Here is a 113,471-nt window from a genome sequence, read left to right as displayed (position 1 = left end):
CGGAAAACCGCCGACGAGCACGCCGATCGCGTGGGCGAGCCGCGCGACGTCCCGCTGCAGTGGCGGCACCGTCGCCTGCGCGAGCTGCAGCTCGGCCCGCGCTTGCGCAACCGCGAACGACGTGCCGAGGCCGCGCCGGTTCGAACGCTCGGTCAGCCGTCGCGTGGCGTCGAGGCTCGCGACGTTGTCCGTCGCGATGCGCAGCCGCTCCTGGGTCGCGCGCAGCGCCGCGTAATCCGACGCGAGCTCGGCCAGCAGGCTCACGAGGATCGCGTGGCGATCGTCGTCGAGCGCATCGATCTGCGCATCGGCCGATTCGACCGCGCGTCGCGTGCCGCCGAACAGGTCGAGTTCCCACGACGCATCGAAGCCGAGCCGGTAGGTGCGCGACTGCCCGATCCCGGGCGGCCAGTCGAGCGCCCGCGACGAGCGCAGCGCATCGGCGTTTCCACCGGCGCTGACGGTCGGGCCGAGGCGGCTCGCGATCTGGTCGCGTTCGGCGCGCGCCTGCAGCAAGCGCTGGCGCGCGATCGCGAGATCCTGGTTGTGCGCGATCGCCTGCTCGACCAGCGCATCGAGCTGCGCATCGCCGAACGCGCGCCACCAGTCCTGCAACTGCGCGGGGTCGGTCGTCACCGTGTCGCTCGGCGCGATCCAGCCGGGCGGGTGCGCGGGTTGCGGCGCCACGTAATCGGGGCCGACCGTCGTGCACGCGGCCAGCGCGCACGCGCAGGCCGCGACGAAGGCGCGCACGCAGCACGTCGCGCGCAGCGGAGGGAACGGGTGTCGCATCGTCGCCTCCGTCACATCCACGCGTGCAGCCACGACGCGAGCCGGCCGCGCGGCGTGCGCTCGCGCCCGCGTTCGCCGACTTCGACGCTGCACGTCATGCCGGCCGCCAGCAGCACGCCGGCTGGCACCCGGTCGATCTCGATGCGCACCGGAATGCGCTGCGCGAGCCGCACCCAGCTGAAGGTCGGGTTGACGGCCGGCAGGCCGAGTTCGTCGAGCGTGCCGTTTTCGTCCGCGATGCCGCGGCCGATGCTCGTCACGTGCCCGCTCAGCAGCGGATCGAAGCCCATCAGCCGGATCGTTGCGGGCGCACCCGTCGCGATGCGGCGCAGCTTGGTTTCCTCGAAATAGCCGGTGATCCAGAAGCTGTGCGCGTCGAGTACCGAGATGCCGGGCTTGCCCTCGACCGCGTAGTCGCCGTGACGCAGACGCAGCTGCGTCACGTAGCCGTCGACCGGCGAGCGTAGCGTCGTGCGTTCGAGGTCGAGTTTCGCGACGTCGAGCGCGGCCAGCGCCTTGCGGTGCTCGGCCTGCGCGATCGCCACCGCGCGGCTCGAGCGCTGGATGTCCTCGCGCGGCACGAGATCGTCGAGGCCGGTTCGCCGCTGCGCTTCGTCGCGCTTCTGGCGCATCGACTCGGCGGTCGCGGCGACCTGCGCTTCGGCCTGCTCCACCGCCAGCGCGAAGCGCTGCGGATCGATCCGGTACAACACGTCGCCTTTCGCGACGCGCTGGTTGTCGACCACCGCGACTTCGACGACGGTGCCCGACACTTCGGGCGCGATCCGCACGACGTGCGCGCTCACGCGCGCGTCGCGTGTCCACGGCGCGAGGACGTACGCATGCCAGAGCGCGGCGACCAGCACGATCGCGACGGCCACCGTGGCGAGCGTCAGCAGGGAGCGGGTGAGGGGTTTGAGCGACATGACGCGATACGTTCCGACGGGAGGCTAGAAATAGAGGATGAGCGTGGCGACCAGCACCAGCGAAATCGCGAACTCGAACAGCGCCGGATGCCACACGCGGCGCAGCACGCCGAGCCGGGCGAGCAGTGCGCGCACAGCCATGTAGAGCGGCACGGTTGCGCACGCATAGACGAAAAAGGGCGGCAGGTAGATACCGGCCAGCGGGAATTCACTGAGCATCGCGGGCGCGCTCCGGAACGGCGGTGAAATAGGCGGCGTACGTGTGCAGCAGCACGTAGACGTCGGCGAACGCGGCCATCAGCCACTTCAGTTCGGTATTGCCCGGTTGCGCGGCCGCGAGGCCGGCGAGGGCGTGCGCGGCGCGCCGTGCATGCCGGGCTGCGCGCGGCGGGGCGGCTGCATGCCGCGCGAGGCCCGCGAGCCCGGCGTGCACGCACCGCCGCGCGGCGTCGGGCAAACCGTCGCGCGCGGCGCCGCGGCGGATTCGCAGCAGCTCCTTGCCGACGTGCAGCGCCGCGAGCGCCTCGATGCTCGCCTGCGTCATCGCGGCCGGCTGGCCCGCGAGCAGCGCGCCGAGCTGCGCGATGCGGTGCTGCTGGCGCTGCTGCCAGCCCGCCGCCGTGACGCGCCTGCCGGCCACGAGCGCGAGCGTGTCGTCGCGGATCGTGCGGCGCAGCCGCGTGGCGTCGACGGCGAGGTTGCGCGGCAGGATCAACCGGAACGTGAGCAGCGTGAGGAACGTGGCGAGCACCCACGCGACCGACTGGTTGAGGAACAGCGCGAAGTCGGGGCGGAACGGATTGGTCGCGCCGGTCAGCGTGTTGAACGCGACGAGATAGGCGAGGCCCGCGAGTGCCGTCTTCGGCACGCTTGTCGCGTAGATGCCGGGCATCCAGAACAGCGCGAGCGCGACGACGAGCAGCGGAAAGCCCTCGATGCGCGGCAGGATGCCGAACGCGCACACGAACGCGGCCGGCACGGCGAGCACGGTGCCCTTGATGAACGCCTGCGCGCCGGCGGCCGGGTTGCCGGCGGTCGCGAGCAGCGCGCAGTACGGCGCGACGACGAGCAGCATCATGTCGCCCTGGTTCCAGCCCGTCGCGAGCCAGAACGCGCCCGAGATCGTGATCGCGCACGCGGCGCGCACGCCGTTGCGCAGGGCCGCGCCCGTGTCACGGTGAAAGCGCACCCGTGCGGGCCGGTAGCCCGGCCGCGGGCGCTGCAATTCGACGAGCCCGTCCAGCGCCGCGCGGTAGTCGTCGATCTGTTCGATCAGCCGTTCGCCGGCGATCAGCAGCGCCGCGTCGTCGCGCGGATGACCCAGCGCGATGCCATCGAGCGCGTCGCGCAAGCGTTCGCGCGCATCGGCCAGCAGGACGAGCGCGTGCGCCGCGCCGCCGGGGCCGTTGCCCAATGCGTCGGCGGCGGCCTGCCACGCTGCCGCGAGACCCGGCTGCAGCGACGCGACCGCGCGCGCGCCGGGACTGTCGGCCGGCAGCGGCGGCATGCCGCCCGCGAGCGCGCCGAACAGCGAGGCCATCCCGTGCCGCACGGCGGCCGCGCGTTGCGCGAGATCTTCCGATTCGGCCTTGCCGAGCGCGAGCAGATCGTCGATGCCGTAGATGCCGGCGAACAGCGCATGCCGCTTGTCGTCGGCGGGGGCCGCCGCGAGGCCGTTGCGCTGCGCGGCGATGACCCGCGCGACGTCTGCCGTGATGCGCGTCACCAGCGCGTCGAGCTTCGCATGCACGTCGCGCGTGCCGAGCAGCATCGACACGAGGCTCAGGCACAGCACGCCGATCGCGACCGTCGAGCCGCGCCCGATCACGTGCTCGAAGGTCAGCTCGGGATGCTGCATCGCGCCGTAGGTCGCGAGGCCGATCGTGTAGCCGGCCACCACGGTGCCCGACGCGCGGAAGTGCCGCAGCAGCGTCATGCCCGCGACGCAGACGCCGAGCCAGAACGCGAAGCCGAGGATGAACAGCAGCGGCTGCTGCGCAAAGCAGCCCATCAGCACGAACGCGACGACCATCCCGGCGACCGTGCCGACCACGCGCCACACGCCCTTGCCGATCACCGCGCCCTGGACGGGATTGATCACGAGCAGCACCGTCGACGCCGCCGAGTACGGGGTTTCCAGTTCGAGCAGGTACGCGACGCCGAGCGCGAGCGCGGCGGCAATGACCGAGCGCGCGACATACGCGCCGCGCGGCGTGAAGATGTCGATGCGCGCGATCAGCGCCGCGGCCGCGCGATTCAGGCGGCGGGGCGGCGCCGCGACGGCGCGCGTCTGATCTGCTGCGTCATGCACTGCGCTCGCTCCATGAGAAAGGACGAAGCCAGTCTACGGTCGGGCCATGCATGCGGAACAGTGACGTCTTTGCACTCGACGAGTGCGTGCGATGCATGCGTCATGCGTGCGCCGGATGCAGCGCCGGCTGGCCGGTGCACAGCCCGCGCACGACCCGCCGCAGCCACTGGTGCGCGGGGTCGCTCTGGAAGCGCGGATGCCACGCCTGCGTGATCAGCACGGTTTCGAGCGGCACCGGCAGTTCGAACGCGCGCACGCCGAGCCCGGCCTGCACTGCGCCGCGCGCGAGATGCTCGGGCAGCGGCAGGATCAGGTTCGACGCCTGCAGCGCGAAGATCGCCGCATACGGCGTCGGCACGACGAGCAGCACGTGGCGCGCGAGCCCGCGCGCGGCGAGCGCGTCGTCGATCGGCCCCGCCGACTTGCCGCGCCGCGAGACGCCGATATGCGGCCAGCGCGCGAAGCGCTCGGGCGTGATGTCGTCGTCGAAGATCGGGTGGTCGTGGCGCGCGAGGCCGACGAAGGTCGTCGTGAACAGCGGTTGCACGCGAATCTCCGGCCCCAGGCGGCGCGACGCGCTGATGAACAGGTCGATGCGGCCGCTGCGCAATGCATCGTCGTCGATGTCGTCTTCCTCGGGCATGAAGCGCAGCATCGCGCGCGGCATCCCGCGCGCCATCTCCTCGAGCAGCCGGCTGCTGTGCAGGCCGACGAAGATGTCGTTCGCACGCACGTTGAATTGCTTGTCGAGCGTGCCGAGATCGATTTCCGCGGACGGCGCGAGCAACTGCGATGCACGCTCCACGGTCTCGCGGACGACGCCGCGCAGTTCGAGCGCGCGCGGCGTCGGCACCATCTTGCGGCCGGCCTGCACGAAGATCGGGTCGCCGACCGTTTCGCGGATGCGCGCGAGCGTGCGGCTCATCGCGGGCGGGCTGAGGTTCATGCGGCGTGCGGCGCCGACGACGCTGCCCTCTTCGAGCAGCGCGTCGAGCGAAATCAGCAGGTTCAGGTCGGGTGCCATCGGCTTCTCCGTTTCATCGCGTGCATGCGGCGCAATGGTAGTGCGGGATACGCGCGCGCAGCGTGACTGCAGCGCACGCAACGATTGCGCGCGGCATCACGCGTGACGCACGCATCGGTGGGTAAGGGCGTGTTTCCGCCAATCACGGGGCAGCCCCACGAATGAATGCTCAAAGCAGGGGAAGGTGCCTTTCCGCCCGCATTGCGGCGTCGTGCGTCGCTTGTCCCCCGAGGAGATTTCCTTCGGGGTGCTTGACTCGGCCAAACGGCGCTCCTTGCTCATTGCACGCGTGCCAAGGAAGTCCTCTCGGGGGACGGGCGGTAAGGCACGTCCGCATGGCTGTTGTTTGCGGGAACACGCGCTAGCGCCCGGTGCCGACATCGAGCGGCAGCGAGCGGACGGCGGCGAACGCGCCGTTCACGTACATCAGCGGGTTCACGTCGTCGGACATCGCGACGCGCGTGACCCGGCCGACCAGAATCGAATGCGAGCCGACCTCGACCTGTTCGAGCGTGTCGCAGAAGAAGGACGTCTGCGCGTTCTCGAGATAGGGCAGGCCGGTCGCCGCGTCGGTGCGCCACGCGTCGTGCGCGAAGCGCGCATCGGAGCCCGTCGTGCTGCACGCAAGCGCGAGCGGCACGTGGCAGCTGCGCAGCGCGTTCACGCAGAAGCGCCGGCGGCCGGTGATCGACGCGTGAATGCTGGCACCCCGGTTGATGCACACCAGCACGGTCGGTGGATCGAGCGCGACCGACGTGAACGAGCTGGCGGTCAGCGCGCACGGTGCGGCAGTGGCGCCGTCGCCGCCGGTCGTGACGATCGTGACGGTGGCGGCCACGCCACGCATCGCCTGTTTCAGTTGCTTCGCAATGTCCACGGTGTTCGTCATGATGCAATCCTGTCGCGAGGGGCCCCGGTGCCGCGCGGGTCGCACCGCACGGCACCGGGGCGGGCGTCAAAGCTGGTACGCGTCGGCCCAGGTCCAGTGGTAGGACTTGAAGTCGGCGCGGCGCGACTTGAGCTCGGCGTCGCGCGCCTCCTGCTCGGGGCCGTCGGGCAGGTGGAACACGCCGCCGTTGCCGGCCGAGGCAAGCTGGATCCGCGCGCTGCGGTCGATCCGCAGGCGCTGGTACTCGACCAGCGCGGCGCCGAGCGCCTCCTTCGACGCGAGCCCGGTCACGCACCGGCCGAGCACGACCGCGTCCTCGAGCGCCTGCGCGGCGCCTTGCGACTGGTACGGCAGCATCGGGTGGCACGCGTCGCCGAGCAGGCACACGCTGTCCCACACCCAGCGCGTGAGCGGCTGGCGGTCGTGCAGCGACCAGCGGCTCAGGTCCGACGCGCAGCGGATCAGCCCGACCAGGCGCGGATCCCAGCCGTCGAGCTCGGCTTCGAGCGTTGCGCGGTCGCCCTTGCTGCTCCACGATTCGCGCGTGCTGCCGTCGCCCGGCACGATCACGACGAGGTTCAGCAGCCGGCGGTCGCGCACCCAGTAATGGATCGCGTGCCGACCGGGCCCGAGCCAGATCGTCACCTGCGGTTCCTTGACGATCTCGAACACGGGCGAGCGCGGGTCGATCGCATCGGCGTCGATCAGCGCGCGATACGCGTCGTCGCCGCTGTAGTGCGGCGCGTCGTCGCCGAGCAGCGCGTGGCGCAGCGTCGAATGAATGCCGTCGGCGGCGACGACGAGATCCGCGCGCCAGCGCGTGCCGGCCGCATCGACGAGCGTCGCGCCGCTCGGCCCGCACGCGTCGAGGCCGCGCACCGCGATGCCGCCGAGTACGGTGACGGGCGGGCCGGCCGTGTACGGGTCGCGCACGGCGTCGAGCAGCGCGGCATGCAGGTCGGCGCGATGCGCGTTCCAGTACGGCGCGTTGAAGGCGGCTTCGACATCGTCGCCGAGCGGGAAAGAACCGAGCAGGCTGCCGTCCTGCCAGCGGCGGCGGATCGTCGCGGTCGGGGCGACGGCGGCCAGCCGCTGCCGGTCGAGCACGCCGAGCGCACGCAGCGCGCGCGTGGCGTTCGGCACGACCTGCAGCCCGGCGCCGACTTCCCGAAACGCCCGGCTCTGCTCGAGGACGGTGACCCGATGGCCGGCGCGCCGCAGCGCGAGCGCGGCGGCCAGGCCGCCGATGCCGGCGCCGACGACGATCGTGTCGAGTGACAGGGACGGTGTCATGGTCGAGCTCGTGGTGGATCCGGAAGGAATCGGCATGGCGTCATAGTCCCGGCAGCACGTCGCGGGCGAATACCTCCAGGTTGTTGCTCATCAGCTCGTACGGCTGCGCGCCGTAGTCGATGTGCCACAGGATCGCGTCGAGACCGAGATCGGCTTCGAGCGCGCGAATGCGCTGGCGCACGGTGTCCGGCGTGCCGAGCACGGCGGTCGCGTCGAGGTCGGCCGTGTCCATGCCGCCCATCTTGTTCTTCATCGCTTCGTTGTAGCCCTGGTAGGCCGATGACTGTACCTGCTCCCACGACTTCGCCGCTTCCGCGAACTGGCGCCAGTGATGGCGCAGGCGCGGCTCCGCGAGCGCCAGCGCGTGCGCGTCCGACGTGCCGATCATCAGCGGGATGCTGATCGCGACCTGCGGCTTGCGGCCGGTGTGGCCGTGATGGCGCTCGAACGTTTCGCGATACAGCGCCACCATCTCCTGCGTCTTCGCGAGCGCGGCCTTGCGCGGCGGCGCGGCCATCAGCAGGTTGAAGCCGCGTTCGCCGATCCACTCGAAGCTGGACGGCGTGAGCAGCGCGGCGACCCAGACCGGCGGGCGCGGCTGCTGCGTCGGGCGCGGCAGCGATTGCGCGTCGCGGTAGCGGAAGAACGGGGTGTCCTCGCTGGCCGATTCCTCGGCGAGGAGCCGCACCGTCGCGTCGATCGTCTGCTGGAAGCGCGTCTTGCTCGAATCGAGATCGATGCCGAACGCATCGAATTCGTACGGCAGGAAGGCACGCGCGAAGCCCAGTTCGAGCCGCCCGTTCGAGATCGCGTCGAGCTGCGCGGCCTCGGCCGCGAGCTGGATCGGATGATGGAACGACGCCTGGATGCCGCCCGTCATCAGGCGGATCGACTTCGTCTGCGCGGCCACGGCCGCGAGGAACATCAGCGGCGACGGGCTGTAGCCGCCGTACGGCTTCAGGTAGTGCTCGGTCATCTTCACGTACGTGTAGCCGAGTCGCTCGGACAGCGCGCTGAGCTTCAGCGCCTGCGCGTAATAGTCGGCCGCCGGGCGGTCGGCCGGGCCGGTATCGGGCAGAAAGGACACGCCGAACTTCATAGACACCTCACAGGTTGATGTGCTGCCGTTGTCTGCAAAGGGGAAGCGATGCCGCGTCGAATGCGTCCCCTGGTTGGGAAACAAAGTCGCTCGCAATGTACTTGCAAGGATGATCCAATCATAGGATGATTGGGTCTATGCAAGTCTTACACGTCGCAAGATTTGCTGCAAGCGTTGCTCGGTTGTTGCTCCAGTTCCGCCCGCAAGCGGGCACCCCGAGGGCAGGCTGAAGTGAACGGGCCGGCCTCTCCATTTCTGGCGAGGAATCACGGATGAACTCTCTTCTATCGGTATCTGGCAAGGCGCTCAGGATGCGGCGAGTGGTACGCGCCGCGTCGGGCAAGTGTTTGATGGTGCCGCTCGACCATTCGCTCGCGGACGGGCCGATCGCCCATCCGCAGCAGTTGCGGCAACTGGTCGGCGACATTGCCGCGCACGGCGGCGACGCGATCGTCGTGCATCGGGGCCGCGCGCGCTTCCTGGCGCCCGACGTGCTGAGCGATCTCGCGCTCGTCGTGCACCTGAACGGCTGCACGCGCTACGCGGAGGACGCGAACGCGAAGACGCTGTTCGCGAGCGTCGAGGACGCTTTGGCGAGCGGCGCGGACGCGGTCAGCGTGCACGTGAATCTCGGCTCGAAGACGGAATCCCAGCAGCTGCTCGACCTGAGTCGCATCGCGACCGAGTGCGCGCGCTGGTCGCTGCCGCTGCTCGCGATGATCTATCCGCGCGGCCCCGGCCTCGGCGATCGTCCGCAGACCGAACTGATTGCCCATGCCGCGAACGTCGCGGCGGATCTCGGCGCCGACATCGTCAAGCTGCCGTACAGCGGCGACGCCGCGAGCATGGCCGACATCATCGCCGGCTCGTCGTTGCCGGTGCTGGTCGCGGGCGGCGCGAAGCTGCCGGAAGACGAGTTCGTTGCGTTCACGTCGCGCGTGATGAACGCGGGCGCGCTCGGCATCGCGGCCGGCCGCAACGTGTTCGCCGCACCGAAAGCCGCACCGCTGATCCGCCGCCTGTCGGACGCCGTGCACGGCGTCGAGCGGCGCGCCGCGCACCTGGCCGCCTGATCCGGTGCGCCGGGCCGTCGTGCCCGGCATTTTTTCGATCATCGAGGGTTTCCATGCATCGCTATCCGTGGATCGACCTGCGCGCGCTCGGCGCGCAGGCAGGCGCCGTCGCGGCCGACGCAGCAAGGGCCGGCGCGTGCCGCGTCGTGGTGGCCGAGGCCGATCGCGACACGTGCGCGGCCGGCGCGGCGGCGCAACTGGCCGTGTCGGCGGCGGGCGTCGCGACGCTGGTCGACGACGCGCATGCGCCGCTCGCAGGCGTTCGCGTGAGGATCGACGGCGCGGCCGATTTCGACGCCGCGCGCACCGCGATCGCGCGGCACGCGCTCGTCCTGCTCGACTACGCGCTCGCGACCACGATGCCGCTCGAGCGGCTGCTCGCGGATGTCCGCGATGCCGCGTGCCGCATCGTCGTGTCGCTGGCCGATCCGCACGGCGCGGCCTACCTCGCGCGCAAGCATGCGCAGTCGCCGGTCGACATCGCGTTCGCCCCGCGCGATGCGGCCGCGTGGCGCAATGTGCTGGCCGCGTGCGGCGAGCTGCGCCCGCGCGAGCCGCTGAAGCTGAAAGCGTTCGAGGTGCAGCGCGTCGAGCCGCTCGGCGTCGGGCTGCATGCGGTGATCGACGGCTGCTCGCAGCTTGACGGCGAAGAGTGCGTGCTGGCCGGCGCGAGCGCGACCAGCATGCTGCTCGTCGTCGCGGCCGGCGCCGCGCACCCGCCGGGCCGGCCGCTCGTGTTCGGCATCGACGCGGGCGCGGCCGATTCGTTCGTGTTCTGCGGCGGCGACCGCGCGCGCCAGCTTTCGCTGCTGCGTTCGGGCGAGCGGATCCTGACGGTCGGCGCGGCGGGCGACACGCGCGCGATCGTGGTCGGCCGCGTGCGGATCGAATCCGCGCCGCTCGTTGCGCTGCACACGCGCAGCGCATCCGGCGCGAGCACACGCGTCGTGCTGCGCGGCGACCGCGCGGTGCGGTTCCGGACCGACGGCGGCGCGGCCGTCGGTCTCGCCGATGTCGCGCCCGGCGTCCGGCTTGCCGGCTACGAACCGGGCGCCGGCTGGGTGGATTGCCGGATGAGGGCCGCCGCGTCGCGTTCGGTCGTCGCCGTCAACCGCTAGTTTCAATCTGTCATTCAACCTGCGTTATCCCCTTCGAAGGAGATTGGCCTTGAAGAAGCTTTCCTGGATTGACCTGCGCAACATCGGCGAGCTCGCGGACGAGATCACCGAGGAGGCGCTGCATGTCGGCGTGTCCGCATTCGTCGTGAAGGATGCGGAGCAGGCCGGGCGGTTGCCGCCGAGCGCGTGCAAGGTCGCGGTCGTCGATCGGCAGCCGGCCGATGCCGCGCTGCTCGAGCAGGTGCAGATCGTCCTCGTGAAGGATGGCCTGCCGGTCGATTTCGCGGTACCGGACGGTGTCGAGCTCGGTGTGTTCATCGAGGTGACGGGCGAGGCGACGCTCACGCGCGCGTGCGAGCTGTCGGTGTCCACGCCTTGGCTGCTCGTCGAATTCCTGCAGGACCCGAGCAAGATCCCGCTCGAGATCCTGCTGGCAGCCGCCGATCGCGCGACGGGCGAGCTGATCACCGTCGTCGCCGACCTGGAAGATGCGGAGGTGACACTGAACGTGCTGCAGCGCGGCCCCGAGGGCGTGCTGCTCACGCCGACGCAGGTCGGGCAGGCCACGCAGCTCGTGTCGATCTGCAGCGACACGGTCGAGGATCTGGAGCTCGAGGAAATCGAGATCATCGGGCTCACGCACCTGGGGCCGGGCGAACGCGTGTGCGTCGATACGTGCTCGCGCTTCGAGCAGGACGAGGGCATCCTCGTCGGCTCGTATTCGACCGGCATGATCCTGATCAGCAGCGAGACGCACCCGCTGCCGTACATGCCGACGCGCCCGTTCCGCGTGAACGCAGCCGCGCTCCATTCGTACGTCGTCGCGCCGGACAACCGTACCCGCTATCTCGCCGAACTCGAATCGGGCGCGGAGATCCTCGCGGTCAACGTGCAGGGCAAGGCACGCCGCGTCGTGGTCGGGCGCGCGAAGGTCGAGACGCGGCCGCTGCTGCTGATCGAAGCGAAGAATGCCGCCAATCGCGCGATCAACATCATTGCGCAGGACGACTGGCACGTGCGTGTGCTCGGGCCGAAAGGCAGCGTGCACAACATCACGGAGCTCAAGCGCGGCGACCGCATCCTCGGCTATACGCTCGATGCGCAGCGCCACGTCGGCTACCCGATCCGGGAATTCCTGCACGAGCAGTGATCCGCCTGCTTCATTGACGATGCGATCGCCCGGTGCATCACGCGCCGGCGCGGTCGAACCCTGTTCAGGAGTGCTTTATGGAAAATGCGGCAAAACAGGTGCTGGATACGCTGTTCGGGCGGTGGCGCAGCCGGATCCTGTATGCGGGCACGCGACTCGGCGTGTTCGATGCGGTCACGACGGACGTGCCGGTATCGTCGGCCGCGCTCGCGGCGAAGCTCGATGTCGACGAGCCGCTGCTGTACCGGCTGCTGCGCTCGCTCGCGTCGCTCGGCCTGCTCGACGAGGACACGCACCGCGGCTTCCGGGCCACCGCTTCGGGCGCGCTGCTGCATGCGGACGCCCCGAGTACGTTGCGCGATTTCGTGCTGCTGCAGGAAGGCCCCGAGCACTACGCGATCTGGGCGCACCTGCCCGACATGGTGCGCGAGGGGCAGCAGAACGGCTTCGTCCGCGAGTTTGGCGCGATGGCGTTCGACTATGCGAAGGACCACGAACGTTACCGGAGCGATTTCAAGCGCGCGATGTCGAGCTTCTCGACCGTGCAGTCGGAGCAAGTGGTCGATGCGCTGCGCGACGTCGCGTTCGCGCCGGGCACGCACGCGTGCGACATCGGCGGCGGCCAGGGGCACATGCTGTGCAGCCTGCTCCGGCGGTTCGGCGCGCTGACCGGCGTCGTGTTCGACCTGCCGGAGGTGATCGACGGCGACGCGGACGGCTGGGCGCAACGGATGGGCGTGAGCGCGCGCTGCAGCAAGGCGGGCGGCAACATGTTCGACGCGGTGCCGGCGGCCGATGTCTACCTGCTGAAGCTGATCCTGCACGACTGGAAAGACGACGAGTGCGTGGCGATCCTCAAGCGGGCGCGCGAAAGCGCCCGGGACGGCGCGCGCGTGTTCGTGATCGAACGGGTCGTGCCGGCGCCGGGCGTCGCGCATTTCTCGAAGCTCTACGACATCCACATGATGTGCTGGGGAAGCGGCCGCGAGCGCACGCGGGACGAATACGACGCGCTGCTCGCCGCCGCCGGCTGGCGACCTGCGGGGATCCGCTCCGCGCCGGACGGGCAGATCGACGTGATCGAGGCCGTCGCGGCGTAGCGCGTACCGGGCGCGTCAGGCGGCGGGCGTCTCGCGGGTCTCGAGCCAGGTCATTTGCGGCTTGAGGATCGCGAGCGTCGCGCGCACCGCCTTGTTCTCGTCGCGCTGTTCGATCGCGTCGAGCACCGCCTGGTGCGCTCGCATGTCCGGCTCGGGAATCTCGGCTTCGTCGAGTTCGACGAGGATGTCTTCCACGTTCGCCAGGATCGAGCCCGAGAAGTAGCGATACAGCGCTTCGAGCGCGTGATTGTGCGAGGCCGCGGCCACGGCGATGTGAAACGCGCGGTCGCGCTCGACGAACTTCTTCACGTCGCGCGCCGCTTCGCGCTCGCCGCGTGCCTTCAGCAGCTTGCGCAGCGTCGCGAGATCCTCGTCGGTGCGCCGGCGCGCCGCGTAGCGCGCGCATTCCGTTTCGAGCATGCACTGCAGTTCGAGGTGGTCGCTGCGCGCGGCACGATCGACGTTGCGCATCGTTTCGGCCGGATCGACGTTGCGGCGCACATAGGTGCCGTCGCCCTGGCGCACTTCGAGCACGCCGGAATACGCGAGTGTGCGAACCGCCTCGCGCACCGTGTTGCGTCCGACCTCGAGCTGCTTCGCGAGATCGAGCTCGGTCGGAATGCGTTGACCGACGCGCCAGATGCCGGAAGTGATATTGGATTTCAGGATCTCGATCGCCGAATCGACGAGCGAGTGTCGTGTGGCCGGGGGCAGGCTTGACATTACGTGTGTCGCTTGAAACTTGAGGGTGTCACTATCCTATCATCCGATCATTCATTTGGTCGTTCAGGATAACGATATTCAAACGTGACATTTTGTTAATGTCAGACGAATAAAACTGCGGCCGATCGATGCGTGCCGCACATTCGTCGATTGCGTCCACCGGCATTTACCCACGACGCGTCGGCGTAAATGATTCCCATTCGCTGTTCAGTCGAGGTCGCCGTTGCATGAGCGGCCCGTCTCCCTACTCGCGGGCGCGGTGTATTCGCCGACGTCCGTTTCCGCTTTCCGGATAACCCGACATGAATCGATCACACACCGGCCGCCGTGCGCGGCCTGGATTTCCGTTGCCGCGCGCGGCGTTGCGGCGCGCGCCGGGCTGGGCGGCCGCACTGACCTGTGCGGCCGCGATGCCGATCGCCGCGGCGGCTGCGGCGCAGGATGCGCCCGAGGCGGGTGAGCCTGCGGATGCGCCGCTGCTCGCGCCGATCGTCGTCGACGGGCGGCGCGAGACGGGCGTCGGCCCCGTGCAAGGTATCGCGGCCGACGTGTCGCGCGCGGGCACCAAGACCGACACGGCGATCGTCGAGGTGCCGCAGGGCCTGTCGGTCGTCACGCGCGAGCAGATGGATCGGCAGGACGTGCACAGCGTCGGCGACAGCCTGCGCTACACGCCGGGCGCGTACGCGGACTCGCGCCCGGGCGGCGTGCTCGAGAGCGTGTTCCTGCGCGGCTTCGGCGGCTTCGCGGCGGCGGCGATTAATCCGCAGATGCTTGACGGCCTGCCGCTGCCGAAAGGCGTGAACTGGGCCGCGAGCGTCGTCGATCCGTGGACGCTCGAACGCATCGACGTGTTGCGCGGCCCGGCGTCGGTGCTGTACGGGCAGGCGAGCCCCGGCGGCATCGTCGACATGGTCAGCAAGCGGCCGACGCGCGACGCGCAGCACCTGCTCGCCGTGCAGACCGGCAACCGCGATCGCGCGCAGCTGGCGTTCGATTTCAGCGGGCCCGTGACGCAGGACGGCACATGGCGCTACCGGATCGACGGCCTCGCGCGCCGCGCGGACGAGCAGATCGATTATTCGCGGCAGCAGCGGATCGTCGTCGCGCCGTCGCTGACGTGGCAGCCGAACGCCGATACGAGTTTCACGCTGCTGGGTTCGTTCCAGCGCGATCCGCACAACAACTTCGCGGGCTGGCTGCCGGCCCTCGGCACGCTGTGGCCGGACGCGGGCCGGCGGATTCCGACGGACTTCTTTCCGGGGCTGCCCGGTTTCGACACGTACGACCGCACGCAGGCGATGATCGGCTACGCGTTCGAGCATCGTTTCGATTCGACGTGGAAAGTCCGGCAGAACGTGCGCTATACGCATCTCGATGTCGACTTCGCGGGCGCGGCCGTCAACTTCGTCGCGCCCTACGTGGCGCCGGGCGTGCTGAACCGTTCGCTGTCGTGGTCGCGCGAGCACGTGAACCATCTCGCGCTCGACAACCAGGCGGAGATGCGCGTGATGACGGGGCCGGTCGAGCATACGGTGCTGGCCGGGCTGTCGTACGAGCATGCGGTGGCGAACCTCGTCGGGTCGGGCTTCGGTGCGGCGCCGCCGCTCGACACGCGTGCGCCCGATTACGGACAGCCGTTCACGGCGCCGCCGGTTGCGCAGCAGACGCGCCAGACCCCCGACCGGATCGGCGTCTACCTGCAGGACCAGGTGCGCTGGGATCGCTGGGTCTTCACGCTCGGCGGACGCGAGGAGTGGTCGCGCACGACGACCGACGACCTGTTGCGATCCGCGAGCGTGCGGCAGAGCACGCGTGCGTTCACCGGGCGGGCGGGGGCGGTCTATCTGTTCGACAGCGGCTTCGCGCCGTACCTGAGCTATTCGACGTCGTTCGAGCCGGCGCTCGGCACGCGCTTCGACGGCCAGCCGTTCACGCCGACGAAGGCGAAGCAGTTTGAGTTCGGGCTGCGCTACCAGTCGCCGGACCGGTTGCAAAACGCGTCGATCGCCGCGTTCGACATTCGACAGCGCAACGTGCTGACCGCCGATCCCGAGCATCCGTTCTTCAGCGTGCAGACGGGCGAGGTGCGCTCGCGCGGGATCGAGCTGGAAGGGCGTGCGCGCGTCTGGAAGCAACTGGACGTGATCGCCGCGTACACGTATCTCGACACGACGGTGCAGGCCGACACGGATCCGACCGTCGTCGGCAAGCGCGTGGCGGCGGTGCCGCGACATCTTGCGTCGCTGTGGCTGGACTATGCGGTCGAGCGGCCCGGGCTGCGCGGGCTGAGGGTGGGCGGCGGCGTGCGCTACGTCGGGCGCAGCGCGGGCGACAACGTCAATACGTTCGATGTGCCGGCCGTCGTGCTCTTCGATCTCGGACTGTCGTATGACCTGGGTGTCGAACGGCCCGCGTGGAAGGGGTGGCGCGTCGCGGCGCACGTGAACAACCTGTTCGACCGGACTTATGTGTCGTCGTGTTTTTCGGCGGGAGGGTGTTTCTACGGCACGCGGCTGATGGTGACGGGGGATGTCAGTTACCGGTGGTGAGGGAGGGGGACGATCATGATGCCGGTGCAGTCGGTGCAGTCGGTGCAGTCGGTGCAGTCGGTGCAGTCGGTGCAGTCAGTGCGGCGTGTGCGGCCAGTGCGGCGTGTGCGGCCAGTGCGGCATGTGCGGCATGTGCGGCATGTGCGACCAGTGCGACCAGTGCGACCAGTGCGACCAGTGCGACCAGTGCGACCAGTGCGGTTAGTGCGGTTAGTGCGACCAGTACGGCCTGTACGGCCAGTGCGCATGCGCCGGCCCGGCCGCGACGCCGCCCGGATACACTGTCGCCTTCGCAGCACGCATCGCCACAGCCTCGCCCGTCATCCCTGGATTCGTGGAGAGATCGCCCATGAGCATCGTCGTTCGTCGAAACCGGATCGTCATCCAACTGTGCCGGGTGCTTATCCCGGGTGCGTTGATCGCTTCCGTCGCCGGTTGCGCGGCGACGGCAGTCGAAGACACCGCCATTGCCCCCGAACTGCATGAAACCGTCGTCAAGATCCCGGTCGACGAAGGGGGGCGCACACGCGACATCGTCGCCACCACCTATATGCCGGACGGCCCCGGGCCCTTTCCGCTGATCGTGCTGAGCCATGGCAGCCCGCCCAATCCGCGCGAACGGCCGAAGGTGGGCCGCTACCGTGCGTTGCCGCAGATCCGGACGTTCGTGCAGCACGGTTTCGCGGTCATCGTGCCGATCCGCCGCGGGTACGGTGCGACGGGCGGTGTCGACGAAGAGGATGCGGGTTCGTGCCGGCATCCCGATTACCTCACTGCCGGCCAGCAGGCCGCCCGCGATGTGCTCGCGGCGGTGCGGTATGCGCAGACGTTGCCGCAGGTGGATCGAAGCCGCATCGTGCTGGTCGGGCAGTCGGCGGGCGGCTTCGCGTCGCTGGCGGCGGCAAGCTACGCGCCGCCGGGCGTGGTCGCGGTGGTGAACTTCTCGGGCGGGCGCGGCGGGAATCCCACGACGCATCCCGGCATGCCGTGCGATCCGCAGCAGATGGCCGCCACGATCGGGCATTTCGCGGGCACGACGCGCGTGCCGGTGCTTTGGCATTACGTGCAGAACGACAAGTATTTCGCGCCGGAAGTCGTGGCGACGTGGTTTGCCGCGTTTCAGGCGGCCGGCGGGCACGGCGAAATGATCGTCGAGCCGCCGTTCGGCAAGAACGGCCACGGGATGTTCGCGGTCAAGGAGGCGATTCCGATCTGGCTGCCGCATTTCGAGCAGTTTGTCGGGCCGCTTGTTGCGATGAAGTAGGTGGGTTGGGTGAACAGATCGAATCGGGCCAAGGGTTTTCGAAATGGCCGTTGACGACTGTAAAAGGGGGAGTCGTCCATCTCATGCATCGGACCAGACCGCTTCGATCCAGCATCCCGATGAGTGGGAGAGTAGTTTGGAATTCGAAAGAATCTTGATGCGAACAGGCAGTCGTGAGGCTACCGCGTCGCTTGCGCGAGGTTCTGGCGCAAGCAACGCGGCGGCCCCAATCGCGAATCAATCGGTATAGATCACTTTGAGGGTGCCGCCGTGGCTGAGGTCTCCCAGATAGGCCACGACCTTCCGCTTCTGGCCAAGTGCCGTAAGCGCGTTCCCGATCTGGATCAGCAAGGCCGTGTTCGAGGCATCGACTTCGAACGAATTTCCGCCCTCGTTATTGAGCATGAAAGGAAAGCTGCTCGAGCTCTCCCAATAGCCCACCTGGATGGACTCGACCTCCACGCGTTTCCAATCGTTCGCAGTTTCCGCAAACCGGCGAATTTCGCTGAGTTTCACGTTCGACATAATCCTTCTCCTGATGTGAGTTGATAAACCGAAAACCAGGGTGGTATAGCCGTAATCTGGCCTGCGCGATTCAGGCATCGACAATGTTCATCCCGATCTTCGTGGTGGCTCGGGGCGAGTGAGTCATGCGCGACGCTGCTTGCCCACGCATGAAAGTAGGCTGGGCGCGCTGAACGATCAATTACACTCGATTACGGTTGATCCGCTTTAGGAATCCTGGACCGATCCAAGCGCGGTACGACCGTTACCGGGAACGCCGTATCCCGTTTCGCGGCGGAATCGTCCGACAGCGACGGTGCTCGCCGCCCACGGCTTACCGTCCACCGTCAGCCACCCAGCCACCAGCCACCAGCCGCCAGCCACCAGCCACCAGCCGCCCACCGCCCACCGCCCACCGCCCACCGCCCACCGCCCACCGCCCACCGCCCACCGCCCGCCGCCAGTCGCTCGCCACCCGCCACCCAGATCCGAATCTGCCCACCGGATCACACCGGCCGCCCAGTCGATTGCTCACCGTTCCTGCCAAATGCCGACTCCAGCCAAACCCGCATCCAGCCGTCCGCTTCCGGCCTTGCCCCCACATCCCGTGGCCGGTTTTGTCACCAGGTGGGCCGAATATGACAATGGAAACCGGCTCGCCCGGCATTAGGATGGGTCACCTCGCCGCCCGGAGCTGGCCGGTTTTGCCGTATCGGCCCCGTAGCGCGCCTCATTCACCGCCTGATTGGAACATCGACCATGAGCTATAACGCCCCCGTCAAGGACATGCTGTTCGTGCTGAAGGAACTGGCCGGCATCGACGCCGTCGCGCAGTTGCCGGGCTTCGAGGATGCTGGTTACGACACGGCGCAGGCCGTGCTCGACGAATCCGCGAAATTCTGCGGCGAGGTACTGGCGCCGCTGAACGTCGAAGGCGACCGCAATCCGAGCAGCTGGAAGGACGGCGTCGTGACCGCGACGCCGGGCTTCGCGGAAGCGTTCCGCCAGTTCGTCGAAGGCGGCTGGCAGGGGCTGCAGCACCCGTCCGAATACGACGGCCAGGGGCTGCCGAAGCTGATCGCGACGCCGTGCATCGAGATGCTGAACGCGGCGAACCTGTCGTTCGCGCTGTGCCCGCTCCTGACCGACGGCGCGATCGAGGCGCTGCTGACGGCCGGCACCGACGAGCAGAAGCAGCGCTACGTGCCGAAGCTGATCTCGGGCGAATGGACCGGCACGATGAACCTGACCGAGCCGCAGGCGGGCTCGGATCTTGCGCTGGTGCGCTCGCGCGCGGAACCGCAGGGCGACGGCACGTACAAGGTGTTCGGCACGAAGATCTTCATCACGTGGGGCGAGCACGACATGGCGGACAACATCGTCCACCTGGTGCTGGCGCGCACGCCGAACGCGCCGGAAGGCGTGAAGGGCATCTCGCTGTTCATCGTGCCGAAGTTCATGGTCAACGAGGACGGCTCGCTGGGCGCACGCAACGATGTGCACTGCGTGTCGATCGAGCACAAGCTCGGGATCAAGGCGAGCCCGACGGCGGTGCTGCAATATGGCGACAACGGCGGCGCGATCGGCTACCTGATCGGCGAGGAGAACCGCGGCCTCGAATACATGTTCATCATGATGAACGCGGCGCGCTTCGGCGTCGGGATGCAGGGGATCGGCGTGGCCGACCGCGCGTACCAGAAGGCCGCGGAATTCGCGAAGGAACGCGTGCAGAGCCGCCCGGTGGACGGGTCGGCCAAGCAGTCGGTGACGATCATCCATCACCCGGACGTGCGCCGCATGCTCGGCACGATGCGTGCGCTGACCGAAGGCGCGCGGGCGCTGGCTTACGTGGCCGCGGCGCACAGCGACATTGCCCACCGCCATTCGGACGAGGCGACGCGTGGCCGTCATCAGGCAATCTACGAGTATCTGGTGCCGGTGGTGAAGGGCTGGAGCACGGAGATGGTGAACGATGTGGCGAGCCTGGGCGTGCAGGTGCACGGCGGGATGGGCTTCATCGAGGAGACGGGCGCGGCGCAGTACTATCGCGATGCGCGGATCCTGGCGATCTACGAAGGCACGACGGCGATCCAGGCGAACGACCTGGTGGGCCGCAAGACGATGCGTGACGGCGGCGCGGTGGCGAAGGCGCTGATCGCGGAGATCGGCGAGACGGTGGCGGCGCTGGACAAGCTGGACGGCGCGGCGGCTGCGTCGATGAAGGCGCAGCTGGAGAAGGGCGCGAAGGCGCTGTCGTCGGTGGTGGATTACGTGGTGGCGAACGTGAAGCAGGACCCGAACGCGGTGTTCGCGGGCAGCGTGCCGTACCTGAAGCTGGCGGGCGTGGTGCTGTGCGGGTGGCAGATGGCGCGTGCGCTGGTGGCCGCGCAGGCGAACCGCGCGAGCGATCCGGCGTTCTTCGATGCGAAGATTGCGATCGCACAGCTCTATGCGGAGCACGTGCTGGTGCAGGCAGGCGGGCTCGAAGCGTCGATCGTCGGCACGAAGGGCAACGCAGGCGTGCTCGCGTTGACGGAAGACCAGTTCTGATCGATTGACGGTCGGGACGCAGGAGGAGACAGGATTTTGACCACACAGGACTTGCTCGCGCAGTACGGCCCGCGCGAATCGATGGAATACGACGTCGTGATCGTCGGCGGCGGCCCCGCCGGGCTGTCGGCGGCGATCCGGCTCAAGCAGCTGGCCGCCGAGAAAGGCACCGAGATCGGCGTGTGCGTGCTAGAGAAGGGTTCCGAGATCGGCGCGCACATCCTGTCGGGCGCGGTGATGGATCCGCGCGCGATCAACGAACTGTTCCCCGACTGGAAGGAACGCGGCGCGCCGCTCGACGTCGAGGTGACGGAAGACCGCTTCCTGTTCCTGTCCGAGAAAAGCGCGGTCACGACGCCGAACTGGGCGCTGCCCGCCAACTTCCAGAACCACGGCAACTACGTGATTTCGCTGGGCAACGTCACGCGCTGGCTCGGGGCACAGGCCGAAGCGCTGGGCGTCGAGATCTTCCCCGGCTTCCCGGCCGCCGAGATCCTGTACAACGACGACGGCTCGGTCAAGGGCGTCGCGACCGGCAACATGGGCGTGGGCAAGGACGGCGAGCCGACCGAGAACTTCCAGCTCGGCATGGAGCTGCACGCGAAGTACACGCTGTTCGCCGAAGGCTGCCGCGGCCATCTCGGCCGCCAGCTGATCTCGAAGTACAAGCTCGACGCGAACGCCGAGCCGCAGGCGTACGGGATCGGCATCAAGGAGCTGTGGGAAATCGACCCGGCGAAGCACAAGCCGGGCCTCGTGATCCACACGGCCGGCTGGCCGCTGAAGTCGGATACGTACGGCGGCTCGTTCCTGTATCACATGGACAATAACCAGGTCGTGGTCGGCTTCGTGGTCGGCCTCGGCTATACGAACCCGTACCTGTCGCCGTTCGAGGAATTCCAGCGCTACAAGACGCACCCGTCGATCCGCGCGTTCCTCGAAGGCGGCAAGCGCGTGTCATACGGCGCGCGTGCGATTACGGCGGGCGGGCTGCTGTCGCTGCCGAAGACGGTGTTCCCGGGCGGCGCGCTGATCGGCGACGACGCGGGCTTCCTGAACGCATCGCGGATCAAGGGCAGCCACGCGGCAATCAAGACCGGCATGCTGGCGGCCGACGCCGCGTTCGACGCGGTGCAGGCCGGCCGCCAGTCGGACGAACTCAACGCGTACCCGGACGCCTTCAAGCAGTCGTGGCTGTACACGGAGCTGTACCGTGCACGCAACTTCAAGCAGTGGATGGCCAAGGGGCTGTACCTCGGCACGCTGATGGTCGGGCTCGAGCAGAAGGTGATGGGCGGCAACGTGCCGTGGACGCTGCACCACAAGCACGCGGACCACGAGATGCTGAAGCCGGCATCGCAATGCCAGCCGATCGAGTACCCGAAGCCGGACGGCAAGCTGACGTTCGACCGGTTGTCGTCGGTGTTCATCTCGAACACGAACCACGAGGAGAACCAGCCGGCGCACCTGACGCTGAAGGATGCGAACGTGCCGGTGAACGTGAACCTGCGCACGTACGCGGGGCCGGAGGGGCGCTTCTGCCCGGCAGCCGTGTATGAATTCGTGAAAAACGACGACGGCAGCGATCGCCTCGTGATCAACGCGCAGAACTGCGTGCACTGCAAGACCTGCGACATCAAGGACCCGACGCAGAACATTGTGTGGGTCACGCCGGAAGGCGGCGGCGGACCGAATTACCCGAACATGTAACGCAACGCATCCCCGCGCCTGCGGGCGCGAACGAACCGGAGTGAGACGATGAGCAATGCAGCGAAAGAAGTCGTGGTAGTGAGCGGTGTCCGTACCGCGATCGGTGATTTCGGCGGCAGCCTGAAGGATTTCTCGCCGACCGACCTCGGCGCGAAGGTCGTGCGCGAAGTGCTGTCGCGTGCGAACGTGCCGGGCGATGCGGTCGGGCATGTCGTGTTCGGCCACGTTGTGAACACCGAGCCGAAGGATATGTATCTCGCACGCGTCGCGGCGATCGACGGCGGTGTCGCGCAGCACACGCCCGCGCTGACCGTGAACCGCCTGTGCGGTTCGGGCCTGCAGGCGATCGTGTCGGCCGCGCAGACGATCATGCTCGGCGACGCCGACGTCGCGATCGGCGGCGGCTCGGAAAACATGAGCCGCGCGCCGTACACGGTGCCGGCCGCGCGCTTTGGCCAGCGCATGGGCGACGGCAAGCTCGTCGACATGATGCTCGGCGCGCTGCATGACCCGTTCCAGACGATCCACATGGGCGTGACCGCCGAGAACGTCGCGGAGAAGTACGGCATCTCGCGCGACGCGCAGGACGCGCTGGCGCTCGAATCGCATCGTCGCGCGGCGCGCGCGATCGCGGAAGGGCGCTTCAAGGACCAGATCCTGCCGATCTCGATCCGCACGAAGAAGGGCGAGGTCGCGTTCGACACCGACGAGCACGTGCGTCAGGACGCGAGCGCGGACGATTTCACGAAGCTGCGCCCGGTGTTCAAGAAGGAGAACGGCACGGTGACGGCCGGCAATGCATCGGGCATCAACGATGCGGCCGCGGCCGTGCTGATGATGAGCGCGGACGCCGCGCGCGCGCAGGGCGTGAAGCCGCTCGCCCGGCTCGTCGCGTACGCGCACGCGGGTGTCGATCCGGCGTACATGGGCATCGGCCCCGTGCCGGCCACGCAGAAGGCGCTCGAACGCGCGGGCCTGAAGATCAGCGATCTCGACGTGATCGAGGCGAACGAGGCGTTCGCCGCCCAGGCATGCGCGGTCACGCAGGAGCTCGGCCTTGATCCGGCGAAGGTCAACCCGAACGGTTCGGGCATCTCGCTCGGTCACCCGATCGGCGCGACCGGTGCGCTGATCACGGTCAAGGCGCTGTACGAACTGAAGCGCATCGGCGGGCGTTACGCGCTCGTGACGATGTGTATCGGCGGCGGCCAGGGGATTGCGGCGATCTTCGAGAACATCTGATAATCGAACGCTCAGCACCCGAACACACAGGAACTACATGGCCATCGAAATTGTCGGCGTCGTGGGCGCCGGAACCATGGGCAACGGCATTGCGCAGACCGCCGCCGTTGCGGGACTCAATGTCGTGATGATCGACGTCAGCGACGCCGCGCTCGAGAAAGGCGTCGCGACGCTGAAGGGCAGCCTCGAGCGGCTCGTGTCGAAGGACAAGCTCGACGCAGCCGCACGCGACGCGGCGCTGGCGCGTATCACGACGTCGACCGACTACGCGAAGCTCGCGTCGGCCGATATCGTGATCGAAGCCGCGACCGAGAACGTCGAGCTGAAGGGGCGCATCCTGAAGCAGATCGAGGCCGTCGCACGGCCCGACGCGATCATCGCGACCAACACGTCGTCGATCTCGATCACCGCGCTCGCGGCGCCGCTCGCCGATCCGGCGCGTTTCGTCGGCATGCACTTCTTCAACCCGGTGCCGCTGATGCCGCTCGTCGAGATCATCCGCGGGCTGCAGACGAGCGACGCGACCGCGTCGGCGGTGCGCGAGTTGACCGAGCGTTTCGACAAGTCGCCGATCGGCGTGCGCAATTCGCCCGGCTTCGTCGTGAACCGGATTCTCGTGCCGATGATCAACGAGGCGTTCTTCGTGCTGGCTGAAGGCATTGCGTCGGCCGAAGAGATCGACGCGGGGATGAAGCTCGGCGCGAACCACCCGATCGGGCCGCTCGCACTGGCCGACCTCGTCGGCCTCGACGTGTGCCTCGCGGTGATGGACGTGTTCGTGAAGGACTTCGGCGATCCGAAGTATCGTGCGTGCCCGCTGCTGCGCGAGATGGTGACGGCTGGAAGGCTCGGGCGCAAGACCGGGCGCGGGGTGTACGACTACAGCAAGTAAGCAGGGGACCGGAAAGTCTTCAACGCGGGTGCCGAGTCGGGCCGGATGGTGTAGTTCATCCGGTGCGGCTCGCCACCCGCGTTTTTCATTTGGAGCGGGTGGGCGGGCCTCACGTTTTCCGATGCCGGCGCAAGCAGATCCGCTGTCGATGAGAAGAGACAAAAGGATGCCGTGGATCGAGTTCGTTATCCTGACTGTTTTCTCCTCGTTTCGATTTCAATGGGCGAGGAGGCACCGTGATTGATCGCGGATTCGATGAGTGCGGCATCGGGCGCCATCGAGGCGCCCGATGCCGATCCGACGCACGCGCCGATCAGGTCTGGGTCGTGTTCATCACGTTGGCCGGCGTGACGAGATCGAACACCACCGTTTCGGGAATCGCGGTGGCGCCCGAATGGACGCTCAGGTAGTTCGCCGTATCCCTCGCCTGCCGCGCGCCGATACGACAGCGCGATCGACACGCTCCGCGCGTCGCTCGGCGGCGACGACCCGACGCAACCTGTACATGAATTTCAAAGGCAACGGCTGGGCGTATTTCGGGCTGACGCAGGCGTATGAACACGAGGGGATCGAGAACCCGACGCCAGACCAGCGGAAGGACTACGACAGCGCACGGAAACGGCTCGCCGAATACTGTCCGCCGGGCAGTGGGGCATGCGCGTTGTCGCTCGACCGGATGCAGGCGTGCCGTGCCGTGTCGGCCGGTTGAATTGTTTCTCTAATCGATTTAAATCATAAAATAGTTAAGCTAATTAACGAGGATATCTTTCATATCGATTAAATTGACGTTTCAATATGTAATGTTATATCTTGGTTGCCCAAAAACAATCGAGAGAAAATAAAGTGGCAATAAACGAGGTGCTTCAAAAAAGCCGCCGCTGGTCGGCCATCGTCGCGTGGTCGGTATTCGCCGGACTGGCCGGCACCGCGTCGGCCAATACCGAGCCGGCGCAGCAGATGCAGCCCAGGCAGGCGCGCATGCCTCGCGTGCCGCAGAATCTGCCCGTGTCGCCCGAGCAGGCGCAGTACAACCTGCCGCTCAGCGAGCAGGATCGTGCGGCACTGACCAAGCCTTCGCCGCTCAAGCAGCCGGCCACGCGCAGCAAGCGCAGCACGTCGGGCGCCGATTGCCGTGACATGTCGGTAATGATCCAGTATCGCGGCGCGGCACTCGCCGATTACATCGCGAATCTTCCCGATTACGAATGCCATTACGGCCTGTTCTCGGTCGATAAAGCGCAGGCCACACAGATCTTCAATGCCGAAAACGTGCACGCTGTCGCAGGTCGTTTCGTGCAGGAAATCTATAAATACGATGCGAGCAATTTGATCCTGGTCAATTTGCTGATTTACCTGCGCTCCGCTTATTACCAATATGATGTATCGGGCATTGCGAACCCGATTCCGGATCTCGCCGTGTCGCTGCGCCCGTATATCAAGCAAAGCCTGGAGGGCGATGCGCTCTATCGCGACAATTCGCGTGCGCCGAGCACCGCGAACGAGCTGATGAAGCTCATCACGAACATGCGGGACGAAGCGTACTACCTGCCGACGCTGAAGAACCGCATCGCGTCGTACACCGTGAGCGCGGCGAATCCGCAGGCGGCGGCGCCGCTGCTGCAGCGCAGTGCGGCGGGCGGCTTCACCGGCTTGCTCACGGTGTTCTTCTACGCGCACCAGCGCAGCGGCGCACAGCCGATGCTTGACAGTGACGCAACGCTCCCGGAGACGCTCAACCGATTCGTCACCGCGAACCGCGCGAGCCTGTCGAATACGAGCGCCGCCTATCAGTTGGCCGACGCGGCGCGCGAAACGTTTCGCTTCCTCCGCTATCCGACGCAGAAGCCGCGCGTGAAGAAAATGATCCAGGACATGCTCGCGTCGACGAGCATGACGGGCGCGGACAGCGATCTCTGGCTCGCGGCGGCGGAAGCGGTCGACTACGGCGATTCGGGCAACTGCGCGGACTACGGAACCTGCGACTACAAGAAGCGGCTGGCCGACACGGTGCTCTCGAATCGCTACGCTTGCAACGCGGGCGTGCGCATTCTCGCGCAGGACATGACGATGCCGCAGCTGCAGTCGGTCTGCACGGCGGTCGCGCGGCAGGACGACTACTTCCACCGGATGATGAAGACCGGGCGCAAGCCGGTCGCGGGCGATCGCAACGACACGATCGAACTCGTTATTTTCGATGACTACGCGAACTATCGAAAATACGCGTCGGTGATCTACGGCATCAGCACCGACAACGGCGGCATGTATCTCGAGGGCGATCCGTCCGCGCCCGGCAACCAGGCGCGCTTCATCGCGCACGAGGCATCGTGGCTGCGGCCCGAGTTCAAGGTGTGGAACCTCGAGCACGAGTTCACGCACTATCTCGACGGCCGCTACGACATGGCGGGCGACTTCTCGGTGAGCACGGCGAAGCCGACCGTGTGGTGGATCGAAGGCGTTGCCGAGTATCTGTCGAGAAAGAACGACAACCAGGAGTCGATCGACGCGGTGCGCGCGGGCGCGTACCGGTTCTCGGACGTGCTCGGCACGCGTTACGCGTCGAGCGACTACGTCACGCGCGCGTACCGGTGGGGCTATATGGCGACGCGCTTCATGTTCGAACGCCATCGCGCGGACGTCGACACGATCGTGTCGCGCTTCCGGGTGGGCGATTACGACGGCTACGCAAACTATGTCGCGTACATCGGCAATCGCTACGACACCGAGTTCGCCGACTGGGCGCGCAACGCGACGACGGCGGGCGAGCCGCCGGTGCCGGCGAAGCGCTGACCGCCACAGGCCGGCGCCGCGCGATCGGACGCCGGCCACCGTGGCGCCCAACCCACCGGGGCAGGGAGCAGGAAGCGGCCCTCGAACGGGCGTTCGAGGGCTGCGGCGCGTCGGCATGACGCGCCGCCACCGCGCTAGCGATTGGCGCCGTGCAACAGCACCCGGTTGCCGGTCACGAGGCCCGCATCGCGGACCAGCATGTTGGCGATCCGGCTGGCGGCATCGCGCAATTCGCGATACGACCACGTGATGCCCGACTCGGTCGTGATCGCCACGCGATCGCCCCAGCCACGTTCCTCGACTGCGGTATCCAGCAGCGCGGCGGCGCAATTGAGAAACGGCGGAAACTGCAGCCCCGGCAACTCGAAGACAAACGTCGGCCAATCCTCGGCAGGGGGCAAATTCGCGCGGCAAAAGTCGTCCATCATCAACGCTCGCAAGAGTGTGAGTTCGAAGTTCGCGAAGGCGGTGCGGTGCTGCGCGGCCGGGCCCCATCATCGGGCCCGGCCCGCGCAGCCTGAATCGCGATGCCAAAGAGATGTGGTCGGAGCGGCAGGCACCTGTCGCCGAGCGACGCACGGAGAGCCCGGTCAGTCAGGTGATGGCTGGCCGGCTTTTATGGAGGTATACCGTCTCATTTCATTTTATAAATAAACAATAATCGACCGGTTTAATGCAAATCCATTTGAATTTGAAATTAATCGATCAATTGGGTGGGTGTCTAAAAATGCTTGCCGCAAGCTTGGCGGAGGCGATATTGAAAAGTAAATGGAAGAATTGACGGCCGATTGTAATTATTGACTGAAATCGATTCCATTAATCATCGGTATTTTGTGAATTAATCGATTTCGGTAAATCATCTCGCAATTTATTGACTCCGGTGGAGCCAGGCAGCCGGGGCGCTGAATAACGCGCCGCGAAGTTCACCGGGGCGAAACGCACGTCGCTCCACGAAGCGGATTGCCCGTGCGAAAAGGAGCAAGACCTGCACTCCGAGGAGCAGCAGGGCTTGGGTCGATCTGGATGGAGCGTCAGGGATACGGGCGCCGGGGTCTCGGGTTGCGCCCATATGGTTTCTTGTAATTTTATTGACGAATATTTTGTTTAAGACGGGGAGTCGGATATTCGCCATTCGAGGATTCGGGCGCATCCTAGCTGTCAAGCACGGATAGATTCTCCGGCAATGTTCGTTTGAACATCGCGAGAATCCTGCGCGCCGCCTTCGGCGGCAACTCGATCGCATGTCGCACCGCCGCGGCGATCAACACCATCGTCAATTCCGAGAACGCCGCCAACTGCGCGCCGGGCACTGCCGGCGCGAGATCCTGCAACGCACTCGCCAACAGCCCCGCCAGAAACTCGCCGTCCGCCTGGTCGAGGGCCTGCAGTGCGCGGTCGGCCTGCGTGGCCCGCCAGATGTCGCGCATCAGCGGCTCGTCCGCGAACATCCGGTAATAGCTGTCCGTGATGCGGGCGAGCGTGGCGTGCAGGTCGTCGAGCGTCTTCATCGCGGCGAGGTCGCGCCGCACGCAGTCGTGCCCGGCTTCGTTGTAGCGCTCCGCGAGCGTGCCGATCACGGCCGTCTTGTCCGGAAAGTACTGGTACAGCGAACCGAACGAGATGCCCGTGCGTTCGACGATGTCGCTCATCCGGAACGCGTCGCAGCCTTTCTCGATCATCACCTCCGACGCGCACGCGAGGATGCGCTCGAACCGCTCGCGGCTGCGTTGCTGCGTCGGCACCAGCCGCGCGCGCGCCGGCGCATCCGCTGCCGCCGCGTCGGGCTCGTCGTTCTGCCCCGATTTATGTCGGCCCATGCCGCCTCCGGAAAAACTTGACCTTGCTAATGCGAGAGTCTATCGTGTTTTCTGAAACGCGAGACTCTCTCGCATTTTAGTCAAAGGAGACGGTCATGTCGGCACTTCCCACCCTCATCGTCGGCGGTTCGGGCAAGACGGGCGCCCGCGTCGAAGCACGGCTGCGCGCGCGCGGCATCGCGACCCGGCCCGTGTCGCGCACGTCGGCCGTCCGCTTCGACTGGACCGCGCCCGCGACGTGGCCTGCGGCACTCGCGGGCGTGTCGGCCGCGTACGTGACCTACCAGCCCGATCTGGCGGTCGAGGGCGCAGTGGATGCGATCGCCGACTTCGCGCGGCTTGCGCGGGAAAGCGGCGTCGAGCGCGTCGTGCTGCTGTCCGGGCGCGGCGAGCCCCGCGCGCAGGCCGCCGAGGCCGCGCTGCAGGCGTCGGGCGTGGGCTGGGGCGTGGTGCGCGCGAGCTGGTTCAACCAGAACTTCTCCGAGGGCTACCTGATCGACGGCGTGCTGGCCGGCGAAGTCGCGTTGCCGGCCGGCGCGGTGCGCGAGCCGTTCGTCGATGCGGCCGACATCGCGGACGTCGCGGTGGCCGCGCTCACCGACGCGCGCTTCGCGAACCGCGTGATCGAGGTCACGGGCCCGCGCGCGCTGACGTTCGCCGAAGCGGTCGGCGAAATCGCACGGGCCGCCGGCCGGCCGGTCGTCTATCGCGAGATTCCGGCCGATGCGTTCGTGGCCGGATTGCGCGAGGTCGGCGTACCGGAGCCGGTCGTCGCGCTGCTCGACGATCTGTTCGGCGTGGTGCTCGACGGGCGCAACAGCGCGGTGACGCACGGCATCGAAGCGACGCTCGGGCGCCCGGCCCGCGACTTCGCCGACTATGCGCGTGCGACGGCCGCGACCGGCGTGTGGAGCGCACGATCATGATCGCGTTCGTGACGCCCGCGTTGCTGTGGGGCTCGGCCATCGGCTGCGGGCTGATGGCCGGCGTGTACTTCGCGTTCTCGACGTTCGTGATGACGTCGCTCGGACGGATCGCGCCGCATGCCGGCGTGGCCGCGATGAACGCGATCAACGTCGACATCGTGCGTTCGCCTTTCATGCCGCTGTTCCTCGTCACGACGCTGATGGCGCTGGCACTGGTCGTGCTCGCGCTGCTCGATCGCGACCAGCCGGGCGCGATGGCGGCGGTCGCGGGCGGCGTGCTGTACGTGTTCGGCATGTTCGCGGTGACGATGGCCGTCAACGTGCCGCTCAACGATGCGCTCGCCGCGGCCGATCCGTCGACCGCCCATGGCGCGGCGCTATGGACGCGCTACGTGCACGATTGGACGATGTGGAATCACGTGCGCACGGTGGCGTCGGCTGCCGCATGCGTGTTTTTCATCGTGGGGATTGCGGCACGGTAGCGCCGTGCGTCATGCGGTGCGCGCGGCCTGCGCGGACAACCGGTATTCGGCGATCGTACCGGCGTCGAAGGCGATCAGCGCACCGCGTAGCGGATCGTGCCGCCGGGCGATGAAGCCCGGAAGCGCCCCGAGCGGCGTGCCCGACGCCAGGCTCCAGATCGTCGTGCCGGCGGGCGTGGCGACGTACAGCGATGCGCCGTCGCTGAACAGGTCGCCGATCCGCTCGGGTTCGGTCGCCATCGGGATGCGCCGGTCGTGCGACTGCAAGGCTTCGTTCACATCCAGGATGCGCACGCCGGCATCCTGCCCGGTTTCGGCGAATTCATCCTCGTCCCAGTCGGCAAGCCCCCAGTACGCGACGTGCCGGTTGTCGATCCAGCAGGCAGGTGTGTCCCAGTCGTCGCGCTGGGTCAGGCTGACCACCGATGCGCCGTCCTCGCTTTCGAAGGGGTTGGCGTCGAGCCAGGCATCGACCGACCATGCGCGCGGGATCGAAACGGGGTGCCAGACCCATCCGTCGTCGAACAGCCGGCTGCCGTCAGGGCTCGGCACGAGCCGGCCGTGGAAGTAGTCGAGGTAATGCGCGGGCCGGTCGTGGTTGGCGTACGGCGCGATGTCGCGCGGGGTCAGCGATGCGCCGGTGGCCGGGTCGACCGCGTCGAGCCGGTTCCATGCGGTGCGGTGCACGAAGATCGTGCGATCGCGATGGCGGAGGAAGCATGCGCTGAACGGGACGGTATGCGTGTAGTAGTCGCCGCCGTCGAGCTGCATCGTCGGCTTGCCGGTGGCGACGTCGACGACGAGGCCGTGCCGCCCGTAGTCGGTCACGATCGCCGCGTATCGGCCGTCAGGTGACGCGTGCAGGCGATAAGCGGCCGTGCCGAACGCCGTGTGACCCGTCGCAGGCGGGAGCGGCGGCAACGGCACCCGACAGAGCGCCGTGCGTTGCCGCGTATCGAGATCGACGCCGTGCAGCGAGCCGTCCGCCGTCAACACGAGCAGCGGGCCGTAGTCGGCCTGAACGGCGCAGATGTCGACGATCGGCGCGTGTTCCCACGCGAGCGTATCGACGGTCTGGATTGCGTGCGTCGATGCTGACGAACGGTGCGGGCTGATCGTGTTCATGGCCGCGATTCTATCGCCCACGGCGCCCGTGGCGCGCACGACCACGCGCTACGCGTAAAACGCCGACGGCGACACGCCGAAATGCCGCTTGAACATCGCGGAGAACGCGCTCTGGCTGCTGTAGCCGTGATCCATCGCGACGGTCAGCACTTTCTCGCCGTGCGCGAGGCGCTTGAGCGCGAGCAGCAGTCGCGCCTGCTCCCGCCAGCGGCGGAAGCTGAGCCCCGTTTCGCGCCGGAACGCGCGATGCAGCGTACGGACCGACAGGCCGAGCCGGTCGGCCCATTCGGCGATCGTGCGCGGATCGTCGGGCGCGGCGACGAGCGTGTCGCAGATCGTCCGCAGCCGTGCGTCGTGCGGCCACGGCAGGTACAGCGGCAGCAGCGGCGCGACCGTCACCTCGGCGAGCAGCAGGTGCATCAGGTGATCGTGGCGCGAGCCCGGCGCGTAGTCGAGCGGCACGTCGACCGCGGCGAGGATCAGCTCGCGCAGCAGCGGATGCACTTCCACCACGCAACTGCGCGCGGGCAGGTGCTCGACCGTGCCCGGTTCGACGAACACGGTGCGCATCTGCACGTCGCCGCTCATCTGCACCGTATGGTCGAGGCCGGCTTCGAGCCACACGCCGCGCGTCGGCGGCACGACCCACGACGCACCCTCGGACTGCACGTGCATCACGCCCTCGATCGCATAGAGCAGTTGCGCGCGGCGATGGCTGTGTGTCGCGATCGACGTGCCATGCGGGTACGCCGCCGCCATTGCCGACACGGGCATCGGCGTCGATTCGTAGCGCAGGTGCGCAAGCGGCGGGGTGGGCACGAGTGTCCGATTGGCGATAAGTCCTGACATTTTGGCGTGAGACAGGCAGTTGGGCGGGCGGGCACGATGGCGTTCCGATTCACGCCCGCACCCTGTCACGATATTAATCCGTCAAACGCGATGAACAAGCCTCCTTTTCTGTTTCCCTTCTGCGCGATCGCGCTGTGGGCCGGCAACGTGGTCGTGTCGAAGCTGTCCGCATCGACGATCGACCCGTCGGCGATCACGTTCTACCGGCTGCTGCTCGCCGTCGCGCTGATGAGCGTGTTCACGTTGCGCCCCGCGTGGCGCAACCGTGCGGCGCTCGTCGCGCACCTGCCGAAGCTCGCGGTGCTCGGCTTTCTCGCGATGGCGCTGTTCCAGAGCCTGTCCTACGAGGCCGCGAAAACGACCAGCGCGACCAACATGGCGATCATCACCGCGCTCGTGCCGCTGATGACGATGCTGCTCAGCTCGCTGCTGCTCGGCGATCCGCCGGGCGCCGGCATGGTCGGCGGCGGGGTGTTGTCGCTCGCGGGCGTTGTCTACCTGATCGCCGAGGGGCACCCGACGACGATCGCCGCGCGTGGCGTGCATACGGGCGACCTGCTGATGCTGGCCGCATCGGCCGCGTATGCGCTGTACGGCGTGCTGCTCAAGCGCTGGCGCATCGGTGCGCTGCCGGCGTGGCAGTCGACCTACGTGCAGGCGCTCGCCGCGCTCGTCTTCATGGTGCCGATGCTGCTGCGCCTGCCCGCGCAGGCGGCGTGGCCGACGCGCGCGAGCGTGCCGTTGATCCTGTATGCCGGCGTGCTGGCGTCGGTGGTGCTGCCGTATCTGTGGATGCAGGGCGTGCGGCTGCTCGGCCCGAGCCGTTGCGCGATGTTCATGAACCTGCTGCCGTTGATGACGGCCGGCGGCGCGATCGTGCTGCTCGGCGAATCGCTGCGGCTGTATCACCTGATCGGCGGCGGCGTGGCGCTCGTCGGCGTGGCGATCGCACAGCGGTTTCCGTTTCAGGCGAGTGCGTCGCAAGGGGTGCGGCAATGAGCGGCGATCGAGACATGCAGAACCTGATGGCCGCGCTGCCGGATGCGTGCGCATCCGTCGAGGGGCCGGCGCTCGCGCGTCAGCTCGAACGGATCGCGACCGCGCTCGAAGCGCTCGCGGGCACCGGCCGGCCGGCGGCCGTCGATTTCGACGCGGCCGTTGCATTCCGCTGGCGCGGTTTCGGCGGCGGGCCGCGGATGGCGCCGCTCGAACCGGTCGCCGCGCCTGCGCTGATTGCGTTCGAGGCGCTGCGCAACGTCGAGCGTCAGGTGGCGATCGTCGAACGGAACACGCGGCAGTTCGTGCGCGGATTCGTGGCCAATCACGTGCTGTTGACCGGCGCGCGCGGCACCGGAAAGTCGTCGATCGTGAAGGCGTGCCTGCACGCATTTGCGCCGCACGGGCTGCGGTTGATCGAAGTCGGGAAGGAGCAGTTGAGCGACCTGCCGGCGATCGTCGAGCTGGTGCGGGCGCGGCCCGAGCGGTACATCGTGTTCTGCGACGACCTGTCGTTCGAGGCCGGCGAGACCGGTTACAAGGAACTGAAGACGGTGCTCGACGGCTCGGTCGCGAGCGACCTGTCGAACGTGCTCGTGTACGCGACGTCGAATCGCCGCCACCTGATGCCCGAGCAGGCGAGCGACAACGCGAATGTGTCGCGCGCGGAGAACGGCGAGCTGCATCCGGGCGACGCGGTGGAGGAGAAGATCTCGTTGTCCGAACGCTTCGGGATCTGGGTGACGTTCTACGGGTTCACGCAGGATGCGTATCTGGCGGTCGTCGAAAGCCGGCTCGTCGAAGCGGGGTTCGATGCGGAGCAGATCCGCGCGGCGCGCGAGCCGGCGCTGCAGTGGGCGCTGGAGCGCGGTGCGCGGTCGGGGCGGATTGCCGCGCAGTTCGTGCGGGATTACATCGGGCGGCTGGCGGACGAACCTGACGCGGATGAAAAATGAACGCGCACGCGCGCGGCGAGCGAGTTGAGCAGGGCGTTACAACACCCGTTCCGACAACACGCGGAACGCGACATCCGGCACGACGAAGCACAGCGGTTCGCCGGTCGCGCCGATGCGCGCGAGGAACTCGCCGCCGCCCACCGGTTCGACCGGTTTCAGCGGCCGGACCGCATCGATGTCGATCGGCAGGTCGATCGACGCATGGGCGAGGCCGTCGCAGTCCGCGACATGCGCGACGGCCGCGTGCTGCAGCGACAGGTAAGCGACGGCGTCGCGCCAGCTTCCGAAGAACGGTGCGAACGCGGCGGGTAGCGCGTAGTCGCTCGACACGCCCGCCGAGCAGTGGAAATCAGGCGCGCTCCCTGTCCCGCCGGACAGCAGCGTTCGATAACGTCCGTCCTGCGCGGCATGCGTGAAGCGCGCGGCAAGATGCGACGGCAGCGCGTCGCTGAAGAGCCGGCTGCCGAGCGCATAGAGCGGATGATCGAACACGTTCTTCACGAACAGCACCGTGCGATCGGCCGGCACGCCACCCGGCAGCGCATCGACGTAAAGCCGCCAGTTGCTTTGCAGCGGCGACGGGAACAGGCGTCGCAGCGGGCCCGCGATACGCGGGCCGAAATGGCGGTGCGCATAGGTGAGGATCGTGAACGGCGTGCGGCCGTCGCGGCTCGCGAGCGTGACGCCGCGCGGCACCAGGTGCGCGACGGCGGCAACCTCGACGAGCCACGTGCAGTACACGACGTTCTCGACGTCGCTAGCGAGCTGCAGGAACGGCAGCCGCGACAGCAGCGCGCGGCGGGTGCGCAGCAGCGGGCGGTTCGCGACGAGCCGGTTGGCGAGGCGGCCGATGGGGCCGGCGGATGGGTACACGAAGGCGTTGTCTTGGCGCATGAGCGGCATTGTGCCGATGTCGCGGAGCGGGCGGAAGCGGTATCGCGGCGCCCCTGTCGAATCTGTCAGTGCCTGCCTTTGCCGGTCAGAGATCGCGCGCGGCCCGCGCGACGAATGCCGCGATGGCCGAGTCGTCGCGGGCGACGAAGCGCCACTGGCCGACCGTCGTCGCCACGATCAGGCCGGCCTCGCGCAGCACGGCGATGTGTGCCGACACGGTCGATTGCGACAACCCGCTGCGCGCCACAATCGCCGAGAGCGGCACGCCGTGGCACGCGTGCAGGCGTACGTCACCCGGAAGCCTGTCGGGCGACTTCAGCCAGCGCAGCACGTCCCGCCGGAACGGATGCGCAAGCGCCTTGTGGGCGAGCGTGTCGTCGACCATGGTGCGCGCCGGCTCAGCCCCGCCCCCCGCTGCGATGCACGAGCGCGGCGGCGAGCCCGGCCGCGATGCCGAACGCGACCACGCCAGGCCAGCCGACGCGGGCCATCAGCGCGCCGCTGACAATCGCGCCGAGCGCACCGCCGACGAACGTTGCGGTCATGTAGAGGCTGTTGATGCGGCCCTGTGCGTTCGGATCGGCGGCGAACGCGCGTGTCTGGTTCGCGACCAGACCGGCCTGCACGCCGATGTCGAGCACCACCACGCCGATCACGAGCAGCGCGAGCGAACTGCCGGCGCCGGCGAGGATCAGGTAGGAGACGGTAACGATCGCGATGCCCAGGCCGATCACGCGCCGCGTGCCGATGCGATCCGACGCCCGGCCACCGATCGTGGCGGCCAGCGCGCCTGCCGCGCCGATGATGCCGAAGCCGCCGGCCCACGCACTGCCGAGATGCCACGGGCCGTCGGCAAGCAGCGCCGCGAGATTGACCCAGAATGCATTGAACGCGGCCCACAGCAGCGCCTGTACGGTCATCGATTCACGGATCGGGCGATGCGCGCGCGCCAGCGTCCAGAGCGACGCGAGCAGCCGGCCATACTGCAGCGTGGTGCTCGGCACGCCGCGCGGCAGCAGCCACGCGGCGGCGATTCCAACCGGCACCATCGCGGCAGCCTCGACGCCGTACACCGCGCGCCAGCCGGCGTGCGCGGCGATCAGGCCGCTGACCGCGCGGCCGAGCAGGATGCCGACCATGATGCCGGTGACGACCGTGCCGACATTACGTCCGCGTTCGCCGGCCGCCGACATCACGGCCGCGAACGGTACCAGTTGCTGGGGCACGCAGCTGACCACGCCGAGCCCGAATGCGGCGCCGATCAGCGCCCAGACCCCCGGCGCGAGCGCGGATGCCACCGCGAACGCGAAAGCCAGCACGATCTGGCCCAGCACCAGCTTGCGTCGGTCGTAGCGATCGCCGAGCGGCAGCAGCAGCGCCAGCCCGGTTGCGAAGCCGAGCAGCGCCGCGCCGGCCACGAGGTCGGCCGTCGCCGGGTCGGCATGCAGATCCCGCGCGATCAGCGGCAGGATCGGTTGCGTGCAATAGATGTTGGTCACGACCGCGCCGGCAATGGCGGCCATCGCGACGATCCTGCCGCGCGACGCGGCGGCATGCGCTGCGGCGGCCGCGACGGGCGGCATGCCGGAGGCGAGGGGCAATTCGTTCATGGCAGGCTCCTTTCATGGCGATCCGACACCGCCGGCAGCGGAGGCGGCCGGCGGGACGACGTGAAAGCAGCGTACGTCCTTGCTCTGGAAAAGATAATCCACCAGAATCTGGAATCATCTTTCCGAAATTCGAGAGGCAACATGAACCGCCTCGAGTCGATGTCCCTGCTGGTGGCGGTGATCGATGCCGGTAGCATGTCGGCCGCCGCGCGCCAGCTCGGCATTCCGCTGGCGACCGTGAGCCGCAAGGTCGCCGAGCTCGAGTCCTACCTGAATACACGGCTGCTGCATCGCACGACGCGTCAACTGTCGTTGACCGAGGCGGGCGAGTCCTATGTCGCGGGTTGCCGGCGCATCCTTGACGACATCGCGGAAACCGAGCGCGTCGCCACCGGCGAATACGCTGCGCCGCGTGGCGAACTGATCGTCACGGCGCCGATCGTGTTCGGGCGTCTGCATGTCGTGCCGGTGGTGGCTGCATTTCTCGCGCAGTATCCCGAGATCGACGTGCGGCTGGTGCTGACCGACCGTGTCACCCACCTGATGGAAGAGCAGATCGACGTTGCGCTGCGGATCGGCGAGTTGCCCGACAGCAGCTTCATGGCGACCCGCGTCGGCAGCGTGCGCCGCGTGATCTGCGCAAGCCCGGCTTACCTGGCGGCGCATGGCACACCCGTCGAACCGGCCGATCTGGCGCGGCATCAATGCATCACGTTCGAGGTGCTGGCGTCGCGGCGCGCGTGGGTGTTCGATGGCGAGAAGGGCGAGCTGACGGTGCCCGTGCACTCGCGCTTCGCGGTGAATACGGCCGAGGCGGCCATCGATGCAGCCGTGCTCGGCGTCGGGCTGATCCGCGTGTTGTCGTACCAGGTTGCGCAGGCGGTGCGCGATCGCACGCTGGAGGTGGTGCTCGACACGTTCGAATCGCAACCGCTGCCGGTCAGCCTGGTGCACAAGGGGCAGGCGCCGATGCCGCTGAAGCTGCGCGCATTCCTCGATTTCGTTGCGCCACGGCTGCGCGAACGGATCGCGGGGCTGGCGCCCGGTGGTTGATCGACCGGCCAAGGCAGCGGGTGGACGGCCACCGTCCGTCGATCGCCGCGCTATTCTCGCGAGAACAGGCGCCGCTGCGGCGGATCGCCGTTGCGCAGCAGCCAGATGCCGGCGAAGCCGTTGAGCAGCCCGGCAAGCAGCAGCCCCGCGCCCAGCATCAGCCTGAATTCCCATTCGTCCGACATCACCGCGCCATTGAGGCGCGCGATGCCGGGAAAGGCCGGCGACACGCGCAGCCCGTCCTGCGCGAGCGCGCCGCAATACGTGGCCGTCTGCGCGTCGATGCGCGCAGGCGTCGGGTCGTGCTCGTCCGTCAGCGCATCGGCGGGCTGCCACACGGTGGAATATTCTCGTCCGGCGCCGTAGCGGAACCGCGCGCTGACTTCCCAGTACGCGGAGTGCCGGCCGTATTGCAGCGTCGCCGCGCATTGCTCGATGGTCGCCGGCACGCGCGGCCATGCCTGCGCGCGTCGCAGGATCACGGCATCGGTCAACGTGAAGCCGCCCCACAGCACGACCGCGATGCCGATCGCGAGCAGGAAGCCGGATCTCAACCAGACGGAAAGCGTTCTCATCGGACGGGCGAAGGAGCGGCGCGCGAACCGGCGCGCGGGAGCGCCAAGCGTACCACCGCGGCCGCATCAGCGCGGCCGTCGGTAGCCCGCGTCGTCAATACGCCGACTCGCTGCCGCCCTGATCGGTGACGATCGCCACTCCCGAGCTCGTGCCGAGCCGCGTCGCGCCGGCCTCGATCATCGCCAGCGCGGCCGCGCGGTCGCGCACGCCGCCCGATGCCTTCACGCCGAGCACGGGGCCGACCGTGCGGCGCATCAGCGCGACATCCGCGAGCGTCGCGCCGCCGTGGCCGAACCCGGTCGACGTCTTCACGAACGCGACACCGAGGTCGCGGCACATCTCGCACACGCGCACCTTCTCGTCGTCGGTCAGCAGCCCCGTTTCGAGGATCACCTTGAGCGGCACCGCACCGCAGGCGCGGTGCACGGCTTCGATGTCGGCCTTCACGTCGTCGGCGCGGCCGCTCTTCAGCGCGCCGATGTTGATCACCATGTCGATCTCGCCGGCGCCTGCCGCGATCGCGGCGGTGGCTTCGAATGCCTTGGCGGCCGACAGCCCCGCGCCGAGCGGAAACCCGACCACGGCACAGACGAGCACGCCGGTACCGGACAGCTCGCGCGCGGCGAGCGGCACGTTCGCCGAATTCACGCAGACCGAGTAAAAGCGATGCTCGACCGCCTGGCGGCAGAGGTCGCGGATCTGCGCGTCGCTCGCGTCGGGCGCGAGCAGCGTGTGATCGATGGTTTGAGCGAGTTGGGCGTTGGAAAGCGGCATGTTTCAGGACTCCACGGATCGCGTGCCGGAAGGGCACACGTAAAGTTGATGTTTTCACATCGGTTTGTTACAAATACGACATTCCGGCCGGGCCCGCGCGCCCGGCACGACAAGCGACGGATGCGGCGCGCACGCAGGATACTGGCATGGAAACGAAGAAGGGCGAACGAATCAAGACACTGATGAACGTGCTGCAAGGGCAGAACGCGATTCATCTGAAGGAAGTCGCCGAACTGTTCGGCGTATCGGAAATGACGATCCGCCGCGATCTCGCGGACAACCCGCACGGCCTCAGCCTGATCGGCGGCTACGTGACCCGCCATTTCGCCGCGCAGCGCAGCGATATCGGCGAGTACGTGGTCAGCGCCGAGAACAACCGGCAGACCGAGGAGAAGCGCCGCATCGGCAAGCTGGCCGCGCAGTTCGTGACGACCGGCGACACGATCTTCGTCGACTGCGGCTCGACCACGCCGTTCGTCGTCGACTTCATTCCGGACGACCTCGAATTCACCGCGGTCTGCAATTCGCTGAACGTGTTCGCGAAGCTGCAGCAGAAGCCGCATTGCAGCGTGATCCTGTGCGGCGGCGCGTACCATCGCAAGAACATGGTGTTCGAGTCGGTGGCCGAGACGGGCATCCTCGACACGGTGCGCGTGTCGAAGGCGTTCATCTCGGCCGCCGGCGTGAGCGACCGTTGCGGCGTGACCTGCTTCAACTTCCACGAAGTCGACGCGAAGAAGAAGGTGATGGAGCGTGCGCAGAACCGCTTCCTGCTCGTCGACCACACGAAGTTCGACGAAGTGCGCGCGGCCTATTTCGCCGAACTGACCGACTTCAACTACGTGATCTCGGACGGGCAATTGAGCCGCCGCTACGAAACGACGATCCGCGAACACGGGATCGCGCTCGTGACCTGACGCCGCGCGGGCGCGCATCGCGCTTTGCATCGCATCAAGCATTGCGTGCTTCCGCCGCGCTCAGGTAGCCGGTGACGACTTCGAAGCGGCGCGTCGCGCCCGGCGCGAGTGTCGCGACATGGCCCTTGCGGCGTTCGGCCTGATAACCCTCCGGCTCGCAGGTCGACGGCAGCGCGAACGCGGCGACCTGCTGGTCCGCGTTGTGCAGGATCCAGCGCGTCGCATGCGGGAATTGCTCGGGGCGGTACGCGGTGTGGAATGCGCCGCCATCCGGATGCTCGAGCCGGAAATGCGCGACGCCGTTGGCATCCGTTTCCGCACCGTTCATGAAGAACACGATCTCCGGGTCGTACAGCGCGGGCGCATCGAGCGTCTGAAGCCGCTCCGGCTCGCGCGCGAGCGTGGCCGTGTAGTCGCGCCATGCGGCGGTCGGCTTCACGTGCGCGGGCACGCTGTCGCGCAGCCGCAGCCCGCCGTGCGACAGCGACTGCACGAAACGCCCGCCCGGCACGTACGCGTAGTTCAGGTGCGCCATATACATCAGGTCCATCGGCGCGCCGCCGAGATTCGTCACGTCCATCGCGATCGTCATCTGTGCGTCGTTCTCGGCGAGCCGCACCGACGGACGCGCCGCATAGTGGCTGCCGAAACCCTGCACGTATTCGTACTCGCCGGTCACTTCGACGATCGCACCGCGTGCATCCGCGTCGACGACGAGGCTCGCGCGATCCATCGGCGCGCACGGCATCTCGCCGTGCAGCGCGTGCGTGTCGTCCGGCCCCGGGCAGCCGTTGCGCAGCAGCCCGCTGTGGAACATGAAGCAGCCGTAGGTATCGATGATCGAAGTCGCGCGTTTCGGTTGCCGGAACATGTGCTTCATCGTCAGGTCGCGGCCGTCGAACGCGGCGGCCCAGATCATCTGGCCGAGATACGGCAGCACGACGAGGTGGCCGCGCCGGTTCTCGAGCTTCAGCGCCTCGACGCCGGACGGATACGCGAACGCGGTGACGGTCACGCCGTCGGTGCGGTACAGCGTGCGCGGCGTGTCGCGGAAGTCGTCGCGCCGCAGTTCGATTTCGCCTCGCATGCTCATGCTCCCGACGTGTTGCGCGTGGCGGCGTAGCGCGCGGGCGAGTGGCCGTCGGCGGCTGCGTCGGGCGTCGCGGCCGGCAGGTGGCGCAGGCAGTAGAAGCCGTAGTAGACGATCACGACGAAGCACGCGAGCGGCACGACGAATGCGAGCTGCATGTTGCCGCCCGTGTGATCGGAGATCAGCCCCTGGATCAGCGGCACGACAGCGCCGCCGACGATGCTCATCACGAGGATCGAGCCGCCGTATTCGGTGTCCTTGCCGAGCCCGTCGATCGTGAGGCCGTAGATGGTCGGCCAGCACGGGCCGAGGAACACGCTCACGCCCACGGCCGCATAGACGGCCGTGATGTTGTGCACGCTGATCGTGTACGCGAGCAGCGCGATGCACAGGATGCCGTAGACGATCAGCACCTTGGCCGGGCCGACGCGCTTCATCACGAGCGTGGCGATCAGCTTGCCGACGAAGAACGCGAAGAACGTCGCGAGCAGGTAGTGCGACGCGCCGCGCTCGGTGAGGCCGCCGATCTGCATCGCGAGCCGGATCGTGAAGCTCCACACGCCGACCTGCGCGCCGACATACAGGAACTGCGCGACCACGCCCGCGACGAAGCGCCGGTTGCCGAACAGGCGCGCGAGCGTGCCGCGCGCGTCGATCTTGTGCGTGGCTGCGCTCGGGCCGTTGCCCTTGCACGCCGGATACGGTGTCAACGCGAACACGATGAACACGGCGACGAGCACGACGATCAGCCACTTGTACGGTTCGAGCGTGGCCTGAATCATCGCGAGCTGGTGCACGTGGGCTTCGGCCGCCGACATCGCGGCAAGCTGCGCGTGCGACGCGTCGCCTTCCTTGAAGATCAGCAAGCTGCCCATGTAGACGCCGGCCATCGCGCCGAACGGATAGAACGTCTGCGAGATGTTCAGCCGGCGCGTGCTGGTGTCGCGCGGGCCCATCAGCGTCGAATACGAGTTCGACGCGGTTTCGAGGAACGACAGGCCCGCCGCGATCACGAACAGCGCGACGAGGAACATCCCGTACTTCGCCATCGACGCGGCCGGGAAGAACAGCAGGCAGCCGGTCGTGTAGAGCAGCAGGCCGACCAGGATCGTCGTCTTGTAGCTGAACTTCTTCACGACGGTCGCGGCCGGAATCGCGAGGAAGAAGTAGCCGAGATAGAACGCGGACTGCACGAACGCCGATTCGAAATCGGACAGGAAGAACGACTTCTTGAATTGCGCGATCAGCACATCGTTCAGGTTCGCGGCGGTGCCCCACAGCGCGAACAGGCAGCACAGCAGCGTGAATGCGAAGAGCGGCGTGCGGTTCAGGTAATAGCCGTCGGGTGTGTGTTCGATCCTGGCTCGGCTCATGGGTGTCTCCTTCCCAAGTGTCTCGTCGATGAAGGCGCCGTTCAGATGCCGGCGTCGCGGAGGAAGCGTTCGAAGGTCGCGGTGTCGGCGTACGACTTCTGCGTGCCGAGGCCCGTGACCGAATGCGCGGCGTACGCGGACGCGTAACGCATCGCGTCGAGCGCGTCGCGCGACGCGGCGTAGCAGCGCGCGAAGCAGCCGATATACGCATCGCCGGCGCCCGTCGTGTCACGCGCGTCGACCGGCACGCCGGGTACGTGCCGCACGCCGTCGCGCGAAACCAGCAGCGAACCGTTGCTGCCGAGTGTGACGAGCACGTGCTTCAGCCCGCGCGCGACCAGCGCTTCGGCGGCGCGCGCTGCGGTGTCGCGCGAATCGACCGGCATGCCCGACACGATCGCGAGCTCGGTTTCGTTCGGCACGAAGAATTCGACGGTACGGATCCGCTCGAAATCGAGATCGGCCGCCGCGGGCGCTGGGTTCAGCAGCACGGGAATGCCGTGGCGCGCGCCGAATTCGATCGCGTGATAGACGGTGTCGAGCTCGATCTCGAGCTGCAGCACGATCAGTGCGCATTCGGCGAGCTGCGGCGCGGCCGCATCGATGTCGGCCGGTGTCAGGTGGCGGTTCGCGCCCTTGACGATCAGGATGCTGTTGCTCGAATCGGGTTCGACGAAGATCGGCGCGACGCCGCTCGGCACGCCGGCGACCTTGCGCACGTGCGTGGTGTCGATGCCTTCGCGCTCGAAGTTGCGGATCGTGTTGTCGGCGAATACGTCGTCGCCGACCTTCGTGACCATCACGACGCGCGCGCCGAGGCGGGCGGCCGCGACCGCCTGGTTCGCCCCCTTGCCGCCGCAGCCGAGCTCGAAATTCGGCGCCTCGAGCGTTTCGCCCCGGGCGGGCATGCGTGCGACGTAGGTCACGAGGTCGACCATGTTGCTGCCGATGACGGCGATTGTCTCCATCTGCGTCTCTTCCTTGGTATGGGGTGCGCTGCGCGCGTGGGTGGGCGGCGGCATGCACAATGTGATAATAAAATCACATTTGATGTGAAAATGCAATCATATGACGTTAGGAAGGTTGCGCCTGGTGGGGAAGGGGAGGCGCAATCTGGGTGCGGAACGGGCTGCGCGGTGATCGCCGCAGGTTGTTTCGCTGTCGGCCTCGCGACAATCGGCGAGCTGCCAGGCAAAACAGGGGTGACGAGCGTGCCCTCGAGCGCGGCGGTCGTGATCGCCCGTTCGTGAAAGACGTGATTCCCGGAATTCAGCGGCGGATCGTGGAAGAAGTACGGGGTGGCAAGCAGATACGCCATCAGCGCAAAGCGGAGCCGTTGCATGAATCGAGCGTGAGGGCGAAGTGGCCGTCATGTTGACGGCCTCAGGCAATGCGATCGGCTCGGGGGATGCCAAGGACGGCTTCATCGATTCACACCGTGACGTTACCTCGATTGATCAGGTTCGCGTTGTATGCCGGCCAGCTCCTCACGCGGTACCGGGCCTTCGGCTCGCACGTCTTGCTTGTGCCCCTGCGCATCTTCTCGAAACCGGAAATCGAGAATTTGCGCAGGAACCCGAAGTGTTGACAGGTCCGCCGGATCGGGCTGGTGTGCGTCAACGTCAGCCAGCGGCATGCCCACCCGATTGATGCAACAACGCTACGCCAGCCCAGTGCCGCCAGACCCGAGCGCACGGCAAACGCGCGCAAGGTCACCTACCTAAACGGTCAAGCGGAAGATGTCGACACGTAAATATTTGAGTATCTCGTAATACCAGCCTATTGTTTGATTCCCTTTCCACGATTCAATCTCTGCCCACTGATTTACATTCTTGATATTCCAGCAGGCAACTGAATCGAGCTCATTGTCCTCCGGCCACGGTGAAATATTTTCACTCTTGACATAATCCATGACCTGCGATCGCTTCGTATATTTTTCGTTGATTATTTGGGAAACGATCTTATTTGAATTTGGCATGGATTTCGACGAGATCGCAGTGTACGCGCTCGCTACGTCCCCAACCTTCACACGAAAATATGCGGCGGAATATAAATCGTTTTCGAAGGAATGTGTTTTTATCCCGTCAGGTCCGTCAATCGGCGGCAAGCTAACGCCGGTCTCTTCCAGGAATTCACGCCTGGCGCACTTCTCCGTATCGTTTTCGTCGTTTGCGCCGCCAGGCAGAGCATTCAATCCGCCGCCCTTTTTTTGGGTCAAATCAATTCCGTTGTAATTGACCGTTTGTCCATTTTCACTTAAAAAATAGTATGCCCTCGTCCGTTTCCAGGCTATAAGAAATGTCCCGACCTTGTCGTACAAAACCGCATAAGCAGGAGGTTTGGCCTTTGCAGCGGACATACCATCCTCATCGTACGTAACTACCGGATCAGAAGTCATGATCGCCCTCAATTTATGATCTGAATTGAAATGCCGCCCGGTGCGCAACCGGCGTCGCGCGGCATGACTGGTACAGCGCATTGCTTCGCGAGCGCCCGGACTCAGGCCAATTCCGGCGCCGTATCCACTCGTCGGCGATGGTGGCAAAATCATCGGCCGTCCGGCCATCGATCCAGCCCACCATGTTGGCCCTGACCATCTCGTTGCTTCGACAGCCGATGTTGGCGGCTGCACGGCCACCAACATGAATGCCGTAGATGCTCCACTGGCCGGCGTCATTCCTGGCGACGATCGCGGAACCGCTTTGCTCCTGCGCGGTGGAAATCCTGTCGCTCAGGAGGGGCGGTGTGACGTCGGTCAGCGGCCCGATGGCAGCCCACATGGTTTCGCTTTCCTGATAGGCAATCACACCGTCCTTCGCACAAGACCTGCTTAAGCGCGCAACCATCTAACTGCTCCGGTGACATCGGTTTTGGACACGACGCGCGAAATATCGCGCCCGATATAAGTACCCCGCCGCACGCAGCAAATCCATTACATCCCATTACGGCGTGTCGCTACATCCAGGCTGCCCCGATGCATCGATCAGGGGCGTTGTTGTATCAATCGGACGGGACCGCGGTCGGCTGGCGTTGACGCACGACAGCCCGGTTCGGTGTCTCTGTTATGACTTGCGGGTAGTCGCGTGGAGAACCTCGTGCGTCCGCAATCTGTTCGCATTGCCTGAGGTCATCAACATGACGGCCACTTCGTCCTCACGCTCGACTTGTGCAACAACTCCGGATGAATCTGCAGGTTGCGCATGCCGCTAGCAGCGGGCCGCCTCGGCCAGCTCGTATGCGTCGCGCCGGAATTCTTTCGTGGCCTTCACGATGGCCGCGAAAAACCGATGGTCCGCCGCGGGTCGTGCGGCCATTGGCCTGAGCGTCACGATGGGGGCCGAAGGGGGAAACGGCAGCGCGATCTGAAAGATTCGCGGGCAGTCCGCTGAGCAGCGCAGGAGGGTGGCGATCGCTGCGCGTGGCGCGGGGGTGCTTTCCGGGAGATCGAGATTTCTGCCGTTTTATCGTGTGATGCCGTATGACGGCGACGAGGCGAAACCCCGGTGCTGCGGGGGGCTACTGCAGGCAGTCATGCCGCCCTGGCGCGTAGGGTCGCCGGGCGTGTCGGGTCGGCTCGACCGACCCGGCGGTGGCTAGACAGGCGCGTTCGCGTGTTCTTGCCCGGCGCTTATGCGTACGTGGCGATCAGCGCATCGAGATTGCGCTGCGCGCGCGACGTGAGCGATGCGAATTCCGCCGATTGAAACAGCGGGGCCTGCGCGCGCAGATGTTCAAGCGCCTGCCTGCGGCCCGTGCGGAACGCAGCCGACGGCGCATCGGGATCCTGCGCCCACTCGCGTGCGATTGCGCGGTCGTATTCGTGCAGTCGATCGGGCGCAGCCGCGAGGATCGCGAGATCGGCATCGAGAAAAATCCGCCCGGCGCGCTGGAGGTCGGGGGCGGACGCGAACGCATCGGGCAGCCGGTGCGACTTCGTCGCGAGCACGAGATCGTGTGCAACGGACACGTGCGATGCGTGCGCACGCAACCAGGATGCGCTGCAGTGCGCGTTCGTGACCTGCACGAGCCATTGCGCGCTGAGTGCTTCGTTGTCCGCATAATCGGGCAGCGTCGTCGCGTACACGAAGTCGTGCGCCCATACCGTGAGCTCGATCACCGGCCACAGCGGTTCCGCGCGAAATGGTGCGAGATGCGAGAACAGCTCGGCCAGGTGCGCGAGCGTGTGGTAGTGGCGTTGCGGCTCGCCATACGCGAGCTCGACGAGCGGCCAGACGGTGGCCGTGCCGAAGCAGGCGTCGCAGGAGGTGCGCAGCGTGCGGGCGAGGTCGGGGGCGGGGGTGTTCATGTCGGCGATCGACTCGGGCTGGCGATGCGCGCAGCATAGCAAACGCGGCGGCGTGTGCAGTGCTGGCGGCGTATCGATCCGGCAATAGCTGCCGACCTCGTCGTCAGCATATCGCGGCGTGGCGGGCGGGGCGGCCGCACCGCATTTCCGATCCAGTGGTTGCCGGACGGTAGCGGCCGATTCGTCATCGCAACGGGTTGCTCGCGCGCATCGCGATGCTGAAGATCGCGGCGATATTTCCGCCCGGCGCGTCTATACGTTGACGACGCCGCGCCCGAGTTCGATCACGCGCCCACCGACACCGATCGTCCCGCTTGCGCTGACCGACAACCGAAGCAGGCAAGGCCGGCCGACGGCTTCACCTTGCTCGACCTGAAACGCGGCAGGCAGGTCGCGGTTCATCGCAAGCAGCCACCCGCCCAGATTCGCGCAGGCCGATCCCGTCCCCGGGTCTTCCGATACGCTGCCTTGCTTCACGAAGAAGTAGCGCGACACCACCGTGCCCGGACGCTCGGCATCGAACGTGAACACATACGCGGTCTTGCGGCCGAGGCTGCTGGTCGGCCAGATGTCGAGGCCCGCGCTGTCAGGCTGCGCGCGGCGCACGGCTTCGGGATCCTTGAGCGCGACGAGCAATTGATCGGCGCCGGTGTCGACCCAGATCGGCGATGCGAGCAGATCGTCTTCCGTCAGCCCCAGCAACGCCGCCATACGGGTATCGGACAATTCGCATGCCGCCGTCTTCGGCATGCCGGCATGCGGCGCGGTAAACGTCCACACGTCGTCGTGCGCGTTGACGTCGACCACGCCGGCCTTGAATTCGAGTGTGAGAGCGTCGTCCGCACCCAGCAGGTCGCGCACGACATGCGCGGTGCCGAGCGTCGGATGGCCTGCAAAGGCCATCTCGTAGCCCGGCGTGAAGATGCGAACCCGCGCATGCGCGCGCTCCGACGGCAGCACGAAGGTCGTTTCGGACAGGTTGAACTGCACGGCGAGCGCCCGCATGGTCGCGTCGTCCATGCCGCGCGCATCCTCGAATACGCAAAGCGGGTTGCCGCCGAACGTCGATTCGGCGAATACATTGAGCAGGCGGAAGGCATAGGCGGTCATTGGACGCTCGCGTGAGGATGGTGATTACCGTACCTGGGTGAAGTGCGCGCGGCTCGATGCGCCGGCAGCCGCGCAGGGTCGCATGGGTCAGCTCGGCTTGTCGAGCGGCGCAAGCATCGCCTGCATGTCGGGATGCTTGAGGACTTTCCTGTACTCCGCCGGACTCATTGCGTCGATCAACACGCGCCCGCTCACGTCCGCCTTGATGTACTCGACGGCAAGCAGTGCAATGACCGGATTGGTGGTCAAGGTGGCGTGATCGGGTGAATGATCGCCGAATTCAGCCACCACTGCCTCGGTGTTGTCCGCCACGACGACGGCGAGCCGGCGGCCGGACAGCCTCAGCCTCGCGCTCGCTCCGCATTTGGCCATGTCGTAGTGGCGCGGCCCGTTGAGCGTGCGATTGCCGTAAATCGCCACGTGCGTGTCGACGCCCCGTGCCGCGGCGGCCTCGAGCAGCGGCCCCAGGTCGTCGATCTCTTCGTCCCAGACACCCGCGAAAATCTGTGTTTTCGCATTGACGATGACGCGCGCGAACGCGCTGGCGATCGCTTCCCGCCCGCTCAACGACCAGACGAGCCCAGGCTCCTGTTGAACCGGCAGCCGGTCGAGCGCGCCTGCGGCCAGTTCGAGATCCGCATTGAAGCGCGTGCGCAAATCCTCGAGCAGCGACCGGTGGGGCACGGCCGCATAGCGGACGGGCTCGGACCGGTTGACGAGCACCGCACCGCGCGTTTCCAGGCGACCCAGGGTTTCATAGATCTTCGATGGCGGCATGCCGGCGCGCCGGCCGACTTCCGCGCCCGTCAGCGCAGCCTGCCCGACGAGGGCCGCGTAGGCCTGCGCTTCGTACTGGGTGAATCCAAGCCGGATCAACGACGTGATCAGCTCCGTGTTTTCGCTCATGTGTTTCGGCTCCTGCGCCCACGACGACCTGTATGGGGCTTCTTGATTAACTACCGGAGTAGTATACAATCGCTCGAACTTACTACCCAAGTAGTAGGCGATGCTTCTCAACCTGACTGGAGAGATCTTCAAGATGAGAAAACGGATCAGCACCGGCTCCCCGTGGGAGCCCAAGGTCGGCTACTCGCGCGCGGTGGTCGTCGACAACACCATCTACATTTCGGGGACGGCCGGCAAAGGCGCGGACGTGTACGCGCAGACGCGCGATGCGCTGGCGACGATCGACCGTGTGCTCGCGGACAGCGGTTTCTCGTTGTCGGACGTCGTCCAGAGCCGCCTGGTGGTCGCGGACTTCGACAACTGGGAAGCCGCGGCACGCGCGCACGGGGAGATCTACGGCGATATCCGGCCGGCGTTTTCGCTGGTGCATGCGCTTCCGTTCGTCGATCCGGAGATCCTGGTCGAAGTCGAGGCGATCGCGGTCAGGACCACGGCATGACCGTTGCCGGCAACCGCATGCCGCTGTCCCGCACCGCGACGGCGGTGCTTGCAGTGGCGGCGGGCGTGGCGATCGCCAACGGCTATGCGTTGCAGCCGTCGCTGTCGGCCATCGCGAGCGAGTTCGGCGTGGCGGCGTCGCGCATGGCGGCGCTCGCCTCCGTGACGATGCTCGGTTATCTGGTCGGCCTCGCCGTGCTGGTGCCGCTGGTCGACCGCTTCAGTCCGCGGGTGCTCGTCTCGATGCAGATGGGCGCGCTCGCGTTGTTGCTGGCGTGCGCGTCGTTGTCGCCCGGGCCGCTCGCGCTCGACGCCGGCTTTTTTCTGGTGGGCGCGGCAACCACGGTGGCGGCGCAGTGCAGCGCCGTCGCCGGCAAGCATGCAGATCCGCAACGGCGCGGCGTGGCGATGGGGGCCGTGTCGGCGGGCATTTCCGCCGGGATCCTGCTGAGCCGTTTCGTGGGCGGCGTGTTGTCGCAATGGTGCGGCTGGCGCGGCGCATTGCTCGTGCTGGCCGGATGCGTTGCGCTGGCCGCCGTCGGTGGTGCAGTGCTGTTGCCCGGCGGCCGGCCGGAGGGGCTGCCCGGCCGGGCGAACGCGATCGGTGCCATTCCACGGTTGCTGCGCGACAGTGCGCAGTTGAGGCGCCGTACCTGCGCCGGCATGCTCTGGTTCTTCGCGTTCAACCTGGTCTGGGTGGGGCTCGCGCTTCGTCTGGCCGAGCCGCCGTATGACCTGGGTGCCGCCGCGATCGGTGCGTACAGTCTTGCGGGCGTGCTGGGCCTCGGCGTGACGCGCGTGGCCGGAAAACTCGCCGATCGATTCGGCGATCGCGCGGTCATCCGGGGCGGACTTTTCGTCTCGGCCGTGTCGACCTTGCTGCTCGGCGTTGCGCTCGGTCGTCCCGGATGGCTGGCTGTCGGGCTGGCCTTGTTCGATGCCGGCTGCTTTGCCGCACAGGTCGCGAACCAGATGTGTGTCGTCGCGATCCAGCCGGCGCGGGCCGGGGCATTGAGTGCAGCGTATCTGACGCTGTACTACGCGGCCGGTGCCGGCGGTGCCGTGGCGGCAGGGGTGCTCAACGCGCGGGTCGGGTGGGGCGCGATGATGATCGTGACGGCGGCGGCCATCGCGGCGGCCGGGTGGATCGGGTCCGCGGCGGCGGGCGTCGCGGCGCGGAACGAGCCGACGTCCGCCGGTTGAGCGCGCGGACGTTCGTACGCGATCGCGCCGGGCCTCCCTTTTTCGCGCATGATCGGGTGCTTCGTCGATCGGCGGCGAGCCGCTCCCGCCATTCACCTGCCTGCGACGCCGGCGGGCAGGCCGGCGCCGGGGCAGGCAGTCGCGCACGGGCGCGCGCATCTCGAATCCGGCGACAGGCGCGCCGGCTCGCACGGCGAACGGCTTCCATTCGATCCCGCGCGGCGACCGGACGGCTACGCTGTCCGCATACATGCATCCGTACTGCCGGCAGATCGCTGGCGTGAGGATGGCGTGCCCGTTGCGAATTCACGCGTGGCAATTGTGCGAGGCATAGTCGAATGCGGCGGCTGTTGGTCGATCGCAGGGGCGTGTCATTGCCGGATCGCGGGAAGCGAATCAAAATAGGCCAGTACCGCGGGGGGAAGCGCAACCGAGGAAAGATGTCGATGGCGAAAGCCGGAACATCATCGGGTACGCGTCACCGGAAATCGAAAAGACCGGAGTTGAAGCATAAAAAAGGGAATTGCAATGAACGTGAGAGAGCTTCGCAACAAAAAGGAAAATGTCTATCACTGGATCATGATGGTGATCGGAGTCATTCTGTGGGTGGCGATCGCGGAACTGGTGTGGGACTACTGGGGTCATCCGAAATTTGGCGCGACGGTCCATCTGTACGTCGGATACGCCATTGCGTTCGTGGCGTTCCGCTGGGTGGCCGGTGTGATGTATCGCGCGATCGCGTTCGGGAACATGGTGCTGCTTGGCCCGTCCCAGTTTCCCGAGATTTACGCGATGGTGGAGGCGGGAGCGAAGGAGATCGGGCTGGGCGAGACGCCGAAAACGTTTATCTACAATTCGAATGGATTGTTCAATGCGTTTGCCCGACGCATCCTGGGCGGTCGTTACGTCTTTCTGACATCGGCACTCGTGCAGGCAAACAATAATGCGCAGGTGCGCTTCGTGATCGGCCATGAAATCGGACATCATGCTGCCGGACACCTGAACCCGTGGATGAATTTCATTAAACTGCCGGCGCACATCGTTCCATTTCTGGGTAAGGCCTATTCGCGCGCGAGAGAGTACACCTGCGACAGCATCGGCGCGTATCTGTCGAAAGATGCGCACGCATCTCGAAGCGCATTGCAAATGCTTGGATGTGGCTGTCAGCGGCTGAACGACTCCATGAACGCCGAGGCGTTCGCCGCGCAAGAGGGCAGCGTGCCCGAGATTTCCGGGTTTATCGTCGAGATTTGCAGAACGCATCCGCGCCTGACGCGACGTGTCTCCGCAATCAATGCGTGGTCGAAATATGCGGGCGACGGCGAACCGACCTTCGACATGAAGTTGCCGGCCGGGCAACGGTAGTCGCGCGGCTTGCGGCTGAAAGCGTGTTCGCCGGCCCGTCGAGCGATCCTGACGCCGTGTCGATCCCGATGGAGCGGGGCAAGGCCCACATCGTCCATGACGCCGGCGGCCTTCGCCGCCATCACAGTGCCCTTCACGTGGGCCAACAAGCTATCGGGGAAGCGATCGACAACCGGCGTCGCGATGACGTGCTGGCCGCCGTGCCGGCCAGTGCGTCGATCGCGCCGTGGCCGGCAGGCGGGCGCATGCCGACACCGGGCCGTCCGCTCGCCGCGTTGCGCGCGAGCCGGTTTATTTCGACCAGCGCCTCATCGCCCGGCTGAACGCGGAGGTATTCTTGTACCCCAGTCTCGCGGCTATCTCCTTCACCGTGTATTCCCTTTCCGATAGATATCGCGACGTCAGGTCCTGGCGGACAATATCGTACAAAGCACTAAACGACGTGCCCATTTCCTGAAGCTTTCGCTGCAGGCTCCGCATCGAAATGCCGAGTTTTTGAGATAGTTCCGCGACATCCTGGCACGTGGGGTCCTCATACATCAGGCCGAGCAGCCGCCCGATGAGGTCGGAGGGAACCCAGTGCGCCAGTTCAAATTCACGTTTGGCGCACGCCTTCCTTGCCGTTTCGAATTCGAGTGGATGTGCGAGCGGAAGCGCGATTTCCAGCGTCGATGCACTCAATTCGAGGTAGTTCTCGTCGGCGTCGAATTCGATCGGGCAGTTGAAGTATTCCGAGTAAGACTCCGCGTGTGGCGGCTCGGGATAGACAAACCCTATTTTCGAGAAATCGGGATTGCATCCGATCAGGTCGCGTATCTGTCGGCGTACCGCCGTAAATACCATGTCGGTATTGACGACAAGCAGATCGGTGCGATAGGTATAGCCGCCCACCGTGATTCTCGCGGTCTCGCCCGCCGTGGTCACCCGTATCCTGAAATAGCTGATACCGAGCAGCGGGTGCTCGAAGCCCAGGCGCAGCGCGGCGCCCAACGTCGGGCTCACCAGCATCGCGTGGCCACGCAGGCCGTACGACGTCACCGGGATCGCATGGCCGATATGCAGTCCGATCGCGCTGTTGCCGGTCGCCTCGAGCGCATTCGCGAACAGAACCATTTCCTGGGCATGCGTCACCATTGCGCCGGGTCGTTCGATGTCTGATGGAGAAATGCCGGTGCCTTTCAGCACGACGTCGACCGGAACGCCCATGCGCTTCATCAAGTCGAGCGTGATGAAGATGGTGTGCAGTGGCGCTGGACATTGTGCAGCAGTGCGGCGAACCGCGTCGGCTACCGGCTTCATTCGATCCCTTGGATTCTAGTTCCCCAACAACTTTGTAAACACGACCTGACACCCGTACTCGTCCAGATCGCCACGCTTCCAGCCCAGACGCTGGTAAAAGCCATCGGCGCGCGAGCCGGGATCGGTCACAAGCGTGACCTGATCCACGCCCTTGTCCTTCAGCCAGGTCAGCGCACGGGCGAGCAGCTCGCGGCCGATGCCCGCGCCATGGAATCGCGGTGACACGAACAAGGCGGAGATGAATGGCTTTTCAGTGATGACCGGCAGGCAGATCCCGACTGCCTCGTCACCATGCTCACAGATCCAGCCGCCTCCCTGCCTGATCTTCTCGATCAGGAGGTCGCGGTTCAGAAGATGGACTTGGTGGGGGTGAATTCTATTCTCGCGCACGGAGAATCGCACATCATAAAAGGCGCCGACATCTCGCTCGGTCATCGGGCGGTATTTCAGCTTCTCAGCAATGGCCATGTTTTTATTGCCTCTCTTCTCGTTATGTGAAATTTGCGTGCCAAAAAACTGCGCAACTATCTCACGATTTTTGCAAACCCTCCACGATTGAGGATTATCGAGCCGGCCGAAGTCGTGTCGCTGGCGGTTCGCCCTGGTCGGTTGGCACAGTCGGAACCCTTGCTTTCCAGGCGTGCAATCCGGCATCGCGAGCCAGGTGGCTACATCGCGCGCCACGGATTACCGGCTCGGTGTCCGCGCATGGCCCGGTGCGCCGTATTCAGTCATTTCAGCCCGGTGATCGGCAGCCTTAAAATGCCGGGGCGGCGATTTCGGCAAGGCGCGAGATCGGAAATTTCGATATATGCAATAATTCCTAAAAAAATGCAGTATCGCAAATTTATAATGATGATGGCGCACAGGGGTAACACATTGGCGTAATCGGCACATGCGCCGACTATAAATGAGGCTGTCGATTTGGTACGCTTCTTGCCAATCGAACTGAATGATTTGAGGTCGTTGGCAGTGCGCCAAGTCTCCATGCTCAATCTACTGAAGTCGTGGCGGCCGATGGCCAACCCGACGGCGCTCGTCATGCTGGTGGGCGTCGTCCTTCCCGTGATCGTCCTGGCGGTTGTGTCGCTCAGTGCGCCGCGCGACTTCGGCGGCGTGTCGTGGGGCGACTTCACTGTCCGGGCATACGAGCGGATTGTCTTCGATCGGGACTGGGATGGGGCGCGCGTCCTTCAGTGGGGCTATCTCGCCATTTTCGCCCGGTCGATGATCATGGCCGTCCTGACCACCGCGGGTTGTCTCCTGATTGGATTCCCGACAGCGCTGTTCATTGCGACGCGCTCCCCGAAGTGGAAGGCCATGTTGCTGATCCTGATCACGATCCCGTTCTGGACCTGCGTCGTCGTCCAGATGTACGGGTTGATGATCGTCATTGCGGACGACGGCCTTCTGAACCGGTTGTTGTCCGGCGCCGGCCTGATGCATGGCCCGCTCGGATTGCTCTATACCGATCTCGCGACGCTGATCGGCCTGGTCTATGCCTTCACGCCGTTCATGGTCGTGCCGATCTTCGCCGCGCTCGACGATTTCGACTGGCGGCTGGTCGAGGCGGCCTACGACCTCGGGGCTGACAAGTCGGCGGCACTGGCCCATGTCGTCGTGCCGTGCTGCCGTCCGGGCATCATGGCCGGAACAGGGCTCGTCTTCGTTCCGGCACTGGGTTCCTATACGATCCCGGGTCTGCTCGGCGGCAACCATGCTTTCATGATCGGCAACCTGATCGACTTCCAGTTTGCCGGGGGACGGGATTGGCCGTTGGGCGCCGCCATGTCGTTCGCCTTGCTCGCCATGGTGCTTCTGGCGATGCTCGCGTCTCGCCTGGGTTCGTTGTTCCGACGGCAGGAGCGTATGCATGATTTCGCCTGAACTGCGCCGGTTTCCACTGACTGCGGCGATCGCATGCGCGGTGCTGGCGTTCCTCTATCTGCCCATGCTGACCGTGATCGGGATGAGCTTCAACACCGGGCCGTCCGCCCTCATATGGGACGGGTTCGGGATGCAAGCTTACGTTGATGCCTGGGCTGATCCGACACTGGTCCGCGCCGCGAAGAATTCGCTCTTGCTGGCGCTGGCGTCGATGGTGCTCTCCACCACGCTCGCGACGGGCGCGGCAGTCGCGTGGTGGTCGAGAGGCGACCGGCGCGGTTTCGACTCCGCGGGACTCGTCATTGCGCTGCCGCTCGTGATACCCGAGATCGTGCTGGCAATTGCGACCATGATGCTGTTCTCGATGTTCGAGACGGAACTGGGATTCGGTGCCGTTCTGTTTGCTCACGTGGTGTTTTGCGTGCCGCTTGCCTACCTGCCGATCAAGGCGAGACTCGCGACGATCGATCGCACGCTGCTTGAGGCAGCCGCGGACCTGTCGGCCACGCCCTGGGCCACATTCAGGCAAATTACCCTGCCTCTGGCGCTATCCGGCATCGTCGCGGGGGCGCTGCTGTCCTTCGTCGCGTCGATGAACGATTACGTCACCAGCTACTTTCTCGCCGGCGCGGGCATGACCACCTTGCCGATGTACGTCTTCGGCGCGTTAAAGATCGGAATCACGCCGAAGATCAGTGCCGTGTCGACCGTCATCATCGGACTCTCGACGCTGCAACTGATGGCGGTCTGGATCGTCGGCGCCCGAGGCAAAAGAAGATCCAGGACCCAGCAGTCCGAGTTACACCACGCCAATCTCCACGCAATAGGAACAGCATGAAAAAAACAATCGGTGCGATGTTGCTTCTTGCCGCCGTCACGACCCAGGCCGCCGAGTTACATATCGGAAGCTGGCCGAACATCCTGCCTGTCAACTTGCTCAAGAAGTTCCAGGCCGACACCGGCATCGAGACGACGCTCGACACCTATGCGAGTGATGCAGCGTTGACCCAGAAGCTTCAGGCGGGAGGAGGGGGATACGACGTCGTGGTGGGCGGCGACTACTACGTTCCGGTACTCGTGAAGTCTGGCCTTCTGCTCAAGCTGGACAAGAGCAAGCTGCCCAATATCGCCAACATCAAGCCCGAGTACCGTCATCCGTCGTTCGATCCGCAGCGGGATTACGCGATGCCGTTTACGGTCGTCCTGACCGGGTTTGCCTACGACAGCGCGCGCGTGCCGGGCGGCCGGCTCGACGATAGCTGGAAGTCGTTCTTCGAGCCTCCTGAGGCGCTGCGCGGCCAGGTCGGCGATCTGGACGTCGAGGAGGAACTGTACATGGCCGCGAGCTGGTATCTGGGACAGGATGAATGCACCGAGCGTCCCGAGGACGCGAAACGCGTCCTCGATGTGCTGCAGAAGCAGAAGCCGTTCGTGAAGACGTATAGCAACGACGGAACGGTCGATCGTCTCGCGACCAGGCAGATCATCCTTCAGCACGTCTGGAACGGCGCCGCTGCACGGGCACAGGACCGCTTGCCGACGATCCGGTTCGTGTATCCGAAAGAGGGCGTCCGGTTGTTCATGGACAGCTTGCTGGTTCCGGCAAAAGCGCGAAACGTCGATTCGGCCTACAAGTTCCTGGACTGGATGATGCGGCCCGAGAACATCGCGCTGGTGACGAACGCGCTCCGGTACAGCAACGAGATCGTCGGATCGGAACGCTACATCGATCCCGCGCTGCTCGACAATCCCGCGATCAAGACGCCGGAGCAGTACAAGGCGCGGCTCAAGCCTTACAAGATGTGCTCGCCCGCGGCAATTCAACTGCGTAACAAGGTCTGGCTGAAGCTGAAGAGCAATCAATGAATCGCACCGGACGTCGATGACCTGCCGGATGAGCGATTCGCGCGTGCAGCGGTGGAGCCGGGCGCCGCCTCTGCACGCATCACCCGATGCGATCGTCGTCTCCGGCGGCGGTCGAACACGGGGCCGCCGAGCCGGTATGCAGTCGCCGGCGTGATCTTGCGCGCTGGGGCGCGGTGTCTGCATGGGGCCGGACGGAGTTCGAGCCGTCACTTTCCCGATGCGCCATTTCATTCCGGCGAAGACATGCAGCCTCGGTCGCCGCCCGTCCGTGTTCGGTGATTGGCAGGCTTTCGGCACGGGCGGTTCGCGATCACTTCTCTCGATCGCGCTTTTTATTCGATGCGGCGTGGTGCATCAGCCTGATACGGTTCGGACACCTATATTTAATTATTGCGGATGCCGCGAAAAACAGACGATTGATTTTCTTCGTTTCGAGAATACGATATGCAGAGCTACCGAGATTTGAAAGACCAGATCCAGAAACTCCAGACGCAGGCTGAACTTGCGCGTACTCAGGAACTGGCGAGCGCGATCAAGGAAGTACAAAGGTTGATTGCCGAATTCGATCTGAGGCCCGAGGATGTGTTCTCCAGGCCGAAGCTCAGGCCGCGCCCCGTCAAGCGTCGTGGTCCCGCCACCGTAAAGTATCGCGATCCGGAATCCGGTGCGCAATGGAGCGGACGGGGACGAGAGCCCCGGTGGATCGCCGGCCGCGAAAGGGACCAGTTCCTGATCCACGAGGCGCATGAGATCGCGGAGCGGGCGGCATAGCGGGCACGCGAAGCGCCGGGTTGACCGCCGTGCCCTCGTCCGACGTCACGCACCATCCGGAACGCGGTGGTCGGCATCCGAACGCGGGCCCGGTTCATGCGAGCTTATGGCATACCATGTCCAGATCATTGTCGCCTAACCGAATTCGTGGTGCATGGGAACGCATTCGTGCATCGGTTTGGCGTTGCATTCCGGCAGCGTGCCGCAAGTCGGCCGGCCTTCAATCGCCGAGCGCGCTTGTCGCGGATCCGGGCGGGGCCGATGTCGTGCTCGCAGCGACCCTGTCCGCCGTCAGGGCGGAAGCCAGTGTCTCCGAATTAGAAAGTCTGGAAGGTCGGCACCGGAGACTGGCGACCGCGTATTTTCCGAGCGTTCGCGCCCGCATCGACCTGATCGGCTCGCGTGTCCGGAAAGCCCGGCTCCACGCCGTGCGCGCCCGTGCCCATGCCGACGCCGCTGTCCTGATGTTCCTGGGCGGAATGGAGAAGAATCACCCGGGTTCGCCGTTGGAAGGGCTCAAGCGTCACGCCGAGCAAGCGGAACAGGCGCAAATGCTCGCGAGCGATCTCCTCGACATTTCGCTCGCGTTGGAGCGCCGGGAAAAATCCCGTTTCTCGCGACGCCGGTGAAGACACATCCCGAAGTCGGGCCGTCGCGCCGGTCGTCCCGGCCGTGTGGGCGTGCTCGCGCCACAACGTGCCGCCCGTACCGCTTCGTTTTCCAGGTGTTCGGAACGATTCGCCCGCGTGAATCGGACGAATCGATGAGGTAAGCTGCAGATTGGCTGGAGGGTACTTTGATCTCGATGGATGTTCTTCGACATTGATCTGGCAGAGGACATGAAACCCGACGAAAGCGTCCCGAATACCGGCGGCGGGCTTGCACCGCAGGCCGCCCTGGCCGCGCTCGTGCGCGGCGTCGAAAGTCACGGCATTCCTGCCGGCACCGATTGGCCGAGCGCGGAGCACTATCTCGCGGACAACGAAAGGCAGTGGAAATTCTCGGCGGTGCTGGTCGCGATCGTCGCGCGGCGCGAGCCGACGATCCTGTTGACCAAGCGCGCGTCGGATCTCAGCGAATACTCGTCGCAGGTGAGTTTTCCGGGCGGACGCCCGGCGGCGTCCGACCGCGATATCGGCGCGACCGCGTTGCGCGAGGCGTTCGAGGAAATCCGTCTCGTGCCTGATGCGGTTCACGTGGTCGGCAGCTTGCCGATCCATAAAACCAGGAAGCGCAATCACGCGATCTTTCCCGTGGTCGGCATCGTGCCGGAAACGGCTCAATGGGAAGCGGCGCCCGCGGAAGTCGCGGAGATCTTCGAGTTTCCGTTCGCCGCGCTGCTGAATCCGGATCTGCCGCGTCAATACACGGACGGCGAACGCACGGGCGCGTGGTACTGGGCGGAGCAGGCGCAGGACATCTGGGGCGTGACGGCCTTCATCCTGAAGTCGATCGCCGATCTGGCACGCGATGCCGTGCACATCTACCGGTAGCGCGGCCAGATACGGCTGACGGGCATCGATTCGCGGGCCCGGCGCGGTGCCCGATTCAATGCGACGATACGAACACCGCATCCTCGAAGGCCGCCGGAATGGCGAAACTTTCGCGCATGCGCTGTGTTTCCTTTGCCGGCGTCAGGCCGAACAGGCGCTTGAATTCGCGGCTGAACTGCGACGGGCTCGCATAACCGACCGCATAGCCGGCCGCCTCCGCTGTCAGGTCCTCACGCACCATCAGCAAGCGCGCCTGATGCAGCCGGGTCGATTTCAGGTACTGCATCGGCGACACCTGTGTGATCGCCTTGAAGTGGCTGTGAAAGCTCGGCACGCTCATGCCGGCTTCGTCGGCCAGTTGCGGCACGTCGAGCGGCTGCGCGTAATCGGCGTGGATCACGCGCAGCGACCGGCCGATCCGGCCGAACTGCCCGCGCATCGCCAGCGCGCTGCGCATCGCGCTGCCCTGCGCGCCGGTGAGCACGCGGAAATACAGCTCGCGCAGCAGCGCCGGGCCGAGCACCGCGGCGTCGAGCGGCCGGCGCATCGCCTCGACGAAACGCAGCACCGACGCGTGCATCGTTTCATCCATCGGCGTCGACATCATGCTCCTGGGCGCCTGCACGGGCTCCGCGATGCCCTCGCGGTCGATCTGCGCCGCGAGCTCGGCGGCCATCGTGAAATCGAGGTGCAGATACAGCGCGAGCAGCGGGCGCTCGGGCGTGGCGTCGGTTTCCATGCTGAACGGTACGGGAACGGACACGGCGAGGTAGTGATGTTCGTCGTAAAGATAGCGCTCGCCGCCGAAGTAGCCGCGCTTGCAGCCCTGGCACACGATCACGATGCCCGGGTCGTACAGCACCGGCGTGCGCGACAGCGCGCGGTTCGAACGCAGGATGCGCACGCTCGGCAGCGCCGTCAGGTTGTAGCCTTCGTCGGGTGCCAGCGCGCGCAGCAGCGTCACCAGGCGCTTCCGGTCGCGTGGCGACAGCGACGGGGGGCGGGCGGAGGTTGGCTCGGTGTTCATAGTTTTGTGCAAGAAAATCAGCGGAATCGGGCTTATTCGACGCGGTTTGTCAGACTAGTATGCACGCTCCAATCGACATTCGGGAGAGGCTCAAATGGCATCCGGCACCCTCATGCTCATCACCGGCGTCAGCAGCGGCTTCGGCCGCGCGCTCGCGCAGGAGGCGCTCGCGGCAGGTCACACGGTGGTCGGCACCGTGAGAAGCGCGCAGGCGGCGCAGGCTTTCGAAGCACTGTCCGCGCAGGCGTTCGCGCGGGTACTCGACGTGACCGACTTCGATCGCATCGACGGGGTCGTCGCTGAAATCGAGGCGAACGCCGGGCCCGTCGACGTGCTGGTGAACAACGCCGGCTACGGGCACGAAGGGATCATGGAAGAAGCGCCGCTCGAGGAGATGCGCCGGCAATTCGACGTGAACGTATTCGGTGCGGTCGCGATGATGAAGGCGGTCGTACCGTACATGCGTGAACGGCGGCGCGGCCGCATCCTGAACATCACGTCGATGGGCGGGCACATCACGATGCCGGGCATCGCCTACTACTGCGGCAGCAAGTTCGCGCTGGAAGGCATTTCCGAAGCAGCCGGCAAGGAACTCGAACCGTTCGGCATCGCCGTGACGGCGGTGGCGCCGGGTTCGTTCCGCACCGACTGGGCCGGCCGCTCGATGTTGCGCACGCCGCGCTCGATCGCGGATTACGACGCGATTTTCGACCCGATTCGCCAAGCGCGCGAAGAGAAGAGCGGCAAGCAATTGGGTGATCCGGTGAAGGCCGCACGGGCGATGCTCGCGGCAATTGCGGCGGAACATCCGCCCGCACATCTGCTGCTCGGCAGCGATGCGCTGCGGCTGGTGCGCGGTAAGCTGGCGGCGCTGGAGGAGGAAATCCAGGCGTGGGAGGCCGTTACGGTGTCGACGGATGGTTGAACGCGCGTAAGTCGAGACCTGATCTGTCAGTCAGTGTTAGTTCAGGTCTGAGATTGCTTCGATGGCACTTCATCAAGGGCCGTGATCGACCCGTTCCGGCCGATGAGGCTACGGTATATTCGGTGGCTGCTCTCGAAGCTCTACCGGTCATCGAATAGCCAACTCCACCCAGGTTAGGAATCGCAATGGAACCCATCATTCACCACTCTGTAAGCCGTGCCGCAGACGAAGCAATCAAACTTTGGGCATTGGCAAGCGCACAATACCCGAAACGACATAGCTTGATTCTCAATGTCGCGACTGCCAGCATCATTGAGGCGGTAAGTGCATTTTCGCTCAACGCTCGCCGAGCACTGGAAGTCTTACCACAAGGCCAAAAATTTGGCCTTGCACAACCGCGCTGGCAATGGACGCCAACGACGGACGGAGAAATAGTTGCTGATCTATGGGACGCACTCAACCGAATCATCCACGCCCAAAAGCTTGACGTTGGCTTCGAAGAACTACCGAAGAACATTGGCGTCCTTGCTGAGGGCTCCCTCGTCGTCCCATATGTACGAGCCGCAACGGATCGAAGGAAATTAGCGTTCATCGATCCTTTCGCGCTCTCGCATGCATTTCTGTATGGTGCCTTTCCACACATCGTCGATATCAAAAACCGCCCTTCCTCTCCGTCTGACCATTAATGGGGCGGCGCAGACGTTTGAGCGTCCGATTTGCGATAGCAGTGGACGACGCGTATTGGCCGGCTAGCGCCGACGGCAGAGCGCGGCGATCGTCGAGGGCGCAGCCTCTCATGCAATGAGCATAAAGCACCCATTCCCGCGGGAAATGTCGAACGGTAGACTGCGCGTACTGCTATGCTGACTTGGCTGTGCCTTATCCGTCAGTGGATAGGCCTGTGCGACTTTGTTGCTGTTTCCGTAAAACGACATGAATGGTTGCGAGATAAAAGTAGAACATCCAACTCAACCATAGACTTGCGTCGTACCCCGTCTTTTGTTGGTCATTATGATGACGAATCCCGAAATTGTTCGCAAGATTGAATAAATCCTTCTCGTCGGCTGAAGTAAGAAGAGATTTGATCTCGGCGCGAGTGTACTCCAGCACATCAGCGAGGTCGCGTACGGCTTGCCTGCGGTCATCGAGCGTCGCACCGTGGCGACGGTAACGTAGGATCGCAGCGTTGATTCGATTTGATATATTGGAGTCGTTTGAAGGGATGTCAGCATCAAAGATCTTCTCGAACCCCTGTTGTGGCTTGTGAAGTATTTCGCCGTTCTCTGACAATTCAAACGGCTTCGTATAGTGTCCGAGCACAGCATTCACTTTGTCGCGGTACTCGATTTGACCTTGCTGCTTATTGAACGTCTCCCAGTGCATGCCACATTGAGCGTAGCTATGAAAGGAGCCGTCTATCGGCTTTGAAACCTGCTGAAACAGAAATTCGACGACGTCAAAAAAATCGTCTTCCGTGTAGCCTTGTCCGAAGGCGTGCGGAGGCCATAGGTCTTTCTTGCGAACGGTAAGGAGCAACTCGAGATCAATGTCGCTCACGTTGCCATTGATATGCCCAGCGTCCACACACTCATACCCAAAGGCTTCGGAGAAGTATCCGTCTTCGGACATTTGGTCGTACACGCGAATGTAAAGATCAATTATGTCTTTTAGGGGCAGGCCGGATTGATTCGGATTTGTTCCTTTACGCTGGGAGTAGTAGGAGTGCGCCATAAGGACGAGGACGAAGGACATAGGAATTCAAATACTACCCGCAAACACAGACTTTAGGATGCGACGGCGTCATAGAAAGCATGCAAGCCCGGGGTTGGGAGCGAACGACGCACGAATGGCTAACCTTAACCCATGAATAATCGCTCGACTTTGTTTGTCGAATGGCTGTTTGCTGGCACTGAGCCGACGTCTGAACGACCGAACCATGCGCCGAGTGAACGACGCTTCCTGGCCGAATCCGGAAGCTCGAAGTTGGTGGCCAGTCGCCCGCGCTGGCACCGGCCGCCGAACTCCCGCTGCCGACCCCTCCCAGCCGTTCCACATCGATCGTCGCAACGGCTGCTTCCGGACCCGAAGTCACCATTCGACCTCGTACAACCGTAATGACGACTCTCGATCCGATCAATAAGCTGTATGACCGGTTCCGGCTGACCACAATCGATCGACACGTCTTCCCTAACGCCACTTTGGACCCAGGGCGGCTCGAAGCGGCTACACGAGTGCATATTGTGATCATTTGATGGTGATATCGGCCGCGGACATGGAGTCAGTGACTGCCGGCCAGCATTGCATCATTCATTTACTCGCTAACCCATCTCCAGAGTCCGCAACGTACTTCCGTGCCGGAGAGCTACAACGAGTTATCGTCAGCGATTCAACTCATCTTTAATCCTTACCACGTCAACCCTTCGCAGGAAAATATGCCTGCACATACCGAGAAACGGTCGGTTAGGTGCAAGATACTCAGCCCGGATATGTGAGAGTTTTGCAATCACGTCAGACCTGCTCTCGCGCGACTCGGGTTGCGCACGAAACATGACTAGTGAGTTATCAAGGTCAATAATTGCCCGTTGCAGATTTCGGGCATGCGTCTTCCGGCGCTCAACAAGCGGATCTCGCCGCAATCCGTAGTATTTGATCGACGCGACACCCATACGACTTGGTCTGCCGCCAACCATCTTTGCGAATACCAACCCGTCTTCACGAAACTCGAGATGATCGCGTGGGTTGTCCACACACGGGTTCAACAGATCTCGGTACGGCTCTTCCTTTGAGATTGGGTCGCCAAATTGAAGCCGCATCGATTCGTCGGAGAGCGGGAAATAGTTTCCTTTGCCCGATACCATGCGACGCTTCGCCGAACCGGCCTGAATCACTTGATCGTGGTTTTCGCAGCGATTGCAGTGTTGACATGAATAGATCAGATTGCCCCAGTCCGCTGCAAGCCAATAGTAGCCATCGGGATATGTCTGATTCTCGCCGTCGACTTCAAAGTCGATTCCCCCCTTGGGCCTGAAATGCTCAATGTCAAATGCAGCGCCACCGTAATCAATCTCGCAGAAACCGCACTTGCCGTTGAAAAGCGCTTTGAGCTTAGGCTTAACGTCGCCGGATCGATAGGCCTGGAACGGGAAAGACTTTGCTTTTTCCTTCTTCGGTGCGGGATCCCCCGAACTTTCGTCCAAAAGGTCCTCAACTTCTGCATCTGCTTTAGTCCTGGCAGTGATCCTCGCCGCGAAGAACTTCAGAGCGTCCTCGGTTTCCCTTTTACCGATGCTGTCGATGTCCGTGCGTAGGCAATTCGGTATCTCTACGTTTCCACGATCCACTTTAATCATCTGAAGTAGGCTCCCGCTATTATTGCGAGTCAATCAATTTGTCGATGAATTCGACCAGATCTTCATCGAATTCATCGCTGTGGTACGGCAAAGGCCGATCGTGACGTGCCAAAAATCTGTCGATTGCGGCATACATGACCCGATCTCTATCCAACAATGCCGGTAATTCGAGCTTCTTGACCTCACCGTCCAGAACTTGCAACCGGATGCGCGCCTCGTCGCTCAAAGAATTCTCCCGTTCCAGCAGCGAATAGTATTCTTCGAGGGTCGCCCAAGTTTCCGGATCGATAGTACTTTGCAGGCCAAAATGACGTGATGTCAGGATTTGATCAATGCGCATATCGCTGACGGCCGGTAAGTCCTGCACTGCTTCGATGGTCGTATCGTCGGCATTCGTTCTTTTTAACAACACGACCTCACCTTCCTCAAAACCTCGCAGACAGAGAGGATCGTGAGTCGATACAACGAATTGAACCCGAGGAAATGCAGCCCGCAGCCCAGCTACAACCCGCATCTTCCACGTTGGGTGTAAATGATTCTCGACCTCGTCAATCAGGACAACGCCCTGCGCAGCATCCATTGATTCCCAACGCTCGAAAAGAGTCGCCATCACGTCACAAGCGAGCGCGAGGATGCTCTTATACCCTTGGCTGAGGTGGTCAAGCGGATACTGAACGCCCGATCTCTCGAACATGATCGGCGAGTCCTCGCTATCAACCCGCACAAGATAACAGTTGACCGGCAGATCAAGGAGAGATTTGATTGTTGCTGCGGCGAAGTCAAACTGCTCCGGGGTAAACGTCGTTAATATCGCAGACGGATGTCGCAGCGGAACGAACGGATCGAAGAGATTTCTGACCCGAGACATGGTTGACTCGACAAAGTTACGGTGGGCAGCGGTCGGTAGCAGTCGGGTCGCTCCATATGCAAGCATAAGTATCGGAGTCGCATCCTCATTGCGTTCGAGGCTTCCATCGCGCCGAATGGTGACAGAACGTACTGCTTGCGTGTCGAATACGACATGGATGTGACCGGAATCGGTGCCGTCACTGAGGAGTTCATTTACTTTCAAACCGAGCGCCTGCATAGCGTCACCATCGTACAACGCGACAGTAAGAGCTTTCAGAATTGAGCTTTTCCCGACACCATTTTCACCGAGTAGGGCCAGACACGGCGGTCGATCTGCCCTACCCGCAGGCACGTTGATCTTGAGGGAAGATAGACCGAACAACCCTTTGATACTTATGGATGAGATGAGCGGGAAGCTCGCATAGTATTTTGCGTCTTCCAACTCGGCGTCTGAACTCTCAATCGCAGAAACCGACGCACCCACTCCTTCTTCCGGGGTCGGCGAAGGATCACCCGCAGTCTCGGGAGCAACGTCGATATGAATTCCTCGACTGACTTTCAATAACTGGCGCAATGTTCCGCAGAACTCTGCTACATCATCAGTTAGATATTCAGGTAGTCTAGGGTCCGGAAGACTTAGCAACAGTGTCGCAGCTCTTGCTCGACGCTCCACAAGATCCACTCGGTTAAGCTTGAGGATTTCTATCGTGGTCTCACCTTCAAGCGTTTTTGGCCGCAAAAGCCCGTCGGGATCAAGCAGCAGGTGCTTTTCAGGAACGCAGTGTGCCGGATTAAGGATCAGCGGCCGCTCAATAGAGTCCAGATCCGATGTAATTCCCACCGGAGTTCGATCGCTCACAACCGGAAATTTTGCACCTTTTGAGAAATTGCATTCGGGGCAAGCAGCGTAGAGGTTTCCCCAGTCATAAGCCAGCCAGTAGTAGTGGTCTTCTGATCGCTTGCCGCGACTGTCGACAGCACCGCCCAAGGGGCGATAGTGGTCGATATGCATTGCGCTCAGACCTGTCAGCCTTTGCTCACAATACACACATTTTCCGTTTGCTTCTTCGAAAAGCGTTTCCTTCAAGCCAGCTATATCCGCGAAACGCGGGAACGCGACCAGTTGTCTACGGGCAGAAGCACTCAAATGCCGATACTTCGTGAATTTTTCGATTTCGGATTGAACGTTCGCGCTGAAAAAAAATGTTGGCGTAGCGCCCTTTTTTATGCGAATCATGGATAGCGAAAAATGAGGGAAACGGGAATCAGAGCGCTACTGCTCCCCTGAGCGCTGCGAATTCAGCGCCAGGAACGCGTGACGATGACTTGATTTTATCTGAAACTCAGCTGAAAAAACTGCCTATGAAGCCGCGCGCGGGCTTGGCTTGTGCTCCCACCAACTAAAGCTGCGGAAACGTCGACTGTTAATGATGGCAACGTTTAAACACCCTGTGTGTGCTGGCGTCGCATTTTTCTGCGTCAAGGGACGACCAAGGGAAATCCGCCGGCATCGTGGGGGTGATGGGTACTCTCAGCAGAACAGTCAACGCGGTAGCCGAACGCGGTTCGCTCCGTCGGGCGAGTGACCGCTGCGAAAGATCGAAGCGACATCCAAGTGTCAGTGCGACATCGTAGACGAGTGACCGAAGCTGGCCGAACTGAGTCAGACGATCTGACGCTGTCTGTTTGATCTAGTCCAGCCTTATACAGCTGACGCAGCGCGATCGTTCGCCTTTCGGGAGGGAGGCCGTCCACGTTGGCCGGATTGTTTACGACCGCTTGCATCGCAGCATCATCGTTTAACAATACTGTCCGATAATGGCTCCCGGCCACTGCGCCACGTTCAATCCACCTTACAGGAGTCCATCGCGATGCCATACGTCACAACGAAGGATCACGTCGAGATTTTCTACAAGGACTGGGGCCCGAAGGACGCGCAGCCGGTCATGTTCCACCATGGCTGGCCGCTGTCCGGCGACGACTGGGATGCGCAGATGCTCTTCTTCGTCCAGAAGGGCTATCGCGTGGTGGCGCACGACCGGCGCGGCCACGGCCGGTCGGCGCAGGTGTCGGACGGCCACGACATGGATCACTACGCGGCCGATGCCTTCGCGGTCGTCGAAGCGCTCGACCTGCGCAATGCGGTGCACATCGGCCACTCGACCGGCGGCGGCGAAGTGGCCCGCTACGTCGCGAAACACGGCGAGCCGGCCGGCCGCGTCGCGAAGGCGGTGCTGGTCAGCGCGGTGCCGCCGCTGATGCTGAAAACCGAATCGAACCCCGAAGGCTTGCCGATCGAGGTGTTCGACGGTTTCCGGAAGGCGCTCGCCGACAATCGCGCGCAATTCTTCCTCGATGTGCCGAGCGGCCCGTTCTACGGGTTCAACCGCGAAGGTGCAACCGTGCATCAGGGCGTGATCCGCAACTGGTGGCGACAGGGGATGGAAGGCAGCGCCAAAGCACATTACGAAGGCATCAAGGCGTTTTCGGAAACGGATCAGACCGAGGACCTGAAATCGATCTCCGTCCCGACGCTGGTGCTGCACGGCGAGGACGACCAGATCGTGCCGATCGCGGATGCCGCGCTGAAGTCGATCAAGCTGCTGAAGAACGGCACGCTGAAGACGTACCCGGGCTATTCGCACGGGATGCTGACGGTCAACGCGGACGTCCTCAACGCCGACCTGCTGGCTTTCGTGCAGGCGTAACGGTGACGGTCGGCGCAGGCTGGCGGGTGTGTGGTGGCGCTTCGTAGCGCCCGGTAGCGCCGTCGGCAAGGCGACCGGTTCGCCAGCCGCAGGGTTCAGCCCGGACCGTTGAAGCGGATGCCCGGAAACGTCAGGCGCGGCATCCGGCTTTCCAGAAACGCGAGCAGTTCGCGCACCTGCGCGGCTTTGCCGGAGTCTTCCGGCCAGACGAGGTAGTACGCGTCACCGGTATTGACGGCCGTCTTGAACGGCAGCACGAGCTGCTTCTCGTCGATTGCCGTGGCACACAGCGCGAGATCGCCGATCGAGATGCCGTGGCCGGCAATCGCTGCCGCGATCCCCTGTTCGAGCATGTCGAACACCTGCCCGCGCGTGATGTCCACCTCGAGATTATGGCCGCTGCCCTTGAGCCAACGCCGCCAGTCGCGCCGGTCGGGCGACGGGTGGATCAGCTCGCACGCGGCCGGATTCGTGCGTGCGACCGTCGCGGTCGCCCGCGAGCACACCGGAATCAGCCATTCGTCGAACAGCTTCACGCATTGCGTGGCCTCGCCGAACTTGCCTGCGCCGAGCAGGATCGCGCAATCGTAGGATTCGCTGAAGAAATCGACGGTATCGACATCCATCCACACGCTCGCGATCTGCACCTCGAACGCGGGCCGCGTGTTGCGAAACGCGGCCAGCGCGTCGAGCAGCCAGCGCATCGTGAGCGTGGACGGCGCCTTGAGCCGCAGCACGTCGCGCTGCGACTGGAACAGCATGCAGGCTTCCTCGATCTGCCGGAAGCCGCGCCGCAGGCCCGACGCGAAGATCTGCGCTTCCGCCGTCACCGTCATTTTGGGGCCGCGCCGGACGAACAGTTTCCGGCCGAAGTAGGCCTCGAGCGTCCGGACGTGCTTGCTCACCGCGCTCTGCGTCAGGCTCAGTTCCTCGGCGGCAAGCGTAAACGAGCCGGTGCGCGCGGCGCTTTCGAATGCGCGCAACGCGTAGACAGGGGGGAGCGGTTTGGCCTTCACGGGGTTCGAGTATGAATAAAACTCATGTGATCCAACAGGATTTTCCGTTTTTCAGCAGCGGGCCAGGCACGCAATACTTCATAAAACCGTGCAAGCTGCTTTGCTGAATCCCGATGATGCCATCGTAGCGGGCACGCGCGCCAATCCATCCAACAACTTTTTGTCATGGCACTCCATTACCCGCTGCTGTTCGCCTATTTCGCCGCGATCGTGCTGCTCATCGCGACGCCCGGCCCCGTCGTCATGCTCGTGGTCGGCACCGTCGCGCGGCGCGGTTTCCGCCAGGGCATGCTGACCGCGGTGGGCGCGAATGCCGCGAGCCTCGTGATGATCGCGGGGGCGATGCTGATGGTATTCGGCGTCGTGCTCGTCAGCGATCGCCTGCTCACGGGGTTGCACGTGGCGGGTTGCATCTTCATCGCGGTACTGGCCGTCCGGACGCTGCTCGGCGAATGGCGCGCCGGCCGTATGCGCGAGGGCAACGGCGCCGCGCAAGGCGAACCGGCGTCGCAGGCGCGGCGCTTGCCGGGTGTGGTGCGCGGCTTTCTCGTCGGCATCGCGAACCCGAAGGATCTGCTGTTCTTCGTCGCGTTCTTTCCGCAGTTCGTTGCCATCACGCCGGATTCGCGCGTGAGCCTGGCGATCCTGGCCGCGCTGTGGATCGCGGTCGATTTCACGATCATGACCGGCTACATGGCCGCGATCAACCATCCGCTGATTCATGGCAAGCAACGATGGATCACGGCCTCGTCGGCGCTCGCGTTGCTCGTGATTGCGCTCGCCGGGCTCGGCGGTGCGATTGCAGGTGCTGCATAAGCCTGTCGGCGATCTGCGTTACGCTTCGTTTGCCCTTGTTTTTTTATCGAGTTCAATCATGTCCAGCACCGCCCCGACTTACTCCGAGCAGCTCTTTTCCTATGGCACGCTGCAACTCGAACCGGTGCAGCTCGCCACCTTCGGCCGCAAGCTCGACGGTCGTGAGGATGCAATGCCCGGTTACGCGATGACGATGCTGAAGATCGACGACCCGGAGGTGGTCGCGACGAGCGGGAAGACGCATCATCCGGTGGTGGCCTTTACCGGCCAATCGGGCGATCGCGTAACGGGCACCGTGTTTGCGATCACGCGTGAAGAACTGCAGCACGCGGACGACTACGAAGTCGACGCGTATCGCCGCGATCGTGTGGTGCTTGAATCGGGCGTCGCCGCGTGGGTGTACGTGGATGCGAGCTCACCGCGCCCGGAATGAATCCGGCGCACGGGAATGCTCGACGTCGTCGCGTTCTTCCCGCTAATCGTTGCGCAGGAACACGACGTAGCCGCGGAACCACGGGTTCGTCGCGAGGTAAGGCGGCGCGTCCCATTCGCCGCCCTGGATGATGCCGATGCGAAACGGCAACTGCAGCCGCGCGACGCGCGGCAGGTAGTCCGCATAGTCGGGGATCGTGCGGCGGCCCTGGTAGGTCTGCACGACGACTTCGTCGACGATCCCTCGCAACTGGTTGACCTGGTCGGTATCGATGCGGCTGCTCCAGTCGAGCAGCCCCGTGATGCTCAGCCGGCAATCGGCGGGCAGGGTCTCGCGCAGCGTCCGCAGGAATTCGAGGTAATCCTGCAGGTGGCGCGTGCGCGCATCGAAGTCGATCTGGATGCCCGTGATCGTGCGGCCCGACGCGCGCCAGCGCTCGAGCTGCGCGAGCATGATCTGCGTGACGCGGGGCGTCCAGCGCAGCGTATGTGCGCGATAGACCAGCCACACGCGCGCATGCGGCGCGGGCGGCAGCGCGACGCCCTGCGCGATCACGCGCACTTGCGACTCGTCCCGCGGCGATGCCTCGATCTGCCCTTGCAGCACGTAGACGGTGCGTGCGCCGTGCACGACCGCCTGCGGCTTCACGCCCGCCCACAGCCAGAACGTGTCGTACCGCGCGGCATCGACGGTGCCGGCCAGTGCGACGCGTCCGGCCAGCAACAGCGCGATACACGCGATACGCTTCACGCGGCGCTTACCAGTAGTAGCGAAGTTTCTGCGCCCACGGGCTGCCCGCGTAGCTGGCTTTCAGCGTATCGAACCAGCGCTTGCGCACGTTCTTCGGCACGTCCTTGCCGCCGCATTCGTTGGTGCCACCCGGCGCGTAGCACTTGATCGCGCGGTAGTACGCGTAGGCGCGGTCGTTCGGGTTCGCCTGCGCATCGGCCATCACCGTCACGTAGCTCGACATCCGCTCGTAAGGCTTGCCCGCGAACTGCGACGGCGCCGCACCGAGCGTCGGCGGCACGCGTGTGGCGCTCGCCGCTGACGCGTTGCGCATCCACGGGGGCACCGCGTCGCCTTCGAGGTTGGCCGTGAGCGGGTTGACGCGCACGAAATCGGCGAGGCAGTTCAACCCTTTCGGGTCGGCCGGATTCTGCTGGAGCGCCGCCGCGATGTCGCGCGCGGACGGGCACACGTAGCCGTCTTCGTTTTTCGCGCCGGGCGCGATGAACGGTTTCAACGGGTCGGCCGGCGTGCCGGACACCAGCGCGGCATCGGCGATGAATTCGGCGTAGTGCGAACGCGTGAGTTCCTTGTACAGCAGCGCGTACAGCGCGGTGTCGCGCAGTGCGCTGCCGGTCGCCTGGTTTTGTGCCTGCGCGCGCAGCAGTTCCGCATTGGCCGCGCGCCGCAGCAGTACGGCGCGGATCGCGGCGTTCTGCACGGGCGAATCGTCGGCGAACGCGTCGTTGACGAGCCCGGCCTGTTCCAGGTTGATCGCGAGCGCGAGTTCCAGCGCCTCGCGCTGGAAGCGGAATTTCGCGAGCGGGATCAGGTCGCGCCACAGCTGGCGCGCCTTGTCGGACTGGCCGCTATCCTCCAGCGCGAACCCGCGCAGCGCCTGCTGGCTCAGGCCGAAGTAGTCGAGCGGCTCGGCGGGTGTCTGCGGCAGCAGGGCGAGCGCGGCGTCCGGCTTGTGCCCGATCTGGACGTACCAGGTTGCGAGCAGGTAGTCGTACAGCGCGGGCGCGTTCGCGAAGCGCGGCTTCTGCGCCTGCAGGTCGTCCAGGGTCAGCGGCTTGTTGCGGCTCGAATCGCTGTTGTCCGACGTGCGCATGCGCAGCAGGTCGACGGTCGCGAGCACGGTCGGCGACTGGATCTGACGTGCGTCGAATTCCGACCCGAACAGCAGCTTGCTGTCGAGTTCGTTCGCCAGCTGGATCAGCGGCACGTTCGACGTCGCCGGCGACCAGCGCGCGAGCGCATGGCCGTACAGGTCAGCCTGCTGCGTGACGTTGCCGCCGAGCCACGCGACCCGCCGCAACAGCCCGTTCGCGGAGGTCGCATAGCGTCCCTGCGGATACACCTTCAGATAGGTGCGAAACACCGTATTCGCGGCGTCGAGCGATACCTTCGTCACGCGGCCGAGCGACGGCGTGGGGTTGTCGTTGTCGAACACGTTGGCCTGCGCGGCGTTCAGCTGCGCGCGTCCGGCCATGTAGAGCCCGGTTTCCTTCAGCCACGGGTTCGCGCTGTGCGACGCGTTCGAGAAGGCCCGGGTCGCGGTGAGGAAATCGGCGCGGTAGAACGCGTTCGTGCCGTCGAGGTACGCGGCGAACTGCTGGCCGAGCGGTGACTTGACCGGCGGTTTGGTCCACGCGGCGCTCGCGCCGCCGGTGGCGCAGGTCTTCTGCGCGATGTCGGCGCGCGCCGCGCGCAGGCGCGCGGCTTCGTCGGCGGGGAGGCCCCCGGCACCGCCCAGTGCGTCGTTGAACGCGTCGGCGCCCGAGTTCATGCTGCGGCAGATGCTGCCTTCGCCGTCGGCGTACCGGTTCGACTGCGCGTCGGCATCCGCTGCGTTGTCGGACTTTGCGGTCTTGTCGGACTCCTTCTGCCCGATGTAGATCCACCCGGAGAAGTCCATCGGAAACGGCACGATGATCTGGTTGATCCGGTCTTTCGCCGGGATCGTCTTCGGGTCCGGAAACGCCTGTGCGACCTTGGTGCTGTCGACCATCATCAGCATCGCGTTGATGCGCGTGTCGTTGGCGGGGCTCAGCATCGGCAGGTTGGCGCAGGAGTAGGCGGTCTGCCGGAGCGTGGTTGGCGCATAGCAGCCGTCGTCCCCGCTGGCATGGGCGGCCGGAATCCAGAACAGGCCGGCCGCCAGCGCGGCGAACAGGTTTCGGTGCAGCAATGGGCTTTTGGGCATTTTTTCTTGTGCCGGGTGTGGGGCCGCAGCGGCCGGGTCTCTCAGGTGAGGCGTTTCGCCCCGGCGCGTATCGTACCGCACCGGCCGGCCCGGCCGCGAGCGCGCGCAGGCCGGCAGTCGCGTCGAATGCGGGCCGGCGAAAGGGAAGTCCACACAGTGCAGACGCAGCGATCTGCTGACGGTGGCCGGCCGGCGGGATGGGCATTGCCGTTCGGCATGCTCAACAACCGAGCGCGCGATGCCGCTCGCGCATCACGCGCACACGCTGCTTGCGACGTCCCCGTCATCTGCATCGTCGATCGCGGCCCGCAAGTCGTCGATCGCCACCATCAGCTCGCGGACCTGCCGCAACGACGGGTACTGGTGCAGCACCGCATGCCATTGCGGCAACGTCAGCAGCGCGTGCCAGACGACACCGAGGCCATCAGGATCGGCATCCGGCCGCTGCGCGAGCGCGCTCGCGTACTCCAGGCTGGCTTGCGCCGACAGCAACTGCATCCGGCTTGCGGCGCCCAGCAGGCGCGGCGTCGCGTCCGCGGACGCATCGCAGCAATAGAGCACTTCCTGTTGCAGCGTCGCTTCGTCGGTCGTCAGCGCCCGCAGCGACGCACCGTGCACGCGCACCGTGCCCTGGTGCGTCTCGAACGAATAGATCGTGTCGGAGTCGGCCTGCGCGAGCAGGTTCAGGCCGCGCAGCAGCCGCGGCAGATCGGTCGTCGCGGCATCCGCGGACGCTTTCGCTTCGACGAGGAAGCGCACGTTCCATGCGGGCGCCGGGTCATCGCCGCGCGTGCGTTCGAGCAGGATCGCGTCCCATTCGGTTTTCGCGCGGTCGTGTCGGCCCGGTATCGATGACGGCACCCGCATCGACGTGACCACCTGGTAGGTACGCTGCTCGTCTACCGCTTCGAGCCTGCGGGCCAGCGCGTCGAGCGCCTGCGCGGCCAGCGCTTCGACGGCTGCGCCGCGCTGCTGCGATGCGACGCCCTGCGCAACGGCGATCGTGCTGCCTTCGAGCGGCCCCTGGCGGACCCACAGCGCACGGTAGCGGCGCACGTGCTCGTCCGATGCCAGTGCGTCGACACGCAGCATGCGTTCGAGCGCGGGGCTGTCTTTCAGCTTGACGATGTCCTGCTCGAACGCGGCGTCGGTCGTCATGTCGGGCAGGGCGAGCAGCTGCTGCAGCGTCGCGTGAAGATCGGCCCACGACGCGGAGGTCACGGCCGCATGCAGTCGCGCGAGCCCGTCGCGTTGCCACGTCTGCGCACTGCGTTCGAGTTTGGCCGGGTGCGCGATCGCATTGACGGCGGAGTACAGCGCGCGCCGGTCCTGCTCCGCGTGCGCGGACAACGACGCGTATTCGCGCACGCTCGGCGCATCGTGCCGCAGCACCGCGGCCTGAAAGGCGGGATCGCCGGACTGAGGATTCATCGCGTCGCGGATCATTTGCGCGAGGGCGTCGATGAAGCGCTGCCGCAGTGCCGTGCCGGGAGACTCGCCGTCTGTCCGCATCCGGCACGCTTCCTCGATCACGATCGCAAGGGCGGTGGCCGGATTCGCGGCGTCGGTCAATGACGACGCGCTGTCGAGCGGCGGCAGCCGGTAACGACGAGCGACGATGCGCAGGGTTTCGTCGAACAGGGCGGGCAGCGGTGTCAGCGACATGGCGGGCAGGGGCGTGAAAGCGGTTCGCATGCGCAGCGGGCGGTCCCGTGCGCGTGATGATGTGCAACGTTATCACGGCGCGGCCGAATGGACGGATGGCAGGGCCGTCGCGGCGGCGCAGGGCGCGATCGCACGCGGCGTCAGTCCCGCACGATGTCTTTGGTCAGCGTCTCGATGGTCAGGGTGCGGTCGCGCGGTGTGCCCACGCCGGCGTCGAACGGGTAGCCCGACCGTTCCCCGGTTCGCGTATAGCCGCGGCGCAAGTAGAAGTCGATCAGTTCGTGGCGTGCCGACAGGACGACCATGACGGCCTTGCCGATCTGCCAGCGCCGGCTGGCGAATTGTTCGGCTTCGTTCAGCAACGCCTTGCCGAGCCCGCGATCCTGCATCGACGGCGAAACGGCCAGCGTGCCGATATAGGCAACGTTGCCGTCTTTCCTGACTTCGATGCAGCCGGCAATCTGCCCTTCCACGTCGGCGACCAGCAGGGCGGAATCCGGTGCGCGCAACGTATCGACGAGCTGTGACGACGCAATCCGCGGGCCGTCGACGAGCGATGCTTCGTGCGTCCATCCTGCTACAGCCGCTGTCGGGCGGTAGGCTGAATTGATCAGTTGAACGAGCGCGTCGACATCGTGACTGTTCGCCGTCCGGTAGCGGGTGGCGCCTTTGATCGGGCCCGTGCGTTCATCCATTGAAGTCACTCCGTTTCCGTTGCCGCGGTTTGTCCTGGATGTCACGTCGTCCAAGGATAGTTGAACGGTCGGACGGCGTCGACCGGCGACCGGTGCGGCCATTCAACCGGCAATCCACATTTCGCGTCACGCTGAAGCGTTCGCGCCAGACCGGCGGCATCATCTGCTTATGCGACCCGTGCCGAGCGGGCCGATCCCAACCTCGTCATGGACTGCGAACGCGAACCTCCCGACATGCTGCAGCCCGTCATGCCCCGCAGCCCTCCCGCCGTCGCGGACCTGCTCCTGCTCCTCGCGCTTTCGACGTTATGGGGCGCGTCCTACACGTTCATCCGGATCGGCGTCGCGACCATTCCGCCGCTGACGCTGATCGCCGCGCGGACCTTGATCGCAGGCTCGGTGCTGCTGCTTTGGATGCGCGTCACGCGCATTCCGATGCCGCGCGATCTCGCGGTCTGGCGTCGCTTCTTCGTGCAGGCGCTGTTGAATAGCGTCGTACCGTTCACGCTGATCGCGTGGGCCGAACGTTCAGTCGAAGCCGGTCTCGCGACGATCCTCAATTCCGCGTCACCCGTTCTTGCGTTCGCCGGCACCTGGTTGATTACCCGCCATGAACCGCTGACACCGAGGAAGCTGTTCGGCGTCGTCGCCGGGCTCGTCGGCATCTCGCTGGTGGTCGGCGTCAGCGCGTTCGAGGGGCTCGGGCGACAACTCGTGCCGCAACTGGCGATCGTCGCGGCGACCGTCTGCTACGCGGGCGCAGCGATCTACGGCCGGGGCTTCAGCGGATTGTCGCCCGCGGCGCCCGCCGCCGGCTCGCTGATCGTCGGTGCGATCGTGCTGGTGCCTGCCAGCCTCGCCGTCGACCATCCGTGGACGCTTCATCCATCGCCGCAATCGCTGATCGCGCTGGCGGCGCTCGCGGTCTTCTCGACCGCGCTCGCGTTCGTCATCTACTTCCGGCTCGTGCAGACGCTCGGTTCGGTCGGCACGACGGCGCAGGCCTATCTGCGTGTGCCGATCGGTGTCGGCATCAGCATGGCGCTGCTCGGGGAATCGCTGTCTGCGTCGGCGTGGCTGGGGCTCGCTTGCGTCGTCGCGGGTGTGGCCGCGATGACGTTGCCGTCGCGACAGCGCGCGCAGCCACGCACCTGACACCGGCCACGAAGCCGGCCGCGCAACGGTCGCGGCCGTCGCGCTGCGATCAGCGACCGGCGATCAGCGATCAGCGACCGGCGACCGGCGACCGGCGACCGGCGACCGGCGACCGGCGACCGGCGACCGGCGACCGGCGACTGGCGATCAGCGATCAGCTGCGCCCGCGAGCCGCGCGCATCAGGCCGTCAACGTCACAGACAAACTGCCGAGCTCGCCGAAACGGACCGTCAGCGCATCGCCGAGCGGCACGTCGATCGCGCCCGCATACGAACCGGTTGTCACGATCTGCCCGGCGCGCACGGGGTCGCCCCGCGACGCGAGGAAGTTGACGAGCCACACCAGCGGCTTCAGCGGATCGCCGTCCGGATGGCGGCCGTCGATCACGCGGTTCAGCGCGCCTTCGAACGACAGCGCCAGCGTCTCGAGCGGCACGTTCAGCCCGTCGGGCACGACCGGGCCGACGCACAGCCCCTGGTTGAACTGCCCGTCGGCCAGTAGCTCGAACTTCGACGCGCGTGTGGGCTCCGCATAGCGGCAGCCGAGCACCTCGAGCACGATGCGCACTTCGCGGATCGCGTCGCGCACGGCCTGTTCGTCGTACGGCTGATCGCGCGCGGGCAGGTCGCGATCGAGCACGAACGCGATTTCCGGTTCGATCCGCACGATCGGGCCGCCGACGACGCGGTACGGCGCATCGGCCTCGCGGATCGTCGACGCGAAGATCGGCGCGAGGATCACGCGGTCGGGCGGCGGCAGCGCGCATTTCCAGCCGCCGACGGGTTCGCCGAGCAGGTCGGCCACGCGCTGCTGGATCGCGAGCGCGGTCTCGACGTTCTCGGGACGCAGCGCATCGGGCAGCAGCGGGCCGGGCGAGCCGGCATGGCGGGCGGCGACGAGATGCTGGGCGGCGCCGTCCACGCGTTCGGTAGTCGTTGTCATGTCGGTTGAGCGAGTTGAAAGTGGGCCGGCAAATAAGGGCCGGACGAAAGTCGCACATTCGATGATAGCGCCTTCGGCGCGATGACCGCTCGATCCTGGTGCGCACGGACGGCTCACCGCGGTCGCGACACGCCCCGGGATATCCCCTAGACGATCGATTCGCCCCGGCGCTTGCAAGCCGGGCAGGTTGTACGACACAATAGGGAAAGCGCTTTCCCAGATGAATCGAACGACGGGGAAACGCGGGTTTCCGGCGCGAGGGATCGCAGCCGGTTCCCATGCCGCACGGCCCGGCCGCCACACGCCGCTGGGCACACGCCACCGGCCGTGCGCAACGATTCGACAACAACGTGGAGACAGCAGATGTTCAACAGGCTTCGGGCGGTAACTTTCGCAGTCCTTTCAGTGCTGGCGGCGCAGGTGTGCGCCGCGCCGGTCACGCTCGACGTGACAGGCTGGAAGGGCGGCGGCGCCGAGCCCGCCAACATGGCGGCGCTGATCGCGAAGTTCGAGAAGGAAAACCCCGACATCAAGGTCAAGTTCGAATACATGTCGCGCAACGACACGACGACGGTCGCGTCGTCGCGGCTGCAGGGCGGCAACGGGCCCGACGTGTTGATGGTCGACCGCGAGCTGATGCGGCAGTGGCAGGGCGCGCACCAGTTGCTGGACCTCAGCGGCGAGAAGTGGGTGCCGACGATCTGGCGCGGCGTGCGCAACCACACGCAGATCGGCGGGAAGACCTACATGCTGCCGATGGAACTGGTCGGCATCGGCCTGTTCGCGAACCTCGACCTGTTCAAGCGCGCGGGCATCGCGACGGTGCCGACCGACGTCGATCAGTTGAAGGCGGCGTGCGGAAAGCTCGCGGCGGCCGGCATCACGCCGATGCTGCTGCCCGCGAAGGAAGGCTGGGCGCCTGCGGCGCTCGTGATCGCGTCCGGGCTTGCAGCCGGCGGCGGCGACGCGGATGCGCGCGCCGAGTCGTTCGTCGGCGCGGGCAGTGCGCGCTTCGCGGCCGATCCGGCGTTCAAGCAGTCGATGGCCGCGCTGAAGGTGCTCGCGGACGCGAAGTGCTTCGTGCCGCGCCTGAACAATGGCGTGAGCGCGTGGAGCACGGGGCTGACCGAGTTCCAGGCCGGCCGCGTCGCGATGATGCCGCAGGGTGCGTGGAATATCGCGAAGTTCAGCGCGACGAAGGGGCTGTCGTTCCAGTTCGCGCCGCTGCCGGCGCTCGTGCCCGGCAACGGACCCGTCGCGCTCGACATGCTCGGCACCGCGTGGGCGATCAACGCGGCGTCGCATCAGGCCGATGCCGCGAAGAAGTGGCTCGCGTTCTGGGCGCGCCCCGACAACGACCGCCAGTTCCTCGACGCGGAAGCCGGGTTCAGCCCGTTCGAGGGCGGCACCGACGCGATGCCGCCGCAGGCGCAGCCGTATGCGGCCGCGCAGAAGAACGGGCACGTCGTGCTGTATCCGAAGGGCGTGTGGGCCGGCTCGCTGTTCACGGCGATCTGGAATTCGATGTCCGCGTATTTCCTCGACATCGGTCAGGACCCGGCGAAGCTGCTTGCCCGCTGGGATGCGGCTGCGCGATGAACCGCCCGTCCGCTGACATTTCCGGTGCCGCGCGATCTCGCGCGGCACGGTTTGACGAAGGAGGCGCACGATGAAGCGCAACCGGACCTTGCTGTGGTGCGCCGTGCCGGCGCTCGCGCTATACGCGCTGCTGAGCCTGTATCCGCTGTTCAAGGCCGCGCGGATGAGCCTGACGGATTTTTCCGGGGTGGGCGATGCGGACTGGATCGGGCTCGCAAACTACGCGGCGGCGTTTCGCGATCCCGCGAGCCTGCATACGCTCGTCGTCACGTTCGCATACGCGGCGATCGTCGTGATCATGCAGAACGGGCTCGGGCTGCTGTTCGCGGCGCTGCTGTTCTCGCTGCCGCGGCTGCGCGGCGCGTTGCGCGTCGGGCTGCTCGTGCCGAGCATGTTCTCGGCGGTGATCGCCGGGTTCGTGTGGGAGTACCTGTACTCGCCGCTCGGCGGCGGCATCAACGAACTGCTGCATCTCGTGCATCTCGACGCGCTGCAACAGGTGTGGCTCGGCGATCCGTCGGTCACGCTGCCGGCGGTCACGGCCGTGCATGTGTGGATGTACGTCGGTTATTCGACGGCGATCTTCCTGGCCGGCTACCTGAACATTCCGACGGAGCTGCACGACGCGGCGAAGCTCGACGGCGCGAACGCGTGGGTGCGCTTCACGCGCATCGACCTGCCGCTGCTCGCGCCGGCGTTCACCGTGAACATCACGCTGAGCACGATCGGCACGCTGAAGACCTTCGAACTGCCGCTCGTGCTGACCAACGGCGGGCCGGACGGCGCGACGACCACGCTCGGGCTGCAGATCTTCCACAGCCTGTTCAACGACTACAAGTTCGGCTTCGCGAGCGCGCTGTCGATGATCATGCTCGCGATCGTCGTGGTGGTTGCCACCACGCAGAACACGATCCTGCGCCGCCGGGAGGACAACCTGTGAACGTCATCCGTCAACGCTTTCATGCGGACCGTCCGTCCGCCGGCACGTCGGGCGGCGGGCTGCGCGCGAGCGCGCTGCTGCACCGCATGCCGGGGTTCGCACGGCTCGTCGCCGCGATCGCGATCGTCGCGATCGTGCTGCTGCCGACGATCTACATGGTGCTGATGTCGCTGCGCACCGGCGACGACATCATCGCGCGCCCGCTCGGGTTGCCTGACCACGTGTTCTTCGGCAACTACGCGGCCGTGTTCACGCAGATGAACTACTGGCGCAGCGTCGCGAACACGATCGGCATCACGCTCGCGGTCACGTTTCTCGTCGCGCTGCTGTCGTCGCTCGCGGCTTATCCGCTGGCACGCGTGAAGGGCCGGCTGTCGAATGCGGTCTACATCGTGCTGACGCTCGGCCTGACGATCCCGATGTTCGTGAGCCTGACGCCGCTGTACGTGCTGTTCCGCGATCTCCACCTGCTCAACACGTATCTCGGCGTCGTGCTCGCGTACACCGTGCAGAGCCTGCCGCTCGGCGTGTTCTTCTACACGAGCTTCCTGAAGCGCATCCCGCTCGAACTGGAAGAGGCGGCGGTGATGGACGGCTGCAGCCCGCTGCAGGTGTACTGGTACATCGTGCTGCCGCTGCTGCGGCCGATCACGGGCACGCTCGCGATGTTCGTCACGCTGTCGGTGTGGAACGACCTCGTCTATCCGCTGCTGTTCCTGACCGACTCGTCGAAGTTCACGATCACGGTCGCGGTGTTCCGCTTCATCGGCACCAACGACATCGATCCGACCAAGCTGTTCCCGGCAGCCGTGATGGGCACGCTGCCGCTGCTCGTGCTGTTCTTCATTCTCCAGCGCAGGATCGTCGCGGGCATCACGGCCGGCGCGGTCAAGGGGTGACCTCATGAATCCATTCGAATCGCTCGACGGCCGCGTGGTCGTCGTCACCGGCGGCGGCGACGGCATCGGCCTCGGCATCGTCGAAGTGCTTGCGTCATGCGGCGCGCAGGTGGTCGTCGCGGAGAAGAACGCCGCGCGCGCCGATGCGGTGCGCGAACGGCTGGGCGGCCGCGACGCGCTGTTCGTCGAAACCGATGTGGCCGACCCGGCGAGCGTCGCCGCGTTGTTCGAGCGCATCGATGCGCATCACGGCCGGCTCGACGGGCTCGTGAACAACGCGGGCATCACGCTGCACGGCCCGTTCGACGCGTTCTCGCTCGACGACTGCGACCGCCTGTACCGCACCAACCTGCGCGCGATGTTCCAGTGCGCGCAGCTCGCGGCGCCGCGCATCGCGCGTGCCGGCGGCGGCGCGATCGTCAACATCGCGTCGAATCATGCGGGCGCGAGCGTGCCCGGCTTCGAGATGTATGCGGCGACCAAGGGCGGCATCGTCGCGATGTCGCGTGCGATGGCGACGAGCCTCGCGCCGCAGCGCATCCGCGTCAACACGCTGAGCCCCGGTTTCACGCTGAACGCGCCGATCGGCGCGGCACTCGAGCGCGATCCCGCGCTGCTCGACGCATATCGCGCGCTGCATCCCGCGCAGCGCATCAACGAGCCGGCCGATATCGGCCGCATCGCCGCGTTCCTGCTGTCGGACGCGGCGATCGGCATCGCCGGCGCGGATCTTGTCGCCGACAACGGTATGTCGGCGCTGCTGTTCAACCGCACCCGTTCCTCCACATGAAGATCACCGAAATCGAAACATTCGCGGTCGCGCCGCGCTGGCAGTTCGTGAAGGTCAGCACCGACGAGGGCCTGGCCGGCTGGGGCGAGCCGATCGTCGAAGGGCGCGCGGCCACCACGGCCGCCGCCGTGCACGAACTCGCCGACTACCTGATCGGCCGCGACCCGCGCCACATCGAGGACCTGTTCCAGGTCATGTATCGCGGCGGCTTCTATCGCGGCGGCCCGATCCTGACGAGCGCGATCTCGGGCATCGAGCAGGCGCTGTGGGACATCAAGGCGCGCGCGCTCGGCGTGCCCGTCTACGACCTGCTCGGCGGCCCGGTGCGCGAGAAGGCGCGCGTGTATGCGCACGTGAAGGGCGATACGCCGGAAGAGATGGCCGCGAACGCGCGGCAGCTCGTCGAGGCCGGCTATACGGCGCTGAAGATGGGTGTGGTCAACGCGACCGACTGGATCGAGTCGCCTGCTGCGATCGACCGCGCGGTCGCGCGCTTCGGCACGGTGCGCGATGCGATCGGCAAGGAGGTCGGGCTCGGCATCGACTTCCACGGCCGCGTGCGCCGCCCCGTCGCGAAGGCGCTGGCAAAAGCGCTCGCGCCGTTCGACCCGATGTTCTACGAGGAATTGCTGCTGCCCGAGCACAACGATGCGCTGCGCGAAGTCGCGCGCGACTGCGCGGTGCCGCTCGCGACCGGTGAACGGCTGTTCACGCGCTGGCAGTTCAAGGAGCTGCTGCAGGAAGGTGTCGTCGACATCGTGCAGCCCGACGTGAGCCACACGGGCGGGATCTGGGAGCTGCGCAAGATCGCGGCGATGGCCGAGGCATACGACGTCGCGGTCGCGCCGCATTGCCCGCTCGGGCCGTTGACGCTCGCGGCGTCGCTGCAGATCGATTTCTGCACGCCGAACGCGTTCATCCAGGAGCAGTCGACCAATGTGGCCTATCACGACGACAACGCGATGTATGCGTACACGCGTGGCATCCCGTTCGCGTTCGACGCGGGCTACGTCGCGCGCCCGGACGCGCCGGGGCTCGGCGTCGAGATCGACGAGGCGAAGGTGAGGGAGGCCGCCGCGACGGGGCACCGCTGGCGCAACCCCGTGTGGCGTCGCGAGGACGGCTCGGTCGCCGAATGGTGAGCGGCAGCAACGGACGAGGAGAAACCCAATCATGGCAAGTGTGTCGCTCAAGCAGATCCGCAAGCGTTACGACGACGGCGCGGAGGTGATCAAGGACGTCAGCCTCGACATCGAGGACGGCGAATTCATGGTGTTCGTCGGCCCGTCGGGCTGCGGCAAGTCGACGATGTTGCGGATGCTCGCGGGGCTCGAGGAGATCACGTCGGGCGACCTGCTGATCGACGGCCGCCGCGTGAACGACGTGCCGGCCGCGAAGCGCGGGCTCGCGATGGTGTTCCAGAACTACGCGCTGTATCCGCACATGACGGTGTTCGAGAACATGGCGTTCGGGCTGAAGCTCGCGGGTGTCGACGCGGCCGAGACGCGCACGCGCGTCGGGCAGGCGGCCGAGGCGCTGCGGCTGTCCGCATTGCTGGATCGCAAGCCGAAGGCGCTGTCGGGCGGCCAGCGGCAGCGCGTCGCGATCGGCCGCGCGATCGTGCGCAAGCCGGGCGTGTTCCTGTTCGACGAACCGCTGTCGAACCTCGACGCCGCGCTGCGCGGCGGAATGCGGCTCGAACTCGCGCGGCTGCATCGCGAACTCGGCAGCACGATGATCTACGTGACGCACGACCAGGTCGAGGCGATGACGCTCGGGGATCGCATCGCGGTGTTCAACGGCGGGCGCATCGAGCAGGTCGGCTCGCCGCTTTCGCTGTACGAGCAGCCGGCGAACCATTTTGTCGCATCGTTCCTCGGTTCGCCGTCGATGAACTTCCTGCCGTGCCGTGCGCACGGCGGCGCCGATGCACCGCGCTTCGACGTGCCGGGCGGCTCGCTCGCCGCGGCGCCGGACGCGTCGCGCACGTGGCCGTCGGGCTCGCTGCAGCTCGGTATCCGGCCGGAGAACCTCACGGTCGGCGCGCCCGGCACGGGGCTCGACGGCCGCGTCACGCACGCCGAGCATCTGGGCGACGCGACGATCGTCTATGTCGAGCTCGCGGGTCACGACCGGCTGCTGTCGGTGCGACAGAACCGCGACGCGTACACGGTCGCTTCGGGGCAGCCGGTCGGCGTGCGCATCGACATGCGGCACGCGCACTTCTTCGACGACGCGGGCCGCGCGCTCTGAGTCCGGCCTGGCCGGCAGGTTCCGCCCGCCGCTGCGGCGGGCGGCCGAACGCATGCATAAAACAGAATTTCGATGACGACAGTAAAACTGGTACAGGGCGCGAACGCGATCCTGGGAGAGGGCCCGCTCTGGTGCGAACGCTCGGCGTCGCTCTACTGGATCGACATCAAGCGCACCGCGCTTTACCGCTACACGCCCGGTCATGGGCAGACGGGCTTCTGGCTGCTGCCGGAGCTGGCCGGCTGCGTCGCGGGCGTGGACGACGGGCGGCTGCTCGTCGCGCTCAAGAGCGGCCTGCACCTGTTCGACCCCGCACACGGAACGCTCGAGCGGCTGGCCGACGCCGCGCACGCGCGGCCATCACTGCGCTACAACGACGGCGCGGTCGACGCGCGCGGCCGCTTCTGGGTCGGCACGATGGCCGACGACGGCGACGGCCCGGGCGACCTGCATTGCTTCGAGCATGCGCGTACGTCGCGCGTCGCGGTGGCCGGCTTCGCGTGTGCGAATGGAATGGGCTGGAGCCCGGATGGCACGACGATGTATGTGACCGATTCCGGCCGCCGCACCATCTTTGCGTACGACTTCGACATCGACGCCGGGCGCTTGTCGAATGCGCGGCCGTTCGCGACGTTCGGCGACGCGCGCGGCGTGCCGGACGGGCTCGCGGTCGATGCGGAAGGCGGCGTGTGGTCGGCGATCTGGGACGGCTGGCGGCTGCATCGCTACGCGCCGGACGGCACGCTCGACAAGGTCGTCGAGATGCCGGTGCAGCGGCCGACCAGCGTCGCGTTCGGCGGCGCCGATCGCGCGACGCTGTTCGTGACCTCCGCGTCGGTCAACGTGAGTGCGGACGGATTGCTGCGTGGGCCGCTCGCGGGCAGCCTGTTCGAGACGCGCCCGGGCGTGGCCGGGCTCGAACAGCACTGTGTCGCGCGTACGTGGCTAGGCGAAGCGGTCGCGGCCGCGCCGCGTTGACCGGATGAGCGATGTGAGCGGATTGAGTGTGGCGAGCGGTCAGCGGCGCCGCGCGTCGCGCGGCCGCACCGTCGATTCGCGCACGACGAGCCGTGCTTCGAGCATCGTATGCGGGTCGGGCGACTTGCCCGCGAGCGCGTCGAGCAGCGTCGTCATCGCAACCTCGCCCGCGCGCTCGGTTTCGGTGTCGATCGACGTCAGCGTGGGCGACGTGAGCTTGCCGAGTTCGAGGTTGTCGAAGCCGCACACGGCGACGTCGTGCGGGATCGCGATGCCGAGCCGTTCGGCTTCCTTGATGAAGCCGGCCGCGATCATGTCGTTGTAGCAGATCACCGCATCGGGCGGCTCGGCCGACAGCATCACCGATGCGCACACACGCTCGCCGTCTGCCACCGTCGCGCGCGGCACGCTGAACGTGCGCAGCGGCAAGCCGGCGCGCGCCAGCACCTGCTCGGCGCCGGCCCGGCGTTCGTCGTCGCCGCGCGCGTTGGGCAGGCTGATGTACGCGAAGCGCTGGTATTTTTCCATCAGCAGGTGCTGCGCCAGCATTTCGCCCGCGCGGACCGGGTCGGAATGGAGCGTGAGCAAGCCGTCGCGCGGCGCGGAGCCGACCGCGACCACCGGCTTGCCGAGGCTAGCGGTCCAGCGCAGGTCGTCGTCGGGCATGCTGGTGTTCAGGATCAGCCCGTCGACGCGCCGGCTCAGCTTCGTCAGCGCCGGCCGTTCGCCCTTGCGGTTCTCGTCGGCATCGACGATCAGGACGACGAAATCGTTGCGCTGGGCGATCCGGTTCACGCCCTTGACCATCGCGGTGAAGTACGGGTTCAGGATGTCCTGGATCACGACGCCAACCGCGCCCGTCTGGCCGGTGGCCATCGAGCGCGCGAGCGGGTTCGACTCGTAGCCGAGCTGCTCGATCGCCTCGGCAATGCGGCGCTCGACGTCGGGCGAGAAGCGCTTCGTCTTGTTGATGAACTTCGAGACGGTACCGATGGAGACGCCTGCGGCGGCGGCGACTTCGTTGATCTTGGCCACGATGAAAGTGAGTGTCAGTGCATTTTGCCGGCGAGCATAGCATGCGCGCCGGCGGTGGCGACCGCACGGCGGCATCGCGTGAATGCCGCGCGGTCGGACTCGGTAGTATCCCTTGGAGGGCCAGAATTTTCTTGAAAAAGCGCAATCGCGCGTCGACAATGAAAACGCTTTCCCAATTCGCGAGCATAGCACGCGTGCCTTCCGTTCGAAACGTAACGGAAAACGGTACACGACAACCGCCGCGAAATTTTTTTGCTGTCGAGGGAAAGCGTTTTCCCAATCAAACGAAAAGAAGGAGGAGATCTTGATGCGACAGTATGGGTGGATCGCGGCGCTGGCATTGGCGGTGCCGGCGGCGGCGCAGGCCGAATCGAGCGTCACGGTGTGGGGGCGGGTGGGCGGCGACGTGCAGTACCTGAGCGGCGTGCAGAACGGCCCGCATTCGACGGGCTCGCGCTTCTCGGAAGGCAACGACTGGGGGACGAGCATCCTCGGCATCACCGGAAAAGAGGATCTCGGCGGCGGCAACCAGGCGGTGTTCTGGCTCGAATCGTCGATCAACGCGGCGAACGGCAACTACGGCGGCGGCGTGTTGTTCCAGCGCGGTGCGTGGATCGGTTTCAAGAACGAGCGTTACGGCTTCCTGCGGCTCGGGCAGGGCTCGTTCATCAACAGCTATATCTGGTCGTACGATCCGCTGCTCGAGGAAAACTACTCGGTCGAGTCGCTGACGTCGTACCGCAACGGCCCGAAGCTGTCGAACGGGATCCGCTATGAATCGCCGAAGTTCGGCGGCTTCTCGTTCGCGCTGCAGGCGAACCTCGGCAACAGCTCGAACGGCTGGCTGCGCGGCTCGCCGAACAACGTGAACGCGACGGGCCTGTCCGACGGCGCGACGCTCGCTTACACGCACGGCGACTTCGAGGTGCGCGCCATCTGGAACGAGATCCGCAACCAGTACGGCCGCGAAGACAACCTGTTCACCGCGTCGCAGGAAGCGTTCATCGGCGTGCGCGACCGCTTCGGCCCCGCGCTGGTACAGCTCGGCTACACGCGCTACAGCGCGCCCGACACGCCGGCCGGCCTGTCGCGCACCGCGAACTACTACTGGGGCGGCGTGACGTACGACGCGACGCCGTTCCTGCATCTGCAGAGCGCCGTCTATTCGATGAAGATCGACGCGGGCCAATGGAGCGCCGACCACAGCGGTGAAGGGCGCTCGACGATCATCGGCCTCGGCGCGATGTACGACCTGTCGAAGCGGACGTTCCTGTATGCGACGGCCGCACACGTGTTCAACAGCGCGGGGGCGAACCTGGGTGTGAACCCGCAGTCGCCGGGGCTCGGCAATGGCAACGGGCTCGGTGCGTCGCCGATGCCGGGACGCGGGCAGACGGGCGTCTACGCGGGTATCGAGACGCTCTTCTGATATCGGCCCGATGAAGCAGCGAGCCGCAACCGCTAAACAGAGGAATCCTATGCAAGATGCAATGCAACGACCTGACGACGAGGCGCCGGTGCCGCGCCTGATCGCACTCGACTGGGGCACCACGTCGCTGCGCGCGTACCTGATGGCGGATGCGCGGACCGTGCTCGACGAGCGGGCCGTGCCGAAGGGCGTGATGCAGCTGGGCGGCGCGGGTATCGCGATCGCTCACGCATGCGATGCGGCGTTCGAGGACGTGTGCGGCGGATGGCTCGATGCGTGGCCGGCGCTGCCGGTCGTCGCGGCCGGGATGGTCGGCAGCACGCAGGGCTGGCGCGAGGCGCCGTATGCGGACGTGCCGATCGATGCGGCGCGGCTTGGCGCATCGCTGCTGGCGGTGCGCGCGCGGCGCGGTGTGACCGTGCACATCGTGCCGGGGCTGATCCAGCGCGGCGAGATGGCGAACGTGATGCGCGGGGAGGAGACGCAGATCGTCGGTGCGCTGCAGGCAGGCGGTGCGACGCACGGTTCGGCGTCGGTGCGGTGGATCGGGCTGCCGGGCACGCATTCGAAGTGGGTCGCCGTGCGCGGCTCGCGCATCGAGCGGTTCCGCACGTTCATGACGGGCGAACTGTATGCGCTGCTCTGCACGCACAGCCTGCTCGGCCGCACGATGCAGCCGTCGGCCGGGTTCGCGCGCGACGCATTCGAGCGCGGCGTGCGCGCCGCGCAGGCCGGCCATGTGATGGGGCTGCTCGCGACGATCTTCGGTAGCCGCGCACGGCTGCTGGCCGGCGACCTGGCGCCTGACGAACAGGCCGACTACCTGTCCGGCGTGCTGATCGGCCATGAACTCGCGGGGCTGGCCGCAGAAGACGGCGGCCCGGGCGGCGCGGCCCGCGACGATGCGCTGCAACCGATGCTGATCGGCGACGCCGCGCTGTGCGCGCGTTACCGGCATGCGGCATCGCTGTTCGGCTGGCCGCCCGTCGACACGATCGACGGCGCGGCGGCAGCCGGCCTGTGGGTGCTGGGCGAGCGGGCGGGGCTGCTGCCCGCGGCAAGCGAGGAGGGGGCGCCGGTTCGTATCGACGAACCGGTTGCCGGAATGAGCGGCCGGCGCGCGGATCGACCATCGGTCGACCCGGTGCCGGATCACGAATGCAATATTTCGGGAGACTGACTTTGAAACACTGGAAGATTGTCGCAGCGCCGCTGATCGGCGCGCTCGCAGCATGCGGCGGCGGGGAATCGGCGGACGGCGTGGCGGCCGGGCAGCAGCTTGCCGCCGCGCCCGTTGCCGGACAGGCGGCCGATGAGGTACCCGGTACGCTGCACGTCGACTGCTCGCTCGGATCGAACGGAACGGGCTCGCCCGCGACGCCCGGCTCCGCCGCGAATCCGATCCACGATCTCGCGACGCTGAACCGGATCGTGCTCACGCCCGGCATGCACGTGCGCTTCAAGCGCGGCACGACCTGCAACGGCAGCTTTACGCCCGCACCGGGCAGTACCGGCGCGGCCGGTGCGCCCATCGTCGTCGACGCATACGGCGACCCGAAGGCGCCGCGCCCCGTCATCGCGGCCGGTTGCACCGATGCGACGGCCGACCCCGACCAGTCGATCACCGAGCAGCACAAGACGCCAGGCGGGTTCAGCGGCTACTACTCGCTGTGCAAATCAGATAATCCCACCGTGAACCGTGCGGCGATCTATCTGACCAACACGCAATACTGGGAGATTCGTTCGCTGGAGCTGACCAACGATGCGACGACGCCCGGCGGGCGCCTCGGGCTGTATGTGCGGCTCGAGGATTACGGCACGGGCAGCCACTATCGCGTCGACGACGTGTACGTGCATCACGTGCGCGGCTATCTGAAGGACGTCGCCGGCAATACGGTCGGCTCGTACAAGACGACCGGCGGGATGCTGTTCGAGGTGACGCGCGACAACGAAGTCGTCGGGACGAAGGAGAAGCGGACCGGCTTCGACGACATCGCGGTCGAGAACAGCGAGATCTACAACGTCGACGCGGTCGCGCTGTCGACCCGATCCGCGTGGATGTGCCGGGAGGGCGGCGCGCCGTGCGGCGACTATCCGCCGTACAAGGGCAATCCGGCCTACCTGACGAATCCTGCCACGCAGGCATCGTCGGACTATTTCCCGATGACACGTGTCGTACTCCGCAACAACCTGATCCACAACGTCGGCGGCGACGGCATCATCGTGCGCACGGCAACCGCGCCGAAGGTCGAGTCGAATCACCTGTACGACATCTGGATGCGTGCGCCGGGCAACAGTGCCGGCGCATGGGCGATCAACACGGACGATGCGCTGTTCCAGTACAACGAGGTCAACGGCGTAAGGTTGCAGAACAACATCGAGGCCGGCGACGGGATGGCATTCGACGCCGATCTCGGCACGCGCAACACGCGCGTGGCCGCGAACTTCAGCCACGACAACGACGGCGGACTGATGCTGTTCTGCGGATGCGGTTCGGACGGACTGGGCCACGTCGCGCAGGAAACCGGCGCGATCGTCGAGAACAACCTGAGCCTTAACGACAAGCGGCGGATCGTGTCCGCCGCGGGCTCGGCCGATTCCGTCGTGCGCGACAACGTCGTGATCACCCGCACGCCGGGGCTGGTCACGCCGATCGTCGAAAACCTCAGCTACGCGAACGCGTTCCAGGTGACGGGTAACCGCTTCTACAACGCATCCGACAGCGGCGCGATCTTCCGCACGAAGAACTCGCAAGGCAGCTACGCGAACATCGTGTGGAGTGGCAACGCGTACTTCGGTTATGCGGCGGATCCCGAATTCACCGGGCCGAACTATCGTCACGGCGCCGAGCCCGACACGGTCGTGCCGTTCGCGGGGCAGGCCGTGGACGCGGTCGCCGGCGAATGGTCGCGTGCGAGTGGGTTCGACAAGCACAAGTACCGCGCGCCGCACACGCGATGACGCAACCGGGCGCCGGCGCACGGCGGCGTGTGCTGCCCGCGCGGCGCCCTGCGTCGGCCGGTCGCAGCCGGCATGGGCGCCCGCTTGATCGTGGTCAACATTCGAACCCGCCATCCGCCGATGATGGTGACAAGGCCGCGCGCGATCAGACGCGCGGCAATTCACCCCAGCGAGGTTCGCATGTACAAGAAGATCATGGTGGCCGTCGACGGCAGCGGTTCGTCGAAACAGGCGCTTGCCGAGGCGGTAAAGGTCGCGCTGGCCGGCGACGCGCATCTCAGTGTCGTGTATGTGGTGGACAAGTCGGTGCTGTTCACCTACGCGGGCCGTTTTGATCCGCACGCGCTCGTCGAGGAAATCCGCGACGACGGGCGCAAGGTGCTGCGCGAAGCAGAACAGATTATCGCGCTGGCCGGCGCGAACGGCGAGGCCGAACTCGTCGAGACCGAGAGCATCGGCGAGGACATCGCGGAACGCCTGCAGCGCTACGTGAAGGACGGCGGGATCGATCTCGCGGTGGTCGGCACGCACGGGCGGCGCGGCATCCGGCGCGTGCTGCTCGGCAGTGTCGCCGAGCGCTTCGTGCGCGGCTCGAAGTGCCCGGTGCTGCTGATTCGCGGCGACGACGCCGATGTAGCGGCGGTTGCGGCCGCGTAACGCGGCGGGCGCGCGATGATACGCCGCCAGTCCCGGATCGTCGTCGCGGCGATCGCCGTGTTCGTCTCGCTCGCGGGGATGATGGCCGCCGTGACGGGGCTGCTGTTCGACAACGCGATGGCGCTGCGCGGCGGCGCGATCGCGTTGATCGTCGGCGTGGCCGGCTTCGTCGTGATGCTCAATCCGGGTGCGAAAGGCGAGGCGTGACGCGGGAGGCCGCATCTCCTCTTGAAGGAATGCGTGCAGGCACTATAGTGCTCGAAGAACGACAACAACAACGAGAGCGCGACAACAATGAAAACGAGGGACCTTGCGGCCGCTGCCGTCATCATGGGCGTGGCCGCGCTGCCTGTATTGCCTCGGGCCGAAACCGCGGCACCGCCGGCCGGCTTCGGTTCGCAAGCGGCGACCGATGCGTCGGCGGCGAGTGCTCCCGGCAGGACGGCGCAACATTCGGTAGCCGACCGCTATGGCGATCACGCGACGGACTTCACCGATACGGTCGGCGGCATCGACTCGCAGGGTGATGGCATCCGCGACGATGTCCGGAAGTACATCGACGCCCAATTCCCGGACCCGATACAGCGCGCGGCGATGCTTCGCTACGCGGCTGCGCAGCGCGATTTCATGATGCACGGCGACACGCGTGCCAGCGCGATCGCCGGCCTGACACGCGTATTCAATTCTCTTGACTGCGTTGGCAAGCTGATGGGCCGGGCGGGAAGCAATCAGTCGCAAGTCGTCTTCGCGATGATGCTGAACACGAAACAACGCTGGATCGCCAATGGTCATGCGATGGTGAACGCGTCCGGGCACGTTTACATGCAGGCCATCGGCGATCCGTGCGTGCAGTGACCGGTATTGTCTCGACGATCACCGTTTCCGGGTCGAGTGCAATTATATGCCGCTCGTACCGGGCGACGCCGCGCCGTCCGGGTTCGCCTGCGCGTTCAGCCGCTTCAATGTTTCTTCCAGCTCCGCGTTCTTCGGCTGAATCTTCGCCGCCTGCGCGAACGCATCGCGCGCTTCATCCTGGCGCCCCAGTTTCCACAGCACCTCACCCTTGTGCGTCAGCCCGGTTGCATAGGCTTCGCTTGCGCCCTTGTCCTCATCGCCGTCCTTCGCGAAGATCGCGATCGACCGGTCGAACCACGTGAGCGCTTCGTTGTTGCGACCGAGGCGATACAGCGCCCAACCCTTGCTGTCGAGCGCATACGCATCATCCGGTGATTGCGCGAGATGCGCGTCGATCATCGCGAGCCCGCGCTCGACCGCGACGCCGGCGTCGGCGAGCCGATAGCCGAGGTCGTTCAGGCGATCGTCCGGAATCCTGTCGAGATCGAGCGCGGCGGTGACGCGGCCCTCGTCGCGTTCGGCGATCGCGAGCGACAGCAGCTTGGCGACGATCTGCTGCCGCAATTCGCTGCTGATCCGGTCGCCGTTGGCGACCAGGCTGCCGAGGTACTGCGTGTACAGGTCAGGTGCGCCCGGGGCGTTCACGCTGTTCGCGATGGTCACGCCCGGGCCCGCGCACCAGTCGGTGTCGGCCGACCCGGCCAGCATGCCGACGTAAAGATTGACGTTGCGCGGCGTGCGCGATTGCGCGTAGTAGGTGTAGCCGTTCGCATCCGAATAGCCGCACGCCAGATATTCGTTCTCCACGTCCAGCACGTACGGGAAATGGCCGAGCGGTGCCGTGCCGCCCGGATCGACCAGCCGGAACGATTCGCCCAGATCGCCGTCGCCGATGATGGCGTTGAACACCCATTGCTTCTCCGGATGCAGTTTCGGCAGCCGGATCCGGACGGTCCGCCCGGCCGCGTCGGTCGTGCCGAAGATCACACTGTCATGCTGTTCCGGCTTGACGGGCAGCCCTGCGATGACCTGACCGGGCAGGAACAGCCGGTAGCGCGCATTCGGCAGCGGCTGGTGCGTGGCGGGGTCGCGCAGCACGAACTGGTGAACGTAAGCCCCTTTTCCGAACGATGCCGTCGGTGCGACGTAGGTACGCGCATGGGCGGCGGGCAGGGCGGTGCAGCTCAAGGCCGCGGCAACGAGCGCGGCGAGAAGGCGGGATGTCATGAAATTGCGGTTCTTGTTGGTAAAGGTGTTATTGACCGACGGCCGTAAATGCACCGAACGACCTGCGCGCCTTTCGATATCCCGCTGCGAATACCGAGACGGATGGCCGGAACGTCCAGCGCAATTCGATGCGGATCTCGCCCGCCGCAGCGTGAGGCGAGGAAGCGGCAGGCGGATCGCGCGCGAATGCAGTGCGCAGCATAGCAGGCCGTGTTGCTCGCGCCCCATTTGCTTTCGCTGTTTCGAGCCGATCAACGATAGCGTGATTTGTATCAAGTCGTGATACGTCGATCCGCCCGACAATGGGTTTGATCACGGTGAGAAGGAAACAACGATCGAAATTCGGTCGTTCTATACATCTGCTATTTCACCTCCTTGAATAATCAGGGTCTGCCAAAAGACCGGAAAAACGAGATCCCCATGAGCCATTTCCTGGACAGATTGCGTTATTTCTCCACCACGAGGCCACGCTTCTCCGACGGACACGGCGCCGTCACGGACGAAGACCGAAAATGGGAAGACGGCTACCGGATGCGCTGGCAGCACGACAAGATCGTCCGCTCGACCCATGGCGTGAACTGCACGGGCTCGTGCTCGTGGAAGGTCTATGTGAAAGGCGGGATCGTCACCTGGGAAACCCAGCAGACCGACTATCCGCGCACGCGCCCGGACATGCCGAATCACGAGCCGCGCGGCTGCTCGCGCGGGGCGTCCTACTCCTGGTACCTGTATAGCGCGAACCGCCTGAAGCATCCGATGGTGCGCAGCGCGCTCGTGAAGCTGTGGCGCGAACGCCGCCGCACGCTCGGGCCGGTCGACGCGTGGCGCTCGATCGTCGAAGACGATGCGGCACGCCGTTCGTACCAGAGCCGCCGCGGGCTCGGCGGCTTCGTGCGCGCGAGCTGGGACGAGGTCAACGAGATCGTCGCGGCTGCGAATGTCCACACGGTGAAGCAGCACGGCCCTGATCGCGTGGTCGGCTTCTCACCGATTCCGGCGATGTCGATGGTGTCGTACGCGGCAGGTTCGCGCTACCTGTCTCTGATCGGTGGCGTGTGCCTGAGCTTCTACGACTGGTATTGCGACCTGCCGCCCGCGTCGCCGCAAACGTGGGGCGAGCAGACCGACGTGCCGGAATCGGCCGACTGGTACAACTCGACGTTCATCATGATGTGGGGCTCCAATGTCCCGCAGACGCGCACGCCGGACGCGCACTTCCTCGTCGAGGCGCGCTATCGCGGCACCAAGGTCGTGTCGGTGTTCCCCGATTACTCGGAAGGCGCGAAGTTCGGCGACCTGTGGCTGCATCCGAAGCAGGGCACCGACGCGGCGCTCGCGCTCGCGATGGGGCACGTGATCCTCAAGGAATTCCATTTGGCGGGGAAGAGCGACTACTTCGCCGACTACTGCAAGCGCTACACCGACATGCCGTGCCTCGTGCGTCTCGTGCCGCACGGCGACGGCTACGTGCCCGAGCGCCTCGTGCGCGCGTCCGACTTCGACGATGCGCTCGACGAGGCCGCGCATCCGGACTGGAAGACCGTGATGATCGACGACGCGAACGGCGAGTTCGTCGTGCCGGTCGGTTCGGTGGGGTTCCGCTGGGGGCAGCAGGATGAAGCCGACAAGGGCAAGTGGAACCTGCGCGGCGAGACGTCGAAGGGCGCGGCGCTGTCGCCACGGCTGTCGTGCACGGCCGCGCACGACGAAGTCGTCGACGTGCTGTTTCCGTACTTCGGCAACCAGCCGCACGCGCATTTCAATTCGACGCAGCATGCTTCCACGCTGTCGCGCCGGATCGGCGTGCGGCGCATCGCGACGCGCAACGGCGACCTGCTGGTCGCGACCGTCTACGACCTGTTCGTCGCGAACTACGGGCTCGACCAGGGGCTCGGCGGCCGCGACGTGGCCGCGAGCTACGACGACGACCTGCCGTACACGCCGGCCTGGCAGGAAGCCATCACCGGCGTGAAGCGCGCGGACGTGATCTCGGTCGCGCGGCAGTTCGCGGAGAACGCGCACAAGACGCAGGGCAAGTCGATGGTGATCATCGGCGCGGGGATCAACCACTGGTTCCACATGGACATGTCGTACCGCGCGATCATCAACATGCTGATCATGTGCGGCTGCATCGGCAAGCCGGGCGGCGGCTGGTCACACTACGTGGGCCAGGAGAAGCTGCGGCCGCAGACGGGCTGGACGGCGCTGTCGGCGGCGCTCGACTGGAACCGCCCGCCGCGCCAGATGAATGCGACGTCGTTCTTCTACGCCCATACCGACCAGTGGCGCTACGACCCGATGGATCCGGCCACGCTGCTGTCGCCGCTCGCGGACAAGTCGCAGTTCCACGGCGCGCCGATCGACTACAACGTGCGCGCGGAACGGATGGGCTGGTTGCCGTCCGCGCCGCAGCTCGCGGTGAATCCGCTGAAGGTAGGCGCGGCGCTCGCCGATCCCGCGCAGGCCGGCGCCGACATCGCGCAGCAGTTGAAGTCGGGTGTGCTGAAGATGGCGAGCGAAGATCCCGATACGCCGGAGAACTTCCCGCGCAACCTGTTCGTGTGGCGCTCGAACCTGCTCGGCTCGTCGGGCAAGGGGCATGAATATTTCCTGAAGCACCTGCTCGGCACGACCCACGGCGTGCAGGGCGAGGATCTCGGCGCGACGGGCGGCCCGCGTCCCGAGGAAGTGACGTGGCACGACGAAGCGCCGCGCGGCAAGCTCGACCTGCTCGTGACGCTCGACTTCCGGATGTCGACCACCTGCATGTATTCCGACGTCGTGCTGCCGACCGCGACGTGGTACGAGAAGGACGACATGAACACGTCCGACATGCACCCGTTCATCCATCCGCTGTCGGCGGCCGTCGATCCCGCGTGGGAATCGAAGAGCGACTGGGAGATCTTCAAGGGGATCGCGAAGCGCTTCTCCGAGCTGTGCGACGGGCATCTCGGTGTCGAGCGCGACGTGGTGCTCGCACCGATCGCGCACGACACGCCGGGCGAGCTCGCGCAACCGTTCGACGTACAGGACTGGAAGCGCGGCGAATGCGAGCCGGTGCCGGGCCGCACGATGCCGAACGTGACCGTCGTCGAGCGCGACTATCCGAACACCTATGCGCGCTTCACATCGCTCGGGCCGCTGATGGACAAGCTCGGCAACGGCGGCAAGGGCATCGGCTGGGACACGAAGGACGAAGTGAAGCTGCTCGGCGAGCTGAACTACAAGGTGGCCGACGGCACGGCGCAAGGCCGGCCGCGCATCGACACGGCGCTCGACGCGGCCGAGGTGATCCTCGCGCTCGCGCCCGAGACCAACGGCGAAGTGGCGGTGAAGGCGTGGCGCGCGCTGTCGGGCATCACGGGCATCGACCATACGCACCTGGCCGCCGCGCGCGCCGACGAGAAGATCCGCTTCCGCGACATCCAGGCGCAGCCGCGCAAGATCATCTCGTCGCCGACCTGGAGCGGGATCGAATCCGAGCACGTGTCGTACAACGCCGGTTACGTGAACGTGCACGAGCTGGTGCCGTGGCGTACGATGACCGGCCGCCAGCAGCTCTACCAGGATCATGCGTGGATGCGTGCGTTCGGCGAATCGCTGTGCGCGTACAAGCCGCCGATCGATACGGGCAGTTACGCGCACATGCTCGGCACGCGTTCGAACGGCAACCCCGAACGCGTGCTGAACTTCCTGACGCCGCACCAGAAGTGGGGGATCCACAGCACCTACACGGACAACCTGCTGATGCTGACGCTGTCGCGCGGCGGCCCGATCGTGTGGATGTCGGAGGACGACGCGAAGGCGATCGGCGCGGTCGATAACGACTGGATCGAGTGCTACAACTCGAACGGCGCGTTGTGCGCGCGGGCCGTCGTGAGCCAGCGGATTCCGTCCGGGATGGTGATGATGTACCACGCGCAGGAGAAGATCGTGAACACGCCGGGCTCCGAGATCACCGGCACGCGCGGTGGCATCCACAACTCGGTCACGCGCATCGCACTGAAGCCGACCCACATGATCGGCGGCTACGCGCAGCTGTCGTACGGCTTCAACTACTACGGCACGGTCGGCTCTAATCGCGACGAATTCCTGATCGTGCGCAGGATGAACCGCATCGACTGGCTCGACGGCGAAGCAGCCGCAACGGCGACACAGGGTGAGCGCGAAGGAGAAACGTCATGAAGGTACGCGCACAGATCGCGATGGTGCTGAACCTCGACAAGTGCATCGGCTGCCATACCTGCTCGGTGACCTGCAAGAACGTGTGGACCAGCCGCGAGGGGATGGAATACGCATGGTTCAACAACGTCGAGACGAAACCGGGCATCGGCTACCCGAAGGACTGGGAGAACCAGGACCGCTGGCGCGGCGGCTGGCAGCGGCGCGCGGACGGCCGGATCGAGCCGCGTCTCGGCAGCAAGTGGCGGCTGCTCGCGCAGATCTTCGCGAATCCGCACCTGCCCGAGATCGACGATTACTACGAGCCATTCACGTTCGACTACGCGCACCTGCAGGAAGCCGGCAATACGCGCGCAATGCCGGTCGCGCGGCCGCGTTCCGTGATCAGCGGCCAGCGGCTCGAGAAGATCGAGTGGGGACCGAACTGGGAGGAGATTCTCGGCGGCGAGTTCGAGAAGCGCGCGAAGGACACCAACTTCGAAGGAGTGCAGAAGGACATCTACGGGCAGTTCGAGAACACTTTCATGATGTACCTGCCGCGCCTGTGCGAGCACTGCCTGAACCCGGCGTGCGTCGCGTCGTGCCCGTCGGGCTCGATCTACAAGCGCGAGGAAGACGGCATCGTGCTGATCGACCAGGACAAGTGCCGCGGCTGGCGCATGTGCGTGTCGGGCTGCCCGTACAAGAAGATCTACTACAACTGGAAGAGCGGCAAGGCCGAGAAGTGCATCTTCTGCTATCCGCGCATCGAGGCCGGCCAGCCGACCGTGTGCTCGGAAACCTGCGTGGGCCGCATTCGCTATCTCGGCGTGCTGCTGTACGACGCCGACCGGATCAGCGAGGTGGCCAGCGCCGAGAACGAGAAAGACCTGTACGAAGCGCAACTGTCGCTGTTCCTCGACCCGGACGACCCGGCCGTGATCGCGCAGGCCGAGCGCGACGGCGTGCCGGCCGCATGGATCGACGCCGCGCGGCGTTCGCCGACCTACAAGATGGCGATCGACTGGAAGATCGCGTTCCCGCTGCATCCGGAATACCGGACGCTGCCGATGGTGTGGTACGTGCCGCCGCTGTCGCCGATCAACGCGGCCGCGAACAGCGGCGCGCTCGGGATGAACGGCTATCTGCCGGACGTCGAATCGCTGCGCATTCCGCTGCGCTATCTCGCGAACCTGCTGACGGCGGGCGACGAGGCACCCGTGAAGCTCGCGCTAGAACGGCTCCTCGCGATGCGCGCGTTCATGCGGGCGCGCCACGTCGACGGCATCGACGCGCGCGGCGTGCTCGACCAGGTCGGGCTGTCGCTTGCGCAGGTCGAGGAGATGTACCGCTATCTCGCGATCGCGAACTACGAGGATCGGTTCGTGATCCCGACCACGCACCGCGAGTATGCGGAGAACGCGTACGACCTGCGCGCATCGTGCGGCTTCTCGTTCGGCAACGGCTGTTCGGACGGCCGTTCCGAGGCGAGCCTGTTCAGCACGAAGAAGGGCAGCAAGACGATTCCGATCCACGAGGCTTCGCGATGATGAGCACCGCACCCGATCCGACCTACGCGGCGCTCGCGGCGCTGCTCGACTATCCCGACGATACGCTCGTCGCCGCGCTCGACTCGATCGAAGCGCACCTGCGCGAGCCCGCGCGCGCGCCGAAAACGGTGCGCGCGGGCCTCGACCGCTTCTTCGCGTACGTGCGCGAACGCGACCTGCTGACGCTGCAGGAGAACTACGTCGCGCTGTTCGACCGTGGCCGCGCGACGTCGCTGTACCTGTTCGAGCACGTGCACGGCGAATCGCGCGACCGCGGGCAGGCGATGGTCGACCTGCTGCAGATGTACGAGCGGCACGGGCTGTTCCTGAAGCAGGGCGAGCTGCCCGATTACCTGCCCGTGTTCCTCGAATACCTGTCGCGGCTGCCGGCGCCCGATGCCCGCAAGCTGCTCGCCGAAACCGGCGAGATCCTGCGCGCGCTGGCCGGCCAGCTCGCGCAGCGCGGCAGCCATTACGGCTTCGTCGTCGGTGCGCTGCTGCCGATGGCCGGCCTCGCACCGGCCGACGCACCGGGCGCGGCCGCCGACGACGTGGCGGCCGAGCGGCCGAGCGCCGCCGACTATCGCGCGCTCGACGCGTCGTATGCGGACGAGGCCGTGCGCTTCGTCGGCGCGGCCACGCCGGCGGAGGAACCGGTGCGCTTCTACGATCAACGGCCCGCGCGGCGCGCGTAGCCGCGTCGCGCCAACAGGGGAAAGCCATGAACGATTACCTGCATCAATTCCTGTTCGGGATCTATCCGTACATCTGTCTCGCCGTGCTGCTGCTCGGCAGCCTGATCCGCTTCGACCGCGAGCAGTACACGTGGAAAAGCGATTCGTCGCAGCTGTTGCGCCACGGCATGCTGCGGCTCGGCAGCAACCTGTTCCACTGGGGCGTACTGGTCGTCGTGCTCGGCCACTTCGGCGGCTTTCTCGCGCCGCACTGGCTCGTGTCGCCGTTTCTGTCGGCGTCCGGGCACCAGCTCGTCGCGATGGTGGCGGGCGGGGCGGCCGGCGTCGCGGCGATCATCGGGCTCACGATCCTGATCTGGCGTCGCCTGGGCGACCCGCGCATCCGCCGCAACAGCCGCAAGTCGGACATCCTGATCGTGCTGATGCTGTGGGTGCAGCTCGCGCTCGGGCTCGGCACCGTCGTGCTGTCGACGCGCCACATGGACGGCGCGATGTTCGAGCAGCTCACCGACTACGTGAAGGGCGTCGTTACGTTCCGGCCGGACATCGCGAGCCTGCTCGTCGGCGTGCCGCTGACGTACCGGCTGCATATCCTGCTCGGCTTCACGATCTTCCTCGTGTCGCCGTTCACTCGGATGGTGCACATCTGGAGCGGCATCGCGTCGGTCGCGTACCTGATCCGCCCGTACCAGCTCGTGCGCAAGCGCTGAGGAGGCCGCATGAACGACGTTCTCTCCGATGACGTACCTGTCGCATTGCGCATCAACGGTGTCGCGATCGACGACGACGCGGTCGCGGCCGAGGCCGCGCATCACGGCGATGCGCCCGATCCGCTCGACGCGGCCCGGCGCGCGCTCGCGGTGCGCGAGCTGCTGCGGCAGCGCGCGGTGTCGCTCGCGCTGCTCGACGAAGGCGCGCCGCTCGACGACGCGGCCGTCGACGCGCTGCTCGAACGCGAGCTCACGCACGTGCCCGAACCCGATCGCGCGGCTTGCGAGCGCTATTACGCGCAGCATCCCGCCCGTTTTCGCCGCAACGACATCGTCTATGCGAGCCACGTGCTGTTCGCAATGACGGATCGTGTGCCGCTCGCACCGCTGCGGCAGCGCGCGGAGGCCGCGCTCGCCGATGTGGTCGCCGCGCCCGACACGTTCGAAGCGCTCGCGCGCACATCGTCGAACTGCCCGTCGGCGGAAGTCGGCGGCAGCCTCGGGCAGCTGCTGCGCGGCGACACGGTGCCGGAATTCGAGGCCGCGCTGTTCGACACCGTCGGGCTCGGCATGTTGCCGAAACTCGTCAATACGCGCTTCGGTTTCCACATCGTGCGCATCGAGCGCCGCGTGCCGGGCGACGCGGTGCCGTTCGACGAAGCCGCCGCGCAGATCGCCGCGTACCTGTCGGAACGCGTGCGGGAGCGGGCGATGCGGCAGTACGTGGCGATTCTCGCGGGCGGTGCGCGCGTCGAAGGCGTGGCATTCGACGGCGCGAACGGGCCGCTGGTCCAGTGAAACGGGGTGTGATGCATGGCAACTCAACAACAAGGTAACGTGGTGCCGGCCGGCGGCGCGCCGGCGATTCCGCTGCGCGCGTGGTCGGTGCTGGCCGCGAGCACGCTGGCGTTCATGGTGTGCTTCGTCGTGTGGATGATGTTCGGCGTGCTCGGCGTGCAGTTGCGCACCGATCTCGGGCTGAACAGCACGGAATTCGGGCTGCTCACGTCGACGCCCGTGCTGACCGGTGCGCTGATGCGCTTGCCGCTCGGCACGTGGACCGACCGTTTCGGCGGCCGTATCGTGATGACGGTGCTGCTCGTCGTGTGTGCGGTGCCCGTCTATATCGTCAGCTACGCGACGCAGCTCTGGCAGTTCCTGCTGATCGGGCTGTTTCTCGGTTGCGTCGGCGCGTCGTTCGCGGTCGGCACGCCGTATGTCGCGCGTTTCTTTCCGCCGCAGCGGCGCGGGCTCGCGATGGGCGTGTTCGGCGCGGGCACGTGTGGCGCGGCCGTCAACCTGTTCGTCACGCCGCTGCTGCTCGACGCGTACGGCTGGCGCTTCGTGCCGCGCGTGTATGCGGTCGCGCTGCTCGTCACGGCCGCGATTTTCTGGTTCGCGTCGGCGCCCGATCCGGGTGCGGGCAAGCGCGGCGGTTCGCTGCTCGATTCGTTCAAGGTATTGCGCGATCCGCGCGTGTGGCGGCTCTGCCAGTACTACTCGATCACGTTTGGCGGCTTCACCGCGCTGTCGCTGTGGATTCCGCAGTACCTGAAGAGCGAATACGGGATGTCGCTCGTGATGGCGTCCGCGTTCGCGGCCGGCTTCTCGTTGCCGGGCTCGGTGCTGCGCGCGCTCGGTGGCGCGTTGTCAGACCGATTCGGCGCGCACGCGGTCACGTGGTGGGGGCTGTGGGTCGCATGGATCGCGCTGTTCCTGCTGTCGTATCCGGCGACCGACTTCGTGATCCACACGATCGACGGCACCGCGACGCTGAACGTGGCGATGCCGGTGGCCGGCTTCGTCGCGCTGACCTTCGTGCTCGGCGCGGTGTTCGCATTCGGGATGGCGTCGACCTTCAAGTATGTCGCCGACGATTTCGCGGACAACATGGGCGTCGTCACGGGCATCGTCGGGCTCGCGGGCGGGCTCGGCGGTTTCCTGCTGCCGATCCTGTTCGGCGTGCTGCTCGACCTGCTGCGCGTGCGCACGACCTGCTTCATGTTCCTGTACGGGATCGTGTGGGTGTCGCTGATCCTGATCTACCTGTCGGAAGTGCGGCGCACGCCTGTCACGGGCTGACGGGCTTCGATCGATACGCGTGGGCGCGATGCCGGGACGATCCGGGGTCGCGCATCTGCGCCTGTCGCGCCCGCGACGTATCCGGCCGCGCGCGCTTCTGTCAAACTGGCGCCCATGAAACCGCGCCTCGCTTCACCGCCTTCCACCGATTCCGCGCCTGCGCCCGCAGGCTTTCCCGACGCCGACGAACTGGCCGCGTTGCGCGCGTGGTACGCGGGCATGACCGTGCGCCAGGCGGTCGAGCGCTACCTGCCCGATCGTCTTGGCGAAGGGCGCTCGGCGCGCGGCGTGATCGGCGGCATCCGCCGCCGCCTCGTGCGCGTCGCGCGGCAGGCCGGCCGGCCCGATCTCGCGGAGCGGCTCGGTCATCCCGACGGTGAGCGTATTCAGGAGGCGAAGGCGGCCGCCGAAGCGATCGGCCTGCTGCGTCATGCGCGCGCGCCGGTCCCGCAGATCAGCGACGACGTCGGCCTGTGGCTGCCCGCGCGTGCGGTCGTTGCGCTGCGTGCCCACGGGATCGCGACGCTCGCCGATCTCACGGTGCGGATTCCGCGCCGGCGCCAGTGGTGGCGTGCGATCGCGGGCCTCGGCGTGGCCAGTGCACGGAACATCGAGGTGTTTTTCGCCGCCCATCCCGACCTGACCGAACGGGCGCGCGCGCTGATCGCGGCGACGCCGCGCGGCAGCATCGTGCCGTGGGAGCAGTTGAAGCTGCCGCACGAGGTCGATGGTTCGGCCGGCACGTTCCGCGCGCCAAGCGCGACCAGCACGCTCGATGCGGACAACGATTACGCGGCCGTGCATGCCTGGCTATCGCTGCACGAATCGGCTGCGACGCGGCGTGCGTACCGGAAGGAGGCCGAGCGCTTGATCCTGTGGGCGATCGTCGAGCGCGGCCGCGCGCTGTCGTCGCTGACGACCGAGGATGCGGTCGCGTATCGCGCGTTCGTGCGGCGCCCGAGCCCGCACGAGCGCTGGGTCGGGCCGGTGCGGCCGCGCAGCGCGCCCGACTGGCGGCCGTTCTCGGGTGCGCTGTCCGCGCGTTCGGCGGCGTACACGCTGTCGGTGCTCGGCGCGCTGTTTCGCTGGCTGATCGAGCAGCGCTACTTGCTCGCGAATCCGTTCGCGGGCGTCAAGGTGCGCGACACGCGCGGCGCGAACGCACTCGACACGTCGCACGCCTTCACCGAAGGCGAGTGGCTGCTCGTGCGCACGATCGCCGACGGGCTCGAGTTCCGTAAGGGCACGACGGCCGCGCCGCAGTCGGGCTGGACACCGGCCGCCGCGCAACGGCTGCGCTTCATTCTCGATTTCGGATATGCGACCGGGTTGCGCGCGAGCGAGCTGGTCGGCGCGACGTTCGGCGGCATCGAGACCGATGCGCACGGCGACGCGTGGCTGAAGGTGATCGGCAAGGGCAGCAAGGCCGCGCGCGTCGCGTTGCCGCCGCTCGCGCGCACGGCGCTCGACCGTTATCTGGTTGCGCGCCGGCTGCCGGTCACGCCGGTGCGCTGGCGGCCCGATACGCCGCTGATCGCGAGCCTTGCGGAAGACGGCGCGGCCGCGATCACGAGTGTGCGGCTGTGGAAGGTGATGCAGCGTTTCTTCGCGCAGACGGCCGATCAGGTCGAGGCAGACAACCCCGCGCTCGCGCAGAAGCTGCGGCAGGCGAGCCCGCACTGGATGCGTCATACGCATGCGACGCACGCGTTGGCGCGCGGCGCGGAGTTGACGACCGTGCGCGACAACCTGCGGCACGCGTCGATCTCGACGACGTCGATCTACCTGCATGGCGACGACGTGAAGCGGGCGCGGCAGATGTCGAGCGCGTTTGCGGCGGACAAGTAACGGCGTCGCGTCGATGAGGCACGGGCTGCGTGCACGTCATGTCGGCTGTCGGTTTGCGTCGGGCTGCGCGAGGTTTTGCGCCGCACGCGCCACGACCGCATGACGATCGGGCCGCACGCGCTCGAACAGCGCGGACACCGACGCGAGAATGTCCGGCGCGGCCCGCTCGGGACGTCCGCAGTCGAACGGCGGCTCGGGCGCATATTCGATGCCGAGCTGTACCGCTTGCGCGTAGGCCGGGCCGGCCAGGTCGGCCATCACCGAGAGCGCCATGTCGATGCCGGCAGTGACGCCGCCGCCCGTGATGACCGGGCCGTCGCGTACCACGCGGCCTTCGTCGACGATCGCACCGAACGGCGGCAGCAGGTCGCGCCATGCCCAATGGCAGGCGGCCCGCCGGCCTTGCAGCAACCCGGCCGCGCCGAGGACCAGCGACCCGCTGCACACGGAGGTAACATAGCGGGCGCCCAGCGCGAGCCGGCGCACCTCGCGGACGAACGCCTCGTCGGCGAGCGCGTCGATCACGCCGAGCCCGCCCGGCACGCAGACGAGATCGGCGTGCGCGATGTCGGCGAGCCGCTCGACCTCCGCAAGGGTCAGGCCGCTGTCCGCGCGAATCGATCCGCCGCGCACCGAGGCCCGGTGAATCCGCGCGCCCGGCAGACGCCAGAACACTTCGTCCGGCCCGGTGAAATCGAGCTGCGTGACATGATCGAACAATGCGAATACGACGATGAACGGCGTGGTGGACATCACGAACTCCCGAAGACATGAGCGGCCTGTAGCATCGCGCCGCGCGCCGTCCGTCGCAATGTCGTTTCTCCCGCACTTTCTGCCATGACCCATCGCGTCGCCGTGCTCGTGTATCCCGGTTTCCAGGTGCTGGATGCCGCCGGGCCCGTTTCCGCGTTCGAGATGGCCGACTATGCGCGCGCGCCGTATTACGCGGTTCGCATCGTCGCGGCGCAGCCGGGGCTGGTGCGCAGTTCGTCGGGCGTGAGCTGGCACGCCGAGCCGTTGCCGGTTGCGGCGGACCTCGATACGTTGCTGGTCGCGGGTGGCGATGGCGTCGATGCCGCGATGGTCGACGAGGCGACGTGCGCGTTCGTGCGGCGCTGCGCGGCGCGCGGCATCCGCGTGGCGAGTGTCTGTTCGGGCAGCCTGCTGCTGGCCGCGGCCGGTGTGCTGGACGGTCGGCTCGCGACCACGCACTGGGGCTGCGGCGAGCGCTTCGCGCAGGCGTTTCCGCAGGTGCGGCTGGCGCTCGACCGCATCTACGTGAATGACGGGCCGTTCTGGACGAGCGCCGGCATCACGGCCGGCATCGACCTGACGCTTGCGCTGATCGGCGAGGATCGCGGCGAGCGGCTGGCGCGTGCCGTCGCGAAACGGCTGGTCGTGTACTACCGGCGCCCCGGCGGGCAGTCGCAGTTTTCGGCACTGATCGAACTCGACAGCGCGCAAGGGCGCTTCAAGCCGTTGCTCGATTACATTCGCCGCAATCTCGGCGCGCGCTTGCGCGTGAGCGACCTGGCCGAGCAGGCGTGCATGAGCCCGCGTCAATTCGCGCGGGCGTTTCAGACGGAAACCGGCCTTACGCCGGCCAAGGCAGTCGAGAAGCTGCGCGTGGAAGCCGCGCGCGCCGCGCTTGAGAGCGGGGCGGCATCGCTGCAACGCGTGGCGAACGAATGCGGTTTCGGCGATACGGAGAACATGCGGCGCAGCTTTCAGCGCTGGCTGGGCGTCGCGCCGTCGGCGCTGCGTTCGTAGGCGGGCGTTGTCGCGTTGGCACGTCGTCGATCGCGGTCGTCTCGCCCGGGCGCGCGCCGTCATGCAATTGTCAGGACGCGGGGCGATGTGGACCGGGAAGCCCCCGCACGTGTCTTAACGCGCGTTCCGCTGTCGAATGGATGACGCACTGCAGCGCATCTGCCAATCGGGCGGAACGGTCCGGCATACCCTACGGTCATAAACTTTTTACAAGGAGCAGGGATGGCATCGAGCCAAAGCACAGTCGATTTCATCGTCGAGCAGATGAGGGCGGCCGGCACGGTATCGGCGCGCAAGATGTTCGGCGAGTACGGTATCTATTGCGACGGCAAGATGGCCGCGCTCGTCTGCGACGATCGGCTGTTCGTCAAGCCGACACCCGAAGGCCGCGCGTTTCTCGGCGCGTGCGAGGAAGGTTCACCGTACCCGGGCGCGAAACCGCACCTCGTCATCGGCGGCGAGCGCTGGGACGATCGCGAATGGCTGTCGGCGCTGATCCGGATCACCGCCGCGCAGTTGCCGGTGCCGGTGAAGCGGCGCCGATAGCGGCCTTCTCGCGTGCAATGTTGCGCTGCGGCCAGGCGTATTCTGTGACACATGTGCGCGACCCTCGCGCGCCAGGCGGGAGCACAAGAATGAAGACATCCGGACATCCGCGCGGCACGTGGCTTGCTCGCCGCGCCCGGTGCGCGCTCGTCGCGGCCCTGTGTATGGGCTGGACCGCGCTGTCGTTCGGCGCGGACGATGCGGCGACGCTGCTCGACCGTTACCGCAGCCTCGGCGCGCAGCTCAAGGACAACGCGTTTCACCGGCCGCTGGTGCTCGAATCGGCGGAAGCGTCGTCGTCGCTGAAGGGCGACATCTACGCGGTGGTCGACTATCCGTACACGGTCGTGAGCGGCCAGCTCGACGATCCCGCGCAGGGCCCCGCGAACTGGTGCGCGGTGCTGATCCTGCACCTGAACACGAAGTACTGTCATGCGTCGAGCGGCAGCAACGGCCCGGTGCTCGACGTGAACCTCGGCCGCAAGATCCAGCAGAAGCTGTCGGACACCTATCGCGTGCAGTTCCGCTATCGCGTGGCAGCCACATCGCCCGACTATTTCCAGGTCGACCTGACCGCCGACAGCGGCCCGATGGGCACGAAGGATTACCGGATCGCGCTGGAGGCCGTGCCGGTCGGCGCGTCGCGCACGTTCCTGCACCTTACGTATTCGTATGGCTTCGGCACGGTCGGCCGCATGGCGATGAAGACCTACCTCGCGACCGTCGGCAGCGACAAGATCGGCTTCACGAACGTCGGTGGCGCATCGGCCGCGCAGCCGCAGTACGTGGGCGGCGTGCGCGGGCTGCTGGAGCGCAACACGATGCGCTACTACCTTGCGATCGACGCGTATCTCGCGACGCTCGACAAGCCGCTCGACCAGCGCCTCACGCGCTGGTTCGATGCAACCGAGCAGTATCCGCAGCAACTGCATGAGGTCGAGCGAGGCCCGTATCTGCAGATGAAAGCGCAGGAGGTGCAGCGGCAGCAGGCGGCGCGATGACGGTGTGGCCTCCGGTCGCGCCGCCGGGCGTCAGTTCGACGCGCCGCCGACCGTGCGGATGCTGTGCCACTGCCCCTGTTCGACGCGGAACAGCGTGTACGGCGGCTTGATCAGGTCGCCGCGCTCGTCGAACGAGATCTTCCCGGTCACGCCGGTGACCGACACACCGGGCAGGCTCGCGACGATCTTGCCGCGATCGAGCGAATCGGCTTTGCGTACCGCCGCGATCATCGCGAGTGCCGCATCGTAAGAGAACGGCGCATACAGCTCGACGTCCTGGTTGAAGCGCGCCTTGTAGCGCTGCGCGAACGCCACGGCCGACGGCAGCTTGTCGAGCGCCGGCCCCGGTTCGAGATCCTGCGTGCCTTCGCCCGAGGTACCGGCAATCTTCAGGAATGCGTTGCTTTTCAGTGCACCCGCGCCGAACAGCTGTGCGCGGATGCCGAGCGAGCGCATCTGCTTCACGAGCATCGCGCCCTGTTCGTCGAGGCCGCCGAAGAACAGCAGGTCGACGTTGTTGCTCTTCATCGTCGTCAGGATCGCGCGGAAATCAACGGCCTTGTCGTTCGTGTATTCGCGCGACACGATGCTGCCGTGCGCGTCCTTCACGCCTTTCTCGAACGCGTCGGCGAGACCCTGCCCGAATGCGGTGCGGTCGTCGATGATGCCGATCCGCTTCGCCTTCAACTGCTCGACCGCGAAGCGGCCGGCCACCACGCCGCCGACCCCGTCGTGCCCCATCGTGCGGAACACGTTCTTGAAGCCCTGCATCGTCAGTTGCGGATTGGTCGAGCCGGGCGTGATCATCGCGACGTTCGCCTGCTTGTAGACGGCCGACGCGGGAATGCTGCAGCCCGAGTTGTAGTGGCCGATCACGCCGACCACGCCGTCGTCGACGAGCTTCTGCGCGACCTGGATCGCGATGCGCGGATCGGCCTGGTCGTCCTGCACGTCGAGCACGAAGCGCACGGGCTTGCCGCCCACGGTCGGATGTTTCGCGTTCTCTTCGTCGAGCGCGAGTTGCGCACCGTATTGCAGATCCTTGCCGACGCGCGCGACGGGCCCCGTCAGCGGGCCGGCGAAGCCGATCTTGACGGTTTCCGGGTCCGCGGCCTGCGCGGATGCGGCGACCGTGCCGATCGAGCAGACGGCCAGCCAGACCAGCCAGTTACGACGATTCATGATGCCTCTCCTTGCAGTGGTGAAAGTCGCGGCGCGCGTCAGAATCGCGCGGCCCGGTACGGCGTGAGGTCCAGCGGCGGTGCGCGCTGGGCGACGAGGTCGGCGACGATTTGCCCGGTGATGCCGGCGAGCGTCACGCCGAGATGCTGATGACCGAACGCATGGATCACGCGCGCGCTCTTCCGCGCGCGGCCGATGACGGGCACGCCATCCGGCAGCGTCGGCCGGAAGCCGAGCCAGCTGCGCGTCGGGGTGCCGAGCGACGGCACGGCTTCGCGGGCGGAACGCGTGAGCAGCGCGACGAGCGACGGATTCATCGGCGCGTCGAAGCCGCCGAGTTCGACGGTGCCGGCCGCGCGCAGCCCTTCGTCGAGCGGCGTCATGTAGAAGCCGCGCTCGGCCCAGCCGACCGGCCGCGTAACGATCGGCTCGTGCGCGCCGAACTGCACGTGATAGCCGCGCTCGGTATCGAGCGGCACCGTGTCGCCGCATGCGGCCGCGAATTCGCGCGAGCGGGCGCCCGCGGCGATGACGACGTGATCGAACGCGCGCACGGTGCCGCCCGCATGCACGTTCACGCTGTCGCCGGCGGGCTCGATCCGCTCGACGCGCGCGCGTTCGAGCGTGGCGCCGCCGGTGGCGAGGTGCGCGAACAGTGCGCCGAGAAATCCGGATGGATCGGAGAGGTGCCAGCTGCCGACGAACAGCACGCCGCGCGTGAAGATCGGCGCGAGGGCGGGCTCGAGCTGGCGGATTGCGCTCGCGTCGAGCGTCTCGAACGGCACGCCGAGCCGGCGCCGCAGCGCGAGCGACGGCTGCGCGGCGTCGAACGACGCCTGCTGCGCATACAGGTACAGGCATTCGCGCGGCCGCACGAACGCCGCGAGCCGGGACGGGGCAAGCAACGGCGCATAGCCGTCGGCGGCGCGCGACAGCAGCGCGGCCAGCGCAGTCGCGCTGCGTACGTGGCGAGTGGGCGTCGATGCGAGCAGGAACCGCGCGAGCCACGGCGCGCCGTGCATCAGGTAAGGCCAGCGGATGCGCAGCGGGCTGTCGGCGGCGAACAGGAAGTGCGGCAGGTTGCGGAACACCGAAGGGCCGTTCACCGGCACGCAGCCGTACGGCGCGAACGTCGCGGCATTGCCGAACGACGCGCCCTGGCCGACACCGGCCGGATCGAACAGCGTCACGCGATGCCCGTCGCGCTGCAGCCAAGCCGCCGCGCCGAGCCCGATGAAGCCTGCACCCACGATGGCGACATTCGCCATGACGCGCCCCTCCGGTCCACATGATTCACACAAAGTTGCGATCAAGAATCACACAGTAATTTTTTGTGTGCAATCAAAATGAGATTGTGTGGCGCTAGTGTTTACCCGATTCCAACTGACTGATTCAACAGACTTTTCGACTGACGTTTGACGGGGAGGGGATGTCGGATACAATCGCTGGGCAGGTCAAAATGGCAGACAAACGCTTTTTGTGTGGTCACGGGCGACAAATGGCATCAGACAAACTTTCCGGCGAGCGCGACAGCAGCCTGCCGACGCAGGCGAAGCGGCCGACTTATGTCGAGGTATCGAGCTCGATCGAGGAGGAGATCCGCAACGGCACATACCCGCCGGGTAGCCGCCTGCCGCCGCAGCGCCAGCTCGCGACCGAGCTCGGCATCAACGTGTCGACCGTGTCCCGTGCGTACAAGGAATTGCAGCTGCGCGGCCTCGTGATCGGCAGCAAACGCCGCGGCTCGCTTGTCACCGGCGGCGCGATGCCGAGCATCGCGCCGGCCCGCGCGTCGCTCGCGGCGGGCAGCGGCGTGATCGACCTGACCGTGAACCGCCCGGCGACCGGCGAGTTTCTCGCGAGCCTCGCGCAGACATTCGGCACGCTGCCGAACGATCCGCGTTTCGCCGCACTGCAGGAATACCAGCCGCCGCAGGGCCCCGACTGGGCGCGCGCGGCCGGCGCGCAGTGGCTCGCCGCGCCGGGCTTCACGCCGTCGCGCGACCAGGTAGTCGTCACGAGCGGCGCGCAGCACGGGCTGTACGCGGTGCTGAACAGCCTGATCGGCACCGACGGCGTGATCGTGGCCGACCGCCTCACGTACTACGGGCTCAAGGCGCTTGCGCCGGTGTTCCAGTTCGAGATCGTCAGCGCGCCGGCCGACGACGACGGTCTGCTGCCCGACGAGATCGAGCGGATCTGCCAGCGCATGCCGGTCAAGGCGATCTTCGTCGTGCCGAACCTGCAGAACCCGACCGTGACGACGATGAGCCTCGCGCGCCGGATGGCGCTCGTCGACATCGCGCGGCGTCACCACGTGACCATCATCGAGGACGACGTGTACGGCCCGCTCGTGCGCGACCGGCTGCCGGCGATCGCGGGGCTGTGCCCCGAGCTGACGTTTCATATCGGCGCGACGTCGAAGATCCTCGCGCCGGGGTTGCGTCTCGGCTACCTGAGCTGCCCGCGCGACAGCGTCGCACTGTGCGCGGAGGCGGTGCGCACGACCGCGTGGATGCCGGCCCCCACGTCGATGCTGATCGCGACCGTGTGGATCGAGGACGGCACCGCCGAGCGGATCATGGGCGCGCAACTCGCGGAGATCCGTGCGCGCGTCGATCTCGCGCGGGAGCTGCTGCCGGCCGGGCAGCTGAAATCCGACCCGGCGTGCATGTTCGTGTGGCTGCGCCTGCCGCCGCCGTGGCGGGCCGACGATTTCGCCGCGAACGCGAAGGCGCGCGGCGTGATCGTGATGCCGTCGTCGACGTTCGCGGTCGATCGCGCGGAAATCGAGCACGGCGTGCGCATCAACCTCGCGTGCCCGGCCACGCGCGACGAGCTCGTCAACGGGCTGCGGATTCTCGCCGGCACGCTGAAGGACCGGCCGCGCGCGCTGTTCGGTTCGATCTGACGGTGGCCGCTCAGTCGAGCAACCCCGCGACGACGTCGACGATCCGCTGCAGCAGCGCTTCGTCGTAAGGCAGCCACGGCACCGCGCCCAACGGCGACGGCGGCGGCTCGATCGCGGTATCGACGGGTTCGCCTTCGCGCATCACGCGCCCGGTCGCGCAATGCACCGACCACGCGCCGACGCGCACATGCCGCTCGCCGATCGTCATCTTCCCTTGCGCCACCGGCCCGGCGAACACGAGCGACAGCACGTGCCGGCGATGCCGAGCCATCGTACCCAGCGGCAGATCCGACAACCGGTTCAGGCGCTGCCAGCGTTGCGTTTCGCGTTCGCGCTGGCGCACCGGGTCGGCCGTGAGCGCGGCGGTGGCGGCGCGTGTCGCGTCGTCGTCGAGCGCGAACGCGGCGACGCTGACGAGCAGATCGACCGCGCGCGCCACTTCCGAGAACACCACGCGATCGATCTCGCCGATCGGCAGCGGTATCCAGCGCCGCTCGTGCCGGCGTTCGAAATGCAGCCGGCGCGACGTGCCGTGGCTTTCCGAGCCCGGATAGAGCCGCGCATCGACGAAGAAGGTCGCGCGCACGTCGCCGAACTCGCGGACGAGCCCGTCGTCGTAAGCGCGGATCGACCAGCCTTCGCGACGTGCGACTCCGACCAGCTGCCGGCTCGACAGCACGTGGCCTTCGAACATCGCGGAATCGCTGGCCGACGCGTCGCCGTCGGCCGGCACGTAGTATTCGCGGAACGCTTGCCTGACCGGCTGCCGCAGCGTGCGGCCGACGATTGCGCGTTGCCACGCGAGCCGCTCTTCCGCATCGGCCAGCAGCGGGTGCCATAACCGGATGTCGCTGTCACCGGCGATGTCGATCGCATGCCCGGCCGCGTCGCGCAGCACGACCTTGCCCTTCGCGATGTCGGGCATGAACGACTGCGTCGATCCATCGCGGCCGAGCGCGTGCCAGATCGTGCGCGCGGCGAACGCGGCGCCGGCCGGCGCATCGACGAGGCGCTCGCGCCATTCGGCATGGCCGAGCGTCATCGACTGCCAGAAGCCGGCTTCCATGCAGGTGGCGAGCATCGCGAGCTGCTTCTTGTCGGGCTTCGCGTCTAGCGTCATGCGCAGCGCGGTGTGCGGCCGCTCGCCGAGCGCGCGTTCGGCCGGCTTCAGGTTGCGCGCGAGCTTTTTCTGCACGCCGGCATGACGCACGGTGGCGAGCGCATCGCGCAGCGCGCGCACGCTCTCGGGTGTCGGGATCGTCTCGACCGCGTGGCCGAGCGCGATTGCGAGCGACTGTGACGGTGCGGTCTTCGCGGCCGTTGGTGCCACGCACACGTCGGTCAGCAGTGGCCCGATCAGCGGGCGCAGCCATGCTTCGTCGCGATAGGCGGCCACGCGGGCGGCGCGCGCGACGACCTGCGCGTCGTCGGTCGTGAACGCACGATCGGCCTCGTAGGGAACGGCGCCCGCATGGAGCGCCGCGATCTGCCGCGCGGCCTCGGTCAGCGCATCGCGCGCGAAGGCGACGTACGCGGCATCTTCCGCGAGCGTGACGGCCGGATCGCTCAAGTTGAGCCACAGCCGCCTCGACGTGAAGTAGCCGTTGTTCGTCGCGGCCAGCGTGAGCAGTGCGGCCAGCCCGAGTTCGGGCAGCACGTCGAGTTCGCGCACGCGATACGGCGAATCCGCCAGCGTGTGCGCATACTCGTCCCGTCGGGCGGAGAAGTCACG

Annotated in this window: 105 protein-coding genes and 2 pseudogenes (2 of these 107 running past the window's edge); 58 read left to right on the top strand and 49 right to left on the bottom strand. The window is 66.3% G+C overall.

All coding sequences use genetic code 11. The features are described 5' to 3' along the window. The 8 genes from ACPTTF_RS37110 to ACPTTF_RS37075 form a co-directional block, all read right to left on the bottom strand. Positions 1-792, bottom strand: the 5' portion of a protein-coding gene (locus tag ACPTTF_RS37110) for an efflux transporter outer membrane subunit (RefSeq protein WP_423372464.1). The gene continues 684 nt to the left of window position 1, outside the view; only the first 792 of its 1,476 coding nucleotides appear in the window; it begins with the start codon at positions 790-792; the stop codon falls past the left edge of the window. Positions 793-803: 11 nt separating this feature from the next. Beyond that, the gene (locus ACPTTF_RS37105; protein ID WP_166959207.1) at positions 804-1,718 is read right to left on the bottom strand and encodes an HlyD family secretion protein; all 915 of its coding nucleotides are present in this window, start codon (positions 1,716-1,718) and stop codon (positions 804-806) included. Positions 1,719-1,742: 24 nt separating this feature from the next. After that, positions 1,743-1,937, bottom strand: coding sequence for a DUF1656 domain-containing protein (locus tag ACPTTF_RS37100; RefSeq protein ID WP_089429479.1), 195 nt, complete (start codon positions 1,935-1,937; stop codon positions 1,743-1,745). Beyond that, on the bottom strand, positions 1,927-4,029 hold the full coding sequence (locus ACPTTF_RS37095) for an FUSC family protein (RefSeq protein WP_423372463.1): 2,103 nt from the start codon (positions 4,027-4,029) through the stop codon (positions 1,927-1,929). Before ACPTTF_RS37095 ends, ACPTTF_RS37100 begins: the two co-directional genes overlap by 11 nt. A 100-nt stretch (positions 4,030-4,129) precedes the next feature. Beyond that, positions 4,130-5,053, bottom strand: a complete 924-nt coding sequence (locus ACPTTF_RS37090; RefSeq protein ID WP_423372462.1) for a LysR family transcriptional regulator — start codon at positions 5,051-5,053, stop codon at positions 4,130-4,132. Between the two features lie 361 nt (positions 5,054-5,414). Then, the gene (locus tag ACPTTF_RS37085) at positions 5,415-5,942 is read right to left on the bottom strand and encodes a flavin reductase family protein (RefSeq protein WP_423372461.1); all 528 of its coding nucleotides are present in this window, start codon (positions 5,940-5,942) and stop codon (positions 5,415-5,417) included. A gap of 66 nt (positions 5,943-6,008) precedes the next feature. After that, a complete protein-coding gene (locus ACPTTF_RS37080; protein ID WP_423372460.1) occupies positions 6,009-7,235 on the bottom strand; it encodes an FAD-dependent monooxygenase in 1,227 nt (408 codons plus the stop codon). 40 nt (positions 7,236-7,275) lie between these two features. Continuing rightward, positions 7,276-8,322, bottom strand: coding sequence for an LLM class flavin-dependent oxidoreductase (locus ACPTTF_RS37075; protein WP_347814779.1), 1,047 nt, complete (start codon positions 8,320-8,322; stop codon positions 7,276-7,278). A gap of 284 nt (positions 8,323-8,606) precedes the next feature. On the opposite strand from ACPTTF_RS37075, the gene ACPTTF_RS37070 reads away from it, so the two are divergent. The 4 genes from ACPTTF_RS37070 (at position 8,607) to ACPTTF_RS37055 (ending at position 12,775) form a co-directional block, all read left to right on the top strand. Then, on the top strand, positions 8,607-9,407 hold the full coding sequence (locus ACPTTF_RS37070) for a 2-amino-3,7-dideoxy-D-threo-hept-6-ulosonate synthase (RefSeq protein WP_166959221.1): 801 nt from the start codon (positions 8,607-8,609) through the stop codon (positions 9,405-9,407). Between the two features lie 53 nt (positions 9,408-9,460). Beyond that, positions 9,461-10,525, top strand: a complete 1,065-nt coding sequence (locus ACPTTF_RS37065) for a 3-dehydroquinate synthase II family protein (protein WP_423372459.1) — start codon at positions 9,461-9,463, stop codon at positions 10,523-10,525. 49 nt (positions 10,526-10,574) lie between these two features. Next, positions 10,575-11,675 carry a 3-dehydroquinate synthase II family protein gene (locus ACPTTF_RS37060; RefSeq protein ID WP_166959225.1) on the top strand — a complete coding sequence of 367 codons (1,101 nt, stop codon included), beginning with the start codon at positions 10,575-10,577 and terminating at the stop codon, positions 11,673-11,675. A 77-nt stretch (positions 11,676-11,752) separates the two neighbouring features. Beyond that, entirely contained in the window at positions 11,753-12,775 is a 1,023-nt protein-coding gene (locus ACPTTF_RS37055; protein WP_423372458.1) for a methyltransferase, read from the top strand. 15 nt (positions 12,776-12,790) lie between these two features. Here ACPTTF_RS37055 and ACPTTF_RS37050 read toward each other — a convergent pair whose 3' ends face one another. Further along, positions 12,791-13,498 carry a FadR/GntR family transcriptional regulator gene (locus ACPTTF_RS37050; RefSeq protein WP_166959229.1) on the bottom strand — a complete coding sequence of 236 codons (708 nt, stop codon included), beginning with the start codon at positions 13,496-13,498 and terminating at the stop codon, positions 12,791-12,793. 302 nt (positions 13,499-13,800) lie between these two features. Between ACPTTF_RS37050 and ACPTTF_RS37045 the strand changes: the two genes are divergently transcribed. Next, positions 13,801-16,050 carry a TonB-dependent siderophore receptor gene (locus tag ACPTTF_RS37045; protein WP_423372457.1) on the top strand — a complete coding sequence of 750 codons (2,250 nt, stop codon included), beginning with the start codon at positions 13,801-13,803 and terminating at the stop codon, positions 16,048-16,050. 210 nt (positions 16,051-16,260) lie between these two features. Here the strand turns inward: ACPTTF_RS37045 and ACPTTF_RS37040 are convergent, their stop codons facing one another. After that, positions 16,261-16,401 carry a hypothetical protein gene (locus ACPTTF_RS37040; RefSeq protein WP_423391206.1) on the bottom strand — a complete coding sequence of 47 codons (141 nt, stop codon included), beginning with the start codon at positions 16,399-16,401 and terminating at the stop codon, positions 16,261-16,263. On the opposite strand from ACPTTF_RS37040, the gene ACPTTF_RS37035 reads away from it, so the two are divergent. Further along, positions 16,400-17,314 (top strand): dienelactone hydrolase family protein, encoded by a 915-nt coding sequence (locus ACPTTF_RS37035; protein WP_423372456.1) that lies wholly within the window; start codon positions 16,400-16,402, stop codon positions 17,312-17,314. The two genes, ACPTTF_RS37040 and ACPTTF_RS37035, sit on opposite strands and share 2 nt — an antisense overlap. Before the next feature lie 237 nt (positions 17,315-17,551). Here ACPTTF_RS37035 and ACPTTF_RS37030 read toward each other — a convergent pair whose 3' ends face one another. Beyond that, a complete protein-coding gene (locus tag ACPTTF_RS37030) occupies positions 17,552-17,830 on the bottom strand; it encodes a hypothetical protein (protein WP_423372455.1) in 279 nt (92 codons plus the stop codon). A 747-nt stretch (positions 17,831-18,577) separates the two neighbouring features. Here ACPTTF_RS37030 and ACPTTF_RS37025 point away from each other — a divergent pair. From ACPTTF_RS37025 to ACPTTF_RS37010, 4 genes are all read left to right on the top strand, one after another. Beyond that, a complete protein-coding gene (locus ACPTTF_RS37025; protein ID WP_423372454.1) occupies positions 18,578-20,368 on the top strand; it encodes an acyl-CoA dehydrogenase in 1,791 nt (596 codons plus the stop codon). Between the two features lie 81 nt (positions 20,369-20,449). Beyond that, positions 20,450-22,078: an electron transfer flavoprotein-ubiquinone oxidoreductase gene (locus ACPTTF_RS37020; protein ID WP_423372627.1), complete on the top strand. Its 1,629-nt coding sequence runs from the start codon at positions 20,450-20,452 to the stop codon at positions 22,076-22,078. 48 nt (positions 22,079-22,126) lie between these two features. Next, complete coding sequence (gene bktB / locus ACPTTF_RS37015) at positions 22,127-23,320, top strand: beta-ketothiolase BktB (protein WP_166959239.1); 1,194 nt, start codon at positions 22,127-22,129, stop codon at positions 23,318-23,320. A 37-nt stretch (positions 23,321-23,357) separates the two neighbouring features. Continuing rightward, the gene (locus tag ACPTTF_RS37010; RefSeq protein WP_423372453.1) at positions 23,358-24,212 is read left to right on the top strand and encodes a 3-hydroxybutyryl-CoA dehydrogenase; all 855 of its coding nucleotides are present in this window, start codon (positions 23,358-23,360) and stop codon (positions 24,210-24,212) included. Positions 24,213-24,397: 185 nt separating this feature from the next. Here ACPTTF_RS37010 and ACPTTF_RS37005 read toward each other — a convergent pair whose 3' ends face one another. Continuing rightward, a complete protein-coding gene (locus ACPTTF_RS37005) occupies positions 24,398-24,673 on the bottom strand; it encodes a hypothetical protein (protein ID WP_423372452.1) in 276 nt (91 codons plus the stop codon). A 44-nt stretch (positions 24,674-24,717) separates the two neighbouring features. Between ACPTTF_RS37005 and ACPTTF_RS37000 the strand changes: the two genes are divergently transcribed. Further along, the gene (locus ACPTTF_RS37000; RefSeq protein WP_423372451.1) at positions 24,718-24,921 is read left to right on the top strand and encodes a hypothetical protein; all 204 of its coding nucleotides are present in this window, start codon (positions 24,718-24,720) and stop codon (positions 24,919-24,921) included. 140 nt (positions 24,922-25,061) lie between these two features. Then, a complete protein-coding gene (locus tag ACPTTF_RS36995; RefSeq protein WP_423372626.1) occupies positions 25,062-26,999 on the top strand; it encodes a collagenase in 1,938 nt (645 codons plus the stop codon). A 140-nt stretch (positions 27,000-27,139) separates the two neighbouring features. Here the strand turns inward: ACPTTF_RS36995 and ACPTTF_RS36990 are convergent. Both ACPTTF_RS36990 and ACPTTF_RS36985 read right to left on the bottom strand, forming a co-directional pair. Then, positions 27,140-27,424, bottom strand: a pseudogene (locus tag ACPTTF_RS36990) (AMP-binding protein); the annotation flags it as partial. Positions 27,425-28,150: 726 nt separating this feature from the next. Further along, complete coding sequence (locus ACPTTF_RS36985) at positions 28,151-28,816, bottom strand: TetR family transcriptional regulator (RefSeq protein ID WP_423372450.1); 666 nt, start codon at positions 28,814-28,816, stop codon at positions 28,151-28,153. Between the two features lie 95 nt (positions 28,817-28,911). Between ACPTTF_RS36985 and ACPTTF_RS36980 the strand changes: the two genes are divergently transcribed. Together ACPTTF_RS36980 and ACPTTF_RS36975 are read left to right on the top strand one after the other, a co-directional pair. Next, positions 28,912-29,742: an NmrA family transcriptional regulator gene (locus ACPTTF_RS36980; protein ID WP_423372449.1), complete on the top strand. Its 831-nt coding sequence runs from the start codon at positions 28,912-28,914 to the stop codon at positions 29,740-29,742. Beyond that, on the top strand, positions 29,739-30,224 hold the full coding sequence (locus ACPTTF_RS36975; RefSeq protein WP_166959260.1) for a DUF1772 domain-containing protein: 486 nt from the start codon (positions 29,739-29,741) through the stop codon (positions 30,222-30,224). Before ACPTTF_RS36980 ends, ACPTTF_RS36975 begins: the two co-directional genes overlap by 4 nt. 9 nt (positions 30,225-30,233) lie before the next feature. On the opposite strand, the gene ACPTTF_RS36970 is transcribed toward ACPTTF_RS36975, so the two are convergent. Beyond that, on the bottom strand, positions 30,234-31,349 hold the full coding sequence (locus ACPTTF_RS36970) for a hypothetical protein (protein ID WP_423372448.1): 1,116 nt from the start codon (positions 31,347-31,349) through the stop codon (positions 30,234-30,236). A 48-nt stretch (positions 31,350-31,397) separates the two neighbouring features. Then, a complete protein-coding gene (locus tag ACPTTF_RS36965; protein ID WP_166959264.1) occupies positions 31,398-32,198 on the bottom strand; it encodes an AraC family transcriptional regulator in 801 nt (266 codons plus the stop codon). 90 nt (positions 32,199-32,288) lie between these two features. Here ACPTTF_RS36965 and ACPTTF_RS36960 point away from each other — a divergent pair, with 90 nt between their 5' ends. Continuing rightward, positions 32,289-33,197 (top strand): DMT family transporter, encoded by a 909-nt coding sequence (locus ACPTTF_RS36960; protein ID WP_166959266.1) that lies wholly within the window; start codon positions 32,289-32,291, stop codon positions 33,195-33,197. Positions 33,198-33,223: 26 nt separating this feature from the next. After that, positions 33,224-34,150 carry an ATP-binding protein gene (locus ACPTTF_RS36955; RefSeq protein WP_423372625.1) on the top strand — a complete coding sequence of 309 codons (927 nt, stop codon included), beginning with the start codon at positions 33,224-33,226 and terminating at the stop codon, positions 34,148-34,150. Between the two features lie 36 nt (positions 34,151-34,186). Here the strand turns inward: ACPTTF_RS36955 and ACPTTF_RS36950 are convergent, their stop codons facing one another. From ACPTTF_RS36950 to ACPTTF_RS36940, 3 genes are all read right to left on the bottom strand, one after another. Next, positions 34,187-35,053 (bottom strand): DUF2071 domain-containing protein, encoded by an 867-nt coding sequence (locus tag ACPTTF_RS36950; protein ID WP_423372447.1) that lies wholly within the window; start codon positions 35,051-35,053, stop codon positions 34,187-34,189. A 76-nt stretch (positions 35,054-35,129) separates the two neighbouring features. Next, on the bottom strand, positions 35,130-35,429 hold the full coding sequence (locus ACPTTF_RS36945) for an ArsR/SmtB family transcription factor (protein ID WP_166959272.1): 300 nt from the start codon (positions 35,427-35,429) through the stop codon (positions 35,130-35,132). Positions 35,430-35,442: 13 nt separating this feature from the next. Next, positions 35,443-36,654: an MFS transporter gene (locus ACPTTF_RS36940; RefSeq protein ID WP_423372446.1), complete on the bottom strand. Its 1,212-nt coding sequence runs from the start codon at positions 36,652-36,654 to the stop codon at positions 35,443-35,445. 141 nt (positions 36,655-36,795) lie between these two features. On the opposite strand from ACPTTF_RS36940, the gene ACPTTF_RS36935 reads away from it, so the two are divergent. Beyond that, positions 36,796-37,707 (top strand): LysR family transcriptional regulator, encoded by a 912-nt coding sequence (locus ACPTTF_RS36935; protein WP_423372445.1) that lies wholly within the window; start codon positions 36,796-36,798, stop codon positions 37,705-37,707. Positions 37,708-37,757: 50 nt separating this feature from the next. Here ACPTTF_RS36935 and ACPTTF_RS36930 read toward each other — a convergent pair whose 3' ends face one another. Both ACPTTF_RS36930 and deoC read right to left on the bottom strand, forming a co-directional pair. Next, complete coding sequence (locus ACPTTF_RS36930; RefSeq protein ID WP_423372444.1) at positions 37,758-38,282, bottom strand: DUF3592 domain-containing protein; 525 nt, start codon at positions 38,280-38,282, stop codon at positions 37,758-37,760. 94 nt (positions 38,283-38,376) lie between these two features. Beyond that, entirely contained in the window at positions 38,377-39,057 is a 681-nt protein-coding gene (gene deoC, locus ACPTTF_RS36925) for a deoxyribose-phosphate aldolase (RefSeq protein ID WP_423372443.1), read from the bottom strand. 146 nt (positions 39,058-39,203) lie between these two features. Between deoC and deoR the strand changes: the two genes are divergently transcribed. After that, positions 39,204-39,974, top strand: a complete 771-nt coding sequence (gene deoR / locus ACPTTF_RS36920; RefSeq protein ID WP_166959280.1) for a DNA-binding transcriptional repressor DeoR — start codon at positions 39,204-39,206, stop codon at positions 39,972-39,974. Positions 39,975-40,008: 34 nt separating this feature from the next. Here deoR and ACPTTF_RS36915 read toward each other — a convergent pair whose 3' ends face one another. The 9 genes and pseudogenes from ACPTTF_RS36915 to ACPTTF_RS36875 form a co-directional block, all read right to left on the bottom strand. Then, complete coding sequence (locus ACPTTF_RS36915) at positions 40,009-41,061, bottom strand: aldose 1-epimerase family protein (protein ID WP_423372442.1); 1,053 nt, start codon at positions 41,059-41,061, stop codon at positions 40,009-40,011. Positions 41,062-41,063: 2 nt separating this feature from the next. Further along, positions 41,064-42,437 carry an L-fucose:H+ symporter permease gene (fucP, locus tag ACPTTF_RS36910; protein WP_423372441.1) on the bottom strand — a complete coding sequence of 458 codons (1,374 nt, stop codon included), beginning with the start codon at positions 42,435-42,437 and terminating at the stop codon, positions 41,064-41,066. Between the two features lie 41 nt (positions 42,438-42,478). Then, positions 42,479-43,405, bottom strand: coding sequence for a ribokinase (rbsK, locus tag ACPTTF_RS36905; protein WP_423372440.1), 927 nt, complete (start codon positions 43,403-43,405; stop codon positions 42,479-42,481). 466 nt (positions 43,406-43,871) lie between these two features. After that, positions 43,872-43,976, bottom strand: a pseudogene (locus ACPTTF_RS36900) (IS5/IS1182 family transposase); the annotation flags it as partial. Between the two features lie 181 nt (positions 43,977-44,157). Further along, a complete protein-coding gene (locus tag ACPTTF_RS36895; RefSeq protein ID WP_423372439.1) occupies positions 44,158-44,835 on the bottom strand; it encodes an NUDIX hydrolase in 678 nt (225 codons plus the stop codon). Positions 44,836-44,848: 13 nt separating this feature from the next. Continuing rightward, complete coding sequence (locus tag ACPTTF_RS36890) at positions 44,849-45,244, bottom strand: hypothetical protein (protein ID WP_423372438.1); 396 nt, start codon at positions 45,242-45,244, stop codon at positions 44,849-44,851. Between the two features lie 821 nt (positions 45,245-46,065). Then, complete coding sequence (locus tag ACPTTF_RS36885; RefSeq protein WP_423372437.1) at positions 46,066-46,743, bottom strand: hypothetical protein; 678 nt, start codon at positions 46,741-46,743, stop codon at positions 46,066-46,068. A gap of 252 nt (positions 46,744-46,995) precedes the next feature. Further along, positions 46,996-47,853 (bottom strand): PhzF family phenazine biosynthesis protein, encoded by an 858-nt coding sequence (locus tag ACPTTF_RS36880; protein WP_423372436.1) that lies wholly within the window; start codon positions 47,851-47,853, stop codon positions 46,996-46,998. Between the two features lie 87 nt (positions 47,854-47,940). Next, positions 47,941-48,759, bottom strand: coding sequence for a TrmB family transcriptional regulator (locus ACPTTF_RS36875; RefSeq protein WP_423372435.1), 819 nt, complete (start codon positions 48,757-48,759; stop codon positions 47,941-47,943). A 133-nt stretch (positions 48,760-48,892) separates the two neighbouring features. On the opposite strand from ACPTTF_RS36875, the gene ACPTTF_RS36870 reads away from it, so the two are divergent. The 4 genes from ACPTTF_RS36870 (at position 48,893) to ACPTTF_RS36855 (ending at position 52,148) form a co-directional block, all read left to right on the top strand. Continuing rightward, positions 48,893-49,258, top strand: coding sequence for a RidA family protein (locus ACPTTF_RS36870; RefSeq protein WP_166959298.1), 366 nt, complete (start codon positions 48,893-48,895; stop codon positions 49,256-49,258). After that, the gene (locus ACPTTF_RS36865) at positions 49,255-50,460 is read left to right on the top strand and encodes an MFS transporter (protein ID WP_423372434.1); all 1,206 of its coding nucleotides are present in this window, start codon (positions 49,255-49,257) and stop codon (positions 50,458-50,460) included. The genes ACPTTF_RS36870 and ACPTTF_RS36865 overlap by 4 nt, the downstream gene beginning before the upstream one ends. A 528-nt stretch (positions 50,461-50,988) precedes the next feature. Next, positions 50,989-51,825 carry a M48 family metallopeptidase gene (locus ACPTTF_RS36860; RefSeq protein WP_423372433.1) on the top strand — a complete coding sequence of 279 codons (837 nt, stop codon included), beginning with the start codon at positions 50,989-50,991 and terminating at the stop codon, positions 51,823-51,825. Positions 51,826-51,848: 23 nt separating this feature from the next. Then, positions 51,849-52,148: a hypothetical protein gene (locus ACPTTF_RS36855; protein WP_423372432.1), complete on the top strand. Its 300-nt coding sequence runs from the start codon at positions 51,849-51,851 to the stop codon at positions 52,146-52,148. On the opposite strand, the gene ACPTTF_RS36850 is transcribed toward ACPTTF_RS36855, so the two are convergent. The 3 genes from ACPTTF_RS36850 to ACPTTF_RS36840 form a co-directional block, all read right to left on the bottom strand. Next, entirely contained in the window at positions 52,117-53,124 is a 1,008-nt protein-coding gene (locus tag ACPTTF_RS36850) for an AraC family transcriptional regulator (RefSeq protein ID WP_423372431.1), read from the bottom strand. The two genes, ACPTTF_RS36855 and ACPTTF_RS36850, sit on opposite strands and share 32 nt — an antisense overlap. Positions 53,125-53,139: 15 nt before the next feature. Then, complete coding sequence (locus ACPTTF_RS36845) at positions 53,140-53,592, bottom strand: GNAT family N-acetyltransferase (RefSeq protein ID WP_423372430.1); 453 nt, start codon at positions 53,590-53,592, stop codon at positions 53,140-53,142. Positions 53,593-53,855: 263 nt separating this feature from the next. Then, positions 53,856-54,113, bottom strand: a complete 258-nt coding sequence (locus ACPTTF_RS36840; RefSeq protein WP_423372429.1) for a hypothetical protein — start codon at positions 54,111-54,113, stop codon at positions 53,856-53,858. Positions 54,114-54,165: 52 nt separating this feature from the next. Between ACPTTF_RS36840 and ACPTTF_RS36835 the strand changes: the two genes are divergently transcribed. The 6 genes from ACPTTF_RS36835 (at position 54,166) to ACPTTF_RS36810 (ending at position 59,141) form a co-directional block, all read left to right on the top strand. Continuing rightward, positions 54,166-55,011 (top strand): ABC transporter permease, encoded by an 846-nt coding sequence (locus ACPTTF_RS36835; protein WP_423372624.1) that lies wholly within the window; start codon positions 54,166-54,168, stop codon positions 55,009-55,011. Further along, positions 54,998-55,849, top strand: a complete 852-nt coding sequence (locus ACPTTF_RS36830; protein ID WP_166959308.1) for an ABC transporter permease — start codon at positions 54,998-55,000, stop codon at positions 55,847-55,849. Before ACPTTF_RS36835 ends, ACPTTF_RS36830 begins: the two co-directional genes overlap by 14 nt. Beyond that, positions 55,846-56,877: an extracellular solute-binding protein gene (locus tag ACPTTF_RS36825; protein WP_166959310.1), complete on the top strand. Its 1,032-nt coding sequence runs from the start codon at positions 55,846-55,848 to the stop codon at positions 56,875-56,877. Before ACPTTF_RS36830 ends, ACPTTF_RS36825 begins: the two co-directional genes overlap by 4 nt. Positions 56,878-57,321: 444 nt before the next feature. Continuing rightward, a complete protein-coding gene (locus ACPTTF_RS36820) occupies positions 57,322-57,648 on the top strand; it encodes an H-NS family nucleoid-associated regulatory protein (RefSeq protein ID WP_423372428.1) in 327 nt (108 codons plus the stop codon). Between the two features lie 266 nt (positions 57,649-57,914). Further along, entirely contained in the window at positions 57,915-58,277 is a 363-nt protein-coding gene (locus ACPTTF_RS36815) for a hypothetical protein (RefSeq protein WP_423372427.1), read from the top strand. Positions 58,278-58,487: 210 nt separating this feature from the next. Continuing rightward, positions 58,488-59,141, top strand: coding sequence for an NUDIX hydrolase (locus tag ACPTTF_RS36810; RefSeq protein WP_423372426.1), 654 nt, complete (start codon positions 58,488-58,490; stop codon positions 59,139-59,141). A 55-nt stretch (positions 59,142-59,196) separates the two neighbouring features. Here the strand turns inward: ACPTTF_RS36810 and ACPTTF_RS36805 are convergent, their stop codons facing one another. Beyond that, on the bottom strand, positions 59,197-60,168 hold the full coding sequence (locus ACPTTF_RS36805; RefSeq protein WP_423372425.1) for an AraC family transcriptional regulator N-terminal domain-containing protein: 972 nt from the start codon (positions 60,166-60,168) through the stop codon (positions 59,197-59,199). A gap of 94 nt (positions 60,169-60,262) precedes the next feature. Here ACPTTF_RS36805 and ACPTTF_RS36800 point away from each other — a divergent pair, with 94 nt between their 5' ends. Together ACPTTF_RS36800 and ACPTTF_RS36795 are read left to right on the top strand one after the other, a co-directional pair. Then, the gene (locus ACPTTF_RS36800; RefSeq protein ID WP_423372424.1) at positions 60,263-61,093 is read left to right on the top strand and encodes an oxidoreductase; all 831 of its coding nucleotides are present in this window, start codon (positions 60,263-60,265) and stop codon (positions 61,091-61,093) included. Positions 61,094-61,278: 185 nt separating this feature from the next. After that, a complete protein-coding gene (locus tag ACPTTF_RS36795; protein ID WP_423372423.1) occupies positions 61,279-61,779 on the top strand; it encodes a hypothetical protein in 501 nt (166 codons plus the stop codon). A gap of 193 nt (positions 61,780-61,972) precedes the next feature. Here the strand turns inward: ACPTTF_RS36795 and ACPTTF_RS36790 are convergent, their stop codons facing one another. The 3 genes from ACPTTF_RS36790 to ACPTTF_RS36780 form a co-directional block, all read right to left on the bottom strand. Beyond that, positions 61,973-62,845, bottom strand: a complete 873-nt coding sequence (locus ACPTTF_RS36790) for a hypothetical protein (protein ID WP_423372422.1) — start codon at positions 62,843-62,845, stop codon at positions 61,973-61,975. Positions 62,846-63,471: 626 nt separating this feature from the next. Further along, a complete protein-coding gene (locus tag ACPTTF_RS36785; RefSeq protein ID WP_423372421.1) occupies positions 63,472-64,443 on the bottom strand; it encodes a hypothetical protein in 972 nt (323 codons plus the stop codon). Positions 64,444-64,462: 19 nt separating this feature from the next. After that, a complete protein-coding gene (locus ACPTTF_RS36780) occupies positions 64,463-66,379 on the bottom strand; it encodes an AAA family ATPase (protein WP_423372420.1) in 1,917 nt (638 codons plus the stop codon). 784 nt (positions 66,380-67,163) lie between these two features. Between ACPTTF_RS36780 and ACPTTF_RS36775 the strand changes: the two genes are divergently transcribed. Continuing rightward, entirely contained in the window at positions 67,164-68,000 is an 837-nt protein-coding gene (locus ACPTTF_RS36775) for an alpha/beta fold hydrolase (protein ID WP_423372419.1), read from the top strand. 95 nt (positions 68,001-68,095) lie between these two features. Here the strand turns inward: ACPTTF_RS36775 and ACPTTF_RS36770 are convergent, their stop codons facing one another. Continuing rightward, positions 68,096-69,016, bottom strand: a complete 921-nt coding sequence (locus ACPTTF_RS36770) for a LysR substrate-binding domain-containing protein (protein WP_423372418.1) — start codon at positions 69,014-69,016, stop codon at positions 68,096-68,098. Between the two features lie 165 nt (positions 69,017-69,181). Here ACPTTF_RS36770 and ACPTTF_RS36765 point away from each other — a divergent pair, with 165 nt between their 5' ends. Further along, positions 69,182-69,832 carry a LysE family translocator gene (locus ACPTTF_RS36765; protein WP_423372417.1) on the top strand — a complete coding sequence of 217 codons (651 nt, stop codon included), beginning with the start codon at positions 69,182-69,184 and terminating at the stop codon, positions 69,830-69,832. A 58-nt stretch (positions 69,833-69,890) separates the two neighbouring features. Then, entirely contained in the window at positions 69,891-70,265 is a 375-nt protein-coding gene (locus ACPTTF_RS36760) for a gamma-glutamylcyclotransferase family protein (protein ID WP_423372416.1), read from the top strand. Between the two features lie 42 nt (positions 70,266-70,307). Here ACPTTF_RS36760 and ACPTTF_RS36755 read toward each other — a convergent pair whose 3' ends face one another. From ACPTTF_RS36755 to ACPTTF_RS36740, 4 genes are all read right to left on the bottom strand, one after another. Next, positions 70,308-71,015 carry a DUF3142 domain-containing protein gene (locus ACPTTF_RS36755; protein ID WP_423372415.1) on the bottom strand — a complete coding sequence of 236 codons (708 nt, stop codon included), beginning with the start codon at positions 71,013-71,015 and terminating at the stop codon, positions 70,308-70,310. A gap of 7 nt (positions 71,016-71,022) precedes the next feature. Continuing rightward, positions 71,023-73,203, bottom strand: a complete 2,181-nt coding sequence (locus ACPTTF_RS36750) for a hypothetical protein (protein ID WP_423372414.1) — start codon at positions 73,201-73,203, stop codon at positions 71,023-71,025. A gap of 252 nt (positions 73,204-73,455) precedes the next feature. Next, the gene (locus ACPTTF_RS36745) at positions 73,456-74,868 is read right to left on the bottom strand and encodes a 3-deoxy-D-arabino-heptulosonate 7-phosphate synthase (protein WP_423372413.1); all 1,413 of its coding nucleotides are present in this window, start codon (positions 74,866-74,868) and stop codon (positions 73,456-73,458) included. Between the two features lie 140 nt (positions 74,869-75,008). Then, positions 75,009-75,665, bottom strand: a complete 657-nt coding sequence (locus ACPTTF_RS36740) for a GNAT family N-acetyltransferase (protein WP_423372412.1) — start codon at positions 75,663-75,665, stop codon at positions 75,009-75,011. A 147-nt stretch (positions 75,666-75,812) separates the two neighbouring features. Here ACPTTF_RS36740 and ACPTTF_RS36735 point away from each other — a divergent pair, with 147 nt between their 5' ends. Further along, positions 75,813-76,718 carry a DMT family transporter gene (locus ACPTTF_RS36735; protein ID WP_423372411.1) on the top strand — a complete coding sequence of 302 codons (906 nt, stop codon included), beginning with the start codon at positions 75,813-75,815 and terminating at the stop codon, positions 76,716-76,718. Between the two features lie 180 nt (positions 76,719-76,898). On the opposite strand, the gene ACPTTF_RS36730 is transcribed toward ACPTTF_RS36735, so the two are convergent. Next, positions 76,899-77,660 (bottom strand): 2-keto-4-pentenoate hydratase, encoded by a 762-nt coding sequence (locus tag ACPTTF_RS36730; RefSeq protein WP_423372410.1) that lies wholly within the window; start codon positions 77,658-77,660, stop codon positions 76,899-76,901. Positions 77,661-78,023: 363 nt separating this feature from the next. On the opposite strand from ACPTTF_RS36730, the gene ACPTTF_RS36725 reads away from it, so the two are divergent. The 7 genes from ACPTTF_RS36725 to ACPTTF_RS36695 all read left to right on the top strand — a co-directional run bounded on the left by ACPTTF_RS36725 (position 78,024) and on the right by ACPTTF_RS36695 (position 85,119). After that, positions 78,024-79,259, top strand: a complete 1,236-nt coding sequence (locus tag ACPTTF_RS36725) for an ABC transporter substrate-binding protein (RefSeq protein WP_423372409.1) — start codon at positions 78,024-78,026, stop codon at positions 79,257-79,259. Positions 79,260-79,329: 70 nt separating this feature from the next. Next, positions 79,330-80,199 (top strand): carbohydrate ABC transporter permease, encoded by an 870-nt coding sequence (locus ACPTTF_RS36720; RefSeq protein WP_423372408.1) that lies wholly within the window; start codon positions 79,330-79,332, stop codon positions 80,197-80,199. Continuing rightward, positions 80,196-81,098 carry an ABC transporter permease subunit gene (locus ACPTTF_RS36715; protein WP_166959357.1) on the top strand — a complete coding sequence of 301 codons (903 nt, stop codon included), beginning with the start codon at positions 80,196-80,198 and terminating at the stop codon, positions 81,096-81,098. The genes ACPTTF_RS36720 and ACPTTF_RS36715 overlap by 4 nt, the downstream gene beginning before the upstream one ends. Before the next feature lie 4 nt (positions 81,099-81,102). Continuing rightward, complete coding sequence (locus ACPTTF_RS36710; protein WP_423372407.1) at positions 81,103-81,888, top strand: SDR family NAD(P)-dependent oxidoreductase; 786 nt, start codon at positions 81,103-81,105, stop codon at positions 81,886-81,888. Beyond that, positions 81,885-83,030 (top strand): galactonate dehydratase, encoded by a 1,146-nt coding sequence (gene dgoD, locus ACPTTF_RS36705; RefSeq protein ID WP_423372406.1) that lies wholly within the window; start codon positions 81,885-81,887, stop codon positions 83,028-83,030. Before ACPTTF_RS36710 ends, dgoD begins: the two co-directional genes overlap by 4 nt. 31 nt (positions 83,031-83,061) lie before the next feature. Then, positions 83,062-84,141 (top strand): ABC transporter ATP-binding protein, encoded by a 1,080-nt coding sequence (locus ACPTTF_RS36700; RefSeq protein WP_423372405.1) that lies wholly within the window; start codon positions 83,062-83,064, stop codon positions 84,139-84,141. 72 nt (positions 84,142-84,213) lie between these two features. Then, on the top strand, positions 84,214-85,119 hold the full coding sequence (locus ACPTTF_RS36695) for an SMP-30/gluconolactonase/LRE family protein (protein ID WP_423372404.1): 906 nt from the start codon (positions 84,214-84,216) through the stop codon (positions 85,117-85,119). A 39-nt stretch (positions 85,120-85,158) separates the two neighbouring features. Here the strand turns inward: ACPTTF_RS36695 and ACPTTF_RS36690 are convergent, their stop codons facing one another. Then, positions 85,159-86,154 carry a LacI family DNA-binding transcriptional regulator gene (locus ACPTTF_RS36690; RefSeq protein WP_346778949.1) on the bottom strand — a complete coding sequence of 332 codons (996 nt, stop codon included), beginning with the start codon at positions 86,152-86,154 and terminating at the stop codon, positions 85,159-85,161. A 307-nt stretch (positions 86,155-86,461) separates the two neighbouring features. Between ACPTTF_RS36690 and ACPTTF_RS36685 the strand changes: the two genes are divergently transcribed. The 6 genes from ACPTTF_RS36685 to ACPTTF_RS36660 all read left to right on the top strand — a co-directional run bounded on the left by ACPTTF_RS36685 (position 86,462) and on the right by ACPTTF_RS36660 (position 92,056). After that, positions 86,462-87,583 (top strand): porin, encoded by a 1,122-nt coding sequence (locus tag ACPTTF_RS36685; RefSeq protein ID WP_166959369.1) that lies wholly within the window; start codon positions 86,462-86,464, stop codon positions 87,581-87,583. 61 nt (positions 87,584-87,644) lie between these two features. Continuing rightward, a complete protein-coding gene (locus ACPTTF_RS36680; protein WP_423372403.1) occupies positions 87,645-88,763 on the top strand; it encodes a 2-dehydro-3-deoxygalactonokinase in 1,119 nt (372 codons plus the stop codon). A 2-nt stretch (positions 88,764-88,765) separates the two neighbouring features. Further along, complete coding sequence (locus ACPTTF_RS36675) at positions 88,766-90,544, top strand: hypothetical protein (RefSeq protein WP_423372402.1); 1,779 nt, start codon at positions 88,766-88,768, stop codon at positions 90,542-90,544. A 180-nt stretch (positions 90,545-90,724) separates the two neighbouring features. Then, entirely contained in the window at positions 90,725-91,201 is a 477-nt protein-coding gene (locus ACPTTF_RS36670; RefSeq protein WP_423372401.1) for a universal stress protein, read from the top strand. 15 nt (positions 91,202-91,216) lie between these two features. Beyond that, on the top strand, positions 91,217-91,408 hold the full coding sequence (locus ACPTTF_RS36665) for a DUF2964 family protein (protein ID WP_423372400.1): 192 nt from the start codon (positions 91,217-91,219) through the stop codon (positions 91,406-91,408). 87 nt (positions 91,409-91,495) lie between these two features. Next, complete coding sequence (locus ACPTTF_RS36660) at positions 91,496-92,056, top strand: hypothetical protein (protein WP_423372399.1); 561 nt, start codon at positions 91,496-91,498, stop codon at positions 92,054-92,056. 42 nt (positions 92,057-92,098) lie between these two features. Here ACPTTF_RS36660 and ACPTTF_RS36655 read toward each other — a convergent pair whose 3' ends face one another. Continuing rightward, positions 92,099-93,283 carry a hypothetical protein gene (locus tag ACPTTF_RS36655; protein WP_423372398.1) on the bottom strand — a complete coding sequence of 395 codons (1,185 nt, stop codon included), beginning with the start codon at positions 93,281-93,283 and terminating at the stop codon, positions 92,099-92,101. 420 nt (positions 93,284-93,703) lie between these two features. Here ACPTTF_RS36655 and ACPTTF_RS36650 point away from each other — a divergent pair, with 420 nt between their 5' ends. The 7 genes from ACPTTF_RS36650 (at position 93,704) to ACPTTF_RS36620 (ending at position 104,329) form a co-directional block, all read left to right on the top strand. Continuing rightward, complete coding sequence (locus tag ACPTTF_RS36650) at positions 93,704-97,468, top strand: nitrate reductase subunit alpha (protein WP_423372397.1); 3,765 nt, start codon at positions 93,704-93,706, stop codon at positions 97,466-97,468. Further along, entirely contained in the window at positions 97,465-98,994 is a 1,530-nt protein-coding gene (gene narH, locus ACPTTF_RS36645; RefSeq protein WP_423372396.1) for a nitrate reductase subunit beta, read from the top strand. The genes ACPTTF_RS36650 and narH overlap by 4 nt, the downstream gene beginning before the upstream one ends. Beyond that, positions 98,994-99,689, top strand: a complete 696-nt coding sequence (gene narJ / locus ACPTTF_RS36640) for a nitrate reductase molybdenum cofactor assembly chaperone (RefSeq protein WP_166959791.1) — start codon at positions 98,994-98,996, stop codon at positions 99,687-99,689. The genes narH and narJ overlap by 1 nt, the downstream gene beginning before the upstream one ends. A gap of 26 nt (positions 99,690-99,715) precedes the next feature. Beyond that, the gene (gene narI, locus ACPTTF_RS36635; RefSeq protein ID WP_205819090.1) at positions 99,716-100,399 is read left to right on the top strand and encodes a respiratory nitrate reductase subunit gamma; all 684 of its coding nucleotides are present in this window, start codon (positions 99,716-99,718) and stop codon (positions 100,397-100,399) included. Between the two features lie 9 nt (positions 100,400-100,408). Then, positions 100,409-101,197, top strand: a complete 789-nt coding sequence (locus tag ACPTTF_RS36630) for a peptidylprolyl isomerase (protein WP_423372395.1) — start codon at positions 100,409-100,411, stop codon at positions 101,195-101,197. A gap of 15 nt (positions 101,198-101,212) precedes the next feature. Next, positions 101,213-102,481: an MFS transporter gene (locus ACPTTF_RS36625; protein ID WP_423372394.1), complete on the top strand. Its 1,269-nt coding sequence runs from the start codon at positions 101,213-101,215 to the stop codon at positions 102,479-102,481. 114 nt (positions 102,482-102,595) lie between these two features. Next, positions 102,596-104,329, top strand: coding sequence for a phage integrase family protein (locus ACPTTF_RS36620; protein ID WP_423372393.1), 1,734 nt, complete (start codon positions 102,596-102,598; stop codon positions 104,327-104,329). A 36-nt stretch (positions 104,330-104,365) separates the two neighbouring features. Here ACPTTF_RS36620 and ACPTTF_RS36615 read toward each other — a convergent pair whose 3' ends face one another. After that, on the bottom strand, positions 104,366-105,082 hold the full coding sequence (locus ACPTTF_RS36615; protein WP_423372392.1) for a DJ-1/PfpI family protein: 717 nt from the start codon (positions 105,080-105,082) through the stop codon (positions 104,366-104,368). 84 nt (positions 105,083-105,166) lie between these two features. On the opposite strand from ACPTTF_RS36615, the gene ACPTTF_RS36610 reads away from it, so the two are divergent. The 3 genes from ACPTTF_RS36610 (at position 105,167) to ACPTTF_RS36600 (ending at position 107,646) form a co-directional block, all read left to right on the top strand. Then, positions 105,167-106,099, top strand: coding sequence for a GlxA family transcriptional regulator (locus ACPTTF_RS36610; protein WP_423372391.1), 933 nt, complete (start codon positions 105,167-105,169; stop codon positions 106,097-106,099). A 222-nt stretch (positions 106,100-106,321) separates the two neighbouring features. After that, positions 106,322-106,645, top strand: a complete 324-nt coding sequence (locus ACPTTF_RS36605; RefSeq protein ID WP_423372390.1) for a TfoX/Sxy family protein — start codon at positions 106,322-106,324, stop codon at positions 106,643-106,645. A gap of 89 nt (positions 106,646-106,734) precedes the next feature. Continuing rightward, positions 106,735-107,646 carry a hypothetical protein gene (locus tag ACPTTF_RS36600; RefSeq protein ID WP_423372389.1) on the top strand — a complete coding sequence of 304 codons (912 nt, stop codon included), beginning with the start codon at positions 106,735-106,737 and terminating at the stop codon, positions 107,644-107,646. A 30-nt stretch (positions 107,647-107,676) separates the two neighbouring features. Here ACPTTF_RS36600 and ACPTTF_RS36595 read toward each other — a convergent pair whose 3' ends face one another. Continuing rightward, the gene (locus tag ACPTTF_RS36595) at positions 107,677-108,828 is read right to left on the bottom strand and encodes a branched-chain amino acid ABC transporter substrate-binding protein (RefSeq protein WP_166959420.1); all 1,152 of its coding nucleotides are present in this window, start codon (positions 108,826-108,828) and stop codon (positions 107,677-107,679) included. Positions 108,829-108,866: 38 nt separating this feature from the next. Continuing rightward, positions 108,867-110,096, bottom strand: coding sequence for an NAD(P)/FAD-dependent oxidoreductase (locus ACPTTF_RS36590; protein WP_423372388.1), 1,230 nt, complete (start codon positions 110,094-110,096; stop codon positions 108,867-108,869). Positions 110,097-110,326: 230 nt separating this feature from the next. Here ACPTTF_RS36590 and ACPTTF_RS36585 point away from each other — a divergent pair, with 230 nt between their 5' ends. Beyond that, a complete protein-coding gene (locus ACPTTF_RS36585) occupies positions 110,327-111,739 on the top strand; it encodes a PLP-dependent aminotransferase family protein (RefSeq protein ID WP_423372387.1) in 1,413 nt (470 codons plus the stop codon). Positions 111,740-111,749: 10 nt separating this feature from the next. On the opposite strand, the gene ACPTTF_RS36580 is transcribed toward ACPTTF_RS36585, so the two are convergent. Next, positions 111,750-113,471 carry the 3' portion of a DUF4132 domain-containing protein gene (locus tag ACPTTF_RS36580; RefSeq protein WP_423372386.1) on the bottom strand. Its footprint extends 456 nt past the window's final position, so 1,722 of the gene's 2,178 nt are visible here — the last part of the coding sequence; the start codon falls outside the window, past its right edge — the gene reads right to left on this strand; its stop codon occupies positions 111,750-111,752.

The sequence above is a fragment of the Burkholderia crassaminum genome (genome assembly GCF_964265005.1).
Taxonomy (GTDB): Bacteria; Pseudomonadota; Gammaproteobacteria; order Burkholderiales; family Burkholderiaceae; genus Burkholderia.
Note: the sequence above shows the minus strand (reverse complement) of the source record. Positions and strands in the feature narration are given on the sequence as shown.

Excerpts from the sequence above, each read along its gene's own strand:
- ACPTTF_RS37105 (WP_166959207.1), bottom strand. The coding sequence starts at position 1,718 with ATGTCGCTCAAACCCCTCACCCGCTCCCTGCTGACGCTCGCCACGGTG.
- ACPTTF_RS37100 (WP_089429479.1), bottom strand. The coding sequence starts at position 1,937 with ATGCTCAGTGAATTCCCGCTGGCCGGTATCTACCTGCCGCCCTTTTTC.
- ACPTTF_RS37090 (WP_423372462.1), bottom strand. The coding sequence starts at position 5,053 with ATGGCACCCGACCTGAACCTGCTGATTTCGCTCGACGCGCTGCTCGAA.
- ACPTTF_RS37085 (WP_423372461.1), bottom strand. The coding sequence starts at position 5,942 with ATGACGAACACCGTGGACATTGCGAAGCAACTGAAACAGGCGATGCGT.
- ACPTTF_RS37080 (WP_423372460.1), bottom strand. The coding sequence starts at position 7,235 with ATGACACCGTCCCTGTCACTCGACACGATCGTCGTCGGCGCCGGCATC.
- ACPTTF_RS37070 (WP_166959221.1), top strand. The coding sequence starts at position 8,607 with ATGAACTCTCTTCTATCGGTATCTGGCAAGGCGCTCAGGATGCGGCGA.
- ACPTTF_RS37065 (WP_423372459.1), top strand. The coding sequence starts at position 9,461 with ATGCATCGCTATCCGTGGATCGACCTGCGCGCGCTCGGCGCGCAGGCA.
- ACPTTF_RS37055 (WP_423372458.1), top strand. The coding sequence starts at position 11,753 with ATGGAAAATGCGGCAAAACAGGTGCTGGATACGCTGTTCGGGCGGTGG.
- ACPTTF_RS37050 (WP_166959229.1), bottom strand. The coding sequence starts at position 13,498 with ATGTCAAGCCTGCCCCCGGCCACACGACACTCGCTCGTCGATTCGGCG.
- ACPTTF_RS37045 (WP_423372457.1), top strand. The coding sequence starts at position 13,801 with ATGAATCGATCACACACCGGCCGCCGTGCGCGGCCTGGATTTCCGTTG.
- ACPTTF_RS37035 (WP_423372456.1), top strand. The coding sequence starts at position 16,400 with ATGAGCATCGTCGTTCGTCGAAACCGGATCGTCATCCAACTGTGCCGG.
- ACPTTF_RS37040 (WP_423391206.1), bottom strand. The coding sequence starts at position 16,401 with ATGGGCGATCTCTCCACGAATCCAGGGATGACGGGCGAGGCTGTGGCG.
- ACPTTF_RS37025 (WP_423372454.1), top strand. The coding sequence starts at position 18,578 with ATGAGCTATAACGCCCCCGTCAAGGACATGCTGTTCGTGCTGAAGGAA.
- ACPTTF_RS37020 (WP_423372627.1), top strand. The coding sequence starts at position 20,450 with ATGGAATACGACGTCGTGATCGTCGGCGGCGGCCCCGCCGGGCTGTCG.
- bktB (WP_166959239.1), top strand. The coding sequence starts at position 22,127 with ATGAGCAATGCAGCGAAAGAAGTCGTGGTAGTGAGCGGTGTCCGTACC.
- ACPTTF_RS37010 (WP_423372453.1), top strand. The coding sequence starts at position 23,358 with ATGGCCATCGAAATTGTCGGCGTCGTGGGCGCCGGAACCATGGGCAAC.
- ACPTTF_RS37000 (WP_423372451.1), top strand. The coding sequence starts at position 24,718 with ATGAATTTCAAAGGCAACGGCTGGGCGTATTTCGGGCTGACGCAGGCG.
- ACPTTF_RS36985 (WP_423372450.1), bottom strand. The coding sequence starts at position 28,816 with ATGGGCCGACATAAATCGGGGCAGAACGACGAGCCCGACGCGGCGGCA.
- ACPTTF_RS36980 (WP_423372449.1), top strand. The coding sequence starts at position 28,912 with ATGTCGGCACTTCCCACCCTCATCGTCGGCGGTTCGGGCAAGACGGGC.
- ACPTTF_RS36975 (WP_166959260.1), top strand. The coding sequence starts at position 29,739 with ATGATCGCGTTCGTGACGCCCGCGTTGCTGTGGGGCTCGGCCATCGGC.
- ACPTTF_RS36970 (WP_423372448.1), bottom strand. The coding sequence starts at position 31,349 with ATGAACACGATCAGCCCGCACCGTTCGTCAGCATCGACGCACGCAATC.
- ACPTTF_RS36965 (WP_166959264.1), bottom strand. The coding sequence starts at position 32,198 with ATGTCAGGACTTATCGCCAATCGGACACTCGTGCCCACCCCGCCGCTT.
- ACPTTF_RS36960 (WP_166959266.1), top strand. The coding sequence starts at position 32,289 with ATGAACAAGCCTCCTTTTCTGTTTCCCTTCTGCGCGATCGCGCTGTGG.
- ACPTTF_RS36955 (WP_423372625.1), top strand. The coding sequence starts at position 33,224 with ATGGCCGCGCTGCCGGATGCGTGCGCATCCGTCGAGGGGCCGGCGCTC.
- ACPTTF_RS36950 (WP_423372447.1), bottom strand. The coding sequence starts at position 35,053 with ATGCCGCTCATGCGCCAAGACAACGCCTTCGTGTACCCATCCGCCGGC.
- ACPTTF_RS36945 (WP_166959272.1), bottom strand. The coding sequence starts at position 35,429 with ATGGTCGACGACACGCTCGCCCACAAGGCGCTTGCGCATCCGTTCCGG.
- ACPTTF_RS36940 (WP_423372446.1), bottom strand. The coding sequence starts at position 36,654 with ATGAACGAATTGCCCCTCGCCTCCGGCATGCCGCCCGTCGCGGCCGCC.
- ACPTTF_RS36935 (WP_423372445.1), top strand. The coding sequence starts at position 36,796 with ATGAACCGCCTCGAGTCGATGTCCCTGCTGGTGGCGGTGATCGATGCC.
- ACPTTF_RS36930 (WP_423372444.1), bottom strand. The coding sequence starts at position 38,282 with ATGAGAACGCTTTCCGTCTGGTTGAGATCCGGCTTCCTGCTCGCGATC.
- deoC (WP_423372443.1), bottom strand. The coding sequence starts at position 39,057 with ATGCCGCTTTCCAACGCCCAACTCGCTCAAACCATCGATCACACGCTG.
- deoR (WP_166959280.1), top strand. The coding sequence starts at position 39,204 with ATGGAAACGAAGAAGGGCGAACGAATCAAGACACTGATGAACGTGCTG.
- ACPTTF_RS36915 (WP_423372442.1), bottom strand. The coding sequence starts at position 41,061 with ATGCGAGGCGAAATCGAACTGCGGCGCGACGACTTCCGCGACACGCCG.
- fucP (WP_423372441.1), bottom strand. The coding sequence starts at position 42,437 with ATGAGCCGAGCCAGGATCGAACACACACCCGACGGCTATTACCTGAAC.
- rbsK (WP_423372440.1), bottom strand. The coding sequence starts at position 43,405 with ATGGAGACAATCGCCGTCATCGGCAGCAACATGGTCGACCTCGTGACC.
- ACPTTF_RS36895 (WP_423372439.1), bottom strand. The coding sequence starts at position 44,835 with ATGACTTCTGATCCGGTAGTTACGTACGATGAGGATGGTATGTCCGCT.
- ACPTTF_RS36885 (WP_423372437.1), bottom strand. The coding sequence starts at position 46,743 with ATGAACACCCCCGCCCCCGACCTCGCCCGCACGCTGCGCACCTCCTGC.
- ACPTTF_RS36880 (WP_423372436.1), bottom strand. The coding sequence starts at position 47,853 with ATGACCGCCTATGCCTTCCGCCTGCTCAATGTATTCGCCGAATCGACG.
- ACPTTF_RS36875 (WP_423372435.1), bottom strand. The coding sequence starts at position 48,759 with ATGAGCGAAAACACGGAGCTGATCACGTCGTTGATCCGGCTTGGATTC.
- ACPTTF_RS36870 (WP_166959298.1), top strand. The coding sequence starts at position 48,893 with ATGAGAAAACGGATCAGCACCGGCTCCCCGTGGGAGCCCAAGGTCGGC.
- ACPTTF_RS36865 (WP_423372434.1), top strand. The coding sequence starts at position 49,255 with ATGACCGTTGCCGGCAACCGCATGCCGCTGTCCCGCACCGCGACGGCG.
- ACPTTF_RS36860 (WP_423372433.1), top strand. The coding sequence starts at position 50,989 with ATGAACGTGAGAGAGCTTCGCAACAAAAAGGAAAATGTCTATCACTGG.
- ACPTTF_RS36850 (WP_423372431.1), bottom strand. The coding sequence starts at position 53,124 with ATGAAGCCGGTAGCCGACGCGGTTCGCCGCACTGCTGCACAATGTCCA.
- ACPTTF_RS36845 (WP_423372430.1), bottom strand. The coding sequence starts at position 53,592 with ATGGCCATTGCTGAGAAGCTGAAATACCGCCCGATGACCGAGCGAGAT.
- ACPTTF_RS36840 (WP_423372429.1), bottom strand. The coding sequence starts at position 54,113 with ATGGAGACTTGGCGCACTGCCAACGACCTCAAATCATTCAGTTCGATT.
- ACPTTF_RS36835 (WP_423372624.1), top strand. The coding sequence starts at position 54,166 with ATGCTGGTGGGCGTCGTCCTTCCCGTGATCGTCCTGGCGGTTGTGTCG.
- ACPTTF_RS36830 (WP_166959308.1), top strand. The coding sequence starts at position 54,998 with ATGATTTCGCCTGAACTGCGCCGGTTTCCACTGACTGCGGCGATCGCA.
- ACPTTF_RS36825 (WP_166959310.1), top strand. The coding sequence starts at position 55,846 with ATGAAAAAAACAATCGGTGCGATGTTGCTTCTTGCCGCCGTCACGACC.
- ACPTTF_RS36820 (WP_423372428.1), top strand. The coding sequence starts at position 57,322 with ATGCAGAGCTACCGAGATTTGAAAGACCAGATCCAGAAACTCCAGACG.
- ACPTTF_RS36810 (WP_423372426.1), top strand. The coding sequence starts at position 58,488 with ATGAAACCCGACGAAAGCGTCCCGAATACCGGCGGCGGGCTTGCACCG.
- ACPTTF_RS36805 (WP_423372425.1), bottom strand. The coding sequence starts at position 60,168 with ATGAACACCGAGCCAACCTCCGCCCGCCCCCCGTCGCTGTCGCCACGC.
- ACPTTF_RS36800 (WP_423372424.1), top strand. The coding sequence starts at position 60,263 with ATGGCATCCGGCACCCTCATGCTCATCACCGGCGTCAGCAGCGGCTTC.
- ACPTTF_RS36795 (WP_423372423.1), top strand. The coding sequence starts at position 61,279 with ATGGAACCCATCATTCACCACTCTGTAAGCCGTGCCGCAGACGAAGCA.
- ACPTTF_RS36790 (WP_423372422.1), bottom strand. The coding sequence starts at position 62,845 with ATGTCCTTCGTCCTCGTCCTTATGGCGCACTCCTACTACTCCCAGCGT.
- ACPTTF_RS36785 (WP_423372421.1), bottom strand. The coding sequence starts at position 64,443 with ATGATTAAAGTGGATCGTGGAAACGTAGAGATACCGAATTGCCTACGC.
- ACPTTF_RS36775 (WP_423372419.1), top strand. The coding sequence starts at position 67,164 with ATGCCATACGTCACAACGAAGGATCACGTCGAGATTTTCTACAAGGAC.
- ACPTTF_RS36765 (WP_423372417.1), top strand. The coding sequence starts at position 69,182 with ATGGCACTCCATTACCCGCTGCTGTTCGCCTATTTCGCCGCGATCGTG.
- ACPTTF_RS36760 (WP_423372416.1), top strand. The coding sequence starts at position 69,891 with ATGTCCAGCACCGCCCCGACTTACTCCGAGCAGCTCTTTTCCTATGGC.
- ACPTTF_RS36750 (WP_423372414.1), bottom strand. The coding sequence starts at position 73,203 with ATGCCCAAAAGCCCATTGCTGCACCGAAACCTGTTCGCCGCGCTGGCG.
- ACPTTF_RS36745 (WP_423372413.1), bottom strand. The coding sequence starts at position 74,868 with ATGTCGCTGACACCGCTGCCCGCCCTGTTCGACGAAACCCTGCGCATC.
- ACPTTF_RS36740 (WP_423372412.1), bottom strand. The coding sequence starts at position 75,665 with ATGGCCGCACCGGTCGCCGGTCGACGCCGTCCGACCGTTCAACTATCC.
- ACPTTF_RS36735 (WP_423372411.1), top strand. The coding sequence starts at position 75,813 with ATGCCCCGCAGCCCTCCCGCCGTCGCGGACCTGCTCCTGCTCCTCGCG.
- ACPTTF_RS36730 (WP_423372410.1), bottom strand. The coding sequence starts at position 77,660 with ATGACAACGACTACCGAACGCGTGGACGGCGCCGCCCAGCATCTCGTC.
- ACPTTF_RS36725 (WP_423372409.1), top strand. The coding sequence starts at position 78,024 with ATGTTCAACAGGCTTCGGGCGGTAACTTTCGCAGTCCTTTCAGTGCTG.
- ACPTTF_RS36720 (WP_423372408.1), top strand. The coding sequence starts at position 79,330 with ATGAAGCGCAACCGGACCTTGCTGTGGTGCGCCGTGCCGGCGCTCGCG.
- ACPTTF_RS36710 (WP_423372407.1), top strand. The coding sequence starts at position 81,103 with ATGAATCCATTCGAATCGCTCGACGGCCGCGTGGTCGTCGTCACCGGC.
- dgoD (WP_423372406.1), top strand. The coding sequence starts at position 81,885 with ATGAAGATCACCGAAATCGAAACATTCGCGGTCGCGCCGCGCTGGCAG.
- ACPTTF_RS36700 (WP_423372405.1), top strand. The coding sequence starts at position 83,062 with ATGGCAAGTGTGTCGCTCAAGCAGATCCGCAAGCGTTACGACGACGGC.
- ACPTTF_RS36695 (WP_423372404.1), top strand. The coding sequence starts at position 84,214 with ATGACGACAGTAAAACTGGTACAGGGCGCGAACGCGATCCTGGGAGAG.
- ACPTTF_RS36685 (WP_166959369.1), top strand. The coding sequence starts at position 86,462 with ATGCGACAGTATGGGTGGATCGCGGCGCTGGCATTGGCGGTGCCGGCG.
- ACPTTF_RS36680 (WP_423372403.1), top strand. The coding sequence starts at position 87,645 with ATGCAACGACCTGACGACGAGGCGCCGGTGCCGCGCCTGATCGCACTC.
- ACPTTF_RS36670 (WP_423372401.1), top strand. The coding sequence starts at position 90,725 with ATGTACAAGAAGATCATGGTGGCCGTCGACGGCAGCGGTTCGTCGAAA.
- ACPTTF_RS36665 (WP_423372400.1), top strand. The coding sequence starts at position 91,217 with ATGATACGCCGCCAGTCCCGGATCGTCGTCGCGGCGATCGCCGTGTTC.
- ACPTTF_RS36660 (WP_423372399.1), top strand. The coding sequence starts at position 91,496 with ATGAAAACGAGGGACCTTGCGGCCGCTGCCGTCATCATGGGCGTGGCC.
- ACPTTF_RS36655 (WP_423372398.1), bottom strand. The coding sequence starts at position 93,283 with ATGACATCCCGCCTTCTCGCCGCGCTCGTTGCCGCGGCCTTGAGCTGC.
- ACPTTF_RS36650 (WP_423372397.1), top strand. The coding sequence starts at position 93,704 with ATGAGCCATTTCCTGGACAGATTGCGTTATTTCTCCACCACGAGGCCA.
- narH (WP_423372396.1), top strand. The coding sequence starts at position 97,465 with ATGAAGGTACGCGCACAGATCGCGATGGTGCTGAACCTCGACAAGTGC.
- narJ (WP_166959791.1), top strand. The coding sequence starts at position 98,994 with ATGAGCACCGCACCCGATCCGACCTACGCGGCGCTCGCGGCGCTGCTC.
- narI (WP_205819090.1), top strand. The coding sequence starts at position 99,716 with ATGAACGATTACCTGCATCAATTCCTGTTCGGGATCTATCCGTACATC.
- ACPTTF_RS36630 (WP_423372395.1), top strand. The coding sequence starts at position 100,409 with ATGAACGACGTTCTCTCCGATGACGTACCTGTCGCATTGCGCATCAAC.
- ACPTTF_RS36625 (WP_423372394.1), top strand. The coding sequence starts at position 101,213 with ATGGCAACTCAACAACAAGGTAACGTGGTGCCGGCCGGCGGCGCGCCG.
- ACPTTF_RS36620 (WP_423372393.1), top strand. The coding sequence starts at position 102,596 with ATGAAACCGCGCCTCGCTTCACCGCCTTCCACCGATTCCGCGCCTGCG.
- ACPTTF_RS36615 (WP_423372392.1), bottom strand. The coding sequence starts at position 105,082 with ATGTCCACCACGCCGTTCATCGTCGTATTCGCATTGTTCGATCATGTC.
- ACPTTF_RS36610 (WP_423372391.1), top strand. The coding sequence starts at position 105,167 with ATGACCCATCGCGTCGCCGTGCTCGTGTATCCCGGTTTCCAGGTGCTG.
- ACPTTF_RS36605 (WP_423372390.1), top strand. The coding sequence starts at position 106,322 with ATGGCATCGAGCCAAAGCACAGTCGATTTCATCGTCGAGCAGATGAGG.
- ACPTTF_RS36600 (WP_423372389.1), top strand. The coding sequence starts at position 106,735 with ATGAAGACATCCGGACATCCGCGCGGCACGTGGCTTGCTCGCCGCGCC.
- ACPTTF_RS36595 (WP_166959420.1), bottom strand. The coding sequence starts at position 108,828 with ATGAATCGTCGTAACTGGCTGGTCTGGCTGGCCGTCTGCTCGATCGGC.
- ACPTTF_RS36590 (WP_423372388.1), bottom strand. The coding sequence starts at position 110,096 with ATGGCGAATGTCGCCATCGTGGGTGCAGGCTTCATCGGGCTCGGCGCG.
- ACPTTF_RS36585 (WP_423372387.1), top strand. The coding sequence starts at position 110,327 with ATGGCATCAGACAAACTTTCCGGCGAGCGCGACAGCAGCCTGCCGACG.